The sequence below is a fragment of the Pseudorhizobium tarimense genome, from assembly GCF_022968135.1.
Taxonomy (GTDB): Bacteria; Pseudomonadota; Alphaproteobacteria; order Rhizobiales; family Rhizobiaceae; genus Neorhizobium; species Neorhizobium tarimense.
Window position 1 is genome coordinate 1 of sequence record NZ_JALJRA010000003.1, and the last position, 111068, is coordinate 111068.

Below are 111068 nucleotides of genomic sequence, written 5' to 3' on the forward strand. Positions count from 1 at the left end.
AAGATGGCTTCCCCACGGCAGTTCATCAGGGCTAAATCAAACTAGCCGACATGTCCGGCGAAACGGGGTGCACTCCATTTGCACCAAAAGTGGCCTTTGTCACCTTCGTCGGTGGGATATGGTTGTGCCGCATCTCAGCAAAGGGGAACGTCATGAAATTTGCTGCTGCATCTGCTATAAGCTTCGCGATTGCTGGCATCTTTGCTGGTCAAACCATCGCGGCCTCGCTCCCGAAGGGAGCGTCAGAACTACCGTCCGACGAAGTTAAGGCGATGTATGCGGGCAAGTCCGCCGATTGGAAGAGTGTCCGTGTCTATTTCGATCCGGAGGGGACGGCGAAGCTCGTTCGAAAAGACAAGAAGGCTTATGGCGAAGGGCAATGGACCGTCAGCGGAAATCAGATGTGCATGACTATCAATCCGATTGATGTCGCCAAAGGCAAGAGGAAGGCAATCAAGGATTGCTACTCCTGGTACCAGTCGGGTGGCCGGTATTTCATGCGTTGGTCAGGCGACGATGGCAAGGATGATGCCTATCGAGACGATGAACCGTCACGACTCTCCGAGGGGGATAATGTGTCCAAGGACTTCGCCGCTCTTGAAGGGAGTTGAGGCATTACCTCTGCACGCGCTCCGAGCTTACGAGAGCCGTCCCGTGCGGGTTCCAGGTGGACAACTGCGTTCGCGAGGCAGGTAGGGCGAGTATCGCCGCCACCTACTGGTTCACCTGATGTCAGCGGCGCTCAGGAACCCAGACCCGGCGACCGTCACGGATGATCCATCGGCCGTCACGGACGTTCTCGTACCGGGAGCGACGATCGCGATTCCGGTCACCATCCCAGTGCCGCCGGCCGTCCCTGTCGCGCCAGCCGTCGCGTCGATCATCACCACTTCGGCGGTCATCGTAATCTCGAACTCGATATCGGTCGCGGCGACCTCGATCGTGGCGGTCACGGTCCCAGTCGCTGCGGTCCATGCGGTCATAGCGAGGGCCTGAATCGTAGGCTACATAAGATCCTCCTTAGCTGACGCAGCCAGCTGTCGTGAGGCAGACGAGGGTGAGGGCGGATAACGTGATGGTCTTCTTTGTCATGCAGCACCTCCTTGCAGCCCACGGACATGGACTTCAACGCCAGATGGCAACCGCTGGCGGTAACCGATCGCGGCGAACTCAGGGGGGTGAATCAGATGGGATGTTGAAGACGGATCGATCGAACGCGGGTGTGGCAGATCCGATGTGTCGGTAGAGGAGGTTTGCTGGCGCCGCGGTCTGTCGCCCTAAAGCAAAGAAGCCGAACCACTCTATAGCGAGGTTCGGCTTCCCTGATGAAGAAGTGTCCGCGAAAAACAATCGACGCCGTGTGGTTCTGCTGGTTAAGCGACACGAAGGGCCCTTCTTTTTCCGCATCGGATGAAGTCATGACAGCTACCTCCCTCAGTTGCTGAAACAGTAGCATACGCGAGGCGAAGGGGCTGCTGAGAAGATCGCTAAAAGGGGGAAGGGGAAACGCAAAGACGGTCTGATCGAGGGGCGGGGGACCGGGCGGGGGGCCAAGCGGGGGATCGTCTCTGCGTTTCCGGTCGTAGAACTCTCCTAATGTACGACTGTTCCAGGCAATGCTGAAAAAACAGTCAGAGACCGACATGGCGCACTGACTGAATCGCGTGCCTAAAGATCGGCTTCATCCTGGTATCGGTTCAACCTCTCCGCAACCAGTCGTCCAGCGTTGAATGGATTGACGTAAGTGCCAAGGAAGACGCCGAGCTTTCATCCGCCGGCGGATATAGGTCGGGGGATAGAGCCGATCTGGCGCCAAGAAGGTGAGGGCGGGATCTAAAATTTGATAAGGAATCAATCCGCACAAATTCCCCCACACCTTAGGCTTCGGTGCCGGCCGTCGGTCAGACCGCACCAGTGGGTGCAGGCATGGGACTGGGGTCTTTTGCCGATCAGAGCGTCGCAGGTGCCGTCGGTGATGCAGGGTCGAATGGCGTGAGCGGCGAAAGCAGCGAAGGCGGCGACAACCGCTCAAGAGAAGCTGGTGGTCAGCCTGGTAACAGCAACGGCAATGGCAATGGCGCCGCCGGAAGCGAACACGCCAACGGCAACGGTTCGGGCAGCAACGCCGATCGCGGCAACGGTGGAGGTAGAGGAAGGTTGGCAGCAATGGCCAAGGAAAGGGCTTAGCAGATGAGCACGGGCGCGGCCCGGGACATGAGCACGGCCTTGGAAACGGCAATGGACACGGTCCCGGACACGGAAATGGGCACGGACCTGGACATGGGCGTGGCCCCGGACCTGGACATGGTCACGGCCGATGGAAGTGATGCGGCCCTGACTTGGTACATACGCAGCTTCGCTGGTCAGAAAGCGCGGCCTTTCAGTCTCAACACCGACATCCGCATCAACACGAAAACAGCCGAGTAAATTCGAGGAAACACTATGAACAGACTCGTCATCATCCTGATTCTCGCCACCCTTGCCGGATGCTCCACTACGGACAAGTCTCAGTATGAACCGCCGACGACGCTGCCGAGCTACAACTGAGGCATCGTGAGATCGTCAGCGGCATTGAGCAGCATCCGCCAGCGGACCGAAAGAGGATGCGACCGCTGCGGCAAGCAACAGTGTCGCCGAGATTAGTTGGAGCGCGCCATCGGCAACACTCGCCTGGCAGTCGTCGGGCAGCTCTCAAGGGTCAAGAATTCCGTGACGGTGCCAAGGAATATTTCATGTGCCGAATCGTCTTCCATACGAACAGCGTGAGGAACTGTAAGTATGGACTACCAGCGGAGCACATGGGACAGCATGCGGGCGCAAAGAAGCCGAGGAGGGCAGTCCGAAGCCGACGCGCGCGGCGGTGCTCGTGGCCTATATGGGTACGGATACAGGCGGCGTGATCCGGGATCTGTCTCCCAGGGGCGCTGCAGTCGATCCGCAGGGTTACTTTCATGGGATCGTTGGCAGAACCGTCACTCTGAGATGTGACGGCTTGTGCACCGTTGAGGTTAAGTTCCGCTGGTTTCGGAATTGCCGGATTGGCGTGGAGTTCGACGGCTGCTCCAACACGGCGGCTAAGGTGCATGCCTATTCCAAGTATTTTCACAGGGAAGCAATTCTTCAGCCGGCGTGAGGAAGGCGCTCGAGCACCTCGCGTGCGTGCTATGGAATGCCGCACTTTATGTCGTGAGAGCGCAGCGTTCGAAGTGCCGGAATGTCATGGCCAAGATAACACCGAGAAGTCCGGTCGCGGCAACGTAGGCGGGAGCAGTGGTCCATCCGAAGCGGGAGACGATCGTCGCCAGGAGCAGCGGGCCGAGGAACTGACCGATGTTCGTCCCTTGCATGACGAAGCCGCTGATCGTGCTGACCAGGTCTCGGCGCGCCGCGTAATCCGGCAAAGCGCTCATGATCGCTGCCGGCAGGAGCCCGCCTGCGGCCGCGTAGAGAATGGCTGCAGGATAACGCAGGAGAAGCGGCAGTACCGGGCTGAAGACGACGAAGGCGCAAAGCGTCAGCAGCGAGAAGGCGGCGACGATCAGGCACCATCGCGGCGTCCCTCGGCGGATCAGGACGCCGCCGAGAAGGTTGCCGGGGACGTTTGCGATTACAGCGAAGGCTGTCAGCAGCGAGGCTCTCGCGAGTGTAAGCCCCATGTCTTCGATCAGCATGGTCGGCAGAAAGCCGAACACGGACATGAAGCTTGCGCTGTAGAGCAGGAACATTCCAGCCAGTAGCCAGGAGGTCGGCAGTCGAGCGGTCAGCGTGGCGCCCTCGACGATTGTTGCGGATGCAGTGCCACCGCTGCGGCCATCGGAAGACGCCGCCAGCAGTGCGACCAGGGGCACAGACGTGGCAAGTGCTGCGGCTATCCAGGCGGCGCGCCAGCCGAAGGTCGGAAGGAGGAGGGGCGAGGCCAGCATCATGGCGCCGACACCCACCGGCAACCAGCCAGCCCAGGCGGCGAATGCGAGCCCCCGATCATTGGGTGCAGTGGCTGAGGTGATAAGAGCAGGCGCGGCTACGACCGTCAGGATAAGGCCGAAACTTTCGACGATGCGGCTCGCAAACAGCTGCCAAGGCCCGACCGAAGAGGCACCCAGGGCGCTGCCCACGAACAGCAGTGACAGGGCGAGCAGCATGGCGCAGCGATGGGTCAGCTGATCGGCCATGCGCCCGACCACAAGGCCGAGCAGACTGCCCATGAGGCTCACCAGCCCCATCAGCCAGCCGGCTGAGACGAGATCCAGCCCCAGTTCCTCGTGCAGCAGCGGCAGGGCAGGCGGGACCTTCCCGACGTGAAGGGCCGCGGCGGCACCGCCCATGACGGCAATTAGCACCCTGCTCCAGCATGTTTCCATTATCAGCTCCCATGGCCTTTATCGCGCCGCTTGAGAGACACGTGTCCCACTCGTACGGCGCTCCGATTGGTACGTCGGCCAAGCCACGAGGCCAAGGGCATTGACGTCGAATGTATACACTCCTCGTGTATTTTGCTTGCCGAAAAACGAGCGGCCAGGCTAGGCTCGGTAAAAAGACAAAGGGTGAGGAGGACAGGCAGTGGAGGAGACCGGCAGAACAACGCACACGCTGGCGGCGCTTATGGAGTTGCGCAAGCGCATCCTGAACGGAGATTTTCCAGGGGGCACGCGGCTCTTCGAGGTGGCGCTTGCCGAAACGCTGCAGATCTCCCGCACGCCAATCCGTGAAGCGATGTCGCGCCTGGCGGAAGAGGGGCTACTCGACCGGCTGGCAAACGGTGGGTTCGTCGTTCGCAGCTTCACCTTCGCCGATGTGCTCGATGCGATCGAACTGCGGGGCGTGCTCGAAGGCACGGCCGTGCGGCTGGCCGCGGAACGTGGAGCCCCAGCGGACGCGCTCCAGGAGGTTCAGGACGTTCTTGCCCAGCTCGACGCATGCTTCGGAAGCGCACCGAGGGATGTGGATTTCGAAGCCTATTCGGATCTAAACGCCCAATTTCACACGCTTCTTACCGCCCTTTCCGGCAGTGCAGTCCTGCAGCGGGAGATCGAGCGGGCGACGCGGCTTCCGTTCGCCTCACCCTCAGCCTTCCTGTCGGGCCGCACGAACATCGACGTCTTCCGCCAGTCCCTGCAGGTCGCACAGGAGCAGCATCGGGCGCTGGTAGCGGCTATCTCGTCGCGCGAAGGGACGCGGGCCGAGTTCATCGCGCGGGAGCACGCGCGCATTGCCAGGCGCAACCTCGAATATGTGATCCTGGAGAACCCGGATCTGATCGAGCAGGTGCCGGGGCTCGCCCTCCTCAACAGCTGAGGCGTCGGGGGTGACCTCGTTGCGTACACGGAGGCAGCGGGCGTCCGGTCGGACAGGTGGAATCTCCTCTTGAAGTTTCCTCCCAAGTGCGTTGATGTATACATCGACACATTATCTCAGGGAGGAGAGACCGTGACGAAATCCAGCTTGTCTGACGCCATCAACGCGAGCGGCAACGTCGTCGAGATGCTGCGCAACTCCAAGATCGGCATGTATGTCTATCCGGTGGTCGCGCCGGAATTCACCAACTGGCGCGACGAGCAGCGCGCCTGGCGCGAGTCGGCGGTTCTGTTCGACCAGTCGCACCACATGGACGAAGTGATCGTCGAAGGTCCACAGGCCGCTGAGTTCCTCGAGCATGTCGGCATCAACAGCTTTGCGAACTTCGATCTCAACCGCGCCAAGCACTATGTCCCGGTGATGCCTGCGGGTCATGTCATCGGCGACATGATCATCTTCCGGGAGCGCGAGGACAAGTTCATCCTTGTCGGGCGCGCGCCCATGGCAAACTGGGTGCAGTTCCAGCAGGCGATCGGCAAGTGGAACGTGCGCATCCACCGTGATCCGCGTTCGCCCTCGCGTCCGGATGGCAAGGCCGTCTACCGCACCCATTACCGCTTCCAGATCCAGGGGCCGGACGCCCCGAAGATCTTCGAGAAGATGAACGGCGCGCCGGTGCCGGACATCAAGTTCTTCCATGTCGACTGGATCAATGTCGGTTCCAAGCGCGTTCAGGCGCTGCGCCACGGCATGGCCGGTGCTCCGGGGCTGGAGATCTGGGGGCCGTATGCGGATCTCGAATACGTCCGCGGCGTCATCCTGCAGTCTGCCAGGGACGCCGGCGTCGATCTTCATCAGGTCGGTAGCCGCGCCTATTCCACGAACACCCTGGAATCCGGCTGGATCCCGTCGCCGCTGCCAGGTATCTACACCGGCGACGGCATGATGAAAGACTACCGTGACTGGCTCGGCGCCGACAGCTACGAGGCGACGGGTGCGATCGGCGGCAGCTTCGTTTCCAGCAACATCGAAGACTATTACGTCAATCCGTTTGAGCTCGGCTACGGCTTCTATATCGGCTGGAAGTCCGACTTCATCGGCAAGTCTGCGCTGGAGAAGATGAAGGACGGCAGGAACCGCAAGAAGGTCACCTTCGAGTGGAATGCCGAGGATGTGGTGAAGGTGGTCGCCTCTGCGTTCCAGCCGGGCGAGGACCACTACAAGTGGATCGACTTCCCGCAGCCGAACTATGCGTCCACGAGCGCCGACATGGTGATACATGACGGCAAGATGGTCGGCATGTCGATGTTCAACGGCTACAGCTACAACGAGCGCTGCATGCTGTCGCTGGGCGTAGTCGATGCCGATGTGCAGGAAGGCGACGTGTTGACGATGATCTGGGGTGAGCCGAACGGCGGCACCGGCAAGACGTCGACGGAGCGTCACAAGCAGGCGGAGATCCGCGTTCGCGTGTCACCGACGCCTTACGCTCGTGAGGCTCGCGAGAATTACGCGGAAAGCTGGCGCACGAAGCGGGCGAGCTAAGCCAATTTTCCGGCGGACGCGGCAACACGTCCGCCACTCCCATCGTTGACGAGGCAAAGGAGGCGGCGGCTCAGGTCGATTCGCTAAGGGTGAGGCCATGGGAATGACAGGCTTTCCGCGCAAGGACGACGTTTCCGCCGAACCGTCGACGGCAAATGCATTGTTGGCGTGTGGTTCGATCGAGGTGATGCCGCGAACGGCGGCCAAGATCGGCGATTTCCGTGGCCTGTTGCGCCCGGGCACGCGGGTCTATATCGCCCACATCAACGGGACTCTGATCGACGACATGGTGGCGGCAGCCAGGCGGCTGACGGATGAGGGCTTTGCCCCCATGCCGCACCTGCCGGCCCGCATCATTCCCGATCGCGACACATTGGAGAGTTGGGTTCGTCGATACCGTGAAGAGGCGGGGGTCACACAGGCCCTGCTGCTCGGTGGCGGCGTGGCGCAGCCGTCGGGAGAGCTCGACAGCTCCATGGCGATGCTGGAGACGGGGATCTTCGACCGGCTTGGCTTCACGCGGTTGCATGTGGCCGGGCATCCTGAAGGCAATAAGGACATCGACATTGAGGGCGGAACGCTGCGCGTGGACGATGCGCTGCAGTGGAAGCAGAGATTTTCCGAACGCACGGATGCGCAGATGGCGATCGTGACCCAGTTTGCCTTCGATGCAGTACCCGTGATCACCTGGGCGGAGCGGTTGGAAGCCGTTGGGATCCGGTTGCCGATCCATGTAGGGGTTGCGGGTCCGACGAAGCTCCAGACGCTCATCAAGTTTGCTGTGGCGTGCGGGGTCGGGCCCTCGCTCAGCGTGTTGCAGAAGCGGGCGCTCGATTTCCGCAAGCTGCTGGTGCCCTATGAGCCGACGGATTTCCTGGCCGATATCGCGGCCTACAAGGCAAAGCGTCCCGAGAGCTTGATCGAGCAGATCCACGTCTTCCCGCTCGGCGGCATCCAGGCAAGTGCCCAGTGGCTTTCCCGACTGCCGGACGAGGCACGGTGCGATCAGCGATAGCTTTGACTGCGTACTGGTTGCCGTCTCGCCACCGAACCGATAATCGAATGCGGTCACATCATGCGATCGGAGCCGCCTTGTCCTCCTCACATCCCGATTTTACCCGGAGCTATTCGGGTTTCCTGTTCGATATGGACGGGACCATCCTCAATTCCATGGCAGCCGCAGAGCGGGTCTGGGGGCGCTGGGCCACGCGTCACGGACTGGACCTGGAGACCTTCCTCCCGACCATGCACGGCAAGCGCGGCATTGACACGATCACCGGGCTCAACCTGCCGGGGATCGATCCGGCGGCGGAAGCCGAAGAAATCCTGCGCGGTGAGATCGAGGATGTGGAAGGCGTGGTCGCGCTGGACGGCGCAGCGGATTTCCTGGCCTCCCTGCCTTGTGAGCAGTGGGCGATCGTTACCTCCTCGCCCATCGAACTGGCACGGGCACGGTTGCAGGCGGCAGGGCTGCCGCAGCCGCGCCTGATGGTCACGGCCGAGGACGTGAAGGTCGGCAAACCGGATCCGCAATGCTACCTGCTCGGCGCCGAACGGGTCGGCGTTCGCCCGTCTGAGGCTCTTGTTTTTGAAGACGTCATGGCAGGAGTCACGGCCGGAGAGGTCGCGGGGTCGGACGTTGTCGTGATCACGGCGACGCATCGGCACCTGATGGAAACCCGGCACCCCCGCATCCGCGACTATGCCGACGTCACGGTCAAGGTCGGTCAGGACCGCCGGCTCTCGATCGTGCCGCGCTAGTCCGTTTCCGTTGGCGATTGGGCGGCTTCCTTGCCCGAGCGCTTCATGAACGTCACCGTCGCCAACCAGAGGACTACCCCCAACCCGATCAGGCTGGCGCCAATCGCGTACTGGATCGGATCGCGTCCCGTCCACGGCCCGGCGAGAAAGGCACAGCAAATTGCGCCGAGGACGGGCAGGGGGGTCGGCGTGCGGAAGTGCTTATGCGACACCTGGTCTCGACGCAAAACAAGGACGGCGATGTTGACGACCGTGAAGACGCACAGCAGCAGGAGCGACGTCGTGCCGCCCAACTCGGGTACGCCGCCAGCGAACAGGATCAGTGCCACGGCGAGGATGGTAGTGAAGATGATGGCGACGTCGGGCGTCCGCCGCTCCCCATGCACATGGCCGAAGATCGACGGCAGCACAGTCTCGCGGCTCATACCGTAGATCAGGCGGCTTGCCATCAGCATGTTGATCAACGCGGAGTTTGCGACAGCGAACATGGTGATGATGCCGAAGATGCTGACCGGGAAAGCCGGTGCGCCCGCCTGCACGACCTTCAGCAGCGGCGTTTCGCCTTCGCCGAGTTCGGCGGCCGGTACCAGCGTGATGGCCGAGATGGAGACGAGGACGTAGATCGCCCCGGTGATGCCGAGGCCGGTCAGCAGTACCTTTGGAAACATCCGTGAGGGATCCTTCGTCTCCTCGGCCATGTTGACCGAGTCTTCAAAACCGACCATCGCAAAGAAGGCAAGCGTGGTAGCGGCGATCACGCCCCATACCATGCCGCGCTCGCCAGGTGCCTCAAAACTCCAGGCGCGCGACACGTCTCCCTGGCCACGCGCGATCGCCCATGCGCCGATCGCGATGATGATCAGCAGGCCCGAAAGCTCGACCAACGTCAGCACGACGTTCATCTTCACGCTCTCGCTCACGCCGCGAAGGTTCACGAGGGCGACCAGCGCGATGAAGAGCGAAGCGATCAGCGGCACGCCCCAGGCGCCGCTCTCGAAGCCGAAGGAGGTGGCGAAGTTCGCGGCGAAGGCGCGTGAGGCCGTGGCTGCCGATGTTATGCCCGACGACATCACGGCGAAGGCGACGAGGAAGGTCACGAAGTGGATGCCGAAGGCCTTGTGCGTGTAGAGCGCGGCACCGGCGGCCTTCGGGTATTTCGTGACCAGCTCCAGATAGCTACAAGCGGTGAGGATGGCGACGACGAAGGCGATCAGAAACGGCAGCCAGACAACGCCGCCGACCTCAGCGGCGACCTCGCCTGTCAGGGCATAGATGCCGGTCCCCAGCACGTCACCGATTATGAACAGCAGCAGGAGGCCCGGACCCATGACCCTCTTCAGCTGCGTTTTGTTCTTGCTGTCTTCCTGCTGGGCGATCGCCATTGCTGCTTGTCTCCAGCTGCTTCTTCTTTATCAGCTAGAGCAGGTCCCGACTAAGAGAAGGGATTTCCATTCAGGCAGTTGCGGGGGCGATATTCTGGTCATTGATGGATCGGATCCGTCCAAGGCACATCCTCGGGCTTCTCGACAGGTTCGATATCAAGATTGACGACGACCGGCTCCTGGCCGGAACGGAACAGAACGCATTCCAGGGTCTCCTCGCGGCTGGCATTAATCTCCTGGTGCGGCACGAACGGTGGGACGTAGATGAAGTCGCCGGGGCCGGCCTCGGCGACATATTCCAGCTTGTCGCCCCAGCGCATCCGCGCCTGGCCCTTCAGCACATAGATAATGCTTTCAAGTTCGCCGTGATGGTGCGCACCGGTCTTTGCATTGGCGTGGATCGTGACGGTGCCTGCCCAGATCTTTTCCGCACCTGCGCGCGCCTTGTTGATGGCGGTGGCGCGATTCATGCCGGTCGTCTGGGCCGTGTTGGGGTCAAAGGAGTTGCCAGGGATCACCTTCACGCCATGCTCGCGCCAGTGGTTCGCGTCATGTCCATGGTCGTGATCCGTCATGGCCTCCTCCTCATATCGATGTCGGGGCTCACTAGCTCTTAGCGAGCAGTGGGTCCGCGAGCCCCTGACCGGCAAGACCGGCTGAGCGAGCTAATGCACACTCCTAGAGGAGTTCAACATCGACCGGGACGAAAAGCAAGCAGTGGTAAGCGAGAGCTTTGCGGATGTACCAATTCGACGCTGCGCCGCTCGTAGACATGTCTGATACAGAGAAGCCCGCCGCGGCAGAACCGGGCGGGCTGCAAGGGCAGGGTCGCTTTTTCCGGTCAGCCGTTAATCCAGGCCTGAACATAGGGCAAGACTTCGTGGCCGCCTTCGTAGAGCATGCGAACAGCAACGTAGACGATGACGGCGAGGCCGACATAGGCGATCCAGCGGTGCCGGTGCAGAAGCTTGGCGACGAAGTTGGCCGCAAGACCCATGAGCGCAATCGAGAGCACCAGCCCGACGATCAGGACCGTCGTGTGCTCCTGCGCTGCACCCGCCACGGCCAGTACGTTATCGAGCGACATGGAAACGTCGGCGATTACGATCTGAATGGCCGCCTGTGCAAAGGTCTTCTGACGGACGTTCAGTTCTTCGGCCTGCTCTTGCGTCGTTGCATTTTCTGCCGCGTGTTCGGCCGAGCGTAGTTCGGTCCACATCTTCCAGCAGACCCAGGACAGCAGGAGCCCGCCCAGCAACTGCAGGCCGACGATCCCGAGGAGGTAGGCGGTCGCGGTCGCGAAGCCGATACGAAGAACGGTTGCGGCGATGATGCCGACGAGAATCGCCTTGTTGCGCTGCTGAGCCGGCAGGCCTGCTGCCGCGAGGCCGATGACGATTGCATTGTCACCGGCAAGCACAAGATCGATAGCAACGACCTGCAAAAGTGCAGCCAGCCCGGCCGCCGTGAAAATTTCCATGATTGAGCTGTGACCTCGCGGAATCGCAGGTTGTCTGACAAATGCGAGCCTCAGAAAGGCATTTCCATTGACATGGCAAGCGAAAACTTCAGCAGCAGCAACATGGTTCCGGTGATCGTGCTGAACGCTTGAGGCTGGCGAAGTTCGCCGCCGTCGCCTATATGCCGCGCCAATGTGTTGCCGAAGCAACGTCCCTGGCCTCCAGGACTTCCGGACGTTCCTGCAGCATCGGCAGATCATGGAGTTTGACATGTCAGTTCAGAAGGCTGTTGTCCTCATTGTCGAGGATGAGCCGATTATACGCTTCACGACCTTGGATGCCCTGGAAGAGGTAGGGCATGTGGTGTTGGAGGCCGCCAATGCAGACGAGGCCATGGTTCTTCTGCGCAACCGCTCCGATGTCAACGTCGTCTTCACCGACGTGAATATGGCGGGCTCCATGGACGGCATTCAACTGGCGCAGCGCGTGCGGGCCCTGAGGCCACACATTGGCATCATCATCACTTCCGGTGTCGTTCGTCTCGACCCGATGCTGCTCCCGGCAAGAACTCACTTCCTGCCGAAGCCCTACCAGCACGACATGGTACTCTCGGCAATCCACTCTCTGCTGCAGGCATAAGCAACCGACCGCGCTCGTGGCGCCTTTACTTCTGGCTCCTCCTGGTCATGAATGCTGCCGCAGATGAGAGGAGCTAGCATGACTATCGAACAAGACCTGGCGCGGATTTCACAGCAGGAGCAGACGCTTCGCTTCGATGAGTTCGATCCGGCGACAGCCTGGGAGCTCGGCGCCGTGCTTCGCGAGATGGCGATCGGGCGCCAGGCATCCGTCGTTGTCGATGTTCATTTGCATGCGATGCCCGCCTTCTATTGCGCGCTGCCGGGGACGACCGCCGACAACGCGGCCTGGGTTCGGCGCAAGCGCGCCGTGACGCTGAGGTTCTTCCAGGCAAGCTACGGCATGGGCCTAAAGCTTTCGCAGCAGAACACCACCATGGAGGAGAAGTTCGGCCTGCCGCACGCCGACTTCGCCACCCATGGCGGCAGCTTCCCGATCTTCGTGACGGGCACGGGGTGCATTGGTGCGGTGACGGTGTCCGGTCTGCCGCAGCGGGAGGACCACAACATGGTGGTCGAGGCGCTCTGCCGCATGCTGGGCAAGGATCACGACAGCCTGAAGCTCAGCTGAGGAGGGATGGAATGGCAATCGAGACGTGGCAGGAAATTCTGGATTTCTGGTTTGGCCGCTTGAGCCGCAAGCAGTGGTTCGAGAAATCGGATGAGGTGGACGCGGAGATCGATCGTCGATTTCGCGAGACGCATCTTGCCCTGGCGCGGGGCGGCGTAGAGGAATGGCGGGAGACGCCGGATGGCCGCCTTGCTGCCATCATTGTGCTCGACCAGTTTCCCCGGAACATCTACCGGGGCACGCCGCTTGCGTTTGCGACCGACTGGATGGCCCTGCGGGAGGCGCGGCTTGCTATCGAGGCTGGCGCTGACGAGGGCGTGGCGGTTGACCATCGAGCCTTCATCTATTTGCCGTATGAGCACTCCGAAGATCTTCGCGACCAGCAGCGGTGCGTGGAACTGTTCAAGCGGTTGGGCGACAGCGAGTACCTCGATTACGCAGAGCGGCACCTGGCGGTTATCCAGGAATTTGGCCGCTTCCCTCACCGAAATGCACTTCTCGGTCGCCAATCGACTGACGCCGAACTCGACTATCTGTCGAAGCCCGGCGCCGGTTTCTGATCCAGTCTGTTCTTGATCAGCGTCTGATCATTCGGCCGATCGCAATGAGAATGCAGGCGCCAATAAAGCCTGCGATCAGGTAGCCGATCCAGCCGCCGAGGCTGATGCCGATCAGGCCCAGCAACGCGTTGGCGATGATGGCGCCAACAATGCCGAGCAGGATGTTCATGAGGATGCCCATGTTGCTCTTCATGAACTGCTCGGCGAGCCAGCCGGCGATACCGCCGATGATGATGGCTGCGATCCAGCCGATACCTGCGTCTTCCATGCCTTACCCTCCTGTGGTGGTTGCGCATGGTAACGCCGCAGAATGTTCCAAGTTCCACGCGCGTCGCGTTGCTTCATCTTCCTTTCGTCTCGAACTGGAACTAGCGTCTGCTGCGATTCTTCTGAAACGGGATCCGGAATGGCCGCCTCTTCTTTGCTTCAATCTCTCCTGATGCGTACGCTCTTGTTGCTTTTCCTGCTTGCGGGAGGGGCTGCTGCCGACTGGACGTCTTCGCTCATCCCTCAAGCGGCTGCACAGGATGCCGGCGGTGACGTCACGTTGGATTCGATCAACACCGAGATGCGCCAGAAGCTCGACTCCATCCGCGAGGAACTGGACCGTTTTGGCCAGGCGATACAGCAGGACATGCGCGACGATGCGCGCCTGGCGGAGCTTCGGGTTTCGGCGGAAGAGATCATCGGCGAGATGCGGGCGGCATCGGACGCGCTTGGGACGCGCGTCCAGCAGATCCAGGGTCGCCTGGATGTGCTTGGCGAGCCGCCGCAGAACGGGCAACCGCCGGAGCCGGCCCTTGTCAGCGAAGAGCGCAACCGGCTCCTGAATGAGCGGGCGGAGATCAATGCGATCGTCGAGGATGCGCAGACGTTGTCCGGTGCTGCGGACCGTGTTGCAAACCACATCACCACCATCCGCCGCGATCTGTTTGCCCAGACGCTGTTCCGACATACGGAGCTCTCGCTCAATCTCTTCGCCGAGGCAGGTGATGCGGTTATCGTCGAGGTGCAAAGGCTCGGCAATGCCATTGGCAGCTGGCTGAGTTTTGCACTCCGCTTCAAGGCGCCCTCGCTGTTCGGCGCGATCGCGCTGTCGCTAGTGGCCGGCCTCGTCATCCTGTCTGCAGGCTACCGCGTTTTTGGTCGCTTCATACGCCGGAACAACGACGAGGGCCGGCCTTCCTATCTCAAGCGCCTGACGGTTGCCTTCTGGTCGACGGTCGTCAGCACGATGTCGCTTGCGGCCTTCCTGTTCGCGTCCCACCTGTTTCTCGATGGCTTCAGCGTCCTGCGCCCCGACGTGGCGCCTATCATGGCTTCCCTGTTCGGTTTCATCTGGTTCGTCTATTTCGTCTCGCGGCTGACGCATGCGGTTCTGGCGCCTGACGAGCCAGACTGGCGTCTGGTAAGACTGACCGACCGTGGCGCGCGCCTGATCGGCTGGGCCGTTATCCTTATGGCGGTGGTGAACGGTCTCGACTACTTCCTTGGAACGATCAGCGAAACGCTGAACTCGCCGCTCGTCCTGACGATCACCAAGAGCGTCATCGCCTCGACGATCATCGGCCTTATCCTTCTCGCGCTGTCCTTCATGCGCCCGGTCATGCCGACCGATGGCGATCCGACGGAGCCTGGCAAGCCTTGGCCGCGTTTCCTGCCGCTTCTGCTGCGACTGATGGGCGGCCTGCTGATCTTCGCCGTCATCGCCGGCTATGTCGGGTTTGCCCGCTTCGTTGCGACCCAGATCGTGCTGACGGGTGCAGTGCTGGTGACCATCTATGTCGGCCTGCTCACGGGCAAGGCCGTTTCGCGGCAAGGAGTGTTCGGCCGAACGGTGCTTGGACAACGGCTCGGTGAGCGCAGAGGCTGGGGCGAGGTGACGCTCGACCAGATCGGTCTCGTAGCCGGGCTTGCGATCTACGCATTCGCTTTGATGATCGGGGTGCCGCTGATCCTGCTCACCTGGGGCTTCCAGATCGCCGATATCGAGTCGTGGTTCTATCGCTTCTTCACCGAGATCACGATCGGCAACATCACCATCTCCCTGGTCGGCATCGTCGGCGGAATCCTGCTGTTTGCTGCAGGCTATGTCGTCACACGCTGGGTCCAGAAATGGGTTGACGGCAATGTGATGGCGCGCAGCCAGGTGGATGCCGGCGTTCGCAACTCAGTGAAGACCGGCATCGGCTATCTCGGCATTGGCCTGGCGGTGATCGTCGGCGTATCCGCGGCAGGCATCGATCTTTCAAGCCTCGCCCTGGTCGCCTCCGCGCTCTCGGTTGGGATCGGTTTCGGCCTGCAGAATATCGTTTCCAACTTCGTGTCCGGATTGATCCTGCTGGTCGAGCGACCGTTCAAGGTTGGCGACCACGTGGTTACCGGTACCACAGAAGGCATCGTCAAGCGGATCTCCGTGCGCGCAACCGAGATCGAGACGTTCCGCAAGCAGTCGATCGTCGTGCCGAACTCCGACCTCATCAACGCGCCGGTCGGCAACTGGACCCACCGCAACAAGGTGCAGCGGTCAGAGATTCCCGTATCTGTCGCCTACGGCACGGACCCGGAAAAGGTGATTGCGATCCTGCTGGAGATTGCCAATGCGCGACCGGAAGCGCTGCGCAATCCGGAGCCGCACGTGGACTTCCTCGCCTTCGGCGCATCCTCGCTCGATTTCGAACTGCGCTTCTGCCTGGCGGACTATTCCGACGGCATCCGCATCCGCGCCGAGGTGCGCATCGAGATCCTCAAGCGCTTCGAGCATGAAGGGATCGAGATCCCCTATGCTCGCCAGGACATCATGATCCTGCCGCGACCGGGCCGCGAGGAGAAAAAGCAGGCACCCGAGCCGGCGGATGTCGTTGAGGAGGGCGGCGACGTCTGACCATACGAGAGCCGTCGCGGCCAAGCTTTTCACATGTCGTAATCAGGCGTTTGGTCCTGTGACCGGACCTGCATAGTCCGGGTTCGAGATCAGCGCCGTCTTGATTGCGCGGCCAATGCGAGGGGTTCCTTTCGATGAAGACAGATGCGCGAGCCGTGGTGATCGGGGGCGGCGTGGTGGGCGTTTCGACGCTCTATCATCTGGCCAGGAAGGGCTGGAGCGACAGTGTTCTCATCGAGCGCAAGGAACTGACGTCAGGCTCCACCTGGCACGCAGCCGGGCTCTTGCCGCTCTTCAACCTGTCCTATTCGGTTGGCCAGCTGCACAAGTATTCCGTCCGTTTCTACGAGGAACTGCAGCAGGAGACCGGCATGAATGTCGGCTTCTCCAAGGTCTCCAACATCCGGCTCGCCCGCACGAAGGACCGCTGGGACGAGTACATGTATTACGCCGGCATTGCCGAAACGATCGGCGTGAAGGTGAACGTCCTGACGCCGGAGCAGGTGAAGGAAGTCTGGCCGCTTTGCGACACCGAAGGACTGCTCGGCGCCATCCAGCATCCGGACGATGGGTATATCCAGCCGGCGGACCTGACCCAGGCATTGGCCAAGGGGGCGCGCGACCGCGGCGCCACCATCTACCGCAACACCACGGTCACCGCGATCGCGCAACAGGCGGACGGGCTGTGGAAGATCACCACAGACAAGGGCGAGATCACCGCGGAGCACGTCATCTCCTGCACCGGCAACTTCGCCCGCAAGACCGGCCAGATGGTCGGCATAAACGTTCCGGTCATCCCCGTCGAGCACCAGTACATCGTGACCGAGGCCCATCCCGCCATCCAGGAGCGCCGCAGGCAAGGGCTGCCGGAGATGGGGGTCTTACGCGAGTCCGACAGCGCCTGGTACATGCGCGAGGAGGCAGGCGGCCTGATCCTTGGCCCGTATGAGGTGGGCGCACCTGTTTGCTACGTCGACGGTCCGTCGGACGACAGCGAATACGAGCTCTTCCAGGAGGATCTCGACCGGCTGATGCCGCATATCGAGGCAGCAATTGTCCGTGTTCCGGCCTTTGGCGAGGTCGGTATCAAGAAGGTCTACAATGGCGCCATCGCCTATACGCCGGACGGCAATCCAATCGTGGGACCGGCGCCGGGCCTGAAGAACTTCTGGCTGAACGAGGGGCATTCGTTCGGCATCACTGCCGCTGGCGGCGCCGGATGGCAGCTTGCCGAATGGGTCGTCGATGGCGAGCCGACGGTCGACCTGATGGGCGTCGACCCGCGCCGCTTCGGCCCCTATGCGACGGAAGGCTACCTCATCGCCAAAAACGAGGAGGCCTATGCCAATGTCTTTACCATGCATTATCCGGACGAGGAGCGCGCGGCTGCACGCCCGCTGAAGACGACGCCCATCTATGACCGCCTGAAGAAGCTCGGCGGTGTCTTCGGCGCCGTCTATGGCTGGGAGCGGGCCAACTGGTTCGCGCCGGCCGGCTACGAGCTGCCGGAGAGCGAGAAGGGCGTCGGCGCCGACGTCATCACAAACCACAACTATGCAGCACCCCTTGAAGATGGCCGCGTGGTGGAGAAGTGGTCCTTCCGCCGCTCCAACTACTGGGAGCATGTCGGCAACGAGGTCAAGAACGTCCACGAGAATGTTGGCGTGCTCGACATGTCGCCGTTCGCCAAGATGGAGGTGTCCGGACCCGGCGCACGCGAGTGGCTTGACTCAATCTTCGCCAATGCCATCCCAAAGAAGCGCGGCCGCATCGCGCTGGCCCATATTCTGACGCCCGCCGGCGGCGTGCGGGCGGAATTCACCATATACGAGTGGGCGCAGGGCCGGTTCTACATGGTCTCTGCCGGTGGCCTCGAGGCGCACGATCACGACCTACTCTGGCGGCTCGCGCCGAAGGATGGTTCCGTCGTCCTGCAGCCGATCACTCAGAAGTATGGCGTGCTGGTGCTCGCGGGTCCAAAGTCGCGCGACGTGCTGAAGAAATTGACCCGCACCAGCCTGGAGAACAAGGACTTTCCCTGGCTCACGGCCAAGCAGATCTCGGTCGGGCTCGCAACCGCGCATGCGCTGCGCGTCAACTTCGTGGGCGAGCTCGGCTGGGAGTTGCACCATCCGATCGAGATGCAGGCCTATATCTTCGACCGGTTGATGGAAGCCGGCGCCGAGCTCGGCATCAAGCCATTCGGCATTCGCGCAATGGGCGCAATGTCGGTCGAGAAGTCCTACCGCAACATGGGTCGCGAACTCTCGATCGAATACAATGCCTACGAGTCCGCTCTCGACCGCTTCATCCGGCCTGAGAAGCAGTTCGTCGGCCACGATGCCTTGCTCGCATACAAGGACCGGGGCCTGAAATGGAATTTCGTGACGTTGATCGTCGAAGGCAATGAGGATGTGGATGCCCGCGGGTCCGAAGCGATCTATAACGGAGCGGGCGAGCTTGTCGGTCGGGCGACGAGCGGCGGCTATGGGTGGCGGATCGGCCAATCCGTGGCGCTTGCCATGGTGAAGCCGGATCACGCGGCTGTCGGCACCCGGCTGAAGATCAAGATCCTCGGCAAGCTCTTTTCTGCAACGGTGGTGCCGGAGAGCCCCTTCGACCCTGACAATGCGGTGCTTCGGGCGTAACCCTCCAGGGTAACTAGACGTTTACTGCGAAGGCGGCTTTCCGGGCGCCTTTGTCTTAATTGCGAATGAGTTAGAGGCTCGATTAACGCTTCTGCAAATCTCGGTCTGCTAGTTGTGCCAGCGGGGGACAGCAACCGACCGAAGGGGTATCATGACTTTCCTTGGCATTTCCGGAATGCAGTATTCCGGGCAATCGCTCGCCGACGCACGCATTCTGCTGGCCGAGGATTCCAACGTCTTCACCTCAATGATCGGAGCACGCCTGAAGGAGCTGTTCGGCATCGAGGTTGAGATCTGCCGCAACTTCGAGGAGCTGCAGCTTGCCTACGACCGTTCAGCGGAACCGGTGACGCTCGCCATTTCCAATATCAACTTGCCGGGAGCCGAGAACGGCGAGGCGCTAGAGTACCTGATCGATCTCAGCATTCCGACAATAGTCTTCACCGGCACCTTCCATGAAGGCATCCGCGACCAGCTCCTGGCCAAGGATATCGTCGACTACATCCTGAAGGACAACGTCTTTGCGGTCGACATGCTGGCCGAATCCGTCGCTCGCTTCCTCACCAACCATCGTCACCATGTGCTGATCGTCGACGATAGCCCGACGGCGCGCGCGCTTCTGACGAGCCGCCTGAAGCGCTTCAACTTCCGCGTCAGTGCCGCCGAAAGCGGTGCAAAGGCGCTTGAGATTCTGAAGAAGAACCCGGACCTCGGCCTGGTGGTCACCGACTACAACATGCCTGACATCGACGGTTTCGAACTGACGCGCCGCATCCGCTCCGTGCGCGGATCACATGAGCTGCGCATCATCGGCGTTTCATCGTCGTCCAACCGCCTTCTGTCGGCGCGCTTCCTGAAGGCCGGCGGAAACGACTTCATGCTGCGCCCGTTCATCGACGAGGAGTTCTACTGCCGCGTCAACCAGAACCTCGACACCCTCATCCAGATCCGGTCGATGCAAGGGGATCGCAAGCCGGCTGCAGCGTGAGCTTGCAGGGCGTCGCGCTTTAGGCTGCGATAGCCATTTTCGAGCTTGCAACGGTGAGCTTCCGTTCGGCGCGCTCCTGCTGCGGCGAGCGGTTGTATACTTCGCGGTAACACTTGGAGAAGTGCGAGGCCGAGACGAAGCCGCAGGCGACGGCCACCTCGACCACCGGCATCGACGACTGCACCAAAAGATGGCGCGCGCGGTCAAGCCGGATTTCAAGATAATAGCGGGCTGGGGAGCGCCCCATTTCCTGCCGGAAGAGCCGCTCGATCTGCCGTCTTGACAGCCCGGCATCCTCGGCAATCTCAACGAGGGAGAGCGGCTCGGAGAGATTGTTCTCCATGAGCTCGATGATCGACAACACCTTGCCGTTCTGCACGCCGAGGCGCGCCCTCAGCGGCAAACGCTGGCGATCATGCGGACTGCGCACGCGATCCGTCAGTTGTTGCTCGCAGACCCGGTTGACGAGGTTTTCGCCGAAATCCTGTCCGATCAGGTTGAGCATCATGTCAAGCGATGCGGTACCCCCGGCGCAGGTATAGATGTTGCCGTCCACCTCGTAGAGATCCGCATAGACCTCCGCCTGGGGATATGCCTCCGAGAAGCCAGGCAGGTTTTCCCAATGGATGGCGCAGCGCTTGCCGTTTAAGAGTCCGGCTTGGGCAAGGACGTGGGCGCCGGTACAAAGGCTGCCGACCGCGACATTGCGGTTATAGGTCTCGCGCAGCCAGGCGTTGACCGTCTTGTTGCTGTACTGATCGACGGCGATCCCTGAACAGACGAGCACCATGTTGGGCCGGTTCTCGCCGCCGAGGTTCTTGCGCTCATCTGCGACCGAGGTATCGACCTCCACCGAAATTCCGGCGGAGGATGCGACCTTCTGTCCGTCGGAGGAACAGAGCCGCCAGTCATAGGCCCGGTAGCCCAGCATCCGATTGGCGATCCTCAAAGTTTCCACCGCTGCCGTGAAGGGCAGCATGGTGAATTCCGGCACAAGAAAGAAGACGAGGGTCCGTTTAACCGGCTGGTGCGTGCTGCTCACATTCATGCCTCGGCTCCTCAACTCTCGCCATGGCCAACCCCTTTATTTGCGACACTGACATGAAATTTCGCAGCGGAGAAGGGGGCCCAAAGGGTGCGAAGAACTATTTTTGCGACAAACAGATGACGATGGATCCGTAGCCGAGGAGCATTTCTGAACAGCTCCGTCCGCACCGTGGCGGCGCGCACGGAGCTTGACCTCAGTGAAGAGGATTGTCTTGGGACCGAGGGGTGTCTGCAGCCGGCCAGCCGATATCCTTGCGGATTTCCGCCGGTAGCGATTCCAGCATTCTTTCGGTCCGACGATGACGCCATTCCGCCTGCACGTGCAGGGCAAAGCGTGTCAGGGGGCGCGTCAGGCCGCGGATGCGAGAGCCTGTAAGCCGTGCTGTTGTTGAGGACAATGCCATGGTGTTTCTCCTTCATTTTCAATGGAGAGTGACACGGGTTACGCATCAAACAACATGATGAAGATGATGCTTCTCATGACTTTTTGTGGCGCATCATCTCGGGTGCCGCTTCCATGGTTGCATTCTCTCCCTGGATTGACGTTCAATCAAACGAAATGATATGGTGTTTAATATCAGATTTATTGATTGAGGTGGCCATGCCTACACCATTTCGCCCGCCGCTGCCGTTGTTGGACAACGACGTCCTGCGCACGTTCGTCGCCATTGCGGAGACCGGGAATTTTTCCAACGCCGCCGAGGTCGTCCTGCGTACGCCATCGGCTGTCTCGATGCAGATCAAGAAGCTGGAAGAGCAGCTGAAGACGACACTTTTCCTGCGCGACGCCCGGTCGGTGAGTCTGACACAGCATGGCGAGATGCTGCTTTCCTATGCGCGGCGGATGATTGCGCTATCCAATGAGGCTGTCTCTCGCTTTGTCATGCCCGACCTTGCCGGGATCGTCCGGTTGGGTGCGCCCGACGACATCGCCGAACGCCTTCTTCCGCGCATCCTGAAAGACTTTGCGGAGACCTTCCCGAGCATCATGGTCGACGTCACCGTCGACATGAGCTCGGCCTTGCGCAAGCGAATTGAGGAGCAGCGCCTCGACCTCGCGCTGTTCAATTGCAATCCGCGCTCCTTTCCCAATTTCGGCGAGGTGATCCACACGGAAAAGCTGGTCTGGGCGGGCGCGAAGTGCGGCAATGCCCATCTGCGGGATCCGCTGCCGATCTCCGTCTGGGAGGAGGGCTGCGTCTGGCGTCAGGATGCCATCAGCCAGCTGGAAAAGCAGAAGCGACCCTACCGCGTCGCCTATGCCAGTGCTCATTCCATGGCACAGCGGGCAGCGGTGCTGTCCGATCTGGCCATTGCGCCATTCCCGCGCTCCTATGTGACCGACGAGATGGTTGTCCTTGGCCCGCAGGAGAACCTGCCAGAGCTCTTCAGCTTCGATGTACGGCTGCTGACGACGCCGCAGCTTTCGGTCCCGGGCAAGGCGGTTGCCGACAGCATCCGCGATTTCTATGGTCAAATGACGCGCGCAGCCGCCTGATCAGCCGCGGGAGCGGCGGCGCCTTCGCCCGCCGGCCTCACCGGCCTCGTCAAGCACCTTGCGGTCCGGCAGCGTGACCACAGATGCTAGGTTCGGGAAGCTGTCGACCTTGTTTGGAAGCGCCATCGCGTGCACGAAGAGCTCCTGAAATCTTGGTTCAAGCGCCGTCTCTATCTTCTCGATCTTTCTCACCGTTTGCTCGATCTCGCGGCGATAGTCGCGGTTCAGCAATGCCATCAACCCGCCGGTTCCCGCAGCATTGCCGACCGCCTTCACCTCCGCCAGGTCACAATCCGGGATGAGCCCCAGGACCATAGCGTACTTGGGATCGATGAAAGAGCCGAAGGCGCCGGCGAAGCGGATGCTGTCGACGGTGTCGATCCCCTGCTTCTCCATCAGCAGCTTGACCCCGGCATAAAGTGCTGCCTTCGCGAGCTGGATCGCCCGGACGTCGTTCTGCGTCACCGTGATCCGCTGCGCCCCGTCATGCAGCAGATAGGAGAAGGTACGGCCATTCTCGAGGATACGCTCGCTTCGCGCAGCCATCGCACCATCCACGACGCCGTCTTCCGAAATGATCCCGCAGAGATACATTTCCGCGACCACCTCGATGATGGCGGAGCCGCAGATGCCGGTGATGCCGACCTTTTCGGCCTGTTCGGCAAATCCGTCCTCGTCGGACCACTTGTCGACACCGATGACGCGAAACTTCGGCTCCAGCGTCTGCGGGTCGATCCGCACACGCTCGATCGCGCCGGGGGCCGCGCGCTGACCGGACGAGATCTCGGCGCCCTCGAAGGCGGGACCAGTCGGCGACGACGCGGCCACCACGCGATCCTTGTTGCCGAGGATGATCTCGGCATTGGTTCCGACGTCGACCAGCAACATCATCCGGTCCTGCCGGTGCGGACCTTCCGAAAGGGTCGCGCCGGCCGCGTCGGCACCGACATGCCCGGCAATGCAGGGGAGGAGGTAGACGCGGGCGCCGCGGTTGATCGCAAGGGCGATCTCGCGCGACCAGGTGTGGACGGCGCCGGAGACCGCGAGCGCAAACGGTGCCTGTCCAAGCTCTGTCGGATCGATCCCGAGGAAGAGGTGGTGCATGATCGGATTGGCGACGAAGACGGCGTCGAGGATGTTGTTCGGGTCAACGTTGGCCTCGGCGCAGACCTTCACCGTCAGCTCGTTGATCGCCTGGCGTACCGCCTTCGTCATCGCCTCGCGGCCGTCCGGGTTCATCATCACGTAGGACACCCGGCTCATCAGGTCCTCGCCGAAGCGGATCTGGGGGTTCGATGTGCCGGAGGATGCGATGACGCGTCCGGAAAGCAGCGACACGAGATGCATGGCGATCGTTGTCGAACCGATATCGCAGGCGATCCCGTAGGCCTCGTTGTGGAGGCCGGGCCAGAGCGCGATCAGGTTGGGGCGGGCGCCTTCCAGATCGCGATGGATTGCGGCGGTAACGCCCCAGTTGCCCCTGCGCAGGGTCTGCTGGACGTCCGGCATCAGATGCTGGGCGACCAGAATGTCGGTCCAGCCCCAGTCCTTCTCCAACATCAGGTTCAGCCGATCGAGGTCGCCGAGCGGCTTGTGCATGTCCGGCTCGTCCACTTCTACATAGCAGAGCTGGATTGCGGGGTTGCGATCGAACAGCCGGTCAGTCGCGGCCTTGCGGATCACCTGCGCGTTGACGACCGTGTCCTGCGGCACGTCGATGACGAGGTCGCCGAGGATCTGTGCCGAGCAGGAGAGCCGACGGCCTTCGGGGATCGTCCGGACCTCGGCGTACCGCTGCTCCTTGGGACCAACCGGAGAGATGTGGTTGAGCGACGAGGTGATTTTGTGCTTGGCGAAGTTGCCCTGCTGCACCTCGATCTGGCAGCGTCCGCAGGTCGCGCGCCCGCCGCAGACGCTTTCGACGTAGACGCCGAGAGAGCGTGCGGCCTCCAGCACGCTGGTGCCGACTGCAAAGCGTCCCCGTTTACCGGACGGCATGAAGAGGACGAGGGCGTCCCTTTCGGACATTTCGGTCATGATGCCTCAATTCACTCCGTCACCGCACCTGCACCGACGCGTGCCGCACGGCCGCCGCGGCGTCCACCGCCGGCTGCCGCTGCAGCTGGGGCAGGGGCTCCAGCAGCGCCGCCCTCGGCAGGCTTGTAGTCGCGGTAGGTCTTGATCCAGTTGTAGCAGTTCTCGTCGGTGCCGTTCAGCACGTTAGCCGCGCGCACGGCCTCCATCTCCTGCGGGCGGCAGGGGTTCATGATCGCGCTCGTCATGCCAGCGCCAATCACCATTGGGATGAAGCCGGCATTGATGCCATGGCGATGCGGCAGGCCGAAGGAGATGTTGGAAAGGCCGCAGGTCGTGTTGACCTTCAACTCCTCGCGCAGCCGCCGCAGGAGCGCAAAAACCTGCAGCCCGGCCGTACCCATGGCGCCGATCGGCATCACCAGCGGGTCGACCACGATGTCGTGCGGCTTGATTCCGTAGTCGGCGGCACGCTCCACGATCTTCTTTGCCACGGCGAAGCGCACGTCCGGATCCTGACTGATGCCTGTCTCGTCGTTGGAGATTGCGACAACCGGCACATCGTACTTCTTGCAAAGTGGCAAGATGGCCTCGAGCTTTTCCTCTTCGCCCGTCACGGAGTTCACCAGCGGACGACCCTTAGCAACCTTCAGGGCCGCTTCGATGGCGGCCGTTACCGAGCTGTCGATCGACAAAGGAACGTCGACCAGACCCTGGACGATTTCCAGCGTCTGAACGAGGAGCGGCGGCTCGGTCTCGTTAGGGTTGACGGCGGTGACCCCGGCATTGACGTCAAGCATCGTGGCGCCCGCTGCCACCTGTTCCAGCGCATCCTTGATCACGGTGTCGAAATTGCCCTCGATCATCTCTGCCGCGAGCTTCTTGCGTCCGGTCGGATTGATGCGCTCGCCGATGACGCAGAAGGGCTGATCGAAGCCGATCACGACTTCGCGGGTGGCGGATGCGACGATGGTGCGGGTCATGCGGTTCTCCAGTGCCTTGCTCGGCGGTGCTATGTCATGCAGCTCTGGCGCTGGCCAAAGAGCGGGTGTCAGTGCGGCTTGCTTGCCGCGATGTCGGCCATGTCCTGCTGGTTTTCCTCCTTGCCCTGGCGGATCTCCTCCAGCCGCTCCGAAACCGTCGCGTCCGTGGGATTGGGTTCATGCTTCCACGGCTTGCGACCCTTCAGCACGCCCGATTCGTGGACGATCTCGGCAACATATTCTTCCTGCCGATAGGCCATCACATGAATGCCGGAGACGCCCTGGATCTCCTTCACCTCGTTGATGACGTCGATGCAGAGCTGCTTGCCTTCGCGCTTCTGGTCCTGCGCGCCTTCCAGCCGCGCAATGATGCTGTCGGGGATGTGGATGCCAGGCACGTTGGAGCGGATCCAGCGGGCGGTCTTTGCAGAGGCGAGGGGGCCGACGCCGACGAGGATGAAGCATTTTTCGTGCAGGCCGAGATCACGGACCTTTGCCATATAGTCGCGAAACATCGGTACGTCGAAGCAGTACTGGCTCTGGACGAATTGTGCGCCGGCGGCGATCTTCTTCGCCAGGCGATAGGGGCGGAAGTCATAGGGTGGCGCAAACGGGTTGATGGCGGCGCCGAGGAAGACATTGGGCGGCGAGGTGAGTTTGCGGCCCGACAGGAACTTTGCCTCGTCGCGCATGGTACGGACCGTTTCCAGCAGCGACATGCTGTCGAGGTCGAAAACAGGCTTGGCGCCCGGCTGGTCGCCCGCCTGCACGCCGTCTCCGGTCAGGCAAAGGATGTTCTGAACGCCCATGGCGGAGGCGCCGAGGACGTCGCCTTGGATCGCGATGCGGTTCTTGTCGCGGCAGGCGATCTGCATGATCGGCGCATATCCCATGCGCGTTAGCAAAGCACAGATGCCGACGGAGGACATGTGGCAATTGGCGCCGGACGCGTCGACCGCATTGATGCCGTCCACCCAGCCATCGAAGACTGCTGCGCGGTCGTAGACGTCCTGGGGGTTGGCACTGTCCGGCGGATTGAGCTCCGCGGTGACGGCGAACTCGCCGCGGCGCAGCACCCGTTCCAGCCGTCCTCGCGAGGCATGGCCGGGCAGGGGTTCAAGGGGAGCGCCGAGATCCGTCGGATGAATGTCGGGGCTCATGGGGCGGCACCCTCGGATGCTTGCCGGCGCGCGGCGGCCTCCGCCGTCACCCGCAGCCAAGACGAGGTTTCCCGAAGCGACTGGTTGACCGGTCGCTGGACGTTGAGGATCGCGTCACCTTTGACCATGTTGCGCGACCCTTCCCACGCCTTCACCCAGACGCACGGCATGTCCGGCTCGACCTCGCAGTTTCCATCGGCGCGCACGCCGCCGCAGGGGCCGTTGCGCAGCTGCTTGGGACAGTTCATCGGGCACGACATGCCGGTCGAGGACAGGATGCACTGGCCGCACATGCGGCAGTCGAACAGCATGCCCTTCACCCGTCTCTCGACGAAGGTGACGGGGGCTTCGACCCGGCTGTAGCCGATAGCGTTCCAGAGCGGGTGCAGCAGCAGGAACGCCTGGGCGAACCGGGCATAGAACCACTCCAGCAGACGCGAATGGCGGATGGACCATAACCGGATGGAATAGCGGCGCTGGACGCGGCGGTTGGGCGAGACATCACCGGGCACATACGCGCCGGTGGCTGCCTTCTTGGCCGCGCCGGCATTGCCGATCTTGGGCTTGTCTCCGGCAGGGCTTGGCGCGTAGATTTCAGGCATGCTCGCGACCTCCGGCCTTCACGAGGTCGACAAGGCGCTGCTTGTCATAGGCTGCTTCAAGCTCGGTGGCGGCCTTGTCGGCCTCGGCTTCCAGATCGTCCGAAACCGCAACCGGATCTCCTTTCCGCCATTCGGCCAGATAGTCGCCCGTTTCGGCCGCGCCGCTTCGCATGGCGCACATGTCGATCGCCTCAGTAAAACGGAGCGAAAGCTCCCGCTTGGCAGCCTTGCGTCCCTGCTTGATGATCACCTGCGCCGGAATGTCCCGCCAGTAGACGACGATACGGTCGGCCATGCACTGCTCCCTGTTTTTCAGCAGCATGCACGGGGGGCGGGGCAGGGACTGCGCTTGCCACGACGTCGCACAGAGCGAAAAGCGACGCGCCTGGGTTCGGCGATGGGAATCATGCTTCCGTCTACAGTGACCGCAGGGACCGGGTCAGGTCGCCATAGCCGGTAAAGCGATACTCGTACTCGAGCCCAAGATAGTCGGCTGCAGCCTTGGCCTTTGCCTGCAGTGACTCGTCGGCCTCCTGGCTCAGGTAGACGAGCTTGCGGTAATTGCCGAAATAGATGTCCTTGAGCTGCGGATAGCGGTCGAGTCCCAGAGGCTCGATAACGAAGGCATCGAACTGCCGCGCCAGAAAGTCGGTCAGGAAGAAGCTTAGCAGATCCTCGTCTGTCTTGGCCTTGAAGACGTCGTTGCCGGAGAAAAAGGAGTAGCAATGGGGGCCGGCGATACGGGCAATTCCCTCTCGCTCACAGAGCCGATCGAGATCCCCACCGGTGCCGCAGTCGGCATAGGCAAAAAAGATTCTCTCGAAGCCCCGCGCACGGGCACTCCGGAGGGCATCTTCCAATCCCGGCACGATCTTTTGCGGATATGCGTGCCAGATCGCCGGCAGGCACTGGAGGTCGATGTGGTGGAGGCCGTGCTGGTCGCTAATCGCCAAAATCTCACGCGCAATCGCGCCGCACGCAATGACGTGAACCTTTTCGTGATTGAGGCGTTCCTGTGACGGAAGGCGATGTTCCGCCTTTTTTTGATCGACAACCATTGGAGTACTTTATCATGACGTCCAAGACAGTCACGGTCATCGCCGCTCTGTTCGTAACGGCCGCCGCTCTCAGCTCGTGCGGCAACACCATTCGCGGCGTCGGTCAGGATACGGCCAATGCCGTTGACGCGACGCAGGCTGCCGGCAGCAACGTCGCTAACGCTGCAGAATAATTTGAAGTGGCCTCCGCTTTGCGGAGGCCATCGTTTTCTATCGCCCGCCAAGCGAGTTGTGCTTGCGGCGAACGAAGTCCTTTGCCGTTTCCACGGCAACCGCCGCATCGCGGCAGTAGGCGTCCGCACCGACGGCTTTGCCAAACTCTTCGTTGAGCGGCGCACCACCGACCAGCACCACGTAGTCGTCCCGAATGCCCTTTTCCTTCATCGTGTCGATGACGACCTTCATATAGGGCATGGTCGTCGTCAGTAGCGCCGACATGCCAAGGATGTCCGGCTTTTCGCGCTCGAGTGCTTCCAGATAGTTTTCGACGGGATTGTTGATGCCGAGGTCGATGACGTCGAAGCCTGCCCCTTCCATCATCATGCCGACGAGGTTCTTGCCGATGTCGTGGATATCGCCCTTCACCGTGCCGATCACCATCTTGCCCTGCTTGGGCGCGCCGGTAGCGGCCAGCAGCGGACGCAAGATGTTCATGCCCGCCTTCATGGCGTTGGCGGAGAGCAGAACTTCCGGAACAAAGAGAATGCCGTCGCGGAAGTCGACCCCGACGATGCGCATACCTTCGACCAGCGCCTGGGTCAGGACGTCGTAGGGCGCCCAGCCGCGGTCTAGCAGGATCTGGGTGGCTTCCTCGATCTCCTCCTTCAGCCCGTCGTAGAGGTCGTCGTGCATCTGCTGCACGAGCTCCTCGTCGGAGAGTTCAGACAGAATGATGTCGTCTTCAGACATGAGCGCTTCCATTGACCGGGCCACGACATCGTGCCGGGACCACCAACATGATGAAACGCAAAAGCTTTCCCAACTTCCTTGAAAACGACTCCCGCTTGTTGAAAAAGCGACGGCGCCCTACTTGATCGATGTCATGTCTGTTCTGCGCAACCGCGTGGCGCAGAAAGGCAGGGTTTGCCTGTCCCGCCGTCCTAGCATGGGAAAAACAGCGATGGCATGCGCTGCAACGGCGCGATGGTGAGGACGAGCATGGACGATCTCAATCAACCAACGGAAGCAGCGGTCGGTGGACGCCGTTCACGTGGCGAGCGCGGGGCTGCCGGCCGTCGTGCATCACGCGGCGGGGCAGGGCCCGGGCCGTCTCTGCCGCACATCACGCGCAAGATCCGCGTCTATGCGGTCCTCGATGAAGAAGGCCTGCAGCTCATCGAGCGCAATTCCGACACGATCCTCGAGGAAATTGGCATCGAGTTCCGGGATGATGCGGAAGCGCTGGAACTCTGGGCGAAGGCCGGTGCGGATGTCCGAGGCCAGCGGGTGCATTTCCCCAAGGGCCTGTGTCGCGAGTTGCTGAAGACCGCACCGAGCGAGTTTACCTGGCATGCGCGCAATCCGGAACGCAGCGTCCATATCGGCGGGAAGGCGACGGTGTTTGCACCCGTCTACGGACCTCCCTTCGTTCGCGACCTTGACGGTGAACGTCGCTATGCGACGATCGAGGACTTCCGCAACTTCGTGAAGCTCGCCTACATGGCGCCGTCGATGCACTCGTCGGGCGGGACGGTGTGCGAGCCGGTAGACGTGCCGGTGAACAAGCGCCATCTCGACATGATCTATAGCCACATTAAGTATTCCGACAAACCCTTCATGGGGTCGGTCACCGCGCCTGAGCGGGCGGAAGACACGATTGCCATGGCGAAGATGGTGTTCGGCGACGAGTTCGTCGAGAACAATTGCGTCACGCTCAACCTGATCAATGCCAACTCGCCGATGGTGTTTGACGAGACGATGCTGGGCGCACTCAAGGTCTACGCCCGTCACAACCAGGCCTGCGTCGTGTCTCCTTTCATCCTTTCCGGCGCCATGAGTCCGGTGACGGTTGCGGGAACGCTGACGCAGATTCTTGCCGAAGTTCTGGCGGGTGCGGCGCTGACGCAGCTCGTGCGTCCCGGCGCGCCGGTTCTCTTCGGCACCTTCGCAGCGTCGATCTCGATGCAGTCAGGGGCGCCGACCTTCGGAACGCCGGAGCCGTCGCTCGTCTCCTATGGCGCAGCGCAACTTGCCCGTCGCCTTGGGCTGCCCTTCCGTACGGGCGGATCGCTTTGCGCCTCGAAGGTGCCCGATGCGCAGGCGGCGCACGAATCGTCGAACACGCTGAACACGACCCTTCTTGCCGGCACGAACTTCGTACTGCATGCCGCCGGCTGGCTCGAAGGTGGGCTCGTTTCGTCCTACGAGAAGTTCATGATCGATCAGGATCAACTCGGCATGATGCAGAAGCTCGCCGAGGGTGTCGATCTGTCGGAGGCCGGGCAGGCGCTCGATGCCATTCGCGAGGTCGGTCCGGGCAGCCACTATCTCGGCTGCGCCCATACGCAAGCGCATTTCCAGACCGCCTTTTATCGCTCGGCATTGGCCGATAACAATTCTTTCGAGCAGTGGGAGATCGAAGGCCAGAAGCGGATCGAAGAGCGGGCCAATGCCCTCTGCCGTTCCTGGCTCGACGCCTATGAGGCACCGCCGCTCGACCCGGCGATTGACGAGGCGCTGCTTACCTTCATCGCCAGCCGCAAGGAGTCTATGCCGGACGCCTTCACCTGAAAGGGTCCCGAGGCCGCCAGGGAGCAAGGCGGCGCCGCCGCCGTCGCCGACTTCATCCAAGCGGAGGTCTGGCGGCCGCACTACAAGCTGAGATGAGACATGGTGAGCGGGTCATCGGTCCTGTCCGAAATCGCTGCGGTGCTCGAGCCGCAGGGGATTTTCGTGCGCGGCGTCGTTAGCTTCCACGATGGGAACGGGCCGTCGCTTTCGTACGGCAGTTGCGCCCGAACCGTGGTTCTGCTCGGCAATATCGGCGGATCGATCTGGAGGAGCTTCGACCATTGGCGTACGAGCGATCAGGGCCCGGATCCGCTCGATACTTGGTCGCGTGTGGCGATCGATCGGGTCGCAGGCGCATTGGGCGCAACTGCCCTCTACCCCTCGGATCAACCCTGGCAGCCGTTTCAGCGATGGGCGACGCAGGCCGAGGGGCTGGCGCCTTCGCCGCTCGGGATCCTCATTCATCCACGCTTCGGCCTATGGCATGGCTATCGGGGTGCCCTGGCTTTTGCGGAAGACCTAGGTGCGGCGCCGGTTGAGAGCACTGGTCATCCCTGCACGCATTGTATAGAGAAGCCGTGCCTTGCCACCTGTCCGGCAGGAGCCCTTGCGCCAACGGGTTTCGCGGTAAACCCGTGCCGATCTTACCTGGACTCGGATGGGGGCAGGGCCACTTGCATGGCCAACGGCTGCGCCGCCCGCAACGCCTGTCCTGTCGGCGCCGATTTTCGCTATTCGGCGGAGCAGCTGCGCTTCCACATGGCGGCCCTGTAGGTCGGGTCTAGATGTTTGCCTTGGGATAGGCGCGCTCCAGGCCGCCGGATGCAACGAGGCCTTCGCGGAAGGCGGCGTGGGCGGCGTGCTGGCTTGCCTTTGCGGCTTCCATCAGGCGCATCTGCAGGCGGGCCGGCGCCTCGTTCCCCAGCCATTCGCCGCACTTCTGCAGCTTCAGCGTATTGAGTAAGCGCGCTTCCGCCTGCCGGTCGAGATAAAGATGCAAGCCATCGAGCAGCGTATCGTCGGAGGCGGGGTTGTCCATCAAGAGCTTCAGCCAGGAGCGGTTTTCGTCGCTCATGCCGGACAGGCTGTCGGCAACCATGTCGCGATTCGCGATCGGGGCGATATTCGTCATGCTCAGGTCCTTCGCCGGCGGCGTTCGCGCGTGCTCTCGCCACCGGATTCGATTGCGGTCTTGTTGCGCAGGGGTCCGATCCGTTCGACGATCGTTCCGAGCGTCGGGCGAGGGCCGGGGGTGTAGTCGTCGAGGGCCTGGCGCATGGCAGCCAGGTGCTCGCATGAGGTGCCGCAGCAGCCGCCGATGATCTTGGCTCCCGCATCGCGGGCAAGTCTCGCGTAGTCGGCCATCAGCGGCGGCGTGCCGGAATAGTAGATCTCGGCGCCGCGAAATTCGGGGATGCCGCAATTGCCCTTGACGATGGTGATGGCGGCCGGATCTGCAGCGGTCATGTCGAGAAGACTGGAGAGAATGTCGGACGCGCCGACGCCACAATTTGCGCCAACGGCGGCCGGACCGCCACCGATGTCACCCGCGACCCCATGGATGTCCTTCGGGTCGAGGCCCATCATCGTCTTGCCGGCAGTGTCGAAGGAACCGGTGAAGGTGAAGGGAAGGCCGACCTTGCTGGCGGCCTCGGCGGCAGCGCGGATCTCTTCCGGGGAGGACATCGTTTCGATCCAGGCGACGTCGACGCCTCCGGCTTTCAGGCCCTCGAGCTGCTCGACGAAAGCCGCGACGGCGTCCTCGTAAGACATCGCGCCAAGGGGTTGCAGGAGCTCGCCCGTCGGGCCGACCGAACCAGCCACAATCACCTTGCGCAGCGCGCGATCGGCCACAGCCCGGGCGATCTCTGCTGCGCGCTTGTTGAGCGCGAAGACGCGATCCTGCGCCTGGTGCAGTTTCAGCCGGTGGCGGGTACCGCCGAAGGAGTTGGTGAGGATAATGTCGGCGCCGGCATCAACGAAATCCCGGTGCAGCTTGTCGATGCGCTCCGGATGACTTTCGTTCCACAGTTCTGGCGCCTCACCAGCCTCCAGCCCCATTGCGAAAAGGTTGGTGCCGGTGGCGCCATCGGCCAGCAGGACACCCTTTTCAGCCAGAAGGTCGGTGAGGGGATTTGCAGCAGTCATGGAGGACGCTCCTTCGTATGCGCTGGCTATAGGCGCTGAGGCGGCAGATTTCAATTGCGGTCAAGGGTGGGATACCGCGACATCGACTTCTCCTGCTGGCGTCACCATGGCCGTCATGATGGTGTTGAGATCGAGCACGCCGATCTCCATTCCGTCCTGGTCCACGACGATGGCATCGCGCCGATCGGCACGCGTCAGTCGCTGCGCGACGAACTCCAGCGTCTCATCGGCGGAGACCTTCACGCCCTCGATCGCACCGATCGCGGGCTTCATCACGGTCCGCGCCTGGATGACGCGGCCGCGGTTCACTTCCTTGACGAAGGCGGCAATGTAGTCGTCTGCCGGTGAAAGCACGATCTCCTGGCCGCTGCCCTGCTGGATCATCTCGCCGTCGCGCAGGATGGCGATCTTGTTGCCCAGCCGCAGCGCCTCGTCGAGATCGTGGGTGATGAAGACGACCGTCTTCTTCAGTTCGGCCTGGATGTCGAGGAGCACCGACTGCATGTCTACGCGGATCAACGGGTCAAGCGCTGAATAGGCTTCATCCATCAGGAGGATGTCCGCATCGTTTGCCAGCGCGCGCGCCAGCCCGACGCGCTGCTGCATGCCGCCCGACAGCTGGTTCGGGTAATGGTTCTCGAAACCAGCGAGGCCAACGCGCTCGATCCAGTGTTGCGCCCGCTCTTGACTGGTGGCGCGCGGAATGCCCTGGATGTCCAGCCCGTAGAGCGTGTTCTCCATGACCGTGCGATGCGGCAAGAGGGCAAACTTCTGGAAGACCATCGCCGTCTTGTGACGCCGGAATTCGCGAAGGTCGCGCTGGTTCATGCGACAGATGTCGACGCCATCATAGATCACTTCGCCTATGGTCGGTTCGATCAACCGGTTGATGTGCCGGATCAGCGTGGACTTCCCGGATCCCGACAATCCCATCACCACCGTGATGCCGCCGGCAGGCATGGAGAGGTTGATGTCGCGCAAGCCCAGAACGTGGCCGTGTCTTTCGTTCAGCTCGCTCTTGGACAGGCCGCGCCGGACCTGCTCGACATAGTCCTGGGCCCTCGGCCCGAAGATCTTGTAAAGGCTTCTGATCTCTATGCCGTGGCTGGCCATGCGCGTCCCGTCTCGTGCACCCCTGACATGTCCGCCGCCGTTCAGGCCTCGGGCCGGGCAGGTGTAGGTCCCCGTCAGTTACAGCATCGATGGCTGGCGAGATGCGCGATTTGCGACGTCGAAGCGACAAGCGCGGGCGCTACGGCCTCCTCTTCACCTTCCCGGCAACGGCAGGCGCCACCCACGCGGACCAGACGTCCTCATACTGCTCGATGAAGTGCTCCGCGGTCTCCGCGTTCGACGCCTTGTTCTCCAGCTGCCAGGCGAGAACGCTGCTGATCGTGGCGTTCGACCATTGGCGTTTGTTCACGTAATCCATGGCAGGCGCCGCCTTTTCCGTGAACGCCTCGGTCATCAGGGTGAAGGCCTGGGAGGTAGGGTAGGCGTTGCGCTCCGGGCTCGGGCAGTCGGGAACGGTGGTGCACTCATCCCACTGAGCCTTCTGGTGGGCGACGCCGAAAGAAAGCCTCACCATCTCGTACTTGCCGAGAATTGCGGTCGGCGCCCAGTAGTAACCCAGCCAGCCGGTCTCGTTCTCGAAGGCCTCGACAATCGATGCTTCCAGTTCTGCGGCCGTCGCAGGCTGAATCAGGGCAAAGCCCTTCTCCGCGGCCTCGAAAGCGCGGAAGAGGTTGGCGGTGGTGACGTGACAGGCCCAGTCATCGGGGCAGCCGTGAACGGCACCGTCATCCGATGTGCCAGGAGCCGGGAAGAGTTCCGGGCGGGCGATGGCGTCGTCGACCGTGCGAATGTCTGGATTTGCCTCGACGACGTATTTCGGAACCCACCATCCTTCAACCGCGCCGTCCGCAAGTATTTCTGCGCCGATCACCAATCTGTTTGCCGCCGTCGCCTGGGTCAGTTCTCCGCGGACCGCATTGATCCAGAATTCCGGTGCCATATCTGGAGTGGCCGAGAGGTTCATCGCGTTGAAGGTCGGCACCGTGTCGCCGGGGACGAGCGTGACAGAACAGTCGTAGCCGCGCTCCAGGATGATCTTGTCGATATGCGCCGCGATCGCCGCAGACCCCCAGTTCATCTCGGCGACGGAGACCTCGCCGCACGCTGCCTCGGCGCCGGCAGGGCGCAGCCACAGACTGACGAAAATTGCGGTTGCGGCAACGGCATATCGCATGAAGGTCGTCCCTGTTGCGGCGGAAAAACGGCGCTTCTGCCTTTAAGGTTCGGCCACCCCGGTAGGCGGCGGCAAGAGGATAGAGGTGACAGGAAGACTAGGGTATTGCGCTGCGAAATCAACTGCTTTGCTCCCGCCTCACGCACTTGCGATGCCGCCGCGGCAACGAAGTTTGCAAAAATGCGAGATGCCGTGCGCGCCACTAACCTTCCGGTAACGATGTCCCGCTAATCATCCTCTCGCAGACGGTCATTCCGTCCGGCGGTTCGGGTTCAGGTATTGCGTACCCGCCGCGCATGTTTCCGGTGTTCCAGATGGCGGCTTGACATACAGCCAGTCGACGCCCACCTTCAGAGTGCGGCAGCGCAAACTGATGAACCAAGGCGGACGCCTCATGCATCTACGAATCGTCCGTTCTTTCAGAATTCACGCTGCCGCTTCCAAATTCTCCCTTCGACATCTTATTCACTCGCTCTTGGGTGACCGATGAGCGTCTACGTACGAACTACATTCGTTCTTGGTGGCGCACGGTCCGGCAAGTCGGTCTTCGCTGAACAGCTTGCGCATGCGTCTGGGCTCGAACGTCACTATGTGGCGACGGGCCAGGCCTATGATGACGAGATGCGCCAGCGGATTGCGCGGCATCAGGAGGATCGCGGCGAAGGGTGGTACACTCACGAGGTGCCCGTCGACCTTCCCCTCCACCTCCGGCAGTTGCAGGCGTCCGACCGCGTGGTGCTTGTCGACTGCCTGACGCTGTGGCTCACGAACCTGATGATGGCAGAGGCCGACATCGAATCGGCCGGCACGGACCTGCTAAAAGGCCTCTCCACCTGGGAGGGCAGGTTCGTGATCGTCTCAAACGAGGTTGGTCTCGGTATCGTGCCCGACAACAAGATGGCCCGCGAGTTCCGCGACCATGCCGGTCGGCTGCACCAGCGGATCGCCATGGTCGCCGACGAGGTTTTTTTCATCGCGGCCGGCTTGCCGTTGAAGATGAAGGGCTAAGCCTGGCGCCTCACAGGCCGAGCCAGAGCCTGAGCGGATGCGTCGGGTCGGAGATCAGCTTGAGCGCCAGCGCCAGGCATGAGATCACCAGCAGCGGCTTGATGATTTTGGCGCCGCCGCGCATGGCCATGCGAGATCCGACCTGGGCGCCTAGCACTTGCCCCGCTCCCATGATCAGCCCCACCTTCCAGAGGATCGAACCCGTTAGCGCGAAAACGAGGAAGGAGCCGAAGTTGGAGCCGAGATTGAGAAGCTTCGTATGCGCGGTCGCCTTCAGCATGCCGAACCCGGCAAGAAGTACAAAGGCGAGCATGTAAAAGGAGCCGGCGCCTGGACCAAAAACGCCGTCATAGAGCCCGATCAGCGGCACTGCCGTCAGCCCGAAAACGAAGGACGTCACCCGCTGGTGACTGTCGAGATCGCTGAGGTTCGGCTTCAGCGCGAAGAACAGCGCGATGCCGATCAGCAGGAAGGGGATGGCTGCGGCCAGTGTATCGGCTGCGACAATGGACGCGAGGAACGCACCCAGCACGCCCCCGAGGGTTGCCATCAGCGCCATCGGCATCTGCTTCTTCAGGTCGACATGGCCCCGTCGGGCATAGGCGATGGTTGCGGAGGCAACCCCGAACTGTCCCTGCAGCTTGTTGGTGGCGATCGCTTCGAGCGGCGGAATGCCTGCAAGCAGCATCACCGGGATCGTGATCAGCCCGCCACCTCCGGCGATGGAATCAACGAAGCCGGCGATGAAGGCGGCCGCAAACAGCAGCGCCAGCAGGTTTATAGCGAGATCGTGCACGGGAATGACCGGGAGGGGTGTAACGGGAGGAAGTGCTGACGGGTCTCTGCCACCGAACGGGGTCCATGGCAACTGATCTTGCAGGACTCCCAGACTTGTGCGGCCTGGAAAGGCTTATATGGTGCCGCCAACCCAATCTCGACTCCATCGCAATCTATCGAGCGTAAACATGCACAAGATCATTTTTGACACGGATCCCGGCATCGACGATGCCATGGCACTACTATTCCTGCACCGGCACCCGCAGATCGACCTGATCGGCGTGACCACCGTCTTCGGCAATGCGCCCATCGATCTCACCACCCGAAATGCGCTCTTCCTGAAGCAGGAATGGGGGATCGCAGCGCCGGTGGCACAGGGAGCGGGCGTGACGTTCGATCAGTCGCGGCCGGAAGGCCATTGGCCGACCTTCATTCACGGCGAGAACGGCCTCGGCGACATCCACATCCCGGAACGGATCGATGCGCAGGCGGATGCACGCCCCGCGTGGCAGTTCATCATCGATACGGTGCGGGCGCAGCCGGGCAAGGTGACGCTGGTCGCCGTCGGCCGGATGACCAACCTGGCGCTGGCGCTCAAGGCAGACCCGGATTTCGCCGCCCTCGTAAAGGAGGTCGTCGTCATGGGTGGCGCCTTCGGCCTCAACGGCAATGTCAGCCCAGCGGCGGAAGCGAACATTCATGGAGATCCGGAAGCCGCAGACCTCGTCTTCACAGCACCCTGGCGGGTAACGGTCGTCGGGCTCGATGTGACGCTGAAGACGGTAATGACGAGCGGTTTCCTCGCCGAGATGGCGGCAGCCGGTGGCGCTGCCGTGCAGCTTCTCTCCCATATCTCGCAATTCTATATCGACTTCTATCGCCGCCGCGTGGGCGACGGCATGGTGGTGCATGACAGCTGCGCCTGCGTCTATGTCGTGGCGCCGGAACTGTTTGCCACGCGCAGCGGCCCCGTTCGCGTCGTCTGCGGCGGCATTGCCGATGGGCAGACGATCCAGAAGCCGGACGGTCGTGTCTTTCCTCCAGGGCATTGGGATGGGCATCCAAGCCAGTCCGTCTGTGTCGATGTCCAGGCGGAGCGTGTGCTGGAAGTCATCAGGGCGGCTATCGTCGAGGGCAGGGCCGCTTAAGCCAATTGCGGCTCGCCCACGATGCTGAAGCCGCCGGACATGATTGACCTGATGGACTGTCTGCGCCGGGCCTTCAACGTCAGCGCGGATGCCGAGATCAGCGTAGAGATGGATCCGAACGACCTGGATGAAGCCCGCTATGACGGGCTTGCTGCGATCGGGCTCACTCGCGCCAGCCTCGGCGTCCAGGATTTCAATCCGGTGGTGCAGAAGGCGATCAACCGTATCCAGACGTTTGAGCAGACCCGGTCCGTGGTCGAGGCCGTGCGGGCGCGGGGCGTGCAGTCGGTCAATTGCGACGTGCTCTACGGTCTTCCGCATCAGACCCTTGCATCGTTGGAGCGAACGATGACCGACATCATCTCGCTCGACCCGGACCGGATCGCGCTGTTCGGTTATGCCCATGTGCCGTGGATGAAGAAGCACCAGACCATGATTTCCGATGCGGCGTTGCCCGGTGTTAGCGAGCGCTACGCGCAGATGGCGAAGGCGGCCGACATGCTAATCGCTGCCGGCTACGAGCCGATCGGGATCGATCACTTTGCAAAGCCGGGAGATGCGCTGGCGGTGGCGGCACGTAACGGCACCCTTCGGCGCAACTTCCAGGGGTACACCAACGACGCGGCCGACGCGCTGATCGGCATGGGCGCGTCTTCGATCGGGCAGCTGCCGCAGGGCTATGTGCAGAACATGCCGGCGACCGGGGAATACCAGCGGATGGTCGATGGGGAGAGGCTCGCCGCCTTGCGCGGCATCGCACTTTCGGACGACGACCGACTGCGGGCACGTGTGATCGAACGGATTATGTGTGAATTCGGCTTCGACTTCGAGCTGCTGCGGCGCGCATTTGGGGAGATCGCCGAGACGGTCATCGGCGAGGCTCGTCAATACGCCCGCCTCAACACGGACGGCATCTGTGGCTGTGACGTACATGGCTTTTGGCTCACGGACAGCGGCAAGCCGTTTGCTCGCAGCGTTGCGGCTGTTTTCTACCGTTACCTGCAAAGCGGCGTCGGTCGCCATTCGATTGCTGTTTGAGCAACAGTCCATAGGCATTTGATCCCCGCGGGAACACGGGGATTGGCATCGCGCAATGTTTTCCCTATGTGGAACGCTGAATCGATACTTCAGAGGACATGGGCGTGACTGCTACATTCGACAAAGTTGCCGACATCATTGCGGAAACCAGCGAGATCGATCGCGAGACGATCACGCCGGAGAGCCATACGATCGACGATCTCGGCATCGACAGCCTCGACTTTCTCGACATCGTTTTTGCGATCGACAAGGAATTCGGCATCAAGATTCCGCTTGAGCAGTGGACGCAGGAAGTCAACGAAGGCAAGGTTTCCACCGAGGAGTATTTCGTCCTCAAGAACCTCTGCGCCAAGATCGACGAACTGAGGGCGGCGAAGGGCTGAGAAGCCATTCCCCAAGCGTCGCATGCTGCTTGAATACTTCCAGATGATCGACCGGGTGGAGAGCGTGGACCTCTCCGCCAACGTCTTGAAAGCAAGGTCGATCGTTCCGGCGAAAAGCCCGGTTTTTGAAGGTCACTTCCCGGGCATGCCGCTCGTTCCCGGCGTTCTCCTGATCGAAACCATGGCGCAGGCTTCCGGCATGCTGGTGCTCGCCGCTACGGATTTTGCCGCCATGCCGTTCCTGATGTCGGTCGATGGTGCCAAGATGCGCTCCTTCGTCGAGCCGGAGGCCGTACTCGACATCGAGGCGTTTCTGGAGCATGAGGGTTCCGGCTACGCCGTCACGAAGGCGAAGATTTCTTCGGGCGGCAAGAAGGTATGCGATGCGCAATTGAAGCTTCGCACGATGCCATTCAGTGAAGTGCCGCTTGGCGACACTGTCCGCAAGCGTGCGAGTGAAGTCGGGCTCATGGGCGCGCTTCAAGCTGGCGCGTGACCGCCAGGCAATGAGGACAGGATGAGCAAGTCTGACAATGATGTTGTGATCACCGGTGTCGGGATCGTCACCTGTTACGGCGTCGGCAAGGAGCCGCATGTTGCGCTCTTGTCGGCCGCTGAGGTGGAGCCGCCGAGGGTCGAGACGGAGCGCTTTAAGCCTTATCCTGTCCATCCGATGCCCGAGATCGATTGGTCGCAGCAGATCGCCAAGCGCGGCGACCAGCGGCAGATGGAGAACTGGCAGCGGCTCGGCGTCTTCGCCGCGGGTCTGGCGCTCGACGATGCCGGACTGAAAGACAATGCCGAAGCGTGCGCGACGATGGATATGATCGTCGCCGCAGGCGGTGGCGAGCGTGACATCAAGGTGGATTCGCTGATCGTCGACGAGGCGCTGAAGCGCAATGACCGCGACGTGCTGCTCAACGAGAAGCTGACGACCGAGCTGCGCCCGACGCTGTTCCTCGCACAGCTTTCCAACCTGCTTGCCGGCAATATCTCGATCGTCCACAAGGTCACCGGCTCCTCCCGCACCTTCATGGGCGAGGAAGCGGCCGGCATCTCCGCAGTAGAGACCGCCTATCACCGCATCAAGTCAGGCCAGTCGACGCACTCGCTGGTGGGTGGCGCCTTTGTTGCGGAGCGGGCCGACATACTCCTGCTCGTGGAAGGCATTCGCGCTCATGCAACCGGCGCTTGGCACCCGCTATGGCAGCGCTCCGCCGACAATGGCGGCGGCATGATCATCGGCTCGGTCGGTGCTTTCCTCGTGCTGGAATCGCGTGCCAACGCCGAAGCGCGTGGCGCACACATCTATGCCGCGATCGACGCAGTCGAAGGCGACCGAGGAAGCCGGGACGACGGTAAGCTCGAAAAGCGCCTCGAGCGGCTGGCGAACCTCGCGGGGGATGCCGATACGTCAGAGACGCTGCTCTTTTCCGGCGCAAGCGGACTGGTTGATCCGACGGCGCGCGAACGCGACGTCATCCAGAAAACCTTCCCCGGCGCCACGCTGCGCGGATATGGCGGGGTGACAGGCCACGCCATGGAGGCGCAGTTCCCGCTTGGTCTCGCGCTCGCCGCGCTTGCGCTCGACGGCGGCCTTCGCGTCCCTTCCTTCGATTCGAGCCATGAACAGCCGATGCCGGCGCCGGCGAACCGCGCCGTGGTGACGACGGTCGGCTATACGCGCGGCGAGGGCCTTGCAGTGCTGTCGCCGAACGCGTGAGGAGAACGACCATGAGCGACAACCGCTTCACTGATCATCTCGGTCGCCCGATCATCGCCGTCACCGGCATGGGCGTCATCACCTCGCTGGGGCAGGGGCTGCAGGACAACTGGGCCACACTCACCTCCGGTACGTCGGGCATTCATAGGATCACACGCTTCCCGACCGAAGGCTTGTCCACGCGGATCAGCGGCACTGTCGACTTCATCGACGTCCCGGCAGACAATGCCGTCGAACGCTCCTATGCCTTCGCGCGGGAAACCACCGCGGAAGCACTGGCGCAGGCTGGGCTGTCCGGGGACTTCGAAGGCCCGCTTTTTCTGGCAGCACCACCGGTCGAGCCGGAATGGTCGGCCCGCTTCGCGCTTGCGGATCGGGCACCGCCGTCGCAGGCAGAAGGCGACGCCTATGACCGTTTTCTGACCGCCATGCGCGAGCGTCCGGATCCGGCCTTCCTGGAGGCCGTCCAGTTCGGCTCGATCTCCGAACGGCTCTCCGATAAGTTCGGTACCCGCGGCCTTCCGGTCACCCTCTCGACCGCTTGCGCGTCCGGGGCAACCGCGATCCAGCTTGGCGTCGAGGCGATCCGCCACGGCCGCACCGACCGCTCCCTGGTCGTCGCCACCGACGGCTCGGTCAGTGCCGAAGCGCTGATCCGCTTCTCGCTGCTGTCAGCTCTTTCCACGCAGAACGAGCCGCCGGAAAAGGCATCGAAGCCGTTCAGCAAGGACCGCGATGGTTTCGTGATTGCCGAGGGTGCGGCAACGCTGGTGTTGGAATCACTGGAATCTGCCATTGCGCGCGGCGCTAAGGTGCTCGGGATCCTCAAGGGTTGCGGCGAGAAGGCGGATCACTTCCATCGAACGCGCTCCTCGCCGGACGGCGGCCCGGCGATCGCCACCATTCGTGCGGCGCTGGAAGATGCCGGCATGGACGAGGCGGCCATCGGCTATATCAACGCCCATGGCACTTCGACCCCGGAAAACGACAAGATGGAGTATGGCTCCATGCGCGCGGTCTTCGGTGATCGTCTGAAGGACATTCCGGTCTCGTCGAATAAGTCGATGATCGGCCACACGCTGACGGCCGCCGGCGCCGTCGAGGCCGTGTTCTCGATCCAGACGATGCTGACGGGCACGCTCCCGCCGACGATCAACTACGTCAATCCGGATCCGACCATCGTCCTCGATGTAGTGCCGAACCAGAAGCGGGATCAGCGGGTCAGGGCCGTGCTGTCCAACTCCTTCGGCTTTGGCGGCCAGAATGCCAGCCTTGTCATGACGCTGGAACCGGCTTAGAGACCGTCGCCAATCCCTTCTGACGATCTGGAACGCCTTCGGGCGAGGAAGACCTGTTATGCGCGCTCTGCAACTGATCGACGACCGCAAGCTCGAGGCTGTGGACATACCCGAGCCTGAAGCACCCGGTCCGGGTGAGGTGACGCTCCGCGTCAAGGCCGTGGCGCTCAACCACATCGACGTCTGGGGCTGGCGCGGAATGGCGTTTGCTAAGCGCAAGATGCCGCTCACGATTGGGGCGGAAGCCTCAGGTGTGGTCGAGGCGATCGGTCCAGGAGTTCCCAACGTCCTGCCCGGCCAGCTCGTCTCGATCTACGGCGCGCGCACTTGCGGTCTCTGCAAGCCGTGCCGGGACAAGCGCGACAATCTTTGCGAAAACGTCTCCGGCGTCCACGGCTTCCATCTCGATGGCTTCGCGCAGGAAAAGACGAATCTGCCGGCCCGCCTGCTCGTTCCGGCACCTCCCGGTGTCGATGCCGTCGGTGCAGCGCTTGCTCCCGTCACCTTCGGCACGGTGGAGCATATGCTGTTCGACAACGCGAAGCTTGAGCCCGGTGAGACGATCCTCGTCCATGCCGGTGGATCCGGCATCGGTACGGCTGCGATCCAGCTCGCCAAGAAGACCGGCTGCACGGTGATCACCACGGTTGGTTCGGACGACAAGATCGAGCGCGCCAAGGCACTCGGCGCCGACTACGTCATCAACTACCGCATCGATCGCTTCGAGGGCGTCGTGCGCAAGCTCACCAAGAAGAAGGGCGTCGACGTCGTGTTCGAGCATGTCGGCGCCGATACCTGGGCCGGCTCAATGCTGTCGCTGAAGCGGGGAGGGCGGCTTGTCACCTGCGGCTCGACCTCCGGGGTGTCAACCAGCATGAACCTGATGATGCTCTTCCAGCAGCAGCTGAAACTGCTCGGCTCCTTCGGTTGCCGCATGGAGAACATGGCTGATGCCATGCAGAAGATGGCGCGCGGCATCGTCCATCCGGTGATCGATACGGAGGTCACCTTCGACGACATCGACCGGGCGCTGGAGCGGATGGAAACGCGCCAGGTGTTCGGCAAGATCGTGTTGCGGATGGATTGATCCGTTGAAGATGTTTCTGACGAGGATGGTGCTGGCTACCCGGCGCTTCCAGCAGTGGCTGGTGGCGCAGGGGACATTTGCCATCCTCAACCTCCTGAAGCTCTTCCCGGCCGACCCGGCTATGAACTTCGCGGACAGCGTAGCGCGTTGGGTGGGACCGAAGTTCTTCCGCCACCGCCTGATGCTGACCAACCTGCGCAACGCCTATCCAGAAAAGAGCGACGCTGAGATCCAGCAGATCGCCGTTGCCAGCTGGGGGCATATGGGGCGGCTTGCCGCGGAATACGTTTTTCTCGACCGGCTTTTCGACTACGATCCCGAACGGGATGAACCAGGTCGCGTTGAAGTGTCCGGCGTTCCGATCTTCCTTGATCTGCGCGACAACCCGCGACCTTTTATCGTGTTCACCGGGCATACCGGCAATTTCGAGCTGCTTCCGGTCGCCGGCAAGAGCTTCGGCCTGGACGTGATGGTTCTCTTCCGTCCGCCAAACAACCCGTACATCGCCGAGAAGGTGTTCGGCTTCCGAAGCTCGCGCATGGGGCAGCTCGTGCCCTCGCACGCCGGGAGCTCATTCGCGCTTGCGCGTCGACTCGAGGCCGGCGGCGGGGTGGGAGTCCTTGTCGACCAAAAATTCAAGAAGGGTCTGACCACGACCTTCTTCGGCCGCCCCGTTCGGACAAATCCGCTGCTGGCCAAGCTCGTGCGGCAGTTCGATGCCGAGGTCTATCCGGCACGCTGCATTCGACTTCCTGGCAACCGTTACCGACTGGAAATCGAGCCGAAGGTAGCCATCCCCCGCGACGCGAGCGGCAATGTTGATGTGCAGGCGACAGCGCAGCTTTTGAATGACAAGGTAGAGAGCTGGGTTCGGGAATATCCGGAGCAATGGCTCTGGTATCACGACCGCTGGCAGATCAAGAAGTCGCTGAAGGACTAGTTGGCAATTTTGACTCAGAATAAAGTTCGCGCAAGCTTGATCTGACAACATATTAGCTGTTTCCGTTAAGCGAAAGGACTGCAGGCTGCAGCGGCGGAAGGTTTCCGCGGGTCTGGGAGGTGGGGATGGAAGCACTGATCGGTCTATTCTGGGCCAAGTACAATGATCTGCGTCGGGCAGTCGATTGCGACGATCCGACTGCGGTGCAGAGGCTCGACCAGGAACTGGATCCACTCCTGCAGGCAATCGTCCAGCACCAGGTCTCCGATCTAGCGAGCATCCAGGCGCAGTTCCGGTTTGCCCTCGATCTTCTGCAGGAAGAGGCCGATGATCGCGGCTGCGTCAATCGCAATGGGCATCTCTTGCAGATGCTGGTCGAGCGTTATCTCGCGCCGCAGATCGGGCGGGCCGCGACTGCCCGTGTTGCAGGAAACGAGGGGGAGGTTGTCACCGTCTTTGAAACCGAGGACGGCGCGGTGCTCGACCCGGTCCTGTTCGATCGTATTCCCGAGCGGATCATGGTCGTCGCTCCCGGCTATCGTGTCTTCTATTCCAACGAGCCGAATGCGGAGCGCCTCGGCCAGCCGAAGGAAAAGCTCCTGGGCCGGCATTTCGCCGATCTGGTCGGCATCTACCATTTCCAGCGCGACCTGCGTGAGCCGATCGACCGCTGCCTTGCCGGCGAATGCCTCTCGCACACCTATGCGGAGCAGAGGGACGGCGCGACGGTCGTCGTCCAGTGCCGGCTGTCTCCCTGTTTCTCGGATGCAACGACGCAGGTCGGTGCGTTGGTGATCATGCAGGAAATGGCGGACCGACGACGCCCCCGCGCGGCCGTCACACCGGACTAATGGTCGAGACTGACCGCTGACAAGCTCTTCAGCAGGTGCTGGCGCTCGAAGGCGATATGCCGGCGCATGCCTTCGATGAAGCCTCGCAGCATGTAGCCGCCGGCCTCAACATCGACGGCGTCGTCCGAGCCCAGCTTGAACAACGCTCCGTTAGTTCCTCCGCATGGCCCTCGTCCTCCAGGTGCTCGTATTTCAGGCGGACCAGCGTTTCGTCATCGGTCGAACAGGAGGCCGTGTTGCGGATCCGTGGGAAGAGGATCGTCTCCTCATATTGATGCAGCTTGCGGATCATCGGGGCCGAGCGCCTTCGCCGCGTAGATGCATTTCTGCCGGTTGACCTTTGCGGGCAGCGAGTCGGCGATCTCCTCCAGTTCGTCGCACAACGCCAACTGCTCCAGATGATCCCTGTGCAGACATGCGGGCATTTCGGCATCGGCAACCGCTCGTTCGTGGAATGTCGGCCCGAGATCGTTGTGTATCTGTCGCATGAAACCTCCCGAGGCGACCTGCCTCGCCGCGCTTGTCGAGAGACTCGTGGAGCGGTCGGGAGGCTGCCTTGATCCAAATCAAGGCCCGCTAGGCAGGGTGGTGCCAATTGTCCCCCGATCGCGCCCCTATCTCATCGTCTTCCTGGGCACGATCCTGAACCGCAAGGAACCGCATATCTATGTGGCCAACTGGTTCTATCTCGCCTTCATCGTCACCATCGCAATGCTGCACGTGGTCAACAACCTGGCGGTGCCGGTCTCCGTTCTCGGGGTCAAGAGCTACTCGGCCTTCTCGGGCGTGCAGGATGCCCTGACGCAGTGGTGGTACGGCCATAACGCGGTCGGCTTTTTCCTGACCGCCGGCTTCCTCGGCATGATGTACTATTTCATTCCGAAGCAGGTGAACCGTCCGGTCTATTCCTACCGGCTGTCGATCATCCACTTCTGGGCCCTGATCTTCATGTACATCTGGGCAGGTCCCCACCACCTGCACTACACGGCTCTGCCGGACTGGGCGCAGACGCTCGGCATGGTGTTCTCGGTGATGCTGTGGATGCCCTCCTGGGGCGGCATGATCAACGGCCTGATGACGCTCTCGGGCGCCTGGGACCGGATCCGCACCGACCCCATCGTACGCATGATGGTCATCGCCGTCGCCTTCTACGGCATGGCGACCTTCGAAGGCCCGATGATGTCGGTCAAGGCGGTCAACTCGCTCAGCCACTACACGGACTGGACGATCGGCCACGTCCACTCGGGTGCCCTCGGCTGGAATGGCATGATCACCTTCGGCGCGGTCTATTTCCTCGTGCCGCGGCTCTGGAACCGCAACCAGCTCTACAGCCTTGCGCTGGTCAATTGGCACTTCTGGCTCGCCACCCTCGGCATCGTTGTCTACGCCGCCGTCATGTGGGTCGCCGGCGTCCAGCAGGGCCTGATGTGGCGCGAATACGACGATCACGGTTTCCTCGTCTATTCCTTCGCGGAAACGGTATCGGCGATGTTCCCCTACTACGTGCTGCGGGCGATCGGCGGCGGGATGTTCCTGCTCGGTGCGCTGATCATGGCCTTCAACGTCACCATGACAATCCTCGGCTACGAGCGGCGTGAAAACGTCCCCTATGCGGCTGCACCTGCGGCGGCGCTTCAGCCGGCCAAATACGGAGCGAGCTGATGGCTCTTCTGGACAAACACCAATTTATTGAACGAAATGCAACGATGTTGCTGGTCGGATCGCTGCTGGTGGTGGCGGTCGGCGGGATCGTCGAGATCGTGCCGCTCTTCTACCTGGAGAACACGATCGAGAAGGTTGAGGGGATGCGTCCTTACTCACCGCTCCAACTTGCGGGACGCAACATCTACATCCGCGAAGGCTGCTACGCCTGCCACAGCCAGATGATCCGGCCCTTCCGGGATGAGGTGGAGCGCTATGGCCATTACAGCCTCGCAGCGGAATCCATGTACGACCATCCTTTCCAATGGGGATCGAAGCGTACGGGACCAGATCTGGCGCGTTGGCGATCGCTACTCAAACGAGTGGCACGTCCAGCACCTGATCGAGCCGCGCTCGGTCGTGCCGGAATCGGTCATGCCGGGTTACGCCTTCCTGAAGGACACGCCGCTCAACGTCACGGACGTGACGATGGAGTTGAAGGCCAACCTCGCCGTCGGCGTTCCTTACGCCGAGCAGATGCTTGAGAACGCGAAGGCAGATCTGATGACACAGGCGGATCCGAACGCCGACGCATCCGGCGTGGAGGAGCGCTATCCGAAGGCCAAGATCGGCGACTTCGACGGCAATCCGACGGTCGTCACCGAAATGGACGCCCTTGTCGCCTATCTGCAGATGCTCGGTACGCTGGTCGACTTCTCGACCTATGACGACGCCGCCGGCTACCGCTGAGGAGGATGAAATGGAAGTTTATACCGCACTTCGCCATTTCGCCGACAGCTGGGGTTTGCTTGGCATGACCCTCTTCTTCCTCGGCGTCGTCATGTTCACCCTGCGCCCTGGTGCGAAGTCTCATGCCAATGAGGCCGCCCAGATTCCTCTGAAGGAGGATTGAAGATGGCGGATAAACACATTGATGAAATCAGCGGCGTCGAGACCACCGGGCACGAGTGGGACGGCATCCGCGAACTGAACAACCCGATGCCGCGCTGGTGGGTCTGGACGTTCTACGCAACGATCATCTGGGCAATCGGCTACACCGTCCTCTTCCCGGCCTGGCCGTTGGTGAACGAAGCCACCAGAGGCGTCCTGAACTACTCCAGCCGTGGGGATTTGGCGGGCGAGATGGAGGGTGCACGATCGGCACAAGGCGAGATCTTGGAGAAAATCTCCAAGGTCTCGCTCGAGGAGATCCTTTCAGATCCGCAGCTTGCGCAGTTCGCCACCGCCGGCGGCGCGTCGGCCTTCCGCGTCAACTGCGTCCAGTGCCATGGCACGGGTGCGACGGGCGGGCAGGGCTATCCGAACCTGAACGACGACGAATGGCTGTGGGGTGGCGACGTCAACGCGATCTATGCGACGATTGCTTACGGCGTCCGTGACCGCGTCGATCCCGACACGCGCTACTCGGAGATGCCCGCCTTCGGCGATATCCTCCAGCCGGAGGAGGTCCGTCAGGTTGCCGCCTATGTCGTCAGCTTGAGTGGTACGCCGCGCGATCCTTCTATGGTCGGGCCCGGCCAGCAGGTTTTCGCCGACAACTGCGCCTCGTGCCATGGGGAGAACGCCGAGGGCAACCGCGACGTCGGCGCGCCAAACCTCGCCGACGCCATCTGGCTGAAGGTCAGCGCAGAGAACCAGATCGTTCAGCAGATCCAGTCGCCACGCCACGGCGTGATGCCCGCCTGGAGCGCACGACTCAGCAACGAAATTGTCAAGCAGCTGGCCGTCTACGTCCACTCGCTCGGCGGCGGCGACTAGCCTCTTCAGTCACGAAGTAGAAGGCCGCGCTCCGAGTGCGGCCTTCTCACGTGTCCGACCAGATCCAAGCTCGTATCCGTCGGGATCAACGAAATGAAACCGCCGGCCGCCCGGGAAGTCGAAGATCGGCCGTGAGACCTGTCCGCCTGCCTTCTCGACGCGTGCCTGCGCCGCCTCCAGGTCGGAAGCATAGACGATCACCAGTGCTCCACCCTTTGGCGTGACGCTATCAGCCTTGGCAAATCCGCCGGTCAGCCGGCCGTCGCCAAACCCACAATAATCTGGTCCGTAGTCGGTGAAGTTCCAGCCGAAGACGTTGCCGTAGAACTGCTTTGCCCGCTCTATATCCTTCACATCGAACTCGATGTAGTCGATTTTCTGGTCGGCTCCTTCGGCAGCCATGGGTTTTCTCTTGGGTGGATTTGCTGTCAGTCCCGGGTCCAGATCGTCTTGTCGATCTTGCCTGCAAGCTCTGGATAATCTGCCGCGTGGAAGACCGGGGTATCCCCCGCCTTCCTTTGAGCGAAATAGTCCTTGGTCAGCTTGGCAACCGTCCCAGATAGCAGAAGGATCGCGATCAGGTTGATCGTCGCCATCAGGCCCATGGATGCGTCGGCCGCATTGAATACCGTCGCGACGCTTTGGTAGGCGCCCCAGATGACCATCAGCAGCACCGCACTGCGCAGGATCAGGATGCCGAGCCCGGTGCCGGCGCCGAGGAAGGTCATCGCGTTTTCCGCGTAGGAATAGTTGCCGATAATCGAGGTGAAGGCGAAGAAGAAGATGGCGATCGCGATGAAGTAGGCGCCGAAGTTGCCGAGGTGCTCGCCCAGCGCCGCCTGCGTCAACTGTGCCCCCGTTACCCCGCTTTCGGGAACAAGGGCGCTGGAGAGTAGGATCATGATGGCGGTCGCGGTGCAGACGAGGATCGTGTCGATAAAGACGCCGAGCGCTTGGACAAAACCCTGCGACGACGGGTGGTGCGGCTCGGGCGTCGCAACGGCCGCGATATTGGGTGCAGAGCCCATGCCGGCCTCATTGGAGAAGAGCCCGCGTTTGACGCCGTTCATCAGCGCTGCCATGACACCTCCCGTGGCGCCGCCGGCCGCCTCCTGCCAGCCGAAGGCGCTTGCGAAGATGCTGCCAACGACGCCCGGAACCTCAGACCAGTTGACGATCAGCACGTAGATCGCCGTCAGAAGATAGGCGCCCGCCATGAAGGGCACGACGAACTCGGCAACGCGCGCAATCTGGCGGATCCCGCCGAAAATCACGATGCCGGCCAGGATCGCAATGAAGATGCCGACGCCGATCTTCGGCAGGCCGAACGCGCCTTCCATCGCATCCGCCACGGAGTTCGCCTGGACAGCGTTGAACACCAGACCGAAGGACAGGATCAGGCACACCGAGAAGATCGCGCCGGCCCAAGGTGCGCGCAGTCCTCTCGCCAGATAGAAGGCCGGCCCACCCCGGTACATGCCTTCAGCATTCTTGACCTTGTAGAGCTGCGCCAGCGCGCTTTCCGAATAGGCGGTTGCCATGCCGACCAGCGCCACCATCCACATCCAGAAGATCGCGCCCGGCCCACCGAGATAGAGGGCAACGGCGACGCCCGCGATATTGCCGGTGCCGACGCGTGAAGCCAGGCTGATCGTCAGCGCCTGAAACGGGCTGATGCCTGCCTTGTCTTCCGTAGCGCTGCCCCGAAGGACGCGGAACAATTCGCCGAAGTGCAGGAACTGCAAGAGTCGCAGCCGGACGGTGAAGAAAATCCCGACGGCGAGCAGTCCGTAGACCAGCACATACTCCCAGAGAATGAGGTTCAGGAAATCGATCACTGCAGACATACGCCACTCCGCACCACTTGGATGAGCTTATGGTAGGGCGGCAGTCAGTTTAGGAAAGCGCGATGTGTGCGCCTTACGTCCGCTCGAGCAGCGCCTTCAGCGCCTGCAGGTCGCGCGCGATCGCTGCCGCGTCCGCCTCGAAGGCCGCATCATCCATGTCGGGCTCGCGGATAAGGGTGAACATCACCTCGGCACCGCCATCGTTCGGAACCACGCGCAGCGCATTGTGCACGGGGACGCCGTTGGGCAGAGCCACGACATGATCGATGACGCCATATTCGTTGGGCGGTGAGAAGCGGATCTGGATCTCGCCCAGAGGACCGCCATCGCCGATCCAGTCACTGCCGTCTTGCCGCAGCCCCGCCGCCAGACCTGCCGCCCAGGCCGACATATTCTCAGGCTGCGACGCGAAACCGTAGACCGCCTGCCAGGGCCTGTCGATGCTGACGTGAATGATTCGGGCCTCTGACGTCGGCATTGTCTGACCTCCCAATCGCTCCTGCGACAATCGGCGCGAAGCACGCGCAGGTGAACTTGACTTAAGTCAAAGATCCTTATCACGCGAGGTGGGAAAAGGCAGCCACAGAAGTGGAACTGCGCCATGAACCTCTACACCGCTCCCAATATCCCTGCGACCGGAGACGATCGAGGCGGTACAGGCAGTGACGGGGGAGCCGCGCAGGCCCCGCTCTACGAAGCCCGAAAGAAGATCTTCCCGAAGCGGGCCGAAGGTCGTTTCCGGTGCTTCAAGTGGCTGGTGATGCTGATCACGCTCGTGATCTACTATCTCACCCCATGGATTCGATGGGACCGCGGTCCCTATGCGCCGGACCAGGCGGTTCTGATCGACCTGGCGAACCGGCGCTTCTATTTCTTCTTCATCGAGATCTGGCCTCAGGAGTTCTTCTTCGTCGCGGGCCTGCTGGTGATGGCGGGCTTCGGTCTCTTCCTGGTGACATCCGCGGTCGGTCGCGCTTGGTGCGGGTATACCTGTCCGCAGACCGTCTGGGTCGACCTCTTCCTGGTCGTCGAGCGCTGGATCGAGGGCGACCGCAACGCCCGCATGAAGCTCGATGCCGCGCCCTGGAGCTTCGACAAGATCCGCAAGCGGATAAGCAAGCACGCCATCTGGCTGATGATCGCCGTTGCGACCGGCGGCGCCTGGATCTTCTACTTCTCCGACGCGCCGACGCTTGCCTACAACTTCGTCACGGGCAATGCCGCCTTCATCGCCTATTCGACCGTCGGTGTCCTGACCGCTACGACCTATGTCTTCGGTGGGCTGATGCGAGAGCAGGTATGCATCTACATGTGCCCCTGGCCGCGCGTTCAGGCCGCCATGCTCGACGATTCGTCGCTCGTGGTGACCTACAACGACTGGCGCGGCGAGCCGCGGACGAAGCATGCGAAAAAGGCGGCCGCTGCGGGTGGGGCTGTCGGCGACTGCGTCGATTGCAATGCCTGCTTGGCCGTCTGTCCTATGGGCATCGACATCCGCGACGGTCAGCAGCTGGCCTGCATCACGTGCGCGCTCTGCATCGACGCTTGCGATGGCGTGATGGACAAGATCGGCAAGCCGCGCGGGCTAATCGCCTATGCCACGCTGAACGAGTACGAAGCGAACATGGCGCTGGCGACGGACGATGGCTCGACGCCGATCAACCCCGACCGCGTCCGCAACGCTAACGGCGGGTTTGTCGATCAGGTCCGGCACTTCGACTGGCGGATCATCGTCCGGCCGCGCACGCTGCTTTATTCCGGCGTCTGGACGGCCGTTGGCATCGGCCTGCTGGTTGCGCTGCTCAGCCGCGACCGACTGGAGGTCAACGTCATCCATGACCGCAACCCGCAATATGTGCTGGAATCGGATGGCTCGATCCGCAACGGCTACACGATCCGGCTTCTGAACATGATCCCCGAGCCAAGAACGATCCTTCTGTCGCTCGACGGGCTGCCGGAGGCGACGATGAAAATCAACGGGCTGACCAGCGATAGTGACCGCATGTTCCCGGTTTCGGTAGAGCCCGACAAGGCGACGGCGCTCAAGGTTTTCGTCACCATCCCACCCGGCGCCATCGGCGAAGCGCATGAGAGCTTCAGCTTCATCGCCGAAGACCGGTCAAGTCATGAACGCGACCGCTACACCGCCACCTTCAACGCTCCGGAGACAGGCAAATGAACTCGACACAAGAGAAGTCCTTCGTCTTTACCGGCTGGCACATGGTCGGCGTCATGGTGCTGTTCTTCGGCACGATCATCTCGGCGAACTTCTACATGGCCTGGCAGGCGACCCACAGCTGGAGCGGCCTCGTCGTCCAGAACACCTGCATTGCCAGCCAGGAGTTCAACGGGAAGGTGGCCGAGGCAAAGGCGCTGGCCGCCACCGGCCTGAGTGGCGAAGTCTCGATCGAAGGTGACCAGATCCGCTACCGCATCAAGCATCCGCAGGGCCTGAAGGTCGAGGCGGACGCCCTGACGCTCAACTTCAAGCGCCCCGTCGGCGAGTATCAGGATTTCACGCTCCAGCTTCAGCGGGTGGGCGGAGGTGTTTTCGAAGCGCGCCATGCAGTGCTTCCGGGCGCCTGGATCGTGGAGGCAAATGCGACTGAGGGTGGCAAGCGGATCCTCCATCACACGGAACGGGTTTCGGTCGACGGAGGGCAGAGATGACCACCTGCTGTGCGCCCGGTACCGATGGTGCCGTGGAACTGGAGCGTCTCGGCCGAGCCGCGCCCTCCTCAGAGGAGCTTTTGCTTTCCAGCCGGCTGCTGGAGCCGGGGCTGCGGCAGACGGATCTGAGTGTTCCGGGGGTTCATTGCGGCACCTGCATCACCAGCATTGAAAAGGCGCTGAAGGCTCTGCCGGAAGTCGCGCGGGCGCGGGTCAACCTTTCGACCAAGCGCGTTTCGATCACCTGGAAGGAGAGTGTTGCCGGCACCGCAACCAATCCGGCAAGGCTGGTGCAGACCATCATCTATGCGACCGGTTACGACGCGCACCTCTTCGCCGATGGCGAAGAGGAGGGGGAGCGGCTGCAGCGCTCCCTGATCCTCGCTGTAGCCGTCTCTGGCTTTGCAGCGGCCAACATCATGCTGCTTTCGGTCTCCGTCTGGTCAGGCGCGGAAGCCTCGACCCGCGATCTCTTCCACTGGATCTCGGCAATGATCGCCGCGCCGGCGCTCGTTTATGCCGGCCGGTTCTTCTATCGATACGCCTGGATGGCGTTGCGCCGCGGACGCACCAACATGGATGTGCCGGTCGCACTTGCCATCACGCTCTCCTATGCCGTGTCCCTGTGGGAGACGATGCATCACGGGGAACACGCATGGTTGATGCGACCGTCTCGCTGCTCTTCTTCCTGCTGATCGGCCGGACGCTGGATCACATCATGCGTGGCCGTGCCCGATCTGCGATCAGCGGTTTGGCCAGACTCTCACCGCGCGGTGCCATGGTGCTGACGGAGGATGGTGCGCGCCACTACCGGCCGGTGGAAGAGCTTGGTCCCGGAGACCGTCTGCTGATCGCGGCAGGCGAGCGCATCCCTCTCGACGGCATCGTCGAAACGGGAGCAAGCGATCTCGACCTTTCCATCGTCAATGGCGAAAGCGCGCCGGCGGGCATCGGACCGGGCGATACGGTGCAAGGAGGAACGCTCAATCTCACCGGTCCGCTGGTGGTGCGCGCAACGGCTGCGGTAAAGGATTCCTTCCTCGCGGAAGTGATCGCGTTGATGGAAGCGGCGGAAGGGGGCAGGGCACGTTATCGACGCATCGCCGATCGTGCCGCGCAACTCTATTCGCCTGCCGTCCATCTCCTGGCGCTTGTCGCATTCCTCGGATGGGGATTCATCGGTGGCGACTGGAAGCAGGCGATGCTGATTTCGATCGCCGTGCTGATCATTACCTGCCCCTGCGCGCTGGGTCTTGCCGTGCCGCTTGTTCAGGTCGTTGCCGCGGGTTGGTTGTTCAAGAACGGCATCATGGTCAAGGACGGTTCGGCCATGGAGCGTCTGGCGGAGATCGACGCCGCCGTCTTCGACAAGACGGGCACGCTGACGCTCGGGCGGCCGCGGCTCACGAACCTCTCGGACATCGGCCCAGCGCATCTATCGACCGCTGCCGGCCTCGCCATGCATTCCCGCCATCCCCTATCAAAGGCAATCTATCACAGCGCTCGTGACGCTGCGCCAATCACTGACGTGGAAGAACTGCCGGGGCAGGGGCTGCAGGCGCAGACCAAGGAAGGGCTCTACCGGCTGGGAAGCCGCCGTTTCGCCTGCGGTATAGCAGCCTGCGATGGCGCCACGTCGGAAGTCGTGCTGACGCTGGATGGCACGGAAATCGCCGTCTTCCGCTTCGAGGATGCGCTTCGGCCGGATGCGCCTGCCGCCATGGCCTCTCTCGTTAAGGGCGGCATTCGCACCGGCATCCTTTCGGGTGACCGGGCGCCCGTGGTGGAAGCGCTTGCCACCAGGCTTGGGGTGGCCTTCTGGCGGGCTGAGCTTGCTCCGAAGGAGAAGGTGGAAGCCCTTGTCGAACTCACCGAACAAGGCGCCCGGGTGCTGATGGTCGGCGACGGCATCAACGACGCTCCGGCACTTGCCGCCGCGCATGTCTCCATTGCGCCGGCAACGGCTGCCGATGTCGGTCGTCAGGCCGCCGATTTCGTCTTCATGCACGACAGCCTGAACGCCATCCCGATCGCGCTCGACGTGTCGCGGCAGGCGGGCCGCCTGATCCGGCAGAACTTCGCGCTCGCCATCGGCTACAATGTGATCGCCGTGCCGATCGCGCTGGCCGGCTATGCCACGCCCCTGATCGCAGCCGTCGCCATGTCGACCTCTTCCATCATCGTCGTGGCGAACGCCCTGCGGCTCAATCGCATGGCCCGTGCTGAGAAGGTAGCTCTCCCCGCGCCCCCCGTTCGCCGCAGCCCCACGGCAGGAGAGGCAAGCCTCGCATGAACATGCTCGTCTACCTCATACCGATCGCTCTCTTCCTCGGTGCGATCGGGCTTCTGGCCTTCCTCTGGTCGCTGAGGAGCGGCCAATACCAGGATCTCGATGGTGCGGCATGGCGGGCCATCGAGGAAGACGACGATCATCCAGCTGTCTGACAAGCTGATGTCTTTTGCCCGTTTCTGCCTTGCCGTTTGACGTTCTGGGTGCCAAAACAGCGGCCGGAATCCAAATGGAGGCATATCCGTGGAACAGGCAGAAATTGGCCTCATCGGGCTCGGCGTCATGGGCTCGAACCTCTCGCTCAACATCGCCGAAAAAGGCAACCGCATCGCGGTCTTCAACCGCACGCCGGAAGCGACGCGGAAATTCTACGCCGAGGCCGGCGATCTGCAGGGGCAGATCATCCCGTGCGAGACGCTTGAAGAGTTCGTTGCCGCTATCCGCCCGCCGCGGCCGATCATCATCATGATCAAGGCAGGCGATCCGGTGGACCAGCAGATGGAACTGCTGAAGCCCTATCTTTCCAATGGCGACATCATGATCGATGCCGGCAATGCCAACTTCCGCGATACGATGCGCCGCTTCGACAATCTGAAGGACAGCGGGCTCACCTTCATCGGCATGGGCGTTTCTGGCGGTGAGGAAGGTGCGCGCCACGGTCCGTCGATCATGGTCGGCGGCACGGAAGAAAGCTGGAAGCGCGTCGAGCCGGTGCTGACCTCCATCTCCGCCAAGTTCAACGGAGAGCCTTGTGTCGCCTGGCTCGGCGAAAACGGCGCAGGCCACTTCGTCAAGACCATCCACAACGGCATCGAGTATGCCGACATGCAGATGATCGCCGAGATCTACGGGATCCTTCGCGATGGGCTTGGCATGAGCGCATCGGAAATCGGCGAAGTGTTCGGCAAGTGGGATGCCGGCCGCCTCAACTCCTACCTTATCGAGATCTCCGAAACCGTGCTGAAGGCGACCGACCCGATTTCGGGCAAGCCGATGGTGGACATGATCGTCGATCGCGCCGGCCAGAAGGGCACCGGCAAGTGGTCGGTGATCGAGGCGCAGAACATGGGCGTGGCCGCCACCGCCATCGAGGCAGCCGTTGCCGGCCGTATCCTGTCGTCACAGAAGAGCGAGCGCGAGGAAGCGGAGAAGATCTTCGGCCTGCCGAAGGTTGGCGACCTGCCGTCCGATCGTGCTGCCTTCGTCGTCGATCTGGAGAATGCGCTGCTGGCCGCCAAGATCGGCGCCTATGCGCAAGGCTTTGCGGTGATGTCGGCGGCCTCCGACGAATATGGCTGGAACCTGCCGATGCCGACGATCGCTAAGATCTGGCGTGCCGGCTGCATCATCCGTTCCGCTTTTCTCGACGAGATCACCTCGGCCTTCACCAAGGATCCGGATGTTGCGAACCTGATCGTGACGCCGGCCTTCTCGCAGATGGTCAAGGACACCGATGGTGCGCTTCGCCGCGTCGTCTCCTTCGCCGTCAACTCCGGCCTGCCGGTGCCGGCACTCGGTTCGGCGCTCTCCTACTTCGACGCCTACCGTCGCGGCCGCGGTACTGCCAACCTCATCCAGGCGCAGCGCGATTTCTTTGGCGCCCACGGTTTCGATCGGGTGGATGGTGCCGACAAACATCACGGCCCCTGGGGCAGCGGATTGGCTGACTTCGCCTGATTATCGAACAAATAGAAAAACCCGCTCATTGAGGCGGGTTTTTCATGTTTTGCTTAAACGGGATTTCCTTGTCCCGTTGGTGTTCAGTCGCGCGGTCCCATCGGAGACCATGCCGGCTTGCGGATGCTCTGCAGCAGCTCCGGCGCAACCCCGTCGATGCGGGCAATTACCGCCTTGGCAAGCTCTCGCCCGGAATGTCGGACGTCCTCGTTCACCGTGTAGATCTCCGGACGTATCCAGTTCAGGAAATCCGCCGACTGTTTGGAGACGAGGTCGAGGTCCTGTCCGAGCCTCTTTCCGGCAGCTTCGATGCCGGCGACCAACGCGATGGTGGAGCTGCCGCTGGTGGAGATGATGCCGTCCGGCGCCTTGGCGGAGCACATCATCGCTTCCGAATGGCTGCGGAGGTCGCTCAAGGGCATTTCGGTCGTGATCCTGCCGATCGCGACCTCGGTCGCGCCGAAGTCGGCCAGGCCGCGCTCGAAGCCGATCCGGCTGTGCAGGTAGAACGACAGCGCGCTCGGCGGCGGGAGAAGCGCGATCCGCCTTCGGCCACGCGACACCAGCTTTTCGACCGCCTGATAGACATAGGCCTCGTTATCGTAGTCGTGAAAGGGGTGGGTAATCCCCATGTCCGTGCGCCCATGGGTGGCAAACGGCATGTTGCGCTCCGTCATCAGGCGCACGCGCGGATCGTCCGGAGCAATCCGTGAGATGATGACGCCGTCCGCGGAGCCCGTATCGAGGATGTAGCGCACTGGTAGCATCGGGTCCTTCTGGTGCGAGTGCGGGGTCAGCACCAGGTGATATTGCGTGCCTGCCAAGACTTCAGAGATGCCGAAGACCATCTGGCTCGTGAAGCCCATAAGCTCTTCCTCGATGCTCAGCACGAGTGCGATGACGTTGGTCTTGCCGGTCCGCAACCGCACGCCGGCGCGGTTCGGCTGGTAGCCCAGCTGATTGGCAACGAGCCGGACGCGCTCCTTGGTTTCCGCGCCGATATCGGGCGCATCCTTTAGTGCCCTGGAGACGGTGGTGATCCCGAGCCCGGTCATATAGGCAATCGTCTTCAGTGTCGGGCGCTCACGCCCGGCCATGACCGCCTTGGCCATTCCTTTGATGCTGTCGTCCATTCCCTGCCGCCACCCGATTCAGCCGCGCCAGCTATAGAAGTTTATGGCGCCTCTGAAAACGGATGCCTCCTCCACTGATCGGCATCGCGAGCGTACAAACTGAAACGATACAGGGGAAATGTCGAGCAGAATTTTCGGGGGCAGGGGCCGACTGCGCTTCTTCTGGTTGTAGGACGCAGGTGCGGGAGAATTTTTTGCGCGTGCGAAATAAATGACGAACTTGCCAAAGAAAACATCGGCAAACCCGGCATTTTTCGCGCGTTGGCTTCCAGTGCAATTGCTTGTCCTCGCAAATTCGAAGTTGTATTTGCCAGTATCACAAAGTTTTTGCGCCTGTCCCTGTTGCCTAGCAGAAATCTTTGCCATAGCTTTTTCCTGCATCGTTTCAGTGAGGGAGGAGACTCATGAATATTCGTGCACTGACAGCCGCATTGGCGGCTACGATCGTGTTGCCTATGGGTGTTGCCAAGGCGACTGATCTCGAAGTGACGCATTGGTGGACGTCCGGTGGCGAGGCTGCGGCCGTTGCCGAGCTTGCCAAGGCATTCAACGCAAGCGGTAACAACTGGGTCGACGGCGCCATCGCCGGTTCGGGCAGCACTGCACGCCCGATCATGATCAGCCGCATTACCGGCGGCGACCCGATGGGCGCAACCCAGTTCAACCATGGCCGCCAGGCGCAGGAACTGGTCGAAGCCGGCCTGATGCGCGACCTCACCGAGGTGGCGGAGAAGGGCAACTGGAAGGAAGTGATCAAGCCGGCCAGCCTGCTGGATAGCTGCACGATCGACGGCAAAATCTACTGCGCGCCGATCAACATCCACTCCTGGCAGTGGCTGTGGCTTTCCAATGCCGCCTTTGAGCAGGCCGGCGTTCCGGTGCCGAAGGACTGGCATGAATTCGTCGCTGCGGCGCCGAAGCTGCGCGAAGCCGGCATCCAGCCGCTGGCGCTCGGTGGTCAGGCCTGGCAGTCCGGTGGCCTCTTCGACACGCTCGTTCTCGCCCTCGGGGGCAAGGAGGTCTACGAGTCCGTCTACGTAGACAAGGACGCCGACGTCGCAGCTGGGCCGGAAATGGCGAAGGTCTTCGAAGCCGCCGCCCAGGCACGCGAAATGGCTGCCGGCAGTAATGTGCAGGACTGGAACCAGGCGACCAACCTCGTGATCACCGGCAAGGCCGGCGGTCAGGTAATGGGTGACTGGGCGCAAGGCGAGTTCCAGATCGCCGGTCAGGTTGCCGGCGAGGACTACAGCTGCCTGCCCGGCCTCGGCATCAGCCCCTATATCGCTACCGGCGGTGACGCGTTCTACTTCCCCGTCCTCGACGACGAGGAGAAGTCGAAGGCACAGGACGTGCTGGCAGAGACCATGCTCGATCCGAAGACGCAGGTCGCGTTCAACCTGAAGAAGGGTTCGCTCCCGGTTCGCGGTGACGTCGATCTGGCGTCGGTCAACGACTGCATGAAGAAGGGCCTCGACATCGTCGCCAAGGGCAACGCGCTGACCAGCACCGACCAGGCGCTCTCGGCCGACAGCCAGAAGCAGAAGGAGGATCTCATGACCGAGTTCTTCTCCAGCACCTCGCTGAGCCCGGAAGACGCTCAGAAGCGCTTCGCCGACATCATTTCCTCGGCTGACTGATCCCAAGCGGCCGCAGATCGGCCGGCACCGCGTCCAAGGTGCCGGCCGATGGACCGCACGCTTGTTCAGTGATCGCGCCGGCACCGCTTCTTGAAGCTCGTGCCTGCGCCCCTGCAATGTCGTGCTCGAGGAGGAACCGACAATGACAGGTCATGCGCCTGCCAAACGCCCAAACCAATTATTCCGCAATCTGAATTCTAAGATTGCCTCCATCCCGATGATCCTGATTGCTATGGGCATCTTCCTCGGAGGCTCGCTCTGGACCATCCTCTACTCCTTCACCAACTCCAAGCTCCTGCCGCGCCTGTCCTTCGTCGGGCTCGACCAGTATGAGCGGCTGTGGAATACGTCCCGCTGGATCGTTTCGATCCAGAATCTCGCGATCTACGGCATCCTGTCGCTGATCTTCAGCCTCGTTATCGGCTTCCTGCTGGCGGCGCTGATGGACCAGAAGATCCGCTTCGAGAATGCGTTCCGAACGATCTTCCTTTACCCCTTCGCGCTCTCCTTCATCGTTACCGGCCTAGTCTGGCAGTGGATCCTCAACCCGGAATTCGGCATCCAAGGGATCGTGCGCTCGCTCGGCTTCGAAAACTTCACCTTCGACCCGCTCTACAACCCCGACATCGTCATCTACGGCATCCTGATCGCCGGCCTGTGGCAGGGCACGGGGCTCGTGATGTGCCTGATGCTGGCCGGCCTTAGAGGCATCGACGAGGACATCTGGAAGGCCGCACGCGTCGACGGCATTCCGATGTGGCGGACCTATCTCTTCGTCGTCATCCCGATGATGCGGCCGGTTTTCATAACCACGCTGGTGATTATCGCGAGCGGCATCGTCAAAGTCTACGACCTCGTCGTCGCCCAGACGAGCGGCGGCCCCGGCAACGCCTCAGAAGTGCCGGCAAAATACGTCTACGACTACATGTTCCAGGCCCAGAACCTCGGCCAGGGTTTCGCCGCCTCCACGATGATGCTGCTCACCGTCGCGATCATCATTATCCCGTGGGCCTATCTCGAGTTCGGAGGGAAGAAGCGTGGCTAACATCTCGACACTTAACACCACCGGGGCCGGCTTCGATACGGTTGCCGCCGATGTCTCCGGCCCTCGTGGTCGCCGGCCGAAGCGGGTACTGTCGCGCCGCAACATCATCCTCTACGGCGTTCTGTCGGTGGCAGCACTTTACTACCTGCTGCCGCTTTACGTGATGGTTGTGACCTCGCTGAAGGGCATGCCGGAAATCCGCATGGGCAACATCTTCTCGCCGCCGATGGAGATCACCTTTGAGCCCTGGGTGAAGGCCTGGGCGGAGGCCTGCACCGGGTTGAACTGCGACGGACTTTCGCGTGGCTTCTGGAACTCCGTGCAGATCCTCGTCCCGTCCGTGGTGGTCTCGATCTTCGTCGCCTCGGTCAGCGGCTATTCGCTCGCCAACTGGCGCTTCAAGGGCTCGGAACTGTTCTTCTCGATCCTGATCATTGGTGCCTTCATCCCTTATCAGGTGATGATCTATCCGGTGGTGATCGCGCTGCGCGAGCTCGGCGTCTACGGCACGCTGACCGGCCTCGTCATCGTCCATACCATCTTTGGCATGCCGATCCTGACGCTGCTCTTCCGCAACTACTTCGCGTCGCTGCCGGTTGAGCTGTTCAAGGCTGCCCGGATCGACGGTGCCGGCTTCTGGCAGATCTATCTGCGGATCATGCTGCCGATGTCGCTGCCGATCTTCGTGGTCGCGATGATCCTGCAGGTCACGGGCATCTGGAACGACTTCCTGTTCGGCGTCGTCTTCACCCGGCCCGACACCTATCCGATGACCGTCCAGCTCAACAATATCGTCAACTCCGTCCAGGGCGTGAAGGAGTACAATGTCAACATGGCCGCGACGCTTCTCACGGGCGCCGTTCCCCTGATCGTCTATTTCGTTTCCGGCCGGCTTTTCGTCCGCGGCATCGCCGCAGGCGCTGTGAAGGGGTAATCCATGACCAATAGCGTTTCCATCCGTGACCTTTCGCTTTCGTTCGGCGCCGTCAACGTGCTGCGCAATCTCGATCTCGAAGTGCGCAATGGCGAGTTTCTCGTGCTGCTCGGCTCCTCCGGCTGCGGCAAGTCGACCTTGCTGAACTGCATTGCCGGCCTGCTGGAGCCGACGGACGGGCAGATCTTCATCAAGGGCAAGAACGTCACCTGGGAGGAACCCAAGGATCGCGGCATCGGCATGGTGTTCCAGTCCTATGCGCTTTACCCGCAGATGACGGTGGAAAAGAACCTGTCCTTCGGCCTGCGCGTCGCAGGCGTGCCGAAGGACGATATCGACCGGCGCATTGCGCGCGCCTCGGAGATCCTGCAGATCGAGCCGCTCCTGAAGCGCAAGCCGGCGGAGCTTTCAGGCGGCCAGCGTCAGCGCGTCGCGATCGGCCGGGCGCTGGTGCGTGACGTCGACGTCTTCCTGTTCGACGAGCCGCTTTCCAACCTCGACGCCAAGCTGCGGTCTGAGCTGCGCGTCGAGATCAAGCGCCTCCATCATTCGCTAAAGAACACGATGATCTACGTCACCCACGACCAGATCGAGGCGCTGACGCTGGCGGACCGGATCGCAATCATGAAGAGCGGCGTCATACAGCAGCTCGACGATCCGATGACGATCTACAACCGACCGGTGAACCTGTTCGTTGCCGGCTTCATCGGCTCCCCGTCGATGAACTTCCTGCACGGCGAACTGGTCGAGGAGGGTGGCAAGACGGTCTTCAAGGCCCATGACGTCTCCTTCCCGCTCGATGGCTACGAGGCGGCCAATCCGCCCGTCGCCGGCCGAAAGGTGGTGCTGGGCCTGCGCCCCGAACACATCCACGTCGACAGCGACCTTCCCGGGATCGAGAAACATGAGGCGGTGGTCGATCTCGAAGAGCCGATGGGCGCCGACAACCTGTTGTGGCTGAAACATGCCGGCCACACGATGTCGGTGCGGATCGGCGGTGCAAAGCGTTATGCACCAGGCACCCAACTGCAGCTGTCGTTCGACATGGAGCTCGCGTCCCTCTTCGACGCCGAAACCGAAGAGCGGATCTGAGCGCAGTCATGACGATGTCGAAGCTCGATCTCTCCAGCACCTGGCGACTGTTGTCGGCGGAGGGTGCACACGTCGCCGGGATCGCGATACCCGGTGATGTCCATACGGCACTGAAAAGGGCCGGGATCATCTCGGATCCGTATGTCGGCCGCAACGAGGATCAGGTCCAGTGGGTTGCGGAACAGGAGTGGGTGATCGAGCGGCAGTTCGTCATCGATGACCCGGACGGCAGCTGGTATCTCGACATCACCTATCTCGACACGGTGGCCATGGTCTTCATCAACGACGTTTCGGTCCTCTCTGCGGACAACTGCTTCCGCCGCTACCGGCCGGATGTTTCGGCCGCACTGCAGGCGGGCGACAACACGATCCGCATCCACTTCCACTCCAGCATTGCGGCGGGGGAGGAGCGGCAGGCACGCCAGCCCTTCTACATCCCCTACCATCCCGGCAATTCGCCGATCCCGAACGGCAACATGCTGCGCAAGCCGCAGTGCCATTTCGGCTGGGACTGGAATATCGCCATTGCGCCGCTTGGCCTATACGGCGAGATCTCGCTCCGGCGTCTGGAGACCGCGCGGATCGAGCATGTCGTCACCAGTCAGAGACATGAGGGCGGCAAGGTCGAACTTCAGGTGGCGATGACGCTCTTTGCCGAAGACCCGGGCATAGTTCCGGTGCATTTGGATCTCGACGGCGAGCGTGTGCGCCTGGATTGCGGCATTGCCGCCGGCGAGACAACCATTCACCATGTCTTCGAGATCACCGAGCCACGGCTCTGGTGGCCGGCGGGCAGCGGCGAGCAGAACCTCTACCGCCTGACGGTCGAGATTCCCGGTGAACAGGTGACGCGCCAGATCGGCCTCAGAACGGTCGAGCTGGTCACGGATCCGGACGAGGCCGGCAGCCGCTTCGCCTTCCGCATCAACGGCCGGGAGATCTTCTGCCGCGGCGCCAACTGGATCCCCGCCGACGCGCTCTTTTCGCTCTCCAGTCCGGAGAAGACGCAGGACCTGCTGCAGTCGGCGGTCGACGCCAACATGAATATGATCCGCATCTGGGGCGGCGGCTTCTACGAATCCGACTGGTTCTACGACCTCTGCGATCGGCTCGGGCTGATGGTCTGGCAGGACTTCCAGTTCGCCTGCAACCTTTATCCATCGACTCCGGACTTCCTCGACGACGTGGCGGGGGAGGTGGATTACCAGGTCCGCCGGCTCGTATCGCACCCTTCGATCGTTCTCTGGTGCGGCGACAACGAGCTGGTTGGCGCGCTGACCTGGTTCAAGGAGTCGATCGAGAACCGCGACCGTTACCTCGTCTCCTACGACCGCCTCAACCGGACGATCGAGCAGGCATTGAAGGCGGCGGCACGCGAAGCAATCTGGTGGCCGTCAAGCCCGGCTTCCGGCTATCTCGATTATGGCGACGCCTGGCACGCCGACGGCTCCGGCGACATGCATTACTGGTCGGTCTGGCACGAGAACAAGAGCTTCGACAACTACCGCTCCGTTCGCCCTCGCTTCTGCTCCGAATTTGGCTTCCAGTCCTACACCTCGCTGCCGGTGATCCTGAGCTATGCCGAGCCGAAAGACTTGAACATCGCGTCTCCGGTGATGGAGCACCACCAGAAGAACGCCGGCGGCAACGAGCGGATTACGGCGACCATGTTTCGCTACTTCCGCTTCCCCAAGGACTTTGCCAACTTCGTCTATCTCAGCCAGGTGCAGCAGGCGCTCGCCATCCGCACTGCGGTTGACTATTGGCGGTCGCTGAAGCCGCATTGCATGGGCACGCTCTACTGGCAGCTCAACGACACCTGGCCCGTCGCCTCCTGGTCGAGCCTCGACTATGGCGGCGGCTGGAAGGTCCTGCACTACGTCGCGCGGCGGTTCTTCCAGCCGGTTGCCGTTGCCGCCATTCCCTCGGAAGACGGCGCAGAGATCCGAATCTCGCTGGTCAACGATACTATGGAGGACGTCACCGTCACCATCAACCTGTCGACAGTTTCGCTCGACGGGACCCGCATATTGCTCAAAAGCGTCGACGCCCTCTGCTCGTCGGACGCGGCGGTGACGGCGGTCACCTTGTCGGCGTCAGACACACCGCCGGATGCGATCGTGTTCTGGAGTTTTACCGCCACCAATGGCATGGGCGGCGAGGGCCATTATGTCCACGGCACCTACAAGGCGCTTGATCTTGCACCGCCGGGGCTTGAGTTCTCCATCTCCCCGGCCGGTGACGGCGCGATCGATCTCCTGGTTCAGGCCTCCGGTCTTGCGCTCTTCGTGATGATCGAGAGCGACACGCCCGGCCGCTATTCCGACAACGCCTTCGACCTTGCCGCCGGCGAAAGCCGCCGCATCACCTTCACCCCATCGGAGCCGAGTGCGGCTGCACCGGTCTTCCGCATCTACGACCTCTATTCCTGCCAGTCGGCAGATTGAACCTTTCAGCAGAGGGGCCACGGCCCAGGAGGATGACATGACGAAACTCGGTTTCCAGCTCTACAGCGCGCGCAATTTTCCGCCGCTCGCCGATACGCTTACCGCGCTCAGCAAGGCTGGCTATGCGGAAGTCGAAGGCTACGGCGCCCTCTACGCCAGAATGGACGAGAGCCAGTTGAAGGCGATGAAGGCGGACCTCGACGCCAACGGGCTGACCATGCCAACTGGCCATTTCGGCCTCGACCTTCTGGAGAAGGAGCCGGAACAGGCGCTGCTGATCGCAAAGACGCTCGGTATGGAGGCAATCTACTGCCCGCATTTGGTCGCCGATCTTCGTCCGACGGACGCCGCCGGCTGGCGCGCCTTCGGCAGGCGCCTGTCGGAAGCCGGCAAGCGCTACAAGGACGACGGCTACACCTTCGGCTGGCACAACCACGACTTCGAGTTCAAGACGCTGAAAGACGGCACAACCGCGCAGGAGCAGATCCTCGAAGGCGGGCCGGATCTTGCCTGGGAAGCCGACATTGCCTGGGTCATCCGCGGCGGAGCCAACCCGATGACCTGGATCGATCGCTACGGCAATCGCATCAGCGCCGTCCATGTCAAGGACATCGCGCCGGCGGTTCACAACACGGACGAGGACGGCTGGGCCGACGTCGGCTACGGCACCGTTGACTGGAAGGGCCTGATGGCGGCGCTGCGCGAGAAGACGCAGACGAAGCACTACGTCGTCGAGCACGACAACCCCAACGATCTCGAACGGCTGATCTCGCGCTCGATCGCAGCCTTCAAGACCTACTGATACCCCAGCATTTTCGGAGCCCCACATGGCCAAGGAACTCGGCGTCGGCATCATCGGATGCGGCAATATCTCCATCACCTACCTGGCGCTGGCGCCGCTGTTCAAGGGCATCAAGATGCTCGCCTGCGCCGACCTAAATCCAGAGGCCGCACAGTTGCGGGCGAAGGAATATGGGGTGAAGGCGCAGACGATCGACGAACTGCTCGCCAATGACGAGCTGGACGTCATCGTCAACCTGACGATACCGGACGCGCATTTCCGCGTGTCGAAGGCGATCCTGGAAGCCGGCAAGCACGTCTATTCGGAAAAGCCGCTGGTTCTGTCGCTGGAGGAGGGCGAGGAACTGCGGCGGATCGCCAAGGCGAAGAACCTTGCGATCGGCTGCGCGCCTGACACCTTCCTCGGGGGCGCCCATCAGCTGGCGCGCAAATATGTTGACGAGGGCGGCGTTGGCCGCATCACGTCGGGCACCTGCCATGTCATGAGCTCTGGCATGGAGATGTGGCATCCGAACCCCGGCTTCTTCTTCCTCAAGGGCGGCGGACCGATGCTCGACCTCGGCCCGTATTACGTGGCGAACCTCATCAACCTGATCGGCCCGGTGAAGCGCGTTGGCGCGCTCACCTCCATGGCGAACCCGACGCGCACCGTGACGAGCCAACCGCTCGCCGGAACGACCATCCCGGTCGAAACGCCGACCAACATCCATGCCCTGCTGGAGTTCGCCAATGGCGCGACGATCACCATGTCTGCCAGCTGGGATGTCTGGTCGCACCGCCACGCCAACATGGAGCTCTATGGTACCGAAGGATCGCTCTACGTTCCCGATCCGAACTTCTTCGGCGGTCTCGTGGAAGCCTCGGGGCGTGACAAGGACATCAAGCCACTACCGGAGTGGAACCATCCCTTCTCCAAGGCGAACCAGGAACACCCCAACGGTCCGCGGGCGAACTATCGCACGGCCGGCCTTGCCGACATGGCCATGGCGCTGATCGAGAAGCGTGACCCGCGCTGCTCGCTCGACCGCTCGCTGCACGGCATCGACGTTTTGACCTCGATCCTGAAGTCGGGCGAGGAAGGACGCTTCATCGAGATGACCACCACCTGCACGCAGCCGGAGCCGCTCGGCATCGGCGAGGCGCTGGCGCTGCTGCGGTGATCCGCTATGTAGGCGGTGCGGGCCGTTCGTGCCCATACCGCATTTCAAGACAAGGAGGATGCCATGGCCTGGCAACCGGCAGAGGACCGATATTCATCGATGAAGTACAACCGCTGCGGCCGATCGGGGCTCAAGCTGCCGGCGATCTCGCTCGGCCTCTGGCACAATTTCGGCCACGACACGCCGCACGAACGCAAGCAGGCGATCTGCCGCAAGGCCTTCGACCTCGGCATCACCCATTTCGACCTCGCCAACAACTACGGCCCGCCGGCTGGCAGCGCAGAGATCGCCTTCGGCGACATCCTGGCGAAGGATTTTGCCGGTCATCGCGACGAGCTGATCATCTCGTCGAAGGCCGGCTATAATATGTGGCCCGGCCCATACGGCGAATGGGGCAGCCGCAAGTATCTGATCGCCTCCTGCGACCAGAGCCTGAAGCGTATGGGCCTCGACTATGTCGACATCTTCTATTCCCACCGCTTCGACCCGGACACGCCGCTGGAAGAAACCTGCGGCGCGCTCAACCACATCGTGCGGTCGGGCAGGGCGCTTTATGTCGGCATCTCCTCCTATAACTCGAAGCGTACGCGCGAAGCGGCGGCCATCCTGAAGGAACTCGGCACGCCGGTCCTCATCCACCAGCCCAGCTATTCTATGATTAACCGGTGGGTCGAGGAAGATGGCCTCCTCGACACGCTCGACGATCTCGGCATCGGCTCCATCGTCTTCTCGCCGCTGGCGCAGGGCATGCTGACGTCGAAATACCTTTCCGGCATTCCGGAGGACAGCCGCGCCGCACAGGGCAAGTCGCTGCGTCCGGCTTTCCTCAACGACCGCAATGTCGAGAACCTGCGTGCGCTGAATGCGATCGCCGAAAAGCGCGGCCAGACGCTGGCGCAGATGGCGATCGCCTGGGTGCTGCGCGGCGGCCGGGTCACCACCGCATTGATCGGCGCCAGCCGTCCGGAGCAGGTGGATGATTGCGTCAAGGCGCTCGACAATCCGGAGTTTACCGCCGAGGAGCTGGCGGAGATCGACCGTCACGCCAAGGAAGCCGACATCAACCTGTGGGCCGCCTCTGCGGAACGCGAGGGACCGCAGCGCTAGCATCGACGAGGTGCCCGGCGGGGAGAACTGCCGGGCACGACCTATGGGAGGAGAGACATCATGATCCGCAACCCGATCCTGCCGGGCTTCAACCCCGACCCTTCGATCTGCCGCGTCGGGCAGGACTACTATATCGCCACCTCCACCTTCGAATGGTATCCGGGCGTGCAGATCCATCATTCGCTGGACCTGGTTAACTGGACACTGGTGCGCCGTCCGCTGGAGCGGGCAAGCCAGCTCGACATGCGCGGCAATCCCGACAGCTGCGGGATCTGGGCGCCCTGCCTCTCCCATGCCGATGGCCTGTTCTGGCTCGTTTATACCGACGTCAAGCGTTACGACGGCAACTTCAAGGACGCCCACAACTTCATCGTGACCTCACCGACCATCGACGGGGAATGGTCCGACCCGGTCTACGTGAACTCTTCCGGTTTCGACCCGTCGGTCTTCCATGACGACGACGGCCGCAAGTGGATCGTCAACATGCAGTGGAACCACCGCACGGAAAGCTATGGCGGCGCGCCCAAGAGCCCAGCCTTTGACGGCATCCTGTTACAGGAGTGGGACGCCGAGACGAAATCGCTGAAGGGGCCGATCAAGAACATCTTCGCCGGTAGCCCCCTCGGGTTGGTCGAGGGTCCCCATCTCTTCAAGCGCAAAGGCTGGTACTATCTGACGACGGCGGAAGGCGGCACCGGCTACGACCATGCCGTCACCATGGCTCGCTCCCGGTCCATCGATGGCCCCTACGAAATGCATCCGAATATGCACCTCATCACTTCCAAGGATGCGCCCGAGGCGGTGCTGCAAAGGGCGGGGCACGGACAGTATGTCGAGACGCCGGACGGGCAGGTCTACCACACTCATCTTTGCGGCCGACCGATGCCGCCGAAGCGCCGGTGCACGCTGGGCCGAGAAACGGCGCTGCAGAAATGCGTCTGGAAGGACGACGACTGGCTGTATCTAGCGCAGCGCGGCGTCGTGCCGGATGTCGAGGTTCCGGCGCCGACTGATGTCGAGGTGACGGAGCAGCCGGCACGCAACGAGACCCTGTTCGAATCTGGCCCGCTGCCGACGGACTTCCAGTGGCTGCGTACGCCGCAGCCGGAGCGCATCTTCAGCCTTTCAGAACGGCCGGGCCACCTGCGCCTCTACGGCCGCGAAAGCGTCGGCTCGTGGTTCGAGCAGGCGCTTGTCGCGCGGCGGCAGGAGCATCATTCGTTCCGCGCGGAAACGACCGTCGACTTCTCGCCTGACACCTATCAGCAGGTGGCGGGCCTGACGCACTACTACAACCGGCACAAGTTCCACGCGCTTGTGGTGACGATGCACGAAAAACTCGGTCGTGTCGTCACGATCTTCTCCTGCCCCGGCGACTTCCCGCACGGTCGAATGGTCTTCCCCGCCGACAGCGGCGTGGCTGCACCGGACGGGCCGGTCGATCTCGCCATGGAGATCAAGGAGAACGATCTGCAGTTCTTCTGGCGCCCTGCTTCCGGCGGCGGTTGGCAGGCGATCGGCCCGGTCCTCGACGCCGGCGTCATCTCCGACGAGGGCGGGCGCGGAGAGCACGGCTCCTTTACCGGCGCCTTTGCCGGCATGCTTGCCTTCGATACGTCTGGGCGGGCACGCCCGGCTGACTTCAGCCGCTTCGTCTACGAGCGTCTGGAGGGCTGACGTTTAATATGAGCGATAGCAAATAAATGCTTGCGATCATTACATAACTGTAATCTGAAATTCAGCCGGCGTTCATCGGCGGACGCCTAGTTTCGTCCTCGTCAACAACACGAGGAAACGCGATGAAGAAGCTCGTTACGCTCATGCTAGCCGCCACGGTCCTGGCCGCTCCGATGGCTCAGGCGCGGGATGATCACCGACAACCCGACCGCAGCCGCCACGTTGCGGTCGAAAAGAAGGTGGTGGTCAAGAAGCACCGGTGGAGCAGGGGACACAGGCTCTCGGCAGCGGAACGCCGCCACATGCGCGACGTCAGGGACTATCACCGTTACAGGCTGTCGGCACCGCCACGTGGATATCGCTGGGTTCAGGTCGACAACGACTTCCTGCTGATCGGCATCACGTCCGGGATCATTTCCAGCATCATCGCCGCGCGGTGACATCAACAAGAAGAAGGGCGGCACGGGCCGCCCTTTCAACACTCGCAATGATCTGTCTCAGGCGCCGGACAGGCAGGCCTTGAGGTTCGTGGCGATCGATCGCATCAGGTCGAAATAGAGATCCGGACCTTCCGTCAGCGTCGCGCCTTCCGGATCCAGCGTGCCGGATCGGGCGTCGGTGCCTTCGGTCACCACCTGGATCAGCTTCGGCTCGAACTGCGGCTCGGCGAAGACGCAGGTGGCCTCCAGCTCCTGCACCTTCTGATGGATTTCCTGCACGCGTTCCGCCCCCGGCACAACTTCCGGCGAGACGGTGATCGAGCCGACGACACGCACGCCGTAGTGTTGCTCGAAATACTGATAGGCATCGTGGAAGACGACGAAGGGTTTGTCCTTCACTGGCGCGACCGTTTCTGCGGTCTCCTTGTCGAGCGAGTCGATCCGAGTGTTGAGGGCTTCCAGATTGGCGGCGTAGGCCTCTGCATTCTCCGGGTCGGCCTTGGCGAGCGCCTGTTCGATCGCCACAGCCATAGCCTTGGCATTCATCGGGTCCAGCCACAGATGCGTGTCGAAGGTGACATGCTCATGGTGGTGCTCTTCACCGGCTTCTTCGGCATGATCATGTTCCCCCTGCTCGGCGCCCTCGTGCTCGTGGCCCTCGTGGCCGTGGTCATGCGCCTCGAAGGCGCCACCTTCGCGGAAGGGCAGTTTGGTCAGGCCTTCCGCGTCATCGAGTTCGACGACGGTCGCATCCGACGCCAGCGCCTCCAGCGGCTTTTTGAGGAAGGCTTCCATGTCCGGTCCCATCCAGAACACCATGTCGGCGCTCTCGACGGCGCGAGCGTTTGAAGGCTTCATCGTGAAGGTATGCGGTGAGGCGGCACCTTCCACGATCAGTTTCGGCTCACCGACGCCTTCCATGATGGCCGCGACAAGTGAGTGGATCGGCTTGATGGACACCACCACCTCCGGAGCGGCGGTGGCCGCAGAGGCTGAGAACAGGACGGAAGTGGTCAGGAGGAGAGCTGGGGTTTTCATCGCGGCTTCCTTTTTATCTCGGCATTGTAGAGGTAGGTAATGTTATTACATCAATTGCGTTATGCTATAACGTGTGTCATAGCGGCAGGCAACAGGGCATGAGAAAAAGATGCTGATGCAAAACAAGAGCGGATCTCAGGGCCGCAACCAACTCGTCGACCTGCAGAAGGCCGGCATACAGCGCAATGGCCGCTGGCTTGTTAGGGGCGTCGATCTCTCCATCAACCGCGGCGAAATCCTTACCCTGATCGGCCCGAACGGCGCCGGAAAATCGACGACGGCGAAGCTCGTCACCGGCGTCCTGCGCCCAAGCGAGGGCACCGTCGCCCGCGCTGGCGACCTGCGCATTGGTTACGTGCCACAGAAGCTTTCGATTGACTGGACCATGCCGCTGTCCGTCCGCCGGCTCATGCGCCTGACCAACAGCCTAACGGACGCCGATCTCCTTGCCGCTCTTTCGGCGACCGGCATCTCCCATCTGATCAATGCAGAGGTGCGCCATCTTTCCGGCGGAGAGTTCCAGCGCGCACTGCTGGCCCGCGCGATCGCCCGAAAGCCGGACCTGCTTGTTCTCGACGAGCCGGTCCAGGGCGTCGATTTTGCCGGCGAGACGGCGCTTTACGACCTCATCCGCCAGATCCGCGACACCACCGGCTGCGGCATCCTGCTGATCTCTCACGACCTGCACATGGTGATGGCGGCAACCGACACGGTGATCTGCCTCAACGGCCATGTCTGCTGCCGCGGCACGCCCGACAGCGTCAGCCGCAGCGAAGACTACCAGCGTCTCTTCGCCGCCAATGCCCGCGGGTTGGCCCTCTACAGCCACCAGCACGACCACACGCACCTGCCGGACGGTCGTGTACTGCATGGCGACGGCTCGATCACTGACAACTGCCATCCCGAAGACGGTTATCATCACCATCATGACCATGACGGACACGACCGCCATGGCCACGGTCACCACGGCCATGGCACGCGGGACGGGGAGGCGACGCGTCATGCTTGACGACTTCTTCGTCCGCGCCCTCATTGCCGGGATCGGCGTCGCGGTGACCACCGGGCCGCTCGGCTGCTTCGTTGTCTGGCGGCGGATGGCCTATTTCGGCGACACCATGGCCCATTCGGCGCTTCTCGGCGCCGCTCTCTCACTGCTCTTTTCGCTCAACCTGATGGTGAGCGTCTTCGGGGTCGCTGTTGTCGTGTCGCTCATCCTTCTCGTCCTGCAGCGCCGACAAGCCCTGTCCGCCGATGCGCTTCTTGGCATCCTGTCGCATTCGACGCTTGCGATCGGGCTCGTGCTGGTCGCCTTCATGAGCTGGGTCAGGATCGACCTGATGGCCTTCCTGTTCGGCGACATCCTTGCCGTTACCCGTCAGGACATCGCGCTGATTTGGGGCGGCGGACTGGTCGTGCTTGCCGCGGTCGTCTGGCTCTGGCGCCCTCTGGTCGCCTCCACCATCAGCGAGGACGTCGCGGAGGCCGAAGGGCTGAAGCCGGAGCGGGCGCGGCTTCTCTTCATGCTGATGATGGCGCTCGTGATCGCGATCGCCATGAAGATCGTCGGCATCCTGCTGATCACCTCGCTGCTGATCATCCCGGCCGCCACCGCCCGCCGCTTTTCCGCAAGCCCCGAGCGGATGGCGGTGTTTGCCTCGATGATCGGCGCGCTGGCGGTTGCAGGGGGGCTGTTTGGCTCCCTAAATTATGACACGCCGTCCGGGCCATCGATCGTGGTCGCCGCGCTGCTGCTCTTTATCGTCAGCCTGCTGCCGTTTGGCCGTGCCGGCGCGGATGCCACCACTGGAGGAATTGGACCATGACCGCTCCCGCCCTGACCAAGAACCAGTCGCTGGTCTTCGACGTGCTTTCGCGGTCGGACGCTCCTCTCAGCGCTTACACGATCCTGGACAAGCTGCGCGATCACGGCTTCCGCGCGCCGCTGCAGGTCTACCGGGCGCTGGACAAGCTCCTGGAGCGCGGCATGGTGCACCGGCTGGAAAGCCTCAATGCATTCGTTGCCTGTGCCCACCAGGAAAAGGAATGCTGCGGCGGCCATGGCCATGGCACTGTTGCCTTCGCTATCTGCGAGAGCTGCGGACATGTGGTCGAGTTCCACGACCATGCCGTTGACCATCGGCTCGACGACTGGGCCAGAGAGCGCAAGTTCAAGCCGGCCAAGACGACGATCGAGATCCGCGGCCTATGTGAGCAGTGCGCCGCCTGAGGGGCGCCTTCGACTAATCCGGCCCTAGAGCTGTCGCAGGTCGCGGGCAAAGAGCTTCCAGCGCTCCACGTAATGTAGTGCCGACCTGTGCAGGGCGGCAACCGCCGTCTCGTCGAGCGTGCGGAGGACCTTTGCGGGCGAGCCGACGATCAGCGAGTTGTCAGGGAATTCCTTGCCTTCGGTGACCAGCGCATTGGCGCCGATCAGGCAGTTGTTGCCGATCCGGGCGCCGTTCAGGATCGTCGCTCCCATGCCGACGAGTGCGTTTTCGCCGACCGTGCAGCCGTGGATGATGGCGTGATGGCCGATGGTGCAGTCCGCTCCGATGGTGACGGGGAAGCCGAGATCATTGTGGATCATGACCCCTTCCTGGATGTTGGTGCGCGCGCCGATGACGATTGGCTCGTTGTCGCCACGCAGAACCGCGCCAAACCATATGCCGACGTCTTCGCGGATCTCCACATCGCCCACGACGGTGGCGGTCGGCGCAATCCAGTAGCGGTCGGGGGAAGGGGTCTTCGGCTGTTTCTCTCCCAGAGCATAGAGCGGCATCGTTCCTCCGATGTTGTCGTTCTTGTCGGGGGAGATGAGCCCGCCGATGAATCGTGGTCATTCTAGCCTTGATGCCCGTGGCGGAAAACTGGCGAATGAGGCGCTCTTGCTGTATGAGCGCGGCCATGGAAAGGACCGAGATGTATTCGCAAGCTCTGAAACACCGCCGCAAGATCTTCGCCGTGGCGCCGATGATCGACTGGACCGACCGGCATTGCCGCTATTTCCACCGGCAGCTGACGGGGGAGGCGCTGCTTTATACCGAGATGGTGGTGGCGGATGCGATCATCCATGGGCCGCGGGAAAGGCTGCTCAGCTTCTCGGAGGAAGAGCATCCGGTGGCGCTGCAGCTGGGTGGTTCGGATCCGGCAAAGCTTGCCGAGGCGGTGCGGATCGCTGCGGACTTCGGCTATGACGAGATCAACCTCAATGTCGGCTGTCCGTCGGACCGGGTTCAGTCTGGCACCTTCGGCGCCTGTCTGATGCGCATGCCGGAGCTGGTGGCGGACTGCGTTACGGCGATGAAGCGGGTGGCGAGCGTGCCGGTGACGGTGAAGTGCCGCATCGGGGTGGACGAGCAGGTGCCGGAAGAGGTGCTGCCAGATTTTGTGGCCCGCATGACCGGCGCCGGGGCGGAAGCGATCTGGATCCATGCCCGCAAAGCCTGGCTGCAGGGGCTGTCGCCGAAGGAGAACCGCGAGGTCCCGCCGCTCGATCACCGTCTCGTCCACCGGATGAAGGCGGAGAACCCGGGTGTCTTCCTCGGCATCAATGGCGGGATCGCGGATCTCGACCAGGCCCGCCACCATCTCGACCATTTGGACGGGGTGATGCTCGGACGGGCTGCCTACCAGAATGCTGGACTTCTGGCCGAGGTGGACGAGAAAATTTTCGGTCTGCCGCAGAAGGAGCAGGACTGGACAGCGCTCTGCGAGACGATGATGGCCTATAGCGATCGGGTTCTGGTGCAGGGCGGGCGGCTGAACCACGTGACCCGGCACATGGTCGGCCTGTTCCAGGGATATCCGGGTGCGCGGCGCTACCGGCAGATCCTTTCAACAGAGTCGACCAAGCCCGGCGCAAGCCCGCGGGTGATCGCGAACGCCTTTGCGGCGGTGGATGTCGCAAGCGCTGCCGACCCGTCCCTTGCGGCGGCCCGCAAGGCCGGCTGACGGGAGCAGCTTTTCCTAAATCGTCATCAGGTTTCTTGTTTGAGCGGAACGAAGTTGAAGGATGCGCATTTTCCCCAAGTCCCAATTACGCTCAACAAGGAGCCTGTCATGACCAAGCGTATGCTTTCCATCCTTCTTCTCTCCGCAGCCTTCCCGCTGGCTGCGTCTGCCCAGACGAATGACGGTGCCGCAACGACTGCACCGGCAGCTCCGGGCGTCGTCCAGGACGGCACCACCACCAATGAAACGATGACCAATGACAACGCCGCCGGCGGCATGACCAATGCCAAGCCGATGGGTCAGACGGCTGATGCCGGCAACATGACCGAAGGTCCGTTCGTGACCGTGCCGGAAACCGGCGCATGGCGCGTGTCGGACTTCCAGGGCAAGGCCGTTTACGGTTCCGATGGTGAAAGCATCGGCGAAATCAACGACGTTCTCGTCAGCCAGGACGGTTCGGTCAATGCCGTGATCATCGGCGTGGGCGGCTTCCTCGGCATCGGCGAGAAGGATGTTGCCGTCGACATGGGCGCTCTCGAGCTTGGCCCGGGTGCAACCCAGCAGGAAGCCGAGCAGGCTGCCATGAAGATGGAGCAGCAGCAGGAAGTTTCGGAAGAAACCACCGCTTCGACCGATGCTACCGGCACGGCAACGACGTCGGCTGGCGGCGCGACCATCGCTCCGGATGACGGCAACCAGACGGCCATGACCAATGACCCGGCTGCGACCACCAACACCACCTCGGGCACCGGCATGCCGGCGACCGGCGATGATGCCGAAGTGGCTGCCAACGATGCCGATACGATCCAGATCGGCGAAGACGGCCTGCCGGAGCGTATCGTCCTCAACGTGACCCGCCAGCAGCTGGAAGACGCACCTGCGTTTGAAGGCGTCCGTGGCGAGATGCAGGATCAGCAGTAAGCCACAACGATAATATCCCTCCCTCGACTCCACCCCCCGCAGTCCTGCTGCGGGGGGTGGGGCGTTCTTGGGAATTCCCAAAGCCCCTCAAGATGTGGACTGACCCCCGAAGGTTGATGTCAATTTCCGGGGGGGCAGTTAAATGTAGGGGCCTTGCAACCCACAGTAAATCGAGGGGTGGCGGCGGAAAAAACCCTCGAAATTCAGGGGCCGTTGACGAGGGCCAGGATCAGCTGGTGGACGGCGCCGCCTTCCGTCAGTTCCACCTGGTCGAACTGCCGCGACTGGCTCACCCGCTCGTCGGAAAACTGCTTCAGCCGCGCCTGCAGGGTCGCGCGCACCTTCCGGCACTCCGGGTCGTTTTCTTCCCGTAGGCCGAGGCTGAAGGCCTCGATGCCCTTGACCATCTCGATGATGTGCTGGCCGTGCACCCGCTCGTGCTTTTCCACCCCCGAGATGAAGCGTGCCCAGCTCTCCTTGACCCCCGGCGGCAGGTCTTTCGGCGCCTGCGGCAGGGTGTAGGTGATGACGAGCTTCGGCCGCGCCACCGCGAGCAGACAGGTGCCGTCCGGCTGCGGGCGGTAGTCGCGGGTCCAGGTAAGCTTGAAATTCGTCACGGCCACCGCCTGGCCGACGCCGGCGGCCGGGCGGCGTTCGCCGATCGAGCGGTAGAGATCGATGCCGGTTGTGCCGCGGACCGCATAGGCTTTCACCTGCTCCATCGGCGCCCAGGGCTGCGGCTCCGGTACGCCGGGCGGCAGCGGCGCGGGCGGGAAGGCGGTGGCAGGCTGCTGCTGCTGGCCCGGGGCCTCGCGCGCCCGTTGGGCGACGGCCTGGGTAACGGAGAGGAGGGCGGCGGCCAGGAGGAGGGATAACCGGCAGCGGGCGCGGAGGCGAGGGTTCGGCATGGTGCGCACATTAGACGAGCGCGGTGCCGGGGAAAAGGGGAGGGCGAACGCCCAGGCTAGTCCTCCGCCAGCCGCTTTCCCGCGCCCGTCGCGCCGTATCCCATTCCTCCCTCTGAGTCACTCGCCATAGGTTGGAGACTTAATCCAACGTGGCCTGGATACGTAGCAAGTCGAAGATTAGATTTACATCAATCTGCGACACTTTTAGCCCCGCCTGCAAACTCATCTAGCATACAACTCGCGAACCCTTGCTGCAACTTAAACAAGATCACGGCTGGGCCCTCACCGCCCCGGACGACCCGTCTTGCCCTTCGTGCGTCCCTTGCGCTTCTGCTCGCCGGGATCTTCGTAGCTTCCGACGCCGACCTTGCCGCGGATGACGGGAGACGGGTCGCCGTGGGGTCCTCGGGTCAAGCCCGAGGATGACGAAGGAGAGGTGAGTGCTTCGCCGCGCCCCGGCTGGCCTTCCAGCAGCGGCGAAAAGCGATTGCCCGTCTCGCCCAGCTTTTCCGGCAGCTTGCCGGGGAGGGGTTTTTCTGTGCGGCCCACGGTCATTTCGTCGAGAGTGTTCTTGCGGAACAGCGGCCTGGCCGTTTCGGTGCCGGGGCCTATGTCGTCGAGGCTGGGTTTGGCGAAGTAGGAAGTTTCCCCTCTCACCAAGTTCGCGTCGCCAATCGGCTGCGCCTCTTGGGGCGAACTATCCTCTCCCACAGGGGGAGAGGAGAAGCCGCGCTTGCCGCCCCGTTCCTGCGCCCGTGCCTCGGCCTTGGCGATGGGGTCGTCCATGGCCGACAGCTCCACCGCCTTCAACCGCTTGATCTCGTCGCGCAGGCGGGCGGCTTTTTCGAAGTCGAGGTCGGCGGCGGCGTTGCGCATGTCCTTTTCCAGCGCGTTGAGATGCGCCTGGAGGTTGTTGCCGACGAGGTGGCCGCCATCGGCGAAACCCTTGCCTGAGACGCCGGAGATATCGGCGCGGACGTGGTCGCGCTCGTAGACGGAGTCGAGGATATCGGAGATGTTGCGCTTCACCGATTCCGGCGTGATGCCGTGTTCCTCGTTATAGGCCATCTGCTTTTCACGGCGGCGCGCCGTTTCGTCCATCGCCCGCTGCATGGAGCCGGTGACCTGGTCGGCATAGAGGATGACCTTGCCGTCGACGTTTCGCGCCGCGCGGCCGATGGTCTGGATGAGCGAGGTTTCCGAGCGGAGAAAACCTTCCTTGTCGGCATCGAGGATGGCGACGAAGCCGCATTCGGGGATGTCGAGGCCCTCGCGCAGGAGGTTGATGCCGACCAGCACGTCGAAGGCGCCGAGCCGCAGGTCGCGGATGATCTCGATGCGCTCCAGCGTGTCGATGTCGGAATGCATGTAGCGGACGCGCACGCCCTGTTCATGCAGGTATTCGGTGAGGTCTTCCGCCATGCGCTTGGTGAGCACGGTGCAGAGCGTGCGGTAGCCCTTGGCGGCGGTTTCGCGGATCTCGCCGAGCACGTCGTCGACCTGGGTCTTGGCGGAGCGGACCTCCACCGGAGGGTCGATGAGGCCGGTCGGGCGGATGACCTGTTCGGCAAAGACGCCGCCGGCCTGTTCCATTTCCCAGTTGCCGGGCGTGGCGGACACGGCGACGGTGAGCGGGCGCATGGCGTCCCATTCCTCGAAGCGCAGCGGCCGGTTGTCCATGCAGGACGGCAGGCGGAAGCCGTATTCGGCGAGCGTCGCCTTGCGGCGGAAGTCGCCGCGATACATGCCGCCGATCTGGGGGATGGTGACGTGGCTCTCGTCGATGAAGATCAGCGCGTTGTCGGGGATGTATTCGAAGAGCGTCGGCGGCGGCTCGCCGGGGCGGCGGCCGGTGAGATAGCGCGAATAGTTCTCTATGCCGTTGCAGGCGCCGGTCGCTTCCATCATCTCGATGTCGTAGCGGGTGCGCTGTTCCAGCCGCTGGGCTTCCAGCAGCCGTCCGGCGGCCTCGAGCTCGGCGAGGCGGCCCTTCAGCTCCTCCTTGATCTGGCGGATCGCGGCATTCAGCGTCGGGCGCGGCGTGACATAGTGGGAGTTGGCGTAGATCTTGACCGACTTCAGGTCGCCGGTCTTCTGGCCGGTCAGCGGGTCGAACTCGGTGATCGCGTCGATCTCGTCGCCGAACATCGAAATGCGCCAGGCGGCATCCTCCAGGTGGGCGGGGAAGATTTCGATGGTATCGCCGCGCACCCGGAAGGAGCCGCGGGTGAAATCGATCTCCTTGCGCTTGTATTGCTGGGCGACGAGGTCGGCCAAGAGCTGGCGCTGGTCCAGCCGGTCGCCGACGGACATCTGGAAGGTCATGGCGGTATAGGTTTCCACCGAGCCGATACCGTAGATGCAGGAGACCGAGGCGACGATGATGCAGTCGTCACGCTCCAGGATTGCGCGGGTGGCGGCGTGGCGCATCCGGTCAATCTGCTCGTTGATCGATGATTCCTTCTCGATGAAGGTATCGGAGCGCGGCACATAGGCTTCCGGCTGGTAGTAGTCGTAATAGGAAACGAAATACTCCACCGCATTGTCGGGGAAGAAGCTCTTGAACTCGGAATAGAGCTGGGCGGCGAGCGTCTTGTTGGGGGCGAGGATGACCGCCGGGCGTTGCGTCGCCTCGATCACCTTGGCCATGGTGAAGGTTTTTCCGGAGCCGGTGACGCCGAGCAGGACCTGGGAGCGCTCGCCCGTGTTGATGCCCTCGACGAGATCGGCGATCGCCGTCGGCTGGTCGCCGGCGGGCTGGTATTCGGACGCCATGCGGATGGAGATGCCGCCTTCCGACTTTTCCGGCCGGGCCGGGCGGTGCGGCGTCCACAGCTTGCCGTCCTTGAACAGCGGGTTGCCGCTCTCGATCAGCTTGGCGAGCGCATCCACGGTGGCGGTGACCGCGCCGGGAGCAAGCGATTGCGCATCTTCCAGGCTTATGTCCATGCCGGCGACCGGATTGAGGCCGGCGGCGGCACGGGTTTTCGGGTCGGAGGAGGCACCGATGGAGACGCCGCGGGCGGTTTTCGACGCGGTGGTGTTCTTGGCCGTTTTCGGCTTTTCCTTCGCGGCGGCCTTGATGGCCTCCTCGCGGGCGGCGATCTCGATCTTCTTGCGGTGCTTGCCGGCCTTGGACGCGATCTCGCGCTGCGTCTCGATGCCGGACGCTTCCGCTTCCGCCTCCATCTGCTTCACCCAGTCGGACACCGAACTGGAGAGCGGCGCGCCTTCGAACGAGGATTGCGGGGCTTCGCCAAAACCTTCGTCAGGGGCGGAGGGGGTGGTTTTGCGGGGGGATCTGGCCATCGGCGGAATATGGCGAGTCGGCGGGCGAAAGTGAAGGGGGCGCGGCGGAAAATGAGTACAAAAGGGAAACGTGAAAGAGGCGGTGCGGCCGGCTCAGGAAGCCTCCGTCAGCTGCGCCTCGATCGCGGCCTTGTCGATGACGGACCAGACGCGGGCGATGCGGGTGTCCTCGAACTGGTAGAAGACGTTTTCGCTGAAGGACACGCGGCGGCCGTTGACCGCGAGGCCGAAGAGGATGCCGCCGGGCGTGCAATCGAACCGGAGGCGGCTGGCGACGGTGGGCGGGTCGGCGACCAGCAGTTCGACATGGAAATGAAGGTCGGGGATGGCTGCCACGTCGCGCTCCAGGATGCGGCGGTAGCCGGAAAGGCCGATCCGCTCGCCATTGTATTCGACCGCCGCGCCGACGAAGCGGCCGAGGGTTTCCCAGTCGCGGGCGTTCAGGCAGGCGATATAGCCGCGGTAGAGATCGGCGAGTTCCTCCTTCGTCATCGGCTCAATCCTCCGTGCGGCCGGTGCCTTCCCGATCGCGCTCGTAATGGTGTGCGAGGGGGAAGGGCGGCAGCCAGGTTTCGCGGCGGATCGTCCAGAGCTCGTAGCTGGGGGTGAAGTGGTCGGGGGCGTCGAGCGCGCCAAGCGCCACCTCGATCTCGTCGGCGCTGACGGCGAAGACGGAGGAGCCGCAGCGGGGGCAGAAATGCCGGCCGCGGTATTCCGAGCTTTCGCCCTCGATCGTCACGGCTTCGGCGGGGAAGATCGCCGAGACGTTGAAGAGTGCGCCGTGATGCTTGCGGCAGTCGAGGCAGTGGCAGAGGCCGGTGCGATAGGGCCTGCCACGGGCGGTAAGGCGGAGCTGGCCGCAAAGGCAGCCGCCGGTGACGTCGTCCATGATGCGCTCCTTCTTTTCGTGACGGGAGGCTAGGGCGAAGGTCCGGCGGCGGCAAGGTTTCTCAGGCAGGAGCGCCGGCCGGCTGCGGCGTCTTGCCCGGCAGCGGCGGGAAGGCCAGCGCGATGGAGACCGCGCCGAGGCCCACCAGCGCGGAGCCGATAAACAGCCACTGGTAGCTGGCGAAGGCGTCGAAGGCCCAGCCGCCGGCGAGCGGGCCGAAGGCCATGCCGACGGAGGACAGCATGGTGGCGGCGCCGAAGACGGTGCCCACGACATGCGGGCCGAAATACTCCCGCGCCAGCACCGCATAGAGCGGCATGACGCCGCCATAGGTGCCACCAAAAATCACCGCCAGCGTGTAGAAGCTCGTCAGACTGTCGGCGGCGAGATAGGCGGAGATCACCGCCGCCTGAACGAGGAGGCCCGCGACCAGCACCGGCTTGACGCCGATGCGGTCGGCGAGCACGCCGAAGAGCACGCGGCCGCCGAGCCCCGCCAGGCCCTCGACGCTGTAGATGCTGACGGCGGTCATGGGCGCGATGCCGCAGAGCATGGCATAGCTCACCATGTGGAAGATCGGCCCGGAATGGGCGGCACAGCAGGCGAAGAAGGTGAAGCCGAGCACGAGGAACTGCGGCGCCAGCAGCAGGCGCGACAGCGGCTGGCGGCGCGCCTCGACCGCGCTTGCCTGATCGTCCGCCGAGAGCGCCGGCGGGCGGCGGATCAGGAGGGCCGTCGGCAGCAGGATCACCCAGGCGCCGACGCCGATCATCAGCATGGCGGTGCGCCAGTCGTAAGCCGAGATGAGGGTGCGGGCGAGCGGCGAGACGGTCATCGGCGCCATGCCCATGCCGGCGGAGACGAGCGAGATGGCCAGCCCGCGCCGGGTATCGAACCAGGTCATCACGGCGGCGATCATCGGCGCGAAGAAGGCGCTGGCGGCAAGCCCCACCAGCGTGCCATAGGCGAGCTGGAAGGCAAGAAGGCTTTCGGCGCGGCTGGCCAGCACCAGCGCCAGGCCAAGCAAGACCGAACCGATCAGGACCACGATCCGGGCGCCAAACCGGTCGGTGAGCGAGCCCCAGAGGAAGCCGCCGACGCCCATGACCAGGAAGTTCAGCGTCATGGCAGTGGAAATGCCGGCGCGCGACCAGCCGGTGTCGCTCGCCACCGGCTCCAGGAAGATCGCCAGCGAAAACATGGTGCCCGCCGCCACGCAGCCCATCAACCCGCCTGCGGCAACGATCACCCAACGATATGCACGTGCCATGACCCTCTCCCGAACACGGCCGGCGGTGGCGCCGGCGAGGTTAGTTGAGGCAAGGACGGATGGGGAGAGGGGATTCCGACAGGGGGGTAATATTGGGTTCGGCAGGATCGGGCCAGTCAATAACCGGCGCGTCGACCGAAGCGGATGCGGAGCATGGACGACATTATGTGTGCAAACCGGATGGCATGTTAGGGGCCGCGAATGGAATGGCTGGTGTTGTAACAGGAGAAGCCGCCATTGTCGGCCGACGCCTGGAACGACGCCCCTCTAGGAATCGAAGCAAGTGTGCTCCTAGTTCTCGCGTCTAGATTGGCGTTGCACCACTTAAAAGGCAGCGGAGACGCCCTCTGCAGGATCGCTGCTTCCGAGCGCTACCCACAGCAGGCTCCATTCCGGGTTACTTGTCCTATGCCTGTACACCCCTTGCCCCTCATGCTCCATTATACGTGTTTGCGTAATGATCCCTCCGCGCTGCGCGAGCGAGGCAGATCGGAATTGTGGAGCAAGGTTTGTAATTCCTCCAATGTTGAAATCCCATCCATCGCGGGTCTGTCAGATACGGAGATTTTCCAAGCGTACAGTTTCAAATGGATCTCCTGACAAAGTCACATGGCTTCCAGACGTTTCAGCCGGCCAATTGAGAGAAGACCCTGGACACGGGATGATCGCCTCTTCGATCAGCAGCTTCATCTGGTCATCTGACCCTTAATAACCTGAGGGCACTCGAACAGGGGCGAGCGAAGCGAGTTCCAGCTGAAGAGGGGCTGCGGCCTTCGAATGGAGCAAGGGTCAGCCACCGTACAGAGGAGAGCGGCGAGAACAGGGGCAGGTCTATACGCAGCTGAATGTTGGCGGGCGGCGTTATAGCTGCTTCCACGCTCTTCCGGCCAGCCTTTCGTCAACAGGCTCAGGCGCTGCGCCTTTCTGATGCGTCGGTTAGCTCGGCAGACTGTAAGGGACGCGTTCGTCGCAGCGGCGAGGGAGGCTGGCCTTCTTCAGTGACGGATGGAGCACTCGCTCCCGTTAGGACGCTCGCATAGCTTGCCGGAAGACGTCCGGGAACTTTGGGTGGAAGAGGCTTGTTGAAACCGAACTCGTGGCAATGAAGGAAGCTTTGAGATGATCGACACAAAGACTCACGGCATCATCGACTACGTGACTGGCGCTCTCCTGATCATTGCGCCTTACCTCTTCGGATTTGCCAACGGCGGCGTACAGCAGTGGCTTCCGCAGCTTCTAGGGGCCATGATAATTGTAATGAGCTTGATAACGAAGTACGAGCTCAGCGCCGCCAAGGTGATCCCGTTGAAGGCCCACCTCTCTGTTGACGTGCTGGGCGGTGTGCTCCTGGCAGCATCTCCTTGGCTATTTGGCTTTGCCGACGTGATCTGGTGGCCGCACCTGCTCGTCGGTCTGATGGAGATCGTCGTCGCGCTCATGACCAAACGAGATCGCTCGCAGCGGCTCTAACCGCAGCTTCCAGAGGCGCCGCTTCATAGTCGTGAATCGGCTCACGACAACCTCCGTACGTCGTTCGCAGGACAGAGAGATGCCACGTCAAATTGAGTTCGCGGGGGCGCCGGCCGAATGCAAGCTGCTACTGGATAGGCTGCATGATCATCCAGGAATTGCTCGGATCACACTACACTCGGGTGCATCCAGAGTTCCGCAAGGAGACGTACTCATTATCGAGGCCGCCAATCAGGTGGCCGGTGAAATCCTGAACCTGTTTCGCGAAGTGAACTTGCTCCATAGCGGCGCAGTGAGCATCATTGAGCCGAACGTCACGATCCGTGCACACGCATCCCAGACCATCAGCAAGGAAGGTAACGACGCCATATGGGAAGAGACTGGTGCAATGATGCGTCAGGCACCAACCCATCTTTCAACTTCATCGCATTGATGGGCGTGTCCGGAGCAGTTGCCGCCTTCGGGATTGTCTCGGATACCATCCACATTGTCATTGGCGCCATGTTGATCGCGCCCGGCTTCGAGCCACTGTTGCGCGTGATTTTCGGGGTGCTGGACGATCGCCACAGCGTGACGGCAGGCCTCAGGGCAAACGCTTACGGATACCTTGCACTCGCAGCTTCGGCCGCTGTCGCGACTCCTGTAGCGCTACTAGTAAGTGGCACAACGGTAGATCAATTGGCAGCGGGCTACTGGGCGAACTATTGGTCCAGGATAGAAGCGAGCGGCATCGCTACATCCCTTGTTGCCGGCTTCGCAGGGTGGATCATCGTGTCCTCACGCATGAAGGTCCTCGGCACCGGTGTGATGGTAGCCTTGGCCTTGATCCCTGCCATGGCACTTGTCGGTATCGGACTGGCGACGGGACTTCCGCATCTGATGCTCGGGGGAGCGTCGCGGTGGGTGGCGGAGGTGCTCTGCGTCCTGGTGAGCGGCGGCTTGATCATCCTCTTCAAACGCAAGCTCATGTATCGCGGTGCTTCTGACTGATGGCGTCATCAGGCTGAGATCGTTTTCGCGGCATGAAAACCTATCGGTGATGGCGCAGGCCATGATTGACCGCCGCGCTATACTGTTCGTGCTGAGGGGGCGCTGAAGAAGTCGCCTTCCTTCATGCAGTGAGAAAGGGACCTGGCTTTGGTGGGACGTGAAAGAGAACTATGGCTCTGCCTTTCTGGAGGCAACGCTCTCGGGGCCTATCATGCTGGCGCCTACGACGCGCTTTCGGCTGCGGGAGCAGCACACCCACCCGCATCGCTGGCGCCTCCGTAGGCGCAATCATGGGCGCGATTATCGCGGGCAACGCACCGGAAGACCGCGTGGACCGCCTGCGCCAGTTTTGGGGCCGCGCGGCTCAGTATGAGACTGCGCTCCCCATGGCCGGCGCTTTTTCTAGCTATCGTGCAGGGGAGTGGCTGTCGTTGTTGCAGACGCTTGCCTACGGGCGGACCGGCCTCTTTCACCGGACCCCCCCGAGCCTGCTGCCACTTTTGCCGGGTACACGCTCTTCGGCATACCTCTTCGACACCTCCCCGCTCCGTAAAACGCTAACTGAACTCGTCGACTTCGGTCGCCTCTTAGATGGCCCCGTGCGGCTTCTTGCAACGGCCGTAGACCTGGAAACAGGCGAGGACGTCACGTTCGACAGCCATGCGGGCGGGATAGAGCTCGATCATCTGATGGCGAGTGCAGCCTTTCCCATCGCCTTCCCACCGGTCAAGGTTGATGGACGTCTCTGCGTCGATGCCGGCGTCTCCGCCAACCTACCGATCGCGCCATTGTTTGCGTCAAACGATGCAGATGATGTGCTCTGCCTGGCGTTCGATCTAGTACCGGCCCGTGGCAGGGCACCAGACTCTCTCGATGACGCCGTGAAACGGGCGCAGGACCTGATCTTCGCGTCACAGAGCCGACATGCCTTGCAGGCTATCACAAGTTCGGTGACATCAGATTCATCGGCAAAAGCAGCGATTGTGCATCTTTCCTATGATGGGAACGATCAGGAGATCGGCGGCAAATCTCTAGAATTCTCTGCGCAATCGATTCGGCGTCGCTGGGCGGCAGGGAAAGCAGAGACCGCGAAGGTTCTCGCCCGATGGGCAGAGTTGAATCAGGGGGACGGCCTTTCGATCTTCCGTTTACAGGGCGACCAAGTGAAGCGCCTGAGCTGGGACAGGCCTCGTGGAGCGGCTAGCCCCACGTAGGCACCGATCACGATGCAGCGTTTTACCGTCTGTTACAGGCCGTTGTGAGGTCTGCTTTCGGCAAGTTTCATAGCTAGTCTCCATGACTGACATGGCGGCGTGAAACGGCCGCAGCGGCCCGCTTGATCGAACCGCGGACGATCGACCTGTCCGAAAGCTGGAGGAGTTGCGGCCTCCGGCCTATATCCGGTCAGAGGAAATGCAGCAGGGAAGAGTGAGCCGACCATGAGCGCTGCCTTCGTCAAGGAAGAGAGTGCGGAAACGGCGGCGGAGACGCTTTTGCCGGATCGTTCGGTCTCGCCGCATCCCAACCTCGTGACGGAGGCGGGGCTGGAGGCGTTGAAGGGGCAGCTGGAGGAGGCGCGCGAGGCTTACCAAGCGGCGAGTGCCATCGAGGACGTCAACGAGCGGCGGCGGCAGGCGGGGCCTTTGCGGGATCTGCGGTATTTCACTGAGCGGGTGCGCACGGCGCAGGTCATGCCGGAGCCGGTGGCGTCGGAAGTCGTGGCCTTCGGCAGCACGGTGACCTTTTCGCGCGAGGACGGGCGGGTCCAGCGCTACCGGATCGTCGGCGAGGACGAGGCCGATCCCAAGGCGGGCACGATCTCCTATGTGTCTCCCGTCGCCCGGCAGCTGATGGGCAAGCGGGTGGGGGATCTCGTCTCGGTCGGCGGGCAGGAGCTGGAGCTCCTTGCGATCTCCTGAGCCGGGTGAGCGGGCGCAGCGTGGTCCCGGCGGGACGCCATCGCCGGATTGTTCAGGGCGAGGTTTTTGGTCCGCGGTCGGGCGGAATTGCGATGCAAGGCGCTCCGGTCGCCATCCCGTCGTGTCGATCAGCTTTGGGCGCCGGCCGGAAAGGTGATGGTGGCGCAGGCGCCTCCGCCTGTTCTGCTCTTGACGGAAAAAGCGGCGCCATGCGCTTCGGCAATCGCCTTGACGACGGTCAGGCCAAGGCCGGTTCCGTTGGCGCCGCGCGCATTCGTTGCCTCGCTTCGCCAGAACATGTCGAAGGAGGATTGGAGCACATCCGGGGGCATGCCCGGCCCCCGATCCTCCACGCTTATGAACGACCTGCCGGCCTCGTCGGTGCCGGTGCGGACATCGATCGGGCCATGGCCTCCGGCATAGCGGCGGGCATTGTCGAGGAGGGCCAGCAGAGCCTGCCGGAACCGGACGGGATCGATCGCGGCGGGTGCGGGCTGCAGAAAGGTTCGGCAGGTGAGGCCGTTTCCGGCAGACGCTTTGAACAGGTCCACCGTGTCGGTGACCTGGGAGGCGAGGTCGGTGTCGGTCAGCGGCGCCATGAAGCTCGCTGTCCCGACCAGAGAAAGCGTATTGAGCTGCTCCACCAGTCGCGCCATGCCTTGCGTCTGCGCATAAAGCGCCCTGATGCGGTCGTGGGTGGGCTCGATCACGCCGTCGCTCATGCCTTGCAGATTGCCCTGCAGCACCGTCAGTGGGGTTCGCAATTCATGCGCCACGGCGCGGGTGTTGAACTTCAGCCGCCGCTCGAGGGAGGAGAGTTCGGAGGCCATGCTGTTGATGGTCGATGCCAGGGCTTCGATCTCTCGCGTCGCGCTGGGTTCGACGTCCACGAGGAAATCGCCGCCCCGGATCTTCTCGGCAGCCGCGGTAAACCGGCTCAAGGGAGCGGCGATGCGGAAGGCGAAGAACACGCCGATCAGGCTTGAAAGCAGGATCGATGCGGCCCCGAAGCCCAGGATGGCGGCGATGGGGGCGACTTCGCTCACCTCTTCCAGGCTGGGGAAGACGACGGCCAGCGCCGCCAGGGCATCCGGATCGGGCACCAGGCCCGCATTGAGATCATTCCACGCGCGCTTGGCGTCGGCCGGAAGGTGATCGACGGACACGGTTTCCGCGCGGTCGACGTACCATTCGACGAAAAAGTAAAGCAGCGCGATGGTGACGAACTGCGTGACCGACACGGCCGCGACCGTCAGAAAGGCAAGCGAGGGTCTTCTAGCCATTGTCGGATCTCGCAAAGCGATAGCCAACGCCGCGGACGGTCGTGATGTAGCCGGGCTGGCCCTTGTCGGCGAGTTTCCGTCTCAGATTGGCGATGTGCGTGTCAATCGTCCGGTCGAGGGCGTCGCTGTCGGGCATGGACGCGTCGAGCAGGGAGGCGCGGTCGAAGGTCCTGAACGGGAAGCGGACGAGGCATGCCAGGAGGCGGAATTCGCTCAGCGTCAAGGAGAGGCTTGTTTCGGTGCCATCAGCGATGACCACCGCGGTGTGCGAATCCAGCCGGACCTCGATCGCATCATGGCGAAGCACGGCTTGTGGCGCCACACCCCTGGTGCGCTTCAGAACGGCGCCGACGCGCGCGACGACTTCCTGCGGATTGAAGGGCTTGGTGACGTAATCGTCGGCGCCGAGTTTGAGCCCCAGGAGCTTGTCGGTGTCGTCGTCCATGGCCGACACGAAGATGACGGGAACGGTTGATTCGGAGCGGATCCTCGCCAGCACGTCGAAGCCGTCCATGTCGGGCAATCCAACGTCGAGCAGGATGAGATCCGGCCGCAGCATCTTGTGGTGGGTCAGGGCTGTCCGGCCGTTTGCCGCGGCCACCGTGCGGTAGCCGCCGCGCTGCAGATAGCGATCGAGCAGCAGGGCGATCTCGGCATCGTCCTCAACCAGCAAAATCAGGGAAGAGAGCATCGACCTTCTTCTACGTTCACAGCGCCTCCACGCGATCTCCGCCCAATCTTGACAAACCTTGCCGAAGCAAGGGGCGTCAGCGAGGAGCGCCAGATGAACTTATCCATCGTCAGGAAATGTGCAAATTCACAATCACCTGCGGTTGGCGGGGCCAAACGAGATGCCTTGCAGCTGGCTCTCCTTGCCCTGGGTGCCGTGTCGATCTTCTTCGCCGCGGTGCCGGAGCTGGATCTTTTCATGAGCGGCCTGTTCTGGGACCCGGCCGACGGGTTTCTGTTCTCCCAGAACAGCTCGCTGCTGCTCCTGCGCGATGCCAACCGACCGCTGCCCTGGATCGTCATCAGCCTCCTGCTGATCCTGTTGATCGCGCCCCGGCTGCATGACTTGCGGCTTGGCGTGCCGGCCCCGCACAGACTGCTCTTCGTCGTCATCTTCTTTGCGTTGGGACCGGGCCTGATCGTGCATGTGATGAAGATCCTCGTCGGACGCGCACGTCCGCGCGACATCGAGCAGTTCGGTGGCACGGGGATCTTCACGCCGCCGTGGGATCTTTCCGACCAGTGCGTGCGCAATTGCTCCTTCATTTCGGGCGAGGCGTCCAGCGCCTTTGCGCTGCTGACGCTCGTCGTGCTTCTGCCGCTGTCATACAGGCGGATCTACCTGATCGTGGTGGGGATCATTGCCGCCGCATTCTCCTTCAACAGGGTGGTGTTTGGAGCCCACTTCTTCTCCGACGTGGTATTCGCCTGGAGTGTCATGACGGTCGTCGCGCTGGTGTTGTGGCGGTGGATGTCTTTCAACGCGCAGTGGATCGACGGACTATTTCTGCGGCGCGAACAGCCCTCGCGCTCGCAGGAAGGGGCATAGCGTCCGGCGCTCAAGCGCCTTCGGGGGCGTCACCTTGATCGGCCGTATTGCGCGTGGCACGAAGGCTCGAGAGATGAGCGGGGCCATGCTGCGATGCGAAAGACCAGATCGACGACCCTGCCGGCGCCCTATCTGAAGCGCCTTTCGGTGCGCGAGGATACAAGCCTTGGCGAAGAATATCCGTTCAACCTTCCCTGGCTCGACGCGGATTTCATCCTCGATTTCTCGACGCCGGTGACGATCATTGTGGGGGAGAACGGGACGGGGAAGTCGACGCTGATCGAGGCGGTGGCGGCCTTGTGCGGCTATGACGAGGCGGGCGGCGGCAAGGGCTATCGGCCGATGGATCATTCCCGCGCGGTGGACCGGAGCGGCGCGCTTCTCGCCGCTGCGCTGCGGGCCTCCTGGCTGCCCAAGGTGACGGCCGGCTGGTTCTTTCGCGCCGAATCCTTCTTCTCGGTCGCCCGCTTTCTCGACGAGGCCGCCGGCGACGCCCATGCAGCACCGCCGGACTTTCTGTCCTGGAGCCATGGCGAAGGCTTCGTGCGCTTCTTCGAGGAGCGCATGAGCCGGCAGGGCATCTACTTCCTCGACGAGCCCGAAAGCGCGCTCTCGCCCAAGCGCCAGCTTGAGCTGCTGCGGCTTCTCGACCAGATCCAGAGATCCGCAAGCGCCCAGATCATCATGGCGACGCATTCGCCCATCCTCATGGCGGTGCCGGGGGCGCGGCTGCTGGAGATCACCCGTGGCGGTCTGGCGGAAACGACGCTGCGCCAGACGCGGCACTTCCAGCTCTACCAGGATTTCACCATCGACCCTGAGGATTTCATCGACCGCGCGTTGCGCGACGAGGTCTGAAAGCGGGACAAAGGGGTGCCGGCAGTGGCCTTGTTCGCCGGACCGGAGGTCGCCGACAGGCGAGGGAGTAGCGACAATGCCCTTGACCGGTTTAAGTCGACGTTAGTTAGATGGTCCTAAGATGCTAATCTATTCGTCAACGGAACGCTGCCGTGCAAGCTCCTCCATTTGCTCCCAGTCGCCTCCAGTCGCCGTTCGCGGAAAGTGCCAGAATGGGCGAGCAGATTTCCTCCTTACCCTTGCCCCTCGCAATCGTGACGGCATGCGGACAGACGCTGGAAACCAACGCGGCGTTCAAGGACCTATGGGCGGAACCTGGCCTGGATGCCTGCCTCTTCTCCACGCTGTCCAAGGAAGACCGCCGGCAGCTGATCGCCGATATCGCCGCCGCTGCGCAGGGCGTATCTTGCGAAACGCGCGAACTCCTCATCGTTTCGCGGCAGGAACCGCGTTGGGCGCAGGTCAAGGTCATGCCGTTGCCGGATGGCGGCGCGGCTGGGGCGGCGCTGGTGATGTGTCTCGATTCACCTAATCGGATGCGCGGGCTGCAGGAGCTTGTGTATCGGGAAAGCCGTTGGGATCATGCCCTGATCTCCTCGGATCTCGGCGTCTGGGATCACAACTGGGGGACCGGCCGGAAATACTATTCCCCCACCTGGCACAAGATGCGCGGTCTGGAGCCGGGTGATCCGCTTCCGGCAAGCACGGCCGAATGGCTGCAGAAGGTGCATCCGGATGACCGAGAAAAGGTTGTCCATGCCATGGATCGGCAGGCGGCGGGCGATCCGGCCTTCGCCGTTTTCGACTACCGCGAGCGGCACAAGGACGGGCATTGGGTCTGGATCGAGTGCCGCGGCGCCGGCGTCGAGTGGGACGCTTCAGGCAAGGCCACGCGCGTTGTCGGCACCGACACCGATGTCACCGTCAGGAAGGCTTCCGAAGAGGCCGCAGCGCGTATCGCCAGGCGCCTGGAGATGGCGCTGGAGATCTCCGGTATCGGCGTGTTTGAAGCCGATTTCACCACGGGGCAGTCCGAATGGGACGAGAAGATGTTCTCGATCTACGGGTTCGACGACAACCGCTCGATCGAGATCGGCGGACTGTGGGAAAGCCTCGTTCACCCGGAGGATCTGCCCCGTGTCCTCCAGAAGGTCGCCGACCACGCGTCGAGCACGGAAACGTTTTCCGACGAGTACCGGGTGCTGCGCAACGGCGAGGAACGCATCATCCGGAGCCACAGCAAGCGCTTCACCGACCAGGACGGACATGCAAAGCTGGTAGGCGCCAACTGGGATGTGACAGAGGATGTGATGCTACGCCGGGAGCTGGAGCACGCGACGCGTCTGGCCGAAGCCAAGACTGCGGCGCTGGAAGCGGCGCGGCAGGAGATCGAACACAGCGCATTGCATGATTATCTGACCAACCTGCCAAACCGCAGATATCTGGATCTGACGTTGCGGCGCATGGCCGGGCTTTTTTCTCGCGACGCGCAAACGCTGTCCATCCTGCATCTCGATCTCGACCGGTTCAAGAACATCAACGACACGCTCGGCCACGCGACAGGCGACGCGCTACTCAAACACGTTGCGGATGTGCTGGCGTCGTCTGCCCGTGAGAATGATTTCGTTGCCCGCGTGGGCGGCGATGAGTTCGTCATCATACACCGTGCCGAGGGTTCCTCTTCGACGGCGTCCGAGCTGGCCCGCGAGCTGATTGCGAGACTGGCGAAGCCCATCACCGTTGACGGGCACGTCTGCCGGACCGGCGCCAGCATCGGAATTGCCTGCCAGACGGGAGAGGAAACGGACGTCACGCAACTGCTTCTTAACGCCGACATTGCGCTCTATCGGGCAAAGAAGAGTGGCCGCAACAGGTTCGAGTTCTTTACCCCGCAATCCTACCAGGAGCTTGTCAGCAGAAAGCGGATAGCCGACGAGGTTCTCGCAGGACTCGAACAGCGGGCCTTCGTGCCGTTCTACCAGCTGCAATTCGATGCGACTTCCCTTGATGTCGTCGGTGTCGAAGCCCTTGCCCGCTTGATGACGCCCGATGGACGTCTTCATAGCCCGGACGTTTTCCTCCCCGTCGCCAACGAATTGGGCGTCGTTGCAGACATCGACGCCATGATCCTCGACGCCGCACTTTCAGACTTCCGCCTGTGGCAGCAGATGGGTCTCGGGATTCCAAAATTCTCCGTCAACGTCTCCTATGAACGGCTCTACGACCCAGCGCTGACGGAAAAGCTGGAAGCGCTCGACATCGAGCCCGGCGTACTGGCTTTCGAGCTGCTGGAATCGATCTTCCTCGACAGTTGCGACGAGCAGGTTCTCATGCGCCTTGCGCAACTGCGCCAGCTTGGAATCTCGCTAGAAATCGATGACTTCGGCACCGGCCACGCCTCGATCGTCAGTCTGCTCAAGGTATGTCCGAAGGCGTTGAAGGTGGATCGGGAACTAGTGGCCGGGGCGACCCGCTCGAGCGAGCAACAGGCGTTGCTGCGTTCCATCGTCGAAATTGGACGATCTTTGGACATATGTGTTGTGGCCGAGGGCGTCGAGTCAGACGAGGATATCGCCGTTCTCAGAAGCCTTGGATGCGACAGCTTGCAGGGCTACGGGCTTGCCAAGCCAATGCCGGCGCCGGATCTGGTGGCCTTCATACAGCGTCAACATCGGCGGCGCAGGTAGAGAGATCGATCTACTGGAGGCAGCTTGATCATCTAGATCGACAGATAGCCGGCGGGTTGAACTCTAGATTCCCGAACCATCCAGCTCCGTCTCGTCCTCTCCCTCCCATGCGCTTGGCAAAGTGAGCTGGTCGGTGTTGGCAGCGGGCAGCGGCATCCAGCATTTCAGCTCCGGCTCCGCGTAGGCGATGATGCGGCCGGGGGCGGAATCGGAGGAGCGCCAGGCTTCAGGTCCGTATTGATCGCCCTTCGACCAAGAGACGAGGTCAACGGCGCCGGGGCCCTGTTCGGAGGGACGGATGGTGACGAGGATGCGGCTGCCGTCCCTTGGTGCGGTTCGCATCTGGCGCCAGCGGCTGAGTTCTTCCATCTCTGTCCTCCCGTGATGTGCGACGAGGCGGAGTGTCGCCTCGCGCAGGCATGGCGTCAACGCGTGTTCTGGGGCAAGAGTTCACGCAGGGCGTTTGTTGACGGCGTTTGGCCGTCAGGCGCCCTCGAACTTCACGGTCACGCCGCGCTGGCGGAAATAGGCCTGCATCAGCTTGCGGCCGGAGCGGTTGTTCTGGGCAAGTTTGGCCGGATCGAAGACGGCCTCCTGGCGGCCCTCCCGGGCGAGTGCTGCCTTCAGCGCCGAGATGTGCGTGTCGAGATCGGCATTGTCGTCTGCCAGCGATTGGTAGATGCGGTCGGTGGCCTCGGCCACGGTCAGTTCGCTCACCCGTGATACTCCTGTTGGTGTCGTTTGGCGGGCGCTTAGCATGTTTTCGCCTGTTGCCATACCGGAAGGTCGGATCAGCGCAGCAGGCCGTCGAGGTCGAAATCGTACCATCCGGCGAGCGGCGGGGCATCGGCTTGGGTCTCGCCTGCGGTGTCGGGCTTCTCCTTGCCCTTCTTCAGCGACCGGGTGAGCTTGGCCTTGTAGGCAGCGCGCCGCCGGTTTTCGGCCGCTGCTTCCTTGTCGTGCTCGCGCCATTCGTCGACCGTGCCGTGGTCAAGCAGGTCCTTGACCAGCTTGGGATCGAAGACGTGGAAGGTGATCTGGCGGGCGCGGCCGCGCAGCTTGACAGTGCGGGTGCCGGCGCTTTTGAGGCGTCCTCCTCCAGCCATCGATGGCGCTCGGTGGTCGAGATCGACAGGATGTCCTGGATCTCGCGAGGGATGACCGGCAGGTCCTCTATGCCGTCGAGCGCCTTCGTTATGCTGGCGGCGGTGCGGCGGAATTCCGCCTCGCTGCCTTCGGGCATGGCAAACGTCAGGGTGGCGACCGTGTAGCCGAGCGACTTGCGCACCGAAACCGGCAGGCGGGCGCGGATTTCCAGGAGGATGCCTTTGGCGCGGACGAGGGACCCGAAGGTCGCCGCCGCCGGCAGGGTCCAGGTCTCGGTGTATGCGGGAGGGGCCGTGTTCTTCTTGCTCTTTGCCATCGCGCCAGCATGTGGCAATCGCGACGGTCGGCGTCAATGAAGGAGGGGCTGCCCCGGAGCCTTGCGGCACCGGGGCGGGAGGCCGTTATGATCAGATGCCGAGGCCGCCAGCCATGGTGAGCTGCTGGCCGTTGATATAGCCGGCATGCGGACCGGCGAGGAAGGCGATGGTTTCGGAGACCTCCTCCAGCGTCGCGATGCGGCGGATCGGGTGCATGTCGAGGATGGCGTCGCGGTTGGGCAATTCGCCGGAGACGTCTGCCGCCATGTCGGTCGGCATGATGCCGGGCTGGATGACGTTGACGGTGATGTCGCGTGAACCGAGTTCGCGGGCAATTCCCTTCGCATAACCGGCCAGCGCCCATTTGGTGCCGGTGTAATCGGCGACGCCAGGGAAGACGACATGGGAGCCGAGTGCGGAGCCGACGAAGATGATACGGCCGCCATCCGACAGCCTTGGAGCCGCAGCGCGAGTGTTGGCAATGGTGCCGAGCACGTTCACCTGCCACTGACGGTTATAGTGATCCCAGTCGAGCGACGGGTCGTCAACCATCTGGCCCTGGATGGCGATGCCGGCATTGTTGACGAGGATGTCGAGGCGGCCGAATTCGGCGAGCACCTCATCGATGAGCGGGCGAGCGGAGGAGAGGTCGGCCTGGTCGCTCTTGACGGCAATGGCGCGGACGCCTTTCGCCTTTAGCCTTTCCACCACGGCGTTAGCCTTGTCGGCGGAGGCGGCATAGCTGATGGCGACGTCGGCACCATGATTGGCCAGCGTTTCGGCAGTGGCTGCGCCGAGGCCGCGCGAGCCACCGGTGACGAGGGCCACCTTGCCCTGGAGGAACTTGGATGTGTCTGACATGGGAATGCCTCTTCTTTGAATGGATCGATTGGCGCCGGAGGAGAAGCGCCGATTAACATAACGCGCGTTACGATAACGGTCGGTATGATATTTGACCTTGAGCGTCAAGCGGTTTAATAATGGTCGTTATGAAACAGCATGGATGGATCTGATGGGACGCCGTCGGGAATTCGATATCGAACAGGCCCTGGACGCGGCTCTCTGTGTCTTCTGGCGCAAGGGGTATGAAGGCGCGTCCTATGCGGACCTGACGGCGGCGGCGGGCGTCGAGCGTCCGGCGCTTTATTCCGCTTTCGGCAATAAGGAAGAGCTCTTCCGCAAGGCGTTGCAGCGCTATTACAAGCGCTTCCTGCACTATATGCCGGAGGCGCTGACGCTGCCGACGGCGCGCGAGGTGGCGGCCCATATCCTTTACGGGGCTGTCGACCTCAACACGCGCTTCGACGATCACCGCGGCTGCCTTTACATCAACGGCGTGCTTGCCGGTTCAGACGAGGCCGAGCCGGTGCGGCAGGTGCTGATCCAAGGCCGTGCCATCGCGGAGCGCGAAATCCGGGAACGCTTCGAGCGTGCCAAGGCGGAGGGAGACCTGCCCGAAACCGCCAAGCCCGATGCGCTGGCCGCATTCCTGATGGCGGTCACGCATGGGATTGCAGTGCAAGCCAAAGCCGGCTTCAACCGCCAGACCCTTGAGGGTGTTGCCGAGCAGGCGCTGGCGAGTTGGCCACAGGGGCGGTCGCCGGACACGTCGGCAGGGTAACGGGGGATGGCAGCTTCTAGGGCTGGTGGCGCTTGCGGAAGCGGTCGTAGTCGAACTCGCCGAGTTCTTCGATGGCGTTCTCGTTGAGCGGCGGTGTGTAGCGGCGGTCGCCGGGGTCGACGCCGGCAGTCTCGTCGAAGGGGGGGGCGTAGTGGCGTGAGACGCGCTCGTCGGCCACCTCGACGACGATCGCCACCAGCCGGCCGTCGCGCACAACGAGATCGTTGATGTAGCCCCAGCGGTTGTTGTCACCGAGATAGGCATGGTCGCCGATCAGGTCGCGCGCCTGAAAGACGTCTTCGCCAAGATCCATGGCATCTCCACCTCGACCGTGCCGACGGAGCCCGTGTCGCGCTTCTCGAGGATGCCGCTCGGGTCGAAGCCGGTATATTCGGTGATATTGTCGGCATCGATCGGAACGTTGACGTCCTCCCGCTCGTCCGAGAACTCGATCTCGTCCCAGGGGATGCTGACATGCGTTTCGCCGCGGCCAGGAATGCCGTCTATCCGGGCGATGATAGCCAGCGCCTTGCCGTTCTCGGAGAAGATGATGTTCTCGATGTCGCCGATCATGTCACCGCTGCGGTCCATCACGCGCGCCTGGTCGAAGAGGTTTTCGACGCTTGAGGCGCGGTCGAAGAGCGGCTGGTAGCTCCAGTCGGGCAGGATCTTGACGGTGGTACCGGCATCCGGCGTCTGAGCAAAAGCAGGCGAGCCTGCGGCCGTGGCGGCGGCGAAGAGAAGGGCAAGGGCAGATCGGGTCATCTCGCTGTCCTCCGGGGTTTGGACGGGAATTGCGGGCGGAGAAACGGCGGAGGCGGCCGACGGGGCCGGCCGCCTCCTTGTAGGTATTGGATGATCATCCGGCGGACTGCCGCTTCGTCGGCAGCCCTGCGCGATCAGTCGTTGGACTGGCCGTTCGTGGAACCGGAATCGGTGCCGCTGCCGCTGGTCGTGCCAGTGCCGCTGGTCGTGCCGGTACCGGTGCCGCCGATCGGCGGATCGATGACCATCAGCACCGTATTGCCGTCTGCGGTCTGGGCGCGCACCAGGTAGGAGGTGTCAAGGATCTCGACCTGCTGGAAGCCGGCATCAGTGAGCTGCTGGCGGACCTTGTCCTGCGCCATAGCTGCGTCGGGATTCGTCTGGCTGGAGCCGGCGGTCGTTTCGGTCGAGGTGCCGGACGCCGAAGCATTGCCCGAGCTGTCATTGCTGGTCTGCGCCATGGCAGAGGCGGCGAGAAGGGTGGACGCAAGTGTTGCAACTACGAGTTTCATGAGATGTCTCCTCTATAATCAAAAGATCGTCTGGTGGTGGATTAGGTCTGTCTCAGAGGATGCCGGCAGCGCCGGCAATCCTCTCCCATTACGCGTCAAGGGTGTTAGACGTCGAACCAGCCGCCATCGCCCATGTCGTCGCCAACATCGCCGAACTCAGGCTCTTCGATGATGTTGTTGTTGTCGGCGTCGTAGCTCGTGTAGAGGCCGTTATAGTATTCGTCCTCGCTGATGGCGGAATCGGAATCGGCATCCCATTCCTCGAACCAGCCGTCGCCGTAGCGGTCGTTGAAGGCCTGCTGGTTATCGCCGACGCCCGTTTCGATCTCCGATTGCGTCAGCGTGCCGCTGTCGTCGGCATCCCAGGTGTCAAAGGCGTTGTTCTGTTCGAAACCGGTACGGAACTCGCTTTCGTTGATCCCGTCATTGCCGTCTGTATTCCAGTCGCTGTAGTTCGCCGCCATGACCGGCGCCGCTACCAGCGACAGAGCAAATGTGGAAGCAGCAAGCTTGGTCGCAACCTTGTTCAACATGGTTGTCTCCTCTCTTGTTTTTCTCTTTGCTTAGTTGAGCGCTTTCGTTGACGCTCAGGGGGGCAAACCTGTGACAGATGGAAATGTTTCGAGCGCCGGCGCCGTTATTCCTCCCGGCGCAATCACAGGTTGGCGAGCATCTTGATCCTGAACTCGGGCCGTGGAGTTGAAGATGTCTGACTGTCGCGAGTAAGGTGCCGGCTCGAAGCAGAAGGGAGCGGCGGGTGGCGGAACGTGACGAGATCGAGAGCATCTTTTCCCGGCAGAGGGCAGGAGCGGCCGAGCGGCGGCAGAGGTTCGGGCTGGAGGAACGGAAAGGTGCACTTGCCCATCTGAGGCAGACGATCGAGCGGCGCGAGCGCGACATTGTCGCTGCGTTGCGCAAGGATTTCGGCAAGTCGGAGCCGGAGGTCATTCTGACCGAAATCCTGCCGGTGCTGCAGGAAATCCGCCACGCCATGCGCCACCTGAAGGGCTGGATGCGTGAGCGCCGAGTGGCGCCGACGCTGGCGACCTTCGGGACCTCCGCACGCATTCGCCCGGAGCCGCGCGGCGTCTGCCTGATCATCGCGCCGTGGAACTATCCGTTCAACCTGGCGCTCGGGCCGCTCGTTTCAGCACTGGCTGCCGGCAACAGTGCGGTGGTGAAACCCTCGGAGATGACGCCGGCGACGGCAAAGGTAATTGCCGAGATCATCACGGAGACCTTTCCGCCGGAGCTGGTGGCGGTGGTGCAGGGGGACAAGGAAGTGGCGCAGCGGCTGCTGGAAGAGCCCTTTGACCATATCTTCTTCACCGGTAGCCCTCAGGTCGGCAAGATCGTGATGGCGGCTGCGGCAAAGCACCTGTCCTCCGTGACGCTGGAACTCGGCGGTAAGTCGCCCACCATTGTCGGCCCTGGTGCCGACCTAGAGAAGGCGGCGCGGTGGATTGCCTTCGGCAAGTTCGTCAATGCCGGCCAGACCTGCATCGCACCAGACCACGTCTTCGTCCACCGCAGCGTCGAGGCGGAGTTTGCCGCGGCGGTGCGGGCGGCGATCGGCCGCTCCTATGGCGAGGACGCCCGTGCGAGCGGGGACTATGCCCGAATCGTCAACGAGCAGCATGCGACACGCCTGCGCCGGCTTCTTGACGATGCGGTCGGAAAAGGTGCGCGCATCACTTTTGGCGGCGGGGGCGAGGGGACCTATCTGGCACCGACGCTGGTGGAGGCGATCACGCCGCAGATGGAGATAGACGAGGAGGAGATCTTCGGACCCGTGCTGCCGCTGATGGCCTATGACGACCTGGGTTCAGTAATCGAGCGCATCAACAGCCGGCCGAAACCCTTGGCGCTCTACATCTTCGAAAAGGATCCGGCTTTCGCCGAAGAGGTGATCTCCCGCACATCCTCGGGCGGTGTCGGCGTCAACCTCACCACCATGCAATATACCCACCCGAGGCTGCCGTTCGGCGGCGTCAACAATTCCGGCATCGGTGCCGGGCACGGATACTTCGGATTCCAGGCCTTCAGCCACGAGAAGCCGATCCTGACGGATCGCCGCTCCATGGTGCCGATGCTCTTTCCGCCCTACACGACGCGGGTGGAGCGGCTGATCCGGATCGGGCGGCGGTTCCTCGGCTGACGGATCTGCCTGCCTATCGCGCGAAGCGCTTGGCTCCCGCAACGCAAAGGATGACGGCAAGTGTCACGGCGATCATTGCGGGGCTTACGGTTTCGCCGAGCAGTGTGGCGGCAAGCGCAAGCCCCAGGAACGGCTGCAGCAGCTGCAACTGGCCGACCCCGGCGATGCCGCCCAAGGCAAGCCCACGATACCAGAAGACGAAGCCAACAAGCATGCTGAAGACGGAGACATAGGCAAGGCCGAACCAGGCGGCCGGGCGTGCTGTCTCCAAGCTGGACGGCAGCCTTGCCAGGGCAAGCAGTGCCATGAGCGGCAGCGACAGCACCAGCGCCCAGCAGATGACCTGCCAGCCGCCGAGCCGACGCGACAGCCGCGCGCCTTCGGCATAGCCGAGGCCGCAGACTGTGATGGCGGCAAGCATCAGCATGTCGCCGAGTGGTGATGCGCTCAGTCCATCCTTGAGCGCAAAGCTCGCGACAAGCGCGCTGCCGAGACAGGAGAACAGCCAGAAGGTGGGCTTCGGCCGCTCGCCGCCGCGCAGGACGCCGAAGATTGCGGTCGACAGCGGCAAGAGGCCGATGAAGACGATGGAGTGCGCGGCGGTGACGTGCTCGAGCGCCAGCGCTGTCAGGAGAGGGAAGCCGACCACGACGCCGAGCGCCACAACGGCAAGCGGCGCAAGGTCGCTCCGGAGGGGGCGCTTCTCCCGAAAGGCCGCGAGCAGCAGGATCGCCAGGAGGCCGGCGATGGAAGCGCGAATACCCGTTAAAAACAGGGGGTGGAAGTCGGCAACTGCCGCTCGTGTCGCTGGTAGGGATCCCGCGAAGATCGCCACCCCCGCAAAGCCATTGATCCAGCCGCTCGTCGTCTTGTCCATGCCTGTCACCTGTCCTCATCGTTGCGATTCTAACGTAAGCGAAAGCACGTGGTGCTTGAAGCGACGATGCATTACAGTTTCGCCAAACTGTAGTGATGCGGGAGGCAGTACGGATGGACGTGACTTCGGCCGGCGGCGGTGGCCAGATCGGGCGGGTGGTTGACGCCATCCGACAGCGGATTGCGGCGAGGGCGCTGCCTGCGGATGCTAAACTGCCTTCCATCCGCGCGTTTGCCCGGACCTTGGATGTCTCGACCTCCACCGTTGCGGAAGCCTATGAGCGGCTGGTGGCAGAGGGCGTGATCCGGTCTCGGCCGGGTTCCGGATTCTATGTCACGCGCGCACCACAGCCATTATCGCTGGCGGCGGTCGGACCGCGCCTGGAGCGGGCGGTCGACCCGCTCTGGGTGTCGCGACAGTCGCTTGAAGGAGGGACAGAGGTTCTCAAGCCGGGGTGCGGCTGGCTCCCGGCGGACTGGATGCCGGCGGAGGAAATGCGCCGCGCTCTGCGCCAGCTTTCCCGGACGGAGGCTGCCGTGCTAACCGACTACGGCACGCCGCTCGGACACCTTCCTTTGCGCCAATTGCTTTCCGCGAGGCTCGTAGAGGAAGGGGTGATGGCGCTGCCCGAACAGGTTCTCCTGACGGAAAGCGGCACGCAGGCGATTGACATGCTCTGCCGGCTGCTGCTGGAGCCGGGGGACACGGTCCTCGTCGACGATCCATGCTACTTCAACTTCCTGGCGTTGCTTCGTGCCCATCGGGTCAAGGTCATCGGGATCCCGCGGATGCCGACTGGTCCGGATCTCGCGGCCTTCTCCGCCGCACTCACGGAGCACGCGCCGCGGCTCTACATCACCAATTGCGGGCTGCATAATCCGACGGGTGCGACGCTGTCGCTTGCAACTGCGCACCGCGTGCTTGCGCTGTCCGAGGAGGCCCGCTTGACGATCGTGGAAGACGATATCTTCTGCGACTTCTGCCCCGAGCCATCTACGCGGCTTGCGGCGCTCGACGGGCTCGACCGGGTGATCCAGATCGGCAGCTTCTCCAAGACCCTCACTGCGGCAGCCCGTTGCGGTTATATAGCGGCACGGAGTGACTGGATCGAGCGACTAACAGACCTGAAGATCGCCAGCAGCTTCGGCGGCAATCCGATCTCGGCGGCGCTGATCTACGCGCTTCTGCGCGACGGCAGCTACCGGCGCCACCTCAACGGCTTGCGCGAGCGGCTGAGCAGAGCACGAGGCGAGGTTGGTGCGAAGCTGAAAGCGCTCGGCATCCGCCCATGGATCGAGCCGGGAGGCGGGATCTTCCTCTGGTGCGCGCTGCCGGAGGGGCTGGATGCGGCGGAAGTTGCGCGACTGGCGCTGGAGCAGGATGTGGTGCTGGCGCCCGGCAATGTGTTCAGCGCGTCGCAGAGCGCCAGGTCATTCATGCGCTTCAACGTGGCGCAGTGCCGTGAACCGAAGGTCTTCGGAGTGCTGAGAGGTGCGATGGCGCAGGCGCGGCGTTCTGGCACGCCCAGGCATGGGGAGGCGGGGGTGTCGGCCTAGGCCATCAGGGTCGCGGATTGCGGCCCGGGCCGGTAGAAGGTGACCCATTGCTCCAGCGCCTGGCGTGGCATCGGGCGGCCGTAGAGATTGCCTTGCGCGTAGCGGCAGCCGAGCATGCGCAGCGCCTCGGCATCGTCGGCGGATTCGACGCCTTCCACGACGATGTCCATGTCCAGCGCGGCCCATGCCGATGAGGGCGGCGACCAGCGCCTGGTTCTCGCGGCTTGCGGCGATGCCATGGACGAAGCTGCGGTCGATCTTTCAGTTTATCTACGCTGAGGCCGACCAGACTGGCGAGCGAGGAGTAGCCGGCGCCGAAATCATCGACGGCAAGCCGGAAGCCCGCTTTCTCCAGCCGCGCCAGTTCGGCGCCTGCGACGCTCGTGTCGAGGGTCGCTTCCTCAGTGATCTCCACTCCCAGACGAGCCGGATCGATGCCGGATGCGGCCACGATCTCTTCCAGCAGGGCTGCAACCGAATAGCTGGAGAATTCGCTGGGGAGACGTTGACGGCAACAGACAGGTCGGGGAGGCCGAGTGCCGGCAGCTGGCGGATGAGGTCGACCGCGGAAGTCGTGCCGTATCGGGTGAGCTTGTGCGAAGCATGAGTCGATTTCGACGCCTCCATGATCTCGGGCGGGTGGATCGGGCCGAGCTCCGGATGGGTCCAGCGGATCAAAGCCTCGCAGCCGACGAAGGAGCCGTCGGCCAGATCGACCTGCGGCTGGAATGGACCTCGATCCTCCCGGTCTCGATCGCCTCTTCAAACGCCAGCTCGACATGCTTCTGGCGGTCGAGGCGGCGTCGGATCTTTGGATTGAAGACGCCGATGCGGCTCCGCCCTTCTTCCTTGGCGGCATAGAGCGCAATGTCGGCGCAGGCGAAGAGATCAGCCGGAGTGGCGGCATGTTCGGGATAGAGTGCAAGTCCGATGCTGGCCCCGGTCACGACCGGCCGGCCGTCGACGATGACCGGCTCGGCGCTGAGGGTGAGGACATCGGCGGCGACCATCGCGGCGCTGTTCATTGCTTCTGCGCCCTTCACGACTACGGCAAACTCGTCACCACCGAGCCGGACCGCGATCCTGCGGACCGACCACTTTTGAGAGGCGGGCGGCAAAGGCCGTCAGGACCTTATCGCCAGCGTGTGTCCCATGGTGTCGTTGATCGACTTGAAGCGGTCGAGGTCGATGATGATGAGTGCGGCCGATTCGCTTCTCGCGGAGCACTGCTCAAGCGTCTGCGAGAGGCCAGCGTTGAAGGAACTGCGATTGCAAAGACCGGTCAGCGGATCGCTGTTGGCGATGCACTGAAGCTCCGCGTGAGACACCTGAATGGCAGAATTGGCATCCGTCAGCGAGTGTGCAAGGGACATGGCGCGGATGCGATCGCTCTGGCTCGCGATGAAGTTTGCCTGGCTGATGCGGGTGCTGCGGAGCATCATCACCATCAGCAGGCCGACATCGACCGCAACGACGAGTTCGATAGACGAGGCCTCCCAAAGAAGGGAGGCAATGGCTGCGATCATGTGCGGGGCGCCAAAGGCAACCGAGACGGGCGAATGCGCCGGCTCTGTATGACCGAGCTCGCGCAGATTCCGGCGATGATGAAGATCATGTAGGCCTGCGCGGCGTAGCTTTCGCGCACCGGTTCCAGAATGGGTGTCACTGCCCAGAGACAAGCGCTGGCGAAGGCAGCTGCCGTGAGGATCCGCAGCGTCAGCCGTCCGTTCGTGCATGCCAGATCCGTCCGGCGCAACCCGCGCGCCAGGAAGACACGGACCGTGTCGAGGGCAACGATAGCCGAAAGCCAGTACAGGACGTCGTGCGCCGGCTTGTTCAGCCAGAGGATTACCGCGGTCGTCAGCGCAATGAAGCTGTTTGCCCATAGCGAGATGTTCAGGGAGGACAGCAGCGAATGCGCCTGGGCGATCGGGACTTCCGCCGCAACGGCATCAGCGTCTTTGAAGCGGATGTGCGCCATGCTCTCCCGCCCCCTGCGCACCAGAGCGCCTGCGGCGGTTATGCGGCAAGCGTCAAACTTTCGCTTAACGGCATTCAGCAAACTTTAAGAGGGGAACGAGTCCTCCTTCGGCGGAACCGGCGTCGGCTGGCCGCTTTCGTCCAGGGCGACCATGATGAAGGTGCCGGCGGTGACCTTTTCGAGCATGCGGTGGCGCGCGCGGTGTGCCCAGGCCTCCACCTGCAGGGTGATCGATGTGCGGCCGACCCGGACGATCTCAGTATAGACGTTTAATGTGTCGCCGATCTTGACCGGCAGCTGGAAGGCCATCTCCTTGACCGCGGCCGTGACGACGCGGCCCCGCGCACGCTCCGCCGCCCGTATGCCGCTCGCCAAGTCCATCTGCGACATGACCCACCCGCCGAAGATGTCTCCCGCCGGATTGGCGTCAGTCGGCATGGCAAGCGTGCGCAGCGTCAGTTCTCCGGTCGGGCGGGCGATATCGGACATGATGCCTCTCTAGCGGGCGAAGACTTGAGGTCGGACAGATGCAATGCGTTCGGCAGGGGCGAGATGATGGTAACGTAGCGTGCCTTCGTCAACGGCATCTTAACCTCGGATTGCAGGACCAGGCCGGTCGCAAATTCGGGACCAGTCGCAAGCTCGAAGACATCTCCGGAGGTGTGATCGTCTCCTGGTGGCAGCATGCAGTAGAGCAGCGCTGCGCGGTCCTGGTAGCCATCGATTGCCGATGCCGATTTTCCCGACCTCGCGAATCTCGCCAAGATCGACCTTGATATACTGATCGAAGTTGAAGCCGGTGTGGAAGAAGAAGGGGTTGCCGGGTGCGATCCGGCCCGTTGCGCTGAGGCCGGGATAGGTAGAGTTCAGAAGATAGGCCTTGCCGGCGGCGACTTCCCGAAGCTCTGGCGGGGGTTCGTCTCCCGCGATGTTCCTCGCCATGAAATCCTGGCGAGATTGAGGATTGCCGGTTCGTTTGGAAACTCTCCGACCATCTGGAGCGTATCCTCGAGCATCTTCATCTTTGATTCGAGCGGCCGGGGCCATCCAGCCAGGCCTCGCCGAAGAACATCGGCGGCTCGGCAGACACGTTGCGGCCCACGTCATTGGGGTGGGGCAGCAGGGGCGGGTATTTCACCTTGCTCGCGCGGTCGCGGCGCAGGTAGGTGAGCTTAAGGACGTTCGGAATGCGGATTTCCGTGCCGGGGATGACGAACTCGCCGCAGCAATTGTTCGGATGGGCGTGCACGGGCACGAACAATTCCGACAGCTTGCCGAGAAGGGCGCCAGCACGCTGCGGAGGATGGTGGCGCCCTGGATCGCCCAGAGCGCGTGGACCTCGATCACGATGATGCGAAAGCGGGAGAGGGTCTCGTCGGATGCCGAAAGCAGGTTGCGGTATTCTGCGCCTTCGATGTTGATCTGCAGGAGGAGGTCGCCTCAGGTGCCTTCTCCGCGCGATCCACTGCGCCAGGTCGATGTTGTTCTCGCCCGGCTCCGGTGAAAGCCATTTCTTGGCAAAGGTCTGGCGGCCCTCGATCAAAGGCGTCTTCATCTATCCGACCTCGCTGGAATAGTCGCACATATGGCAGTCGATGCTGTAGCGCTTGACCATCGTGTCTGCGAAATACTTGACGTTGTCTACGCCCGGCGAGAAGCAGGCGGTGATGCCGTCCAGGTCGTCCGGCAGCAGGTAGGGACCGTCGCGGTTGCCGCCGATCCGGTGCAGGGGTGTGGGGGACGCCTTGGGCTTGAGCAACTCGAAAAGCGCCAGCATCTCTTCCAGTTGCGCCGGTTCGTTTGGCGCTTCAAGCTGATACCCGAAAAATGTTCTTTGTCCCTGCCAATCCTCAATCGAGCAACCATTCGCGCCCACTCGGGCGCTTCGCCGTAAGCCGTCAACCGGCTTCGATAGAACGGGTTAGGCGGGAGAGCTTGCCTGGAGCTTTGCTGCATCATCATGGCCTTCGATGAGACACAACGATGATTTGTTCGCACCTGATGTGCGAATGGAGGCGTTCTTCAGCGTTTCACCACCTAGTAACTTCCTTGGGCTAGATTTGGTGACATATGTTGCATATTGGGGGGAATCAATGCAGCGTCTTACTATCTCGGCACGAATGTATCTTCTGATCGTCTTTGCGCTTGTCATCCTGGCGAGCGCGATGACCTTCAGCCTGTTTCAGACCTATGCATCCTCCGAGCAGGAGCGGAAGGCGGGGCTAGACTTCATGGATGATATCGCCGTCAGCACGCTGAAGCAGTATCACGACATGGAAGTTGCCGGCACGATGACCCGCGAGGAGGCGCAGGCTGCGGCAATGAGGGCAATCGGCGCGATGCGCTATGCCGGCGGCAGCGGCTACTTCTGGATCAACGACATGCGTCCGTTCATGGTGATGCATCCGATCAAGCCGGAGCTGAACGGCACGGATCTGTCGCAGAACAAGGACCCGAACGGCAAGTTCCTCTTCGTCGAGTTCGTCAATACCGTGAAGGCCAAGGGAGAGGGCTTCGTGGACTATTACTGGCCGAAGCCCGGTGCGGAACAGCCGGTCGAGAAATATTCGCACGTGATCGGCTTCGAGCCCTGGGGCTGGATCGTCGGTACCGGCGTCTATGCCGACGACCTGCATGCGATGTTCCGGCAGAGCATGGCGACTTATGCGGCAATGTTTGCTGCCGGTGCCATGGTGCTGCTCGGCGGTGCATTCTTCGTCATCCGCAGCGTCACCAAGCCGCTCGGCAACGTGAAGGGCGTGCTGCAGAACATCGCCGAGGGCGAGTCGAACGTCACCGTCCCGCATACGGAGCAGAAAAACGAGATGGGCGACATGGCCCGGGCGCTCGTTGTGCTGCGCGATGCGGTTGAGGAGCGGCTGACGCTGCAGGCGCGCGAGAGCGAGCAGCAGCGGGCGCTTTCGGAAGAGCGTTCGACGAATGAGCGCGCCCTGGCGGCGGCTTCCGATCGCCAGGCGCGTGCCATGGCCGAACTCGGGCGTGCGCTTTCGGCGCTGGCCCACGGCGATCTGTCGGCGAACGTCGCCGATCTCGGCAACGATTATGCCAGCCTGCGGGACGATTTCAACAATGCGGTCAACTCGCTTCGCCAGACGATCGTCTCGATCACCGAGACGAGCCATGTTGTGCGCGATAGCGCTTCCGACATCAGCGGCGCCACCGCCAACCTGTCGCGCCGCACCGAGCAGCAGGCAGCATCGCTTGAGGAAACAGCGGCGGCTCTGGACGAGATCACGGCAACCGTGAAGACGGCGTCAGAGCGGGCGGACGAGGCGCGCAGCATGGTGGCCGAAACGAAGCAGAGCGCCGGCCGCTCGGGCGAGATCGTCCGCAGCGCCGTCGACGCGATGGGCCGGATCGAAGACTCCTCCAGCCGCATCAACCAGATCATCTCGGTGATCGACGAAATCGCATTCCAGACCAATCTCCTGGCATTGAACGCTGGCGTCGAGGCGGCGCGGGCGGGCGAGGCGGGCCGTGGCTTTGCCGTCGTTGCGCAGGAAGTGCGGGAACTAGCGCAGCGCTCCGCCAATGCGGCCAAGGAGATCAAGACGCTGATCAGCAATTCGGCACGCGAAGTCGAGGGCGGCGTTTCGCTGGTACGCTCCACCGGTGATGCGCTGGTCGAAATCGCACAGCTGGTCGAGCGGGTGAACGCGCATGTGGAAACGATCGCCACGGCGTCGCGCGAGCAGGCGACGGCGCTGCAGGAGATCAATGCCTCCGTCAACCAGATGGACCAGATGACGCAACAGAACGCCGCCATGGTGGAAGAGACGACGGCAGCAAGCCAGACGCTCGCCGAGCAGAGCGTGCAGCTGCAGCACCTGCTGTCCGCCTTCTGCACCGAAGGTCACGCCTCTACCGGCCATCAGGCTTCGGGAGCTGCCCGCGCGGCTTGAGCGCTGATGTCATCGAAGAGAGCCCGCCGGCAGCGAACGCCGGCGGGCTCTTTCTACTTGATGCTGCGCAAAAACAGACGCTGGCGCCGCTGCTATTCTTTTCCTGGTGATGCGAGGGACGGGCAATCGCGAAGATCGTGATGGTGCAGGGGCATCCGGACAACAAAGAGCGCCACCTGTGTCATGCGCTTGCCGATGCCTATGCCGAAGGTGTCGAGCGGGCGGGGCACCATGTGGAACGTATCGAGCTCGGTCAGATGGATATTCCGTTCCTGACCTCGCAGCGCGAACAGGAGCATGGTGCGGTTCCACCGGCAATTGCCGGGGCGCAGGCGCTGATGAAAAGACGCCGAACATCTCGTCTTCGTTTACCCGCTGTGGCTGGGCGGAATGCCGGCGCTGCTGAAGGCTTTCCTGGAGCAGACGGCGCGGCCGGGCTTTGCCTATGACAGTTCCAAACCGCCATTTCGCAACGGCCTGCTGACCGGCAAGTGGGCCCACGTCATCATCACCATGGGGATGCCGTCCTGGGCCTACCGGATCTTCTACGGCAGCCACAACTTCAAGGCGATGAAGATCGGCATTCTCCAGTTTGTCGGGATCCGTCCGGTACGGCCAACGCTGATCGGTAGCGTCGGCTCGCCGGTGTTCAACGGCGGCGCCTGGCTGAAGAAGATGGAGCAGCTGGGGGAGCGCGCTCGGTGACGACGACATCCCGTCGCCGCCAACTTACCCTGATATCGTCATCTTCTCGAAAGTCTTCGTTTACCTCGTTCCCCTAATCTTGCGCCATGTGCCATTTCGGCACCGAGAGCGGCAACTGGTATGGCGTATGCTTCCCTTTCGCGGCGGGCCTTGGCTTCGCTGATGATCACGACGATGCTGGTGAGCTGCTCCGCCGAAGGGCTGGTGCCGCCCGCCGGCATCGACAGTGACACGCGGGTGAGCGCCATCTCGCCGATCTCGCAGCCTGCGCCGATACAGCAGCCGTATCAGACGTCGCCCTCACCGGTGTCGCAGGTCGGCAGCGGCGGCTACAGCCAGTCTTATCCAGGTGCTGCGCCGGGGCAGCCAACGCCAGCTGCACCGCAGAGCGTGCAGAGTGCGGCCCTGCCGATGATTGACAGCCCTGAGGCCATGCAGCTTCAGGGGCAGCCGCAGAACGTGCTGCGCGTGCCCGAAGAAGGCGTCAACATGGATGCGCAGTTCGGCTTTGCGCAGCCGAGCACGGGCGAGGGCGTGACCGGACTTGCACAGGAGCAGGACCAGATGATCGCCGAAGGCGGTACGGCCCAGCCCGTGGTCGCCGGCATCGGCACCGATGCGCCGATGGCGATAGGCGGTGCGCCCAGCGTCTCGGTCGCTCAGAACGAACAGATGATCACGATCCCGCCAAAGCGGCAGGCGGAGGGTCTTCAAGGGAGTGTACAGAACCAGTCGCTCGTCTGGGGCGACCAATCTCCGGTGGTGGCCCCGACGCGCCTGCCGGAAGAGCCGCAGCAGGTGGCGATGCTGGCGCCGAACAATCCGGCGGCGGAGCGCGAGCCGATCCGCCCGCGCGAGGTCATGCCGGCATCCGAGGTGAGCTGCCGCGCCGAACTGCGCCGCCTTGGGGTAGAATTCCGCGACATCCAGCGCATCGCCGACGGGCCGAGCTGCGGCATCGACTATCCCGTCCTGCTGAGCGGCTTCTCGGGCAATATTGACCTGAAGCCGGCGACAAAGCTCAATTGCCCGACGACGCTGGCGCTGGCGAAGTGGGTGAAGTACGAGCTCGCGCCGTCCTCGCGCTATCGCTACCTGTCCGGCGTCAAGACCATCGAATCCATGGGCGGCTATTCCTGCCGCCGGATGAACAACAGCCGCCAGAAGCGCAATCCGATGTCGGAGCACGCCCGCGGCAACGCCATTGACCTCGGCAAGTTCGTGCTGAAGAACGGCAAGAGGATCGACGTACGCAAGAAGGGCTTCTTCGCCTTTCGCGAGCGCGGCCTCCTGAACACCGTGCGCGACGACAGCTGCAAGTACTTCCACACCGTGCTTGGGCCAGGCAGCAACAAGGAACACTGGAACCACTTCCACTTCGACCTGCGCGCCCGCAAGTCCGGCTCCAAGTACTGCGATTGATCCCACGCCTCAACGGTACGGCCCGCCTCGACTTGTCTGACAACCGGTTTGGTGCAACAAGACACGGCAGGTTAGCCTTCCTCCGTCTCGTCCTGCATCAGGTCCGCCCTCATGCCTCCCATCTCCGAAGTCCTTCCCTTCGTCGTCGCACTGGCCGCGGCAGGCGTGCTTGCGGGGTTGCTCGCCGGCATGTTCGGCAT

Annotated in this window: 111 protein-coding genes and 7 pseudogenes (1 of these 118 running past the window's edge); 67 read left to right on the plus strand and 51 right to left on the minus strand. The window is 62.7% G+C overall.

Annotated elements, in window-relative coordinates:
• Positions 1-152: 152 nt before the first annotated feature.
• Positions 153-611 carry a DUF995 domain-containing protein gene (locus MUU54_RS03905; protein WP_247242738.1) on the plus strand — a complete coding sequence of 153 codons (459 nt, stop codon included), beginning with the start codon at positions 153-155 and terminating at the stop codon, positions 609-611.
• 111 nt (positions 612-722) lie between these two features.
• On the opposite strand, the gene MUU54_RS03910 is transcribed toward MUU54_RS03905, so the two are convergent.
• A complete protein-coding gene (locus tag MUU54_RS03910) occupies positions 723-983 on the minus strand; it encodes a hypothetical protein (protein WP_247242739.1) in 261 nt (86 codons plus the stop codon).
• A 943-nt stretch (positions 984-1926) separates the two neighbouring features.
• Here MUU54_RS03910 and MUU54_RS03915 point away from each other — a divergent pair.
• Together MUU54_RS03915 and MUU54_RS03920 are read left to right on the plus strand one after the other, a co-directional pair.
• Positions 1927-2187, plus strand: a complete 261-nt coding sequence (locus MUU54_RS03915; RefSeq protein WP_247242740.1) for a hypothetical protein — start codon at positions 1927-1929, stop codon at positions 2185-2187.
• A gap of 3 nt (positions 2188-2190) precedes the next feature.
• Complete coding sequence (locus MUU54_RS03920; protein ID WP_247242741.1) at positions 2191-2427, plus strand: hypothetical protein; 237 nt, start codon at positions 2191-2193, stop codon at positions 2425-2427.
• 752 nt (positions 2428-3179) lie between these two features.
• Here the strand turns inward: MUU54_RS03920 and MUU54_RS03925 are convergent.
• Positions 3180-4361 (minus strand): MFS transporter, encoded by a 1182-nt coding sequence (locus MUU54_RS03925; protein ID WP_247242742.1) that lies wholly within the window; start codon positions 4359-4361, stop codon positions 3180-3182.
• Between the two features lie 199 nt (positions 4362-4560).
• Between MUU54_RS03925 and MUU54_RS03930 the strand changes: the two genes are divergently transcribed.
• From MUU54_RS03930 to MUU54_RS03945, 4 genes are all read left to right on the plus strand, one after another.
• A complete protein-coding gene (locus MUU54_RS03930; protein ID WP_247242743.1) occupies positions 4561-5295 on the plus strand; it encodes a GntR family transcriptional regulator in 735 nt (244 codons plus the stop codon).
• Between the two features lie 132 nt (positions 5296-5427).
• On the plus strand, positions 5428-6840 hold the full coding sequence (gene ligM, locus MUU54_RS03935; RefSeq protein ID WP_247242744.1) for a vanillate/3-O-methylgallate O-demethylase: 1413 nt from the start codon (positions 5428-5430) through the stop codon (positions 6838-6840).
• A gap of 103 nt (positions 6841-6943) precedes the next feature.
• Entirely contained in the window at positions 6944-7855 is a 912-nt protein-coding gene (locus tag MUU54_RS03940; RefSeq protein ID WP_247242745.1) for a methylenetetrahydrofolate reductase, read from the plus strand.
• Positions 7856-7902: 47 nt separating this feature from the next.
• Complete coding sequence (locus MUU54_RS03945; RefSeq protein WP_247242746.1) at positions 7903-8601, plus strand: HAD-IA family hydrolase; 699 nt, start codon at positions 7903-7905, stop codon at positions 8599-8601.
• On the opposite strand, the gene MUU54_RS03950 is transcribed toward MUU54_RS03945, so the two are convergent.
• The 3 genes from MUU54_RS03950 to MUU54_RS03960 form a co-directional block, all read right to left on the minus strand.
• Positions 8598-9983: an APC family permease gene (locus tag MUU54_RS03950; RefSeq protein WP_247242747.1), complete on the minus strand. Its 1386-nt coding sequence runs from the start codon at positions 9981-9983 to the stop codon at positions 8598-8600. The two genes, MUU54_RS03945 and MUU54_RS03950, sit on opposite strands and share 4 nt — an antisense overlap.
• Positions 9984-10081: 98 nt before the next feature.
• On the minus strand, positions 10082-10558 hold the full coding sequence (locus tag MUU54_RS03955; protein ID WP_247242748.1) for a cupin domain-containing protein: 477 nt from the start codon (positions 10556-10558) through the stop codon (positions 10082-10084).
• Between the two features lie 266 nt (positions 10559-10824).
• The gene (locus tag MUU54_RS03960) at positions 10825-11463 is read right to left on the minus strand and encodes a TerC family protein (RefSeq protein WP_247242749.1); all 639 of its coding nucleotides are present in this window, start codon (positions 11461-11463) and stop codon (positions 10825-10827) included.
• A gap of 250 nt (positions 11464-11713) precedes the next feature.
• Between MUU54_RS03960 and MUU54_RS03965 the strand changes: the two genes are divergently transcribed.
• The 3 genes from MUU54_RS03965 to MUU54_RS03975 all read left to right on the plus strand — a co-directional run bounded on the left by MUU54_RS03965 (position 11714) and on the right by MUU54_RS03975 (position 13212).
• Positions 11714-12082 (plus strand): response regulator, encoded by a 369-nt coding sequence (locus tag MUU54_RS03965; protein ID WP_247242750.1) that lies wholly within the window; start codon positions 11714-11716, stop codon positions 12080-12082.
• A 78-nt stretch (positions 12083-12160) separates the two neighbouring features.
• Positions 12161-12652: a heme-degrading domain-containing protein gene (locus MUU54_RS03970; RefSeq protein ID WP_247242751.1), complete on the plus strand. Its 492-nt coding sequence runs from the start codon at positions 12161-12163 to the stop codon at positions 12650-12652.
• A gap of 11 nt (positions 12653-12663) precedes the next feature.
• On the plus strand, positions 12664-13212 hold the full coding sequence (locus MUU54_RS03975; RefSeq protein WP_247242752.1) for a DUF924 family protein: 549 nt from the start codon (positions 12664-12666) through the stop codon (positions 13210-13212).
• Positions 13213-13228: 16 nt separating this feature from the next.
• On the opposite strand, the gene MUU54_RS03980 is transcribed toward MUU54_RS03975, so the two are convergent.
• Positions 13229-13480, minus strand: coding sequence for a GlsB/YeaQ/YmgE family stress response membrane protein (locus MUU54_RS03980; protein WP_247242753.1), 252 nt, complete (start codon positions 13478-13480; stop codon positions 13229-13231).
• A 138-nt stretch (positions 13481-13618) separates the two neighbouring features.
• Between MUU54_RS03980 and MUU54_RS03985 the strand changes: the two genes are divergently transcribed.
• The 3 genes from MUU54_RS03985 to MUU54_RS03995 all read left to right on the plus strand — a co-directional run bounded on the left by MUU54_RS03985 (position 13619) and on the right by MUU54_RS03995 (position 19732).
• Positions 13619-16096 carry a mechanosensitive ion channel family protein gene (locus tag MUU54_RS03985; protein WP_247242754.1) on the plus strand — a complete coding sequence of 826 codons (2478 nt, stop codon included), beginning with the start codon at positions 13619-13621 and terminating at the stop codon, positions 16094-16096.
• A gap of 134 nt (positions 16097-16230) precedes the next feature.
• Complete coding sequence (locus MUU54_RS03990; RefSeq protein WP_247242755.1) at positions 16231-18744, plus strand: GcvT family protein; 2514 nt, start codon at positions 16231-16233, stop codon at positions 18742-18744.
• Between the two features lie 151 nt (positions 18745-18895).
• Positions 18896-19732 carry a response regulator gene (locus tag MUU54_RS03995; protein WP_247242756.1) on the plus strand — a complete coding sequence of 279 codons (837 nt, stop codon included), beginning with the start codon at positions 18896-18898 and terminating at the stop codon, positions 19730-19732.
• Positions 19733-19751: 19 nt separating this feature from the next.
• On the opposite strand, the gene MUU54_RS04000 is transcribed toward MUU54_RS03995, so the two are convergent.
• Positions 19752-20780: a GlxA family transcriptional regulator gene (locus tag MUU54_RS04000; protein ID WP_247242757.1), complete on the minus strand. Its 1029-nt coding sequence runs from the start codon at positions 20778-20780 to the stop codon at positions 19752-19754.
• A 558-nt stretch (positions 20781-21338) separates the two neighbouring features.
• On the opposite strand from MUU54_RS04000, the gene MUU54_RS04005 reads away from it, so the two are divergent.
• Entirely contained in the window at positions 21339-22277 is a 939-nt protein-coding gene (locus MUU54_RS04005; RefSeq protein ID WP_376742048.1) for a LysR family transcriptional regulator, read from the plus strand.
• On the opposite strand, the gene MUU54_RS04010 is transcribed toward MUU54_RS04005, so the two are convergent.
• From MUU54_RS04010 to MUU54_RS04035, 6 genes are all read right to left on the minus strand, one after another.
• A complete protein-coding gene (locus tag MUU54_RS04010) occupies positions 22278-24305 on the minus strand; it encodes an ASKHA domain-containing protein (RefSeq protein WP_376742049.1) in 2028 nt (675 codons plus the stop codon).
• Positions 24306-24325: 20 nt separating this feature from the next.
• Positions 24326-25294 (minus strand): methyltetrahydrofolate cobalamin methyltransferase, encoded by a 969-nt coding sequence (locus tag MUU54_RS04015; protein WP_247242760.1) that lies wholly within the window; start codon positions 25292-25294, stop codon positions 24326-24328.
• A gap of 68 nt (positions 25295-25362) precedes the next feature.
• On the minus strand, positions 25363-26454 hold the full coding sequence (locus MUU54_RS04020; protein WP_247242761.1) for a methylenetetrahydrofolate reductase: 1092 nt from the start codon (positions 26452-26454) through the stop codon (positions 25363-25365).
• Positions 26451-27056 carry a methylenetetrahydrofolate reductase C-terminal domain-containing protein gene (locus tag MUU54_RS04025; RefSeq protein ID WP_247242762.1) on the minus strand — a complete coding sequence of 202 codons (606 nt, stop codon included), beginning with the start codon at positions 27054-27056 and terminating at the stop codon, positions 26451-26453. Before MUU54_RS04025 ends, MUU54_RS04020 begins: the two co-directional genes overlap by 4 nt.
• On the minus strand, positions 27049-27351 hold the full coding sequence (locus tag MUU54_RS04030; protein ID WP_247242763.1) for a virulence factor: 303 nt from the start codon (positions 27349-27351) through the stop codon (positions 27049-27051). The genes MUU54_RS04025 and MUU54_RS04030 overlap by 8 nt, the downstream gene beginning before the upstream one ends.
• Positions 27352-27472: 121 nt before the next feature.
• Positions 27473-28114: a DUF1638 domain-containing protein gene (locus MUU54_RS04035; RefSeq protein WP_247242764.1), complete on the minus strand. Its 642-nt coding sequence runs from the start codon at positions 28112-28114 to the stop codon at positions 27473-27475.
• Between the two features lie 14 nt (positions 28115-28128).
• Here MUU54_RS04035 and MUU54_RS04040 point away from each other — a divergent pair, with 14 nt between their 5' ends.
• Positions 28129-28287, plus strand: a complete 159-nt coding sequence (locus tag MUU54_RS04040; protein WP_247242765.1) for an entericidin domain-containing protein — start codon at positions 28129-28131, stop codon at positions 28285-28287.
• Positions 28288-28324: 37 nt separating this feature from the next.
• Here the strand turns inward: MUU54_RS04040 and MUU54_RS04045 are convergent, their stop codons facing one another.
• Positions 28325-29023 carry a cobalamin B12-binding domain-containing protein gene (locus MUU54_RS04045; RefSeq protein ID WP_247242766.1) on the minus strand — a complete coding sequence of 233 codons (699 nt, stop codon included), beginning with the start codon at positions 29021-29023 and terminating at the stop codon, positions 28325-28327.
• Positions 29024-29272: 249 nt separating this feature from the next.
• Here MUU54_RS04045 and MUU54_RS04050 point away from each other — a divergent pair, with 249 nt between their 5' ends.
• On the plus strand, positions 29273-30844 hold the full coding sequence (locus MUU54_RS04050; RefSeq protein WP_247242767.1) for a trimethylamine methyltransferase family protein: 1572 nt from the start codon (positions 29273-29275) through the stop codon (positions 30842-30844).
• 99 nt (positions 30845-30943) lie between these two features.
• Positions 30944-31618: a 4Fe-4S dicluster domain-containing protein gene (locus MUU54_RS04055; RefSeq protein ID WP_247242768.1), complete on the plus strand. Its 675-nt coding sequence runs from the start codon at positions 30944-30946 to the stop codon at positions 31616-31618.
• A gap of 7 nt (positions 31619-31625) precedes the next feature.
• Here the strand turns inward: MUU54_RS04055 and MUU54_RS04060 are convergent, their stop codons facing one another.
• From MUU54_RS04060 to MUU54_RS04075, 4 genes are all read right to left on the minus strand, one after another.
• Positions 31626-31943 carry a hypothetical protein gene (locus MUU54_RS04060; RefSeq protein ID WP_376742050.1) on the minus strand — a complete coding sequence of 106 codons (318 nt, stop codon included), beginning with the start codon at positions 31941-31943 and terminating at the stop codon, positions 31626-31628.
• A 35-nt stretch (positions 31944-31978) separates the two neighbouring features.
• Entirely contained in the window at positions 31979-32992 is a 1014-nt protein-coding gene (gene bmt, locus MUU54_RS04065; RefSeq protein ID WP_247242770.1) for a betaine--homocysteine S-methyltransferase, read from the minus strand.
• A 60-nt stretch (positions 32993-33052) separates the two neighbouring features.
• Entirely contained in the window at positions 33053-34105 is a 1053-nt protein-coding gene (locus tag MUU54_RS04070; RefSeq protein WP_247242771.1) for a quaternary amine ABC transporter ATP-binding protein, read from the minus strand.
• Between the two features lie 139 nt (positions 34106-34244).
• Positions 34245-35240, minus strand: a complete 996-nt coding sequence (locus MUU54_RS04075; RefSeq protein ID WP_247242772.1) for a glycine betaine ABC transporter substrate-binding protein — start codon at positions 35238-35240, stop codon at positions 34245-34247.
• Positions 35241-35726: 486 nt separating this feature from the next.
• Between MUU54_RS04075 and cobU the strand changes: the two genes are divergently transcribed.
• Positions 35727-36248, plus strand: coding sequence for a bifunctional adenosylcobinamide kinase/adenosylcobinamide-phosphate guanylyltransferase (gene cobU, locus MUU54_RS04080; protein ID WP_247242773.1), 522 nt, complete (start codon positions 35727-35729; stop codon positions 36246-36248).
• A 10-nt stretch (positions 36249-36258) separates the two neighbouring features.
• Here cobU and MUU54_RS04085 read toward each other — a convergent pair whose 3' ends face one another.
• A complete protein-coding gene (locus MUU54_RS04085) occupies positions 36259-37044 on the minus strand; it encodes a TSUP family transporter (RefSeq protein ID WP_247242774.1) in 786 nt (261 codons plus the stop codon).
• A gap of 169 nt (positions 37045-37213) precedes the next feature.
• On the opposite strand from MUU54_RS04085, the gene MUU54_RS04090 reads away from it, so the two are divergent.
• The 9 genes and pseudogenes from MUU54_RS04090 to MUU54_RS04130 all read left to right on the plus strand — a co-directional run bounded on the left by MUU54_RS04090 (position 37214) and on the right by MUU54_RS04130 (position 45493).
• Positions 37214-38173, plus strand: coding sequence for a nucleoside hydrolase (locus MUU54_RS04090; RefSeq protein WP_247242775.1), 960 nt, complete (start codon positions 37214-37216; stop codon positions 38171-38173).
• Positions 38174-38182: 9 nt separating this feature from the next.
• Positions 38183-39211, plus strand: a pseudogene (locus MUU54_RS04095) (radical SAM protein); the annotation flags it as partial.
• Positions 39212-39309: 98 nt separating this feature from the next.
• On the plus strand, positions 39310-39594 hold the full coding sequence (locus tag MUU54_RS04100) for an acyl carrier protein (protein WP_003495848.1): 285 nt from the start codon (positions 39310-39312) through the stop codon (positions 39592-39594).
• A 22-nt stretch (positions 39595-39616) separates the two neighbouring features.
• Entirely contained in the window at positions 39617-40090 is a 474-nt protein-coding gene (locus MUU54_RS04105; protein ID WP_247242776.1) for a 3-hydroxyacyl-ACP dehydratase FabZ family protein, read from the plus strand.
• A 21-nt stretch (positions 40091-40111) separates the two neighbouring features.
• Complete coding sequence (locus MUU54_RS04110; RefSeq protein WP_247242777.1) at positions 40112-41317, plus strand: beta-ketoacyl-ACP synthase; 1206 nt, start codon at positions 40112-40114, stop codon at positions 41315-41317.
• A gap of 11 nt (positions 41318-41328) precedes the next feature.
• Positions 41329-42615 (plus strand): beta-ketoacyl-ACP synthase, encoded by a 1287-nt coding sequence (locus tag MUU54_RS04115; RefSeq protein WP_247242778.1) that lies wholly within the window; start codon positions 41329-41331, stop codon positions 42613-42615.
• 58 nt (positions 42616-42673) lie between these two features.
• Positions 42674-43702: a zinc-binding dehydrogenase gene (locus MUU54_RS04120; protein WP_247242779.1), complete on the plus strand. Its 1029-nt coding sequence runs from the start codon at positions 42674-42676 to the stop codon at positions 43700-43702.
• Positions 43703-43706: 4 nt separating this feature from the next.
• Entirely contained in the window at positions 43707-44642 is a 936-nt protein-coding gene (locus MUU54_RS04125; RefSeq protein ID WP_247242780.1) for a lipid A biosynthesis lauroyl acyltransferase, read from the plus strand.
• A gap of 125 nt (positions 44643-44767) precedes the next feature.
• Positions 44768-45493, plus strand: a complete 726-nt coding sequence (locus MUU54_RS04130; protein WP_247242781.1) for a PAS domain-containing protein — start codon at positions 44768-44770, stop codon at positions 45491-45493.
• On the opposite strand, the gene MUU54_RS04135 is transcribed toward MUU54_RS04130, so the two are convergent.
• Together MUU54_RS04135 and MUU54_RS04140 are read right to left on the minus strand one after the other, a co-directional pair.
• Positions 45490-45636, minus strand: a complete 147-nt coding sequence (locus MUU54_RS04135) for a hypothetical protein (protein ID WP_247242782.1) — start codon at positions 45634-45636, stop codon at positions 45490-45492. The genes MUU54_RS04130 and MUU54_RS04135 overlap by 4 nt on opposite strands.
• A 123-nt stretch (positions 45637-45759) precedes the next feature.
• Positions 45760-45981: a hypothetical protein gene (locus MUU54_RS04140; RefSeq protein WP_247242783.1), complete on the minus strand. Its 222-nt coding sequence runs from the start codon at positions 45979-45981 to the stop codon at positions 45760-45762.
• 127 nt (positions 45982-46108) lie between these two features.
• On the opposite strand from MUU54_RS04140, the pseudogene ccoN reads away from it, so the two are divergent.
• From ccoN to ccoP, 4 genes and pseudogenes are all read left to right on the plus strand, one after another.
• Positions 46109-47155 (plus strand): annotated as a pseudogene (gene ccoN, locus MUU54_RS04145) (cytochrome-c oxidase, cbb3-type subunit I); the annotation flags it as partial.
• Positions 47155-47884, plus strand: a pseudogene (gene ccoO, locus MUU54_RS04150) (cytochrome-c oxidase, cbb3-type subunit II). The pseudogenes ccoN and ccoO, both read left to right, overlap by 1 nt.
• 10 nt (positions 47885-47894) lie before the next feature.
• The gene (locus MUU54_RS04155) at positions 47895-48047 is read left to right on the plus strand and encodes a cbb3-type cytochrome c oxidase subunit 3 (RefSeq protein ID WP_247242784.1); all 153 of its coding nucleotides are present in this window, start codon (positions 47895-47897) and stop codon (positions 48045-48047) included.
• A 2-nt stretch (positions 48048-48049) separates the two neighbouring features.
• Positions 48050-48913 carry a cytochrome-c oxidase, cbb3-type subunit III gene (gene ccoP, locus MUU54_RS04160; protein WP_247242785.1) on the plus strand — a complete coding sequence of 288 codons (864 nt, stop codon included), beginning with the start codon at positions 48050-48052 and terminating at the stop codon, positions 48911-48913.
• A 9-nt stretch (positions 48914-48922) separates the two neighbouring features.
• Here the strand turns inward: ccoP and MUU54_RS04165 are convergent, their stop codons facing one another.
• The 3 genes from MUU54_RS04165 to MUU54_RS04175 all read right to left on the minus strand — a co-directional run bounded on the left by MUU54_RS04165 (position 48923) and on the right by MUU54_RS04175 (position 51238).
• The gene (locus tag MUU54_RS04165) at positions 48923-49315 is read right to left on the minus strand and encodes a VOC family protein (RefSeq protein WP_247242786.1); all 393 of its coding nucleotides are present in this window, start codon (positions 49313-49315) and stop codon (positions 48923-48925) included.
• A gap of 26 nt (positions 49316-49341) precedes the next feature.
• A complete protein-coding gene (locus MUU54_RS04170) occupies positions 49342-50760 on the minus strand; it encodes an alanine/glycine:cation symporter family protein (RefSeq protein ID WP_247242787.1) in 1419 nt (472 codons plus the stop codon).
• A 73-nt stretch (positions 50761-50833) separates the two neighbouring features.
• Positions 50834-51238, minus strand: coding sequence for an SRPBCC family protein (locus MUU54_RS04175; protein ID WP_247242788.1), 405 nt, complete (start codon positions 51236-51238; stop codon positions 50834-50836).
• 123 nt (positions 51239-51361) lie between these two features.
• Here MUU54_RS04175 and ccoG point away from each other — a divergent pair, with 123 nt between their 5' ends.
• The 5 genes and pseudogenes from ccoG (at position 51362) to gnd (ending at position 57397) form a co-directional block, all read left to right on the plus strand.
• Positions 51362-52939: a cytochrome c oxidase accessory protein CcoG gene (gene ccoG, locus MUU54_RS04180; RefSeq protein ID WP_247242789.1), complete on the plus strand. Its 1578-nt coding sequence runs from the start codon at positions 51362-51364 to the stop codon at positions 52937-52939.
• Entirely contained in the window at positions 52936-53430 is a 495-nt protein-coding gene (locus MUU54_RS04185) for a FixH family protein (RefSeq protein WP_247242790.1), read from the plus strand. Before ccoG ends, MUU54_RS04185 begins: the two co-directional genes overlap by 4 nt.
• Positions 53427-55723: pseudogene (locus MUU54_RS04190) on the plus strand (cation-translocating P-type ATPase). Before MUU54_RS04185 ends, MUU54_RS04190 begins: the two are co-directional and overlap by 4 nt.
• The gene (gene ccoS / locus MUU54_RS04195; RefSeq protein ID WP_247242791.1) at positions 55720-55875 is read left to right on the plus strand and encodes a cbb3-type cytochrome oxidase assembly protein CcoS; all 156 of its coding nucleotides are present in this window, start codon (positions 55720-55722) and stop codon (positions 55873-55875) included. The pseudogene MUU54_RS04190 and the gene ccoS overlap by 4 nt, the downstream one beginning before the upstream one ends.
• Positions 55876-55963: 88 nt before the next feature.
• Positions 55964-57397, plus strand: a complete 1434-nt coding sequence (gene gnd, locus MUU54_RS04200) for an NADP-dependent phosphogluconate dehydrogenase (protein ID WP_247242792.1) — start codon at positions 55964-55966, stop codon at positions 57395-57397.
• An 83-nt stretch (positions 57398-57480) separates the two neighbouring features.
• On the opposite strand, the gene MUU54_RS04205 is transcribed toward gnd, so the two are convergent.
• Both MUU54_RS04205 and MUU54_RS04210 read right to left on the minus strand, forming a co-directional pair.
• On the minus strand, positions 57481-58530 hold the full coding sequence (locus MUU54_RS04205; RefSeq protein ID WP_247242793.1) for a LacI family transcriptional regulator: 1050 nt from the start codon (positions 58528-58530) through the stop codon (positions 57481-57483).
• A gap of 18 nt (positions 58531-58548) precedes the next feature.
• Entirely contained in the window at positions 58549-58896 is a 348-nt protein-coding gene (locus MUU54_RS04210; RefSeq protein ID WP_247242794.1) for a hypothetical protein, read from the minus strand.
• 38 nt (positions 58897-58934) lie between these two features.
• On the opposite strand from MUU54_RS04210, the gene MUU54_RS04215 reads away from it, so the two are divergent.
• The 10 genes from MUU54_RS04215 to MUU54_RS04260 all read left to right on the plus strand — a co-directional run bounded on the left by MUU54_RS04215 (position 58935) and on the right by MUU54_RS04260 (position 70873).
• A complete protein-coding gene (locus tag MUU54_RS04215; protein WP_247242795.1) occupies positions 58935-60170 on the plus strand; it encodes an ABC transporter substrate-binding protein in 1236 nt (411 codons plus the stop codon).
• Positions 60171-60312: 142 nt separating this feature from the next.
• The gene (locus tag MUU54_RS04220) at positions 60313-61215 is read left to right on the plus strand and encodes a carbohydrate ABC transporter permease (protein WP_247242796.1); all 903 of its coding nucleotides are present in this window, start codon (positions 60313-60315) and stop codon (positions 61213-61215) included.
• The gene (locus tag MUU54_RS04225) at positions 61208-62149 is read left to right on the plus strand and encodes a carbohydrate ABC transporter permease (protein WP_247242797.1); all 942 of its coding nucleotides are present in this window, start codon (positions 61208-61210) and stop codon (positions 62147-62149) included. The genes MUU54_RS04220 and MUU54_RS04225 overlap by 8 nt, the downstream gene beginning before the upstream one ends.
• A gap of 3 nt (positions 62150-62152) precedes the next feature.
• Positions 62153-63241 carry an ABC transporter ATP-binding protein gene (locus tag MUU54_RS04230; RefSeq protein WP_247242798.1) on the plus strand — a complete coding sequence of 363 codons (1089 nt, stop codon included), beginning with the start codon at positions 62153-62155 and terminating at the stop codon, positions 63239-63241.
• A 14-nt stretch (positions 63242-63255) separates the two neighbouring features.
• Entirely contained in the window at positions 63256-65688 is a 2433-nt protein-coding gene (locus MUU54_RS04235; protein ID WP_247242999.1) for a beta-mannosidase, read from the plus strand.
• Between the two features lie 37 nt (positions 65689-65725).
• Positions 65726-66490 carry a sugar phosphate isomerase/epimerase family protein gene (locus tag MUU54_RS04240; RefSeq protein ID WP_247242799.1) on the plus strand — a complete coding sequence of 255 codons (765 nt, stop codon included), beginning with the start codon at positions 65726-65728 and terminating at the stop codon, positions 66488-66490.
• Between the two features lie 25 nt (positions 66491-66515).
• A complete protein-coding gene (locus MUU54_RS04245; protein ID WP_247242800.1) occupies positions 66516-67649 on the plus strand; it encodes a Gfo/Idh/MocA family protein in 1134 nt (377 codons plus the stop codon).
• Positions 67650-67712: 63 nt separating this feature from the next.
• The gene (gene mgrA / locus MUU54_RS04250; protein ID WP_247242801.1) at positions 67713-68756 is read left to right on the plus strand and encodes an L-glyceraldehyde 3-phosphate reductase; all 1044 of its coding nucleotides are present in this window, start codon (positions 67713-67715) and stop codon (positions 68754-68756) included.
• A gap of 60 nt (positions 68757-68816) precedes the next feature.
• Positions 68817-70433, plus strand: a complete 1617-nt coding sequence (locus tag MUU54_RS04255) for a glycoside hydrolase family 43 protein (protein WP_247242802.1) — start codon at positions 68817-68819, stop codon at positions 70431-70433.
• Between the two features lie 122 nt (positions 70434-70555).
• Positions 70556-70873 carry an RcnB family protein gene (locus MUU54_RS04260; protein WP_247242803.1) on the plus strand — a complete coding sequence of 106 codons (318 nt, stop codon included), beginning with the start codon at positions 70556-70558 and terminating at the stop codon, positions 70871-70873.
• A gap of 57 nt (positions 70874-70930) precedes the next feature.
• Here the strand turns inward: MUU54_RS04260 and znuA are convergent, their stop codons facing one another.
• Positions 70931-71911 carry a zinc ABC transporter substrate-binding protein ZnuA gene (znuA, locus tag MUU54_RS04265; RefSeq protein WP_247242804.1) on the minus strand — a complete coding sequence of 327 codons (981 nt, stop codon included), beginning with the start codon at positions 71909-71911 and terminating at the stop codon, positions 70931-70933.
• Between the two features lie 109 nt (positions 71912-72020).
• Here znuA and MUU54_RS04270 point away from each other — a divergent pair, with 109 nt between their 5' ends.
• Genes MUU54_RS04270 through MUU54_RS04280 form a run of 3 tightly spaced genes read left to right on the plus strand, consistent with a single transcriptional unit; the run spans position 72021 to position 74138 of the window.
• Positions 72021-72920, plus strand: coding sequence for an ATP-binding cassette domain-containing protein (locus tag MUU54_RS04270; RefSeq protein WP_376742045.1), 900 nt, complete (start codon positions 72021-72023; stop codon positions 72918-72920).
• Entirely contained in the window at positions 72913-73734 is an 822-nt protein-coding gene (gene znuB / locus MUU54_RS04275; protein ID WP_247242805.1) for a zinc ABC transporter permease subunit ZnuB, read from the plus strand. The genes MUU54_RS04270 and znuB overlap by 8 nt, the downstream gene beginning before the upstream one ends.
• Positions 73731-74138 carry a Fur family transcriptional regulator gene (locus tag MUU54_RS04280; RefSeq protein ID WP_247242806.1) on the plus strand — a complete coding sequence of 136 codons (408 nt, stop codon included), beginning with the start codon at positions 73731-73733 and terminating at the stop codon, positions 74136-74138. The genes znuB and MUU54_RS04280 overlap by 4 nt, the downstream gene beginning before the upstream one ends.
• A 24-nt stretch (positions 74139-74162) precedes the next feature.
• Here MUU54_RS04280 and MUU54_RS04285 read toward each other — a convergent pair whose 3' ends face one another.
• Positions 74163-74690 (minus strand): gamma carbonic anhydrase family protein, encoded by a 528-nt coding sequence (locus MUU54_RS04285; RefSeq protein WP_247242807.1) that lies wholly within the window; start codon positions 74688-74690, stop codon positions 74163-74165.
• A gap of 140 nt (positions 74691-74830) precedes the next feature.
• Here MUU54_RS04285 and dusA point away from each other — a divergent pair, with 140 nt between their 5' ends.
• Both dusA and MUU54_RS04295 read left to right on the plus strand, forming a co-directional pair.
• Positions 74831-75862, plus strand: a complete 1032-nt coding sequence (dusA, locus tag MUU54_RS04290; protein ID WP_247243001.1) for a tRNA dihydrouridine(20/20a) synthase DusA — start codon at positions 74831-74833, stop codon at positions 75860-75862.
• A gap of 108 nt (positions 75863-75970) precedes the next feature.
• Entirely contained in the window at positions 75971-76783 is an 813-nt protein-coding gene (locus MUU54_RS04295; RefSeq protein WP_247242808.1) for a PRC-barrel domain-containing protein, read from the plus strand.
• Positions 76784-76986: 203 nt separating this feature from the next.
• On the opposite strand, the gene MUU54_RS04300 is transcribed toward MUU54_RS04295, so the two are convergent.
• The 5 genes from MUU54_RS04300 to MUU54_RS04320 form a co-directional block, all read right to left on the minus strand.
• Entirely contained in the window at positions 76987-77505 is a 519-nt protein-coding gene (locus MUU54_RS04300) for a DUF922 domain-containing Zn-dependent protease (protein ID WP_247243002.1), read from the minus strand.
• 468 nt (positions 77506-77973) lie between these two features.
• A complete protein-coding gene (gene uvrB / locus MUU54_RS04305) occupies positions 77974-81000 on the minus strand; it encodes an excinuclease ABC subunit UvrB (RefSeq protein WP_247242809.1) in 3027 nt (1008 codons plus the stop codon).
• A 93-nt stretch (positions 81001-81093) separates the two neighbouring features.
• The gene (locus MUU54_RS04310; RefSeq protein ID WP_247242810.1) at positions 81094-81492 is read right to left on the minus strand and encodes an ester cyclase; all 399 of its coding nucleotides are present in this window, start codon (positions 81490-81492) and stop codon (positions 81094-81096) included.
• Positions 81493-81496: 4 nt separating this feature from the next.
• Positions 81497-81889 carry a GFA family protein gene (locus tag MUU54_RS04315; RefSeq protein ID WP_247242811.1) on the minus strand — a complete coding sequence of 131 codons (393 nt, stop codon included), beginning with the start codon at positions 81887-81889 and terminating at the stop codon, positions 81497-81499.
• Positions 81890-81950: 61 nt separating this feature from the next.
• Positions 81951-83159 carry an MFS transporter gene (locus MUU54_RS04320; RefSeq protein WP_247242812.1) on the minus strand — a complete coding sequence of 403 codons (1209 nt, stop codon included), beginning with the start codon at positions 83157-83159 and terminating at the stop codon, positions 81951-81953.
• A 1119-nt stretch (positions 83160-84278) separates the two neighbouring features.
• Between MUU54_RS04320 and MUU54_RS04325 the strand changes: the two genes are divergently transcribed.
• From MUU54_RS04325 to greA, 5 genes are all read left to right on the plus strand, one after another.
• Positions 84279-84629, plus strand: coding sequence for an SPW repeat domain-containing protein (locus MUU54_RS04325; RefSeq protein WP_247242813.1), 351 nt, complete (start codon positions 84279-84281; stop codon positions 84627-84629).
• 79 nt (positions 84630-84708) lie between these two features.
• The gene (locus MUU54_RS04330; protein WP_247242814.1) at positions 84709-85062 is read left to right on the plus strand and encodes a hypothetical protein; all 354 of its coding nucleotides are present in this window, start codon (positions 84709-84711) and stop codon (positions 85060-85062) included.
• Positions 85063-85067: 5 nt separating this feature from the next.
• On the plus strand, positions 85068-85619 hold the full coding sequence (locus MUU54_RS04335) for a TIGR00271 membrane domain-containing protein (RefSeq protein ID WP_247242815.1): 552 nt from the start codon (positions 85068-85070) through the stop codon (positions 85617-85619).
• A 170-nt stretch (positions 85620-85789) separates the two neighbouring features.
• Complete coding sequence (locus MUU54_RS04340) at positions 85790-86833, plus strand: patatin-like phospholipase family protein (RefSeq protein ID WP_281433210.1); 1044 nt, start codon at positions 85790-85792, stop codon at positions 86831-86833.
• A gap of 225 nt (positions 86834-87058) precedes the next feature.
• Positions 87059-87538, plus strand: coding sequence for a transcription elongation factor GreA (greA, locus tag MUU54_RS04345; protein ID WP_247242817.1), 480 nt, complete (start codon positions 87059-87061; stop codon positions 87536-87538).
• 128 nt (positions 87539-87666) lie between these two features.
• On the opposite strand, the gene MUU54_RS04350 is transcribed toward greA, so the two are convergent.
• Both MUU54_RS04350 and MUU54_RS04355 read right to left on the minus strand, forming a co-directional pair.
• Complete coding sequence (locus tag MUU54_RS04350; protein ID WP_247242818.1) at positions 87667-88821, minus strand: sensor histidine kinase; 1155 nt, start codon at positions 88819-88821, stop codon at positions 87667-87669.
• Positions 88814-89512: a response regulator transcription factor gene (locus MUU54_RS04355; protein ID WP_247242819.1), complete on the minus strand. Its 699-nt coding sequence runs from the start codon at positions 89510-89512 to the stop codon at positions 88814-88816. Before MUU54_RS04355 ends, MUU54_RS04350 begins: the two co-directional genes overlap by 8 nt.
• Positions 89513-89677: 165 nt before the next feature.
• Here MUU54_RS04355 and MUU54_RS04360 point away from each other — a divergent pair, with 165 nt between their 5' ends.
• From MUU54_RS04360 to MUU54_RS04370, 3 genes are all read left to right on the plus strand, one after another.
• Positions 89678-90379 carry a phosphatase PAP2 family protein gene (locus MUU54_RS04360; RefSeq protein WP_247242820.1) on the plus strand — a complete coding sequence of 234 codons (702 nt, stop codon included), beginning with the start codon at positions 89678-89680 and terminating at the stop codon, positions 90377-90379.
• A gap of 93 nt (positions 90380-90472) precedes the next feature.
• On the plus strand, positions 90473-91237 hold the full coding sequence (locus MUU54_RS04365; RefSeq protein ID WP_247242821.1) for an AAA family ATPase: 765 nt from the start codon (positions 90473-90475) through the stop codon (positions 91235-91237).
• 212 nt (positions 91238-91449) lie between these two features.
• Positions 91450-93924, plus strand: coding sequence for a bifunctional diguanylate cyclase/phosphodiesterase (locus MUU54_RS04370; RefSeq protein ID WP_247242822.1), 2475 nt, complete (start codon positions 91450-91452; stop codon positions 93922-93924).
• A gap of 63 nt (positions 93925-93987) precedes the next feature.
• On the opposite strand, the gene MUU54_RS04375 is transcribed toward MUU54_RS04370, so the two are convergent.
• The 4 genes and pseudogenes from MUU54_RS04375 to MUU54_RS04390 all read right to left on the minus strand — a co-directional run bounded on the left by MUU54_RS04375 (position 93988) and on the right by MUU54_RS04390 (position 96209).
• The gene (locus tag MUU54_RS04375; RefSeq protein WP_247242823.1) at positions 93988-94293 is read right to left on the minus strand and encodes a hypothetical protein; all 306 of its coding nucleotides are present in this window, start codon (positions 94291-94293) and stop codon (positions 93988-93990) included.
• Positions 94294-94407: 114 nt separating this feature from the next.
• Complete coding sequence (locus MUU54_RS04380; protein WP_247242824.1) at positions 94408-94683, minus strand: hypothetical protein; 276 nt, start codon at positions 94681-94683, stop codon at positions 94408-94410.
• A gap of 32 nt (positions 94684-94715) precedes the next feature.
• Positions 94716-95347, minus strand: a pseudogene (locus tag MUU54_RS04385) (hypothetical protein).
• A 91-nt stretch (positions 95348-95438) separates the two neighbouring features.
• Positions 95439-96209 carry an SDR family NAD(P)-dependent oxidoreductase gene (locus tag MUU54_RS04390; protein WP_247242825.1) on the minus strand — a complete coding sequence of 257 codons (771 nt, stop codon included), beginning with the start codon at positions 96207-96209 and terminating at the stop codon, positions 95439-95441.
• A 151-nt stretch (positions 96210-96360) separates the two neighbouring features.
• Here MUU54_RS04390 and MUU54_RS04395 point away from each other — a divergent pair, with 151 nt between their 5' ends.
• A complete protein-coding gene (locus MUU54_RS04395; RefSeq protein WP_247242826.1) occupies positions 96361-96969 on the plus strand; it encodes a TetR/AcrR family transcriptional regulator in 609 nt (202 codons plus the stop codon).
• 16 nt (positions 96970-96985) lie between these two features.
• Here the strand turns inward: MUU54_RS04395 and MUU54_RS04400 are convergent, their stop codons facing one another.
• The 4 genes from MUU54_RS04400 to MUU54_RS04415 all read right to left on the minus strand — a co-directional run bounded on the left by MUU54_RS04400 (position 96986) and on the right by MUU54_RS04415 (position 98779).
• Complete coding sequence (locus MUU54_RS04400; protein WP_247242827.1) at positions 96986-97282, minus strand: PRC-barrel domain-containing protein; 297 nt, start codon at positions 97280-97282, stop codon at positions 96986-96988.
• Positions 97243-97734, minus strand: coding sequence for a PRC-barrel domain-containing protein (locus MUU54_RS04405; RefSeq protein WP_247242828.1), 492 nt, complete (start codon positions 97732-97734; stop codon positions 97243-97245). Before MUU54_RS04405 ends, MUU54_RS04400 begins: the two co-directional genes overlap by 40 nt.
• A 134-nt stretch (positions 97735-97868) precedes the next feature.
• Positions 97869-98246 (minus strand): hypothetical protein, encoded by a 378-nt coding sequence (locus tag MUU54_RS04410; protein WP_247242829.1) that lies wholly within the window; start codon positions 98244-98246, stop codon positions 97869-97871.
• A gap of 104 nt (positions 98247-98350) precedes the next feature.
• Entirely contained in the window at positions 98351-98779 is a 429-nt protein-coding gene (locus MUU54_RS04415) for an EF-hand domain-containing protein (RefSeq protein WP_247242830.1), read from the minus strand.
• Positions 98780-99003: 224 nt separating this feature from the next.
• Here MUU54_RS04415 and MUU54_RS04420 point away from each other — a divergent pair, with 224 nt between their 5' ends.
• The gene (locus tag MUU54_RS04420; RefSeq protein ID WP_247242831.1) at positions 99004-100404 is read left to right on the plus strand and encodes an aldehyde dehydrogenase family protein; all 1401 of its coding nucleotides are present in this window, start codon (positions 99004-99006) and stop codon (positions 100402-100404) included.
• Between the two features lie 13 nt (positions 100405-100417).
• Here the strand turns inward: MUU54_RS04420 and MUU54_RS04425 are convergent, their stop codons facing one another.
• Positions 100418-101281, minus strand: a complete 864-nt coding sequence (locus tag MUU54_RS04425) for a DMT family transporter (RefSeq protein ID WP_247242832.1) — start codon at positions 101279-101281, stop codon at positions 100418-100420.
• A 113-nt stretch (positions 101282-101394) separates the two neighbouring features.
• On the opposite strand from MUU54_RS04425, the gene MUU54_RS04430 reads away from it, so the two are divergent.
• Entirely contained in the window at positions 101395-102837 is a 1443-nt protein-coding gene (locus MUU54_RS04430; RefSeq protein WP_247242833.1) for an aminotransferase-like domain-containing protein, read from the plus strand.
• Here the strand turns inward: MUU54_RS04430 and MUU54_RS24495 are convergent.
• The 7 genes and pseudogenes from MUU54_RS24495 to MUU54_RS04460 form a co-directional block, all read right to left on the minus strand.
• On the minus strand, positions 102834-103007 hold the full coding sequence (locus tag MUU54_RS24495) for an EAL domain-containing protein (RefSeq protein ID WP_281433211.1): 174 nt from the start codon (positions 103005-103007) through the stop codon (positions 102834-102836). The genes MUU54_RS04430 and MUU54_RS24495 overlap by 4 nt on opposite strands.
• A 149-nt stretch (positions 103008-103156) precedes the next feature.
• Positions 103157-103515: pseudogene (locus tag MUU54_RS24920) on the minus strand (EAL domain-containing protein); the annotation flags it as partial.
• Positions 103512-104363 (minus strand): annotated as a pseudogene (locus MUU54_RS04440) (diguanylate cyclase). The pseudogenes MUU54_RS24920 and MUU54_RS04440, both read right to left, overlap by 4 nt.
• Positions 104360-104818: a hypothetical protein gene (locus MUU54_RS04445; protein ID WP_247242834.1), complete on the minus strand. Its 459-nt coding sequence runs from the start codon at positions 104816-104818 to the stop codon at positions 104360-104362. Before MUU54_RS04445 ends, MUU54_RS04440 begins: the two are co-directional and overlap by 4 nt.
• Positions 104819-104902: 84 nt before the next feature.
• Positions 104903-105307, minus strand: coding sequence for an acyl-CoA thioesterase (locus MUU54_RS04450; protein ID WP_247242835.1), 405 nt, complete (start codon positions 105305-105307; stop codon positions 104903-104905).
• A 529-nt stretch (positions 105308-105836) separates the two neighbouring features.
• Entirely contained in the window at positions 105837-106361 is a 525-nt protein-coding gene (locus MUU54_RS04455) for a hypothetical protein (RefSeq protein ID WP_247242836.1), read from the minus strand.
• Between the two features lie 12 nt (positions 106362-106373).
• Positions 106374-106595 (minus strand): hypothetical protein, encoded by a 222-nt coding sequence (locus MUU54_RS04460; RefSeq protein ID WP_247242837.1) that lies wholly within the window; start codon positions 106593-106595, stop codon positions 106374-106376.
• A 316-nt stretch (positions 106596-106911) separates the two neighbouring features.
• Here MUU54_RS04460 and MUU54_RS04465 point away from each other — a divergent pair, with 316 nt between their 5' ends.
• From MUU54_RS04465 to MUU54_RS04480, 5 genes are all read left to right on the plus strand, one after another.
• The gene (locus MUU54_RS04465) at positions 106912-108741 is read left to right on the plus strand and encodes a methyl-accepting chemotaxis protein (protein WP_247242838.1); all 1830 of its coding nucleotides are present in this window, start codon (positions 106912-106914) and stop codon (positions 108739-108741) included.
• 140 nt (positions 108742-108881) lie between these two features.
• Positions 108882-109190, plus strand: a complete 309-nt coding sequence (locus MUU54_RS24925) for an NAD(P)H-dependent oxidoreductase (protein ID WP_354532022.1) — start codon at positions 108882-108884, stop codon at positions 109188-109190.
• Positions 109132-109446, plus strand: a complete 315-nt coding sequence (locus tag MUU54_RS24510; RefSeq protein WP_376742046.1) for an NAD(P)H-dependent oxidoreductase — start codon at positions 109132-109134, stop codon at positions 109444-109446. The genes MUU54_RS24925 and MUU54_RS24510 overlap by 59 nt, the downstream gene beginning before the upstream one ends.
• Positions 109447-109566: 120 nt before the next feature.
• A complete protein-coding gene (locus tag MUU54_RS04475; RefSeq protein ID WP_247242839.1) occupies positions 109567-110868 on the plus strand; it encodes an extensin-like domain-containing protein in 1302 nt (433 codons plus the stop codon).
• A 111-nt stretch (positions 110869-110979) separates the two neighbouring features.
• Positions 110980-111068, plus strand: the start of a protein-coding gene (locus MUU54_RS04480; protein ID WP_247242840.1) for a sulfite exporter TauE/SafE family protein. Its footprint extends 733 nt past the window's final position; the window shows 89 of its 822 coding nt (coding positions 1-89); it begins with the start codon at positions 110980-110982; its stop codon lies off the right edge, out of view.

Coding starts and splice junctions, on each gene's coding strand:
- MUU54_RS04255 (WP_247242802.1), top strand. CDS start 68,817: ATGATCCGCAACCCGATCCTGCCGGGCTTCAACCCCGACCCTTCGATC.
- MUU54_RS04375 (WP_247242823.1), bottom strand. CDS start 94,293: ATGGAAGAACTCAGCCGCTGGCGCCAGATGCGAACCGCACCAAGGGAC.
- MUU54_RS03975 (WP_247242752.1), top strand. CDS start 12,664: ATGGCAATCGAGACGTGGCAGGAAATTCTGGATTTCTGGTTTGGCCGC.
- MUU54_RS03980 (WP_247242753.1), bottom strand. CDS start 13,480: ATGGAAGACGCAGGTATCGGCTGGATCGCAGCCATCATCATCGGCGGT.
- MUU54_RS04340 (WP_281433210.1), top strand. CDS start 85,790: ATGGCTCTGCCTTTCTGGAGGCAACGCTCTCGGGGCCTATCATGCTGG.
- MUU54_RS04390 (WP_247242825.1), bottom strand. CDS start 96,209: ATGTCAGACACATCCAAGTTCCTCCAGGGCAAGGTGGCCCTCGTCACC.
- MUU54_RS04205 (WP_247242793.1), bottom strand. CDS start 58,530: ATGGACGACAGCATCAAAGGAATGGCCAAGGCGGTCATGGCCGGGCGT.
- MUU54_RS03915 (WP_247242740.1), top strand. CDS start 1,927: ATGGGACTGGGGTCTTTTGCCGATCAGAGCGTCGCAGGTGCCGTCGGT.
- MUU54_RS03955 (WP_247242748.1), bottom strand. CDS start 10,558: ATGACGGATCACGACCATGGACATGACGCGAACCACTGGCGCGAGCAT.
- MUU54_RS04315 (WP_247242811.1), bottom strand. CDS start 81,889: ATGGACGACGTCACCGGCGGCTGCCTTTGCGGCCAGCTCCGCCTTACC.
- MUU54_RS04410 (WP_247242829.1), bottom strand. CDS start 98,246: ATGAAACTCGTAGTTGCAACACTTGCGTCCACCCTTCTCGCCGCCTCT.
- cobU (WP_247242773.1), top strand. CDS start 35,727: ATGAGCGTCTACGTACGAACTACATTCGTTCTTGGTGGCGCACGGTCC.
- MUU54_RS04245 (WP_247242800.1), top strand. CDS start 66,516: ATGGCCAAGGAACTCGGCGTCGGCATCATCGGATGCGGCAATATCTCC.
- MUU54_RS04450 (WP_247242835.1), bottom strand. CDS start 105,307: ATGTCCGATATCGCCCGCCCGACCGGAGAACTGACGCTGCGCACGCTT.
- MUU54_RS04185 (WP_247242790.1), top strand. CDS start 52,936: ATGAACTCGACACAAGAGAAGTCCTTCGTCTTTACCGGCTGGCACATG.
- ccoS (WP_247242791.1), top strand. CDS start 55,720: ATGAACATGCTCGTCTACCTCATACCGATCGCTCTCTTCCTCGGTGCG.
- dusA (WP_247243001.1), top strand. CDS start 74,831: ATGTATTCGCAAGCTCTGAAACACCGCCGCAAGATCTTCGCCGTGGCG.
- MUU54_RS04140 (WP_247242783.1), bottom strand. CDS start 45,981: ATGCGACAGATACACAACGATCTCGGGCCGACATTCCACGAACGAGCG.
- MUU54_RS04460 (WP_247242837.1), bottom strand. CDS start 106,595: ATGCTGGCGCTTTTCGAGTTGCTCAAGCCCAAGGCGTCCCCCACACCC.
- MUU54_RS03945 (WP_247242746.1), top strand. CDS start 7,903: ATGCGGTCACATCATGCGATCGGAGCCGCCTTGTCCTCCTCACATCCC.
- MUU54_RS04370 (WP_247242822.1), top strand. CDS start 91,450: ATGGGCGAGCAGATTTCCTCCTTACCCTTGCCCCTCGCAATCGTGACG.
- greA (WP_247242817.1), top strand. CDS start 87,059: ATGAGCGCTGCCTTCGTCAAGGAAGAGAGTGCGGAAACGGCGGCGGAG.
- MUU54_RS04070 (WP_247242771.1), bottom strand. CDS start 34,105: ATGGCCAGCCACGGCATAGAGATCAGAAGCCTTTACAAGATCTTCGGG.
- MUU54_RS03965 (WP_247242750.1), top strand. CDS start 11,714: ATGTCAGTTCAGAAGGCTGTTGTCCTCATTGTCGAGGATGAGCCGATT.
- MUU54_RS24925 (WP_354532022.1), top strand. CDS start 108,882: ATGGTGCAGGGGCATCCGGACAACAAAGAGCGCCACCTGTGTCATGCG.
- MUU54_RS03985 (WP_247242754.1), top strand. CDS start 13,619: ATGGCCGCCTCTTCTTTGCTTCAATCTCTCCTGATGCGTACGCTCTTG.
- MUU54_RS03960 (WP_247242749.1), bottom strand. CDS start 11,463: ATGGAAATTTTCACGGCGGCCGGGCTGGCTGCACTTTTGCAGGTCGTT.
- MUU54_RS04155 (WP_247242784.1), top strand. CDS start 47,895: ATGGAAGTTTATACCGCACTTCGCCATTTCGCCGACAGCTGGGGTTTG.
- MUU54_RS24510 (WP_376742046.1), top strand. CDS start 109,132: ATGCCGGCGCTGCTGAAGGCTTTCCTGGAGCAGACGGCGCGGCCGGGC.
- MUU54_RS04170 (WP_247242787.1), bottom strand. CDS start 50,760: ATGTCTGCAGTGATCGATTTCCTGAACCTCATTCTCTGGGAGTATGTG.
- MUU54_RS04430 (WP_247242833.1), top strand. CDS start 101,395: ATGGACGTGACTTCGGCCGGCGGCGGTGGCCAGATCGGGCGGGTGGTT.
- MUU54_RS04045 (WP_247242766.1), bottom strand. CDS start 29,023: ATGTCTGAAGACGACATCATTCTGTCTGAACTCTCCGACGAGGAGCTC.
- MUU54_RS04295 (WP_247242808.1), top strand. CDS start 75,971: ATGACCAAGCGTATGCTTTCCATCCTTCTTCTCTCCGCAGCCTTCCCG.
- MUU54_RS04025 (WP_247242762.1), bottom strand. CDS start 27,056: ATGCCTGAAATCTACGCGCCAAGCCCTGCCGGAGACAAGCCCAAGATC.
- MUU54_RS04090 (WP_247242775.1), top strand. CDS start 37,214: ATGCACAAGATCATTTTTGACACGGATCCCGGCATCGACGATGCCATG.
- MUU54_RS04040 (WP_247242765.1), top strand. CDS start 28,129: ATGACGTCCAAGACAGTCACGGTCATCGCCGCTCTGTTCGTAACGGCC.
- MUU54_RS04230 (WP_247242798.1), top strand. CDS start 62,153: ATGACCAATAGCGTTTCCATCCGTGACCTTTCGCTTTCGTTCGGCGCC.
- MUU54_RS24495 (WP_281433211.1), bottom strand. CDS start 103,007: ATGGACATCGTCGTGGAAGGCGTCGAATCCGCCGACGATGCCGAGGCG.
- MUU54_RS03950 (WP_247242747.1), bottom strand. CDS start 9,983: ATGGCGATCGCCCAGCAGGAAGACAGCAAGAACAAAACGCAGCTGAAG.
- MUU54_RS03905 (WP_247242738.1), top strand. CDS start 153: ATGAAATTTGCTGCTGCATCTGCTATAAGCTTCGCGATTGCTGGCATC.
- MUU54_RS04235 (WP_247242999.1), top strand. CDS start 63,256: ATGTCGAAGCTCGATCTCTCCAGCACCTGGCGACTGTTGTCGGCGGAG.
- MUU54_RS04175 (WP_247242788.1), bottom strand. CDS start 51,238: ATGCCGACGTCAGAGGCCCGAATCATTCACGTCAGCATCGACAGGCCC.
- MUU54_RS04105 (WP_247242776.1), top strand. CDS start 39,617: ATGCTGCTTGAATACTTCCAGATGATCGACCGGGTGGAGAGCGTGGAC.
- MUU54_RS04380 (WP_247242824.1), bottom strand. CDS start 94,683: ATGCTAAGCGCCCGCCAAACGACACCAACAGGAGTATCACGGGTGAGC.
- MUU54_RS04240 (WP_247242799.1), top strand. CDS start 65,726: ATGACGAAACTCGGTTTCCAGCTCTACAGCGCGCGCAATTTTCCGCCG.
- MUU54_RS04395 (WP_247242826.1), top strand. CDS start 96,361: ATGGGACGCCGTCGGGAATTCGATATCGAACAGGCCCTGGACGCGGCT.
- MUU54_RS04110 (WP_247242777.1), top strand. CDS start 40,112: ATGAGCAAGTCTGACAATGATGTTGTGATCACCGGTGTCGGGATCGTC.
- MUU54_RS04115 (WP_247242778.1), top strand. CDS start 41,329: ATGAGCGACAACCGCTTCACTGATCATCTCGGTCGCCCGATCATCGCC.
- MUU54_RS04325 (WP_247242813.1), top strand. CDS start 84,279: ATGATCGACACAAAGACTCACGGCATCATCGACTACGTGACTGGCGCT.
- MUU54_RS04425 (WP_247242832.1), bottom strand. CDS start 101,281: ATGGACAAGACGACGAGCGGCTGGATCAATGGCTTTGCGGGGGTGGCG.
- uvrB (WP_247242809.1), bottom strand. CDS start 81,000: ATGGCCAGATCCCCCCGCAAAACCACCCCCTCCGCCCCTGACGAAGGT.
- MUU54_RS04445 (WP_247242834.1), bottom strand. CDS start 104,818: ATGGCGCACATCCGCTTCAAAGACGCTGATGCCGTTGCGGCGGAAGTC.
- MUU54_RS04310 (WP_247242810.1), bottom strand. CDS start 81,492: ATGACGAAGGAGGAACTCGCCGATCTCTACCGCGGCTATATCGCCTGC.
- MUU54_RS03920 (WP_247242741.1), top strand. CDS start 2,191: ATGAGCACGGGCGCGGCCCGGGACATGAGCACGGCCTTGGAAACGGCA.
- MUU54_RS04035 (WP_247242764.1), bottom strand. CDS start 28,114: ATGGTTGTCGATCAAAAAAAGGCGGAACATCGCCTTCCGTCACAGGAA.
- MUU54_RS04400 (WP_247242827.1), bottom strand. CDS start 97,282: ATGGATCTTGGCGAAGACGTCTTTCAGGCGCGCGACCTGATCGGCGAC.
- mgrA (WP_247242801.1), top strand. CDS start 67,713: ATGGCCTGGCAACCGGCAGAGGACCGATATTCATCGATGAAGTACAAC.
- MUU54_RS04050 (WP_247242767.1), top strand. CDS start 29,273: ATGGACGATCTCAATCAACCAACGGAAGCAGCGGTCGGTGGACGCCGT.
- MUU54_RS04020 (WP_247242761.1), bottom strand. CDS start 26,454: ATGAGCCCCGACATTCATCCGACGGATCTCGGCGCTCCCCTTGAACCC.
- MUU54_RS03925 (WP_247242742.1), bottom strand. CDS start 4,361: ATGGAAACATGCTGGAGCAGGGTGCTAATTGCCGTCATGGGCGGTGCC.
- MUU54_RS04030 (WP_247242763.1), bottom strand. CDS start 27,351: ATGGCCGACCGTATCGTCGTCTACTGGCGGGACATTCCGGCGCAGGTG.
- MUU54_RS04475 (WP_247242839.1), top strand. CDS start 109,567: ATGGCGTATGCTTCCCTTTCGCGGCGGGCCTTGGCTTCGCTGATGATC.
- MUU54_RS04165 (WP_247242786.1), bottom strand. CDS start 49,315: ATGGCTGCCGAAGGAGCCGACCAGAAAATCGACTACATCGAGTTCGAT.
- MUU54_RS04320 (WP_247242812.1), bottom strand. CDS start 83,159: ATGGCACGTGCATATCGTTGGGTGATCGTTGCCGCAGGCGGGTTGATG.
- MUU54_RS04075 (WP_247242772.1), bottom strand. CDS start 35,240: ATGCGATATGCCGTTGCCGCAACCGCAATTTTCGTCAGTCTGTGGCTG.
- MUU54_RS04130 (WP_247242781.1), top strand. CDS start 44,768: ATGGAAGCACTGATCGGTCTATTCTGGGCCAAGTACAATGATCTGCGT.
- MUU54_RS04465 (WP_247242838.1), top strand. CDS start 106,912: ATGCAGCGTCTTACTATCTCGGCACGAATGTATCTTCTGATCGTCTTT.
- MUU54_RS04355 (WP_247242819.1), bottom strand. CDS start 89,512: ATGCTCTCTTCCCTGATTTTGCTGGTTGAGGACGATGCCGAGATCGCC.
- znuB (WP_247242805.1), top strand. CDS start 72,913: ATGCTTGACGACTTCTTCGTCCGCGCCCTCATTGCCGGGATCGGCGTC.
- MUU54_RS04120 (WP_247242779.1), top strand. CDS start 42,674: ATGCGCGCTCTGCAACTGATCGACGACCGCAAGCTCGAGGCTGTGGAC.
- MUU54_RS04415 (WP_247242830.1), bottom strand. CDS start 98,779: ATGTTGAACAAGGTTGCGACCAAGCTTGCTGCTTCCACATTTGCTCTG.
- bmt (WP_247242770.1), bottom strand. CDS start 32,992: ATGACTGCTGCAAATCCCCTCACCGACCTTCTGGCTGAAAAGGGTGTC.
- MUU54_RS04285 (WP_247242807.1), bottom strand. CDS start 74,690: ATGCCGCTCTATGCTCTGGGAGAGAAACAGCCGAAGACCCCTTCCCCC.
- ccoP (WP_247242785.1), top strand. CDS start 48,050: ATGGCGGATAAACACATTGATGAAATCAGCGGCGTCGAGACCACCGGG.
- znuA (WP_247242804.1), bottom strand. CDS start 71,911: ATGAAAACCCCAGCTCTCCTCCTGACCACTTCCGTCCTGTTCTCAGCC.
- MUU54_RS04000 (WP_247242757.1), bottom strand. CDS start 20,780: ATGAATGTGAGCAGCACGCACCAGCCGGTTAAACGGACCCTCGTCTTC.
- MUU54_RS03990 (WP_247242755.1), top strand. CDS start 16,231: ATGAAGACAGATGCGCGAGCCGTGGTGATCGGGGGCGGCGTGGTGGGC.
- MUU54_RS03995 (WP_247242756.1), top strand. CDS start 18,896: ATGACTTTCCTTGGCATTTCCGGAATGCAGTATTCCGGGCAATCGCTC.
- MUU54_RS04010 (WP_376742049.1), bottom strand. CDS start 24,305: ATGTCCGAAAGGGACGCCCTCGTCCTCTTCATGCCGTCCGGTAAACGG.
- MUU54_RS03940 (WP_247242745.1), top strand. CDS start 6,944: ATGACAGGCTTTCCGCGCAAGGACGACGTTTCCGCCGAACCGTCGACG.
- MUU54_RS04260 (WP_247242803.1), top strand. CDS start 70,556: ATGAAGAAGCTCGTTACGCTCATGCTAGCCGCCACGGTCCTGGCCGCT.
- MUU54_RS04055 (WP_247242768.1), top strand. CDS start 30,944: ATGGTGAGCGGGTCATCGGTCCTGTCCGAAATCGCTGCGGTGCTCGAG.
- MUU54_RS04330 (WP_247242814.1), top strand. CDS start 84,709: ATGCCACGTCAAATTGAGTTCGCGGGGGCGCCGGCCGAATGCAAGCTG.
- MUU54_RS04405 (WP_247242828.1), bottom strand. CDS start 97,734: ATGACCCGATCTGCCCTTGCCCTTCTCTTCGCCGCCGCCACGGCCGCA.
- MUU54_RS03970 (WP_247242751.1), top strand. CDS start 12,161: ATGACTATCGAACAAGACCTGGCGCGGATTTCACAGCAGGAGCAGACG.
- MUU54_RS04015 (WP_247242760.1), bottom strand. CDS start 25,294: ATGACCCGCACCATCGTCGCATCCGCCACCCGCGAAGTCGTGATCGGC.
- MUU54_RS04060 (WP_376742050.1), bottom strand. CDS start 31,943: ATGGTTGCCGACAGCCTGTCCGGCATGAGCGACGAAAACCGCTCCTGG.
- MUU54_RS04005 (WP_376742048.1), top strand. CDS start 21,339: ATGATATGGTGTTTAATATCAGATTTATTGATTGAGGTGGCCATGCCT.
- MUU54_RS04270 (WP_376742045.1), top strand. CDS start 72,021: ATGCTGATGCAAAACAAGAGCGGATCTCAGGGCCGCAACCAACTCGTC.
- MUU54_RS04210 (WP_247242794.1), bottom strand. CDS start 58,896: ATGGCAAAGATTTCTGCTAGGCAACAGGGACAGGCGCAAAAACTTTGT.
- MUU54_RS04100 (WP_003495848.1), top strand. CDS start 39,310: ATGGGCGTGACTGCTACATTCGACAAAGTTGCCGACATCATTGCGGAA.
- MUU54_RS04280 (WP_247242806.1), top strand. CDS start 73,731: ATGACCGCTCCCGCCCTGACCAAGAACCAGTCGCTGGTCTTCGACGTG.
- MUU54_RS04365 (WP_247242821.1), top strand. CDS start 90,473: ATGCGAAAGACCAGATCGACGACCCTGCCGGCGCCCTATCTGAAGCGC.
- MUU54_RS04300 (WP_247243002.1), bottom strand. CDS start 77,505: ATGGAGCAGGTGAAAGCCTATGCGGTCCGCGGCACAACCGGCATCGAT.
- MUU54_RS04220 (WP_247242796.1), top strand. CDS start 60,313: ATGACAGGTCATGCGCCTGCCAAACGCCCAAACCAATTATTCCGCAAT.
- MUU54_RS04350 (WP_247242818.1), bottom strand. CDS start 88,821: ATGGCTAGAAGACCCTCGCTTGCCTTTCTGACGGTCGCGGCCGTGTCG.
- MUU54_RS04215 (WP_247242795.1), top strand. CDS start 58,935: ATGAATATTCGTGCACTGACAGCCGCATTGGCGGCTACGATCGTGTTG.
- MUU54_RS03910 (WP_247242739.1), bottom strand. CDS start 983: ATGACCGCATGGACCGCAGCGACTGGGACCGTGACCGCCACGATCGAG.
- ccoG (WP_247242789.1), top strand. CDS start 51,362: ATGAACCTCTACACCGCTCCCAATATCCCTGCGACCGGAGACGATCGA.